The organism is Acinetobacter sp. ANC 4169 (assembly GCF_002135355.1).
GTDB lineage: Bacteria > Pseudomonadota > Gammaproteobacteria > Pseudomonadales > Moraxellaceae > Acinetobacter.
This window is the reverse complement of sequence record NZ_NEGE01000004.1, coordinates 1-114535: the sequence shown is the minus strand read 5'-3', so window position 1 is coordinate 114535 and position 114535 is coordinate 1. Positions and strand designations below refer to the sequence as shown.

123 protein-coding genes, 4 tRNA genes, 1 rRNA gene and 2 pseudogenes (1 of these 130 cut by a window edge) are annotated in these 114535 nt (G+C 43.1%); 82 read left to right on the top strand and 48 right to left on the bottom strand.

Going from position 1 to position 114535, the window contains the following annotated elements; all coding sequences use genetic code 11:
* Positions 1-986 carry the 3' portion of an NACHT domain-containing protein gene (locus B9T26_RS04545; protein WP_086198580.1) on the top strand. The gene continues 841 nt to the left of window position 1, outside the view, so 986 of the gene's 1827 nt are visible here — the last part of the coding sequence; its start codon lies beyond the left edge, outside the window; it ends in the stop codon at positions 984-986.
* 300 nt (positions 987-1286) lie between these two features.
* A complete protein-coding gene (locus B9T26_RS04540) occupies positions 1287-2516 on the top strand; it encodes an MFS transporter (protein WP_086198579.1) in 1230 nt (409 codons plus the stop codon).
* Positions 2517-2719: 203 nt separating this feature from the next.
* Here B9T26_RS04540 and B9T26_RS04535 read toward each other — a convergent pair whose 3' ends face one another.
* The 5 genes from B9T26_RS04535 to B9T26_RS04515 form a co-directional block, all read right to left on the bottom strand.
* Positions 2720-3025, bottom strand: a complete 306-nt coding sequence (locus B9T26_RS04535) for a DUF3817 domain-containing protein (RefSeq protein ID WP_086198654.1) — start codon at positions 3023-3025, stop codon at positions 2720-2722.
* Between the two features lie 121 nt (positions 3026-3146).
* On the bottom strand, positions 3147-5297 hold the full coding sequence (yccS, locus tag B9T26_RS04530; RefSeq protein ID WP_086198578.1) for a YccS family putative transporter: 2151 nt from the start codon (positions 5295-5297) through the stop codon (positions 3147-3149).
* A gap of 166 nt (positions 5298-5463) precedes the next feature.
* Positions 5464-6012, bottom strand: coding sequence for a superoxide dismutase family protein (gene sodC, locus B9T26_RS04525; RefSeq protein ID WP_086198577.1), 549 nt, complete (start codon positions 6010-6012; stop codon positions 5464-5466).
* Positions 6013-6128: 116 nt separating this feature from the next.
* Entirely contained in the window at positions 6129-7256 is a 1128-nt protein-coding gene (locus B9T26_RS04520; protein ID WP_086198576.1) for an AI-2E family transporter, read from the bottom strand.
* A 131-nt stretch (positions 7257-7387) separates the two neighbouring features.
* Positions 7388-8032, bottom strand: coding sequence for a ParA family protein (locus B9T26_RS04515; protein WP_086198575.1), 645 nt, complete (start codon positions 8030-8032; stop codon positions 7388-7390).
* Between the two features lie 119 nt (positions 8033-8151).
* Here B9T26_RS04515 and B9T26_RS04510 point away from each other — a divergent pair, with 119 nt between their 5' ends.
* The gene (locus B9T26_RS04510; RefSeq protein ID WP_086198574.1) at positions 8152-8622 is read left to right on the top strand and encodes a Holliday junction resolvase-like protein; all 471 of its coding nucleotides are present in this window, start codon (positions 8152-8154) and stop codon (positions 8620-8622) included.
* Positions 8623-8661: 39 nt separating this feature from the next.
* On the opposite strand, the gene B9T26_RS04505 is transcribed toward B9T26_RS04510, so the two are convergent.
* A complete protein-coding gene (locus B9T26_RS04505) occupies positions 8662-9282 on the bottom strand; it encodes a class I SAM-dependent methyltransferase (protein WP_086198573.1) in 621 nt (206 codons plus the stop codon).
* Between the two features lie 174 nt (positions 9283-9456).
* Here B9T26_RS04505 and B9T26_RS04500 point away from each other — a divergent pair, with 174 nt between their 5' ends.
* A complete protein-coding gene (locus tag B9T26_RS04500) occupies positions 9457-10017 on the top strand; it encodes a hypothetical protein (protein WP_086198572.1) in 561 nt (186 codons plus the stop codon).
* 51 nt (positions 10018-10068) lie between these two features.
* On the top strand, positions 10069-10476 hold the full coding sequence (locus B9T26_RS04495; protein ID WP_086198571.1) for a protease inhibitor I42 family protein: 408 nt from the start codon (positions 10069-10071) through the stop codon (positions 10474-10476).
* 322 nt (positions 10477-10798) lie between these two features.
* On the opposite strand, the gene B9T26_RS04490 is transcribed toward B9T26_RS04495, so the two are convergent.
* Positions 10799-11131: a HopJ type III effector protein gene (locus tag B9T26_RS04490; RefSeq protein WP_086198570.1), complete on the bottom strand. Its 333-nt coding sequence runs from the start codon at positions 11129-11131 to the stop codon at positions 10799-10801.
* A 153-nt stretch (positions 11132-11284) separates the two neighbouring features.
* On the opposite strand from B9T26_RS04490, the gene crcB reads away from it, so the two are divergent.
* The gene (gene crcB / locus B9T26_RS04485; RefSeq protein ID WP_086198569.1) at positions 11285-11665 is read left to right on the top strand and encodes a fluoride efflux transporter CrcB; all 381 of its coding nucleotides are present in this window, start codon (positions 11285-11287) and stop codon (positions 11663-11665) included.
* A gap of 105 nt (positions 11666-11770) precedes the next feature.
* Here crcB and B9T26_RS04480 read toward each other — a convergent pair whose 3' ends face one another.
* Together B9T26_RS04480 and B9T26_RS04475 are read right to left on the bottom strand one after the other, a co-directional pair.
* Positions 11771-12025 (bottom strand): type B 50S ribosomal protein L31, encoded by a 255-nt coding sequence (locus B9T26_RS04480; RefSeq protein ID WP_086198568.1) that lies wholly within the window; start codon positions 12023-12025, stop codon positions 11771-11773.
* Positions 12026-12132: 107 nt separating this feature from the next.
* Positions 12133-13431 (bottom strand): ABC1 kinase family protein, encoded by a 1299-nt coding sequence (locus B9T26_RS04475; protein ID WP_086198567.1) that lies wholly within the window; start codon positions 13429-13431, stop codon positions 12133-12135.
* A 212-nt stretch (positions 13432-13643) separates the two neighbouring features.
* Between B9T26_RS04475 and B9T26_RS15970 the strand changes: the two genes are divergently transcribed.
* Positions 13644-13712 (top strand): DUF1737 domain-containing protein, encoded by a 69-nt coding sequence (locus B9T26_RS15970; RefSeq protein ID WP_086198653.1) that lies wholly within the window; start codon positions 13644-13646, stop codon positions 13710-13712.
* A 106-nt stretch (positions 13713-13818) separates the two neighbouring features.
* Here the strand turns inward: B9T26_RS15970 and B9T26_RS04465 are convergent, their stop codons facing one another.
* Together B9T26_RS04465 and B9T26_RS04460 are read right to left on the bottom strand one after the other, a co-directional pair.
* The gene (locus B9T26_RS04465) at positions 13819-15177 is read right to left on the bottom strand and encodes an MATE family efflux transporter (RefSeq protein ID WP_086198566.1); all 1359 of its coding nucleotides are present in this window, start codon (positions 15175-15177) and stop codon (positions 13819-13821) included.
* 36 nt (positions 15178-15213) lie between these two features.
* The gene (locus B9T26_RS04460; RefSeq protein ID WP_086198565.1) at positions 15214-15675 is read right to left on the bottom strand and encodes a DMT family transporter; all 462 of its coding nucleotides are present in this window, start codon (positions 15673-15675) and stop codon (positions 15214-15216) included.
* Positions 15676-15798: 123 nt separating this feature from the next.
* Here B9T26_RS04460 and hemW point away from each other — a divergent pair, with 123 nt between their 5' ends.
* Positions 15799-16953: a radical SAM family heme chaperone HemW gene (gene hemW, locus B9T26_RS04455; RefSeq protein WP_086198564.1), complete on the top strand. Its 1155-nt coding sequence runs from the start codon at positions 15799-15801 to the stop codon at positions 16951-16953.
* 171 nt (positions 16954-17124) lie between these two features.
* On the opposite strand, the gene B9T26_RS04450 is transcribed toward hemW, so the two are convergent.
* From B9T26_RS04450 to hemF, 5 genes are all read right to left on the bottom strand, one after another.
* Complete coding sequence (locus B9T26_RS04450) at positions 17125-18084, bottom strand: hypothetical protein (RefSeq protein ID WP_086198563.1); 960 nt, start codon at positions 18082-18084, stop codon at positions 17125-17127.
* Positions 18085-18220: 136 nt separating this feature from the next.
* Positions 18221-20044 (bottom strand): acyl-CoA dehydrogenase C-terminal domain-containing protein, encoded by a 1824-nt coding sequence (locus tag B9T26_RS04445; protein ID WP_086198562.1) that lies wholly within the window; start codon positions 20042-20044, stop codon positions 18221-18223.
* Between the two features lie 395 nt (positions 20045-20439).
* Complete coding sequence (gene aroE, locus B9T26_RS04440; protein ID WP_086198561.1) at positions 20440-21228, bottom strand: shikimate dehydrogenase; 789 nt, start codon at positions 21226-21228, stop codon at positions 20440-20442.
* A gap of 159 nt (positions 21229-21387) precedes the next feature.
* Positions 21388-21594: a hypothetical protein gene (locus tag B9T26_RS04435; RefSeq protein ID WP_086198560.1), complete on the bottom strand. Its 207-nt coding sequence runs from the start codon at positions 21592-21594 to the stop codon at positions 21388-21390.
* A 289-nt stretch (positions 21595-21883) separates the two neighbouring features.
* Entirely contained in the window at positions 21884-22828 is a 945-nt protein-coding gene (gene hemF / locus B9T26_RS04430; protein WP_086198559.1) for an oxygen-dependent coproporphyrinogen oxidase, read from the bottom strand.
* Between the two features lie 466 nt (positions 22829-23294).
* Here hemF and hemN point away from each other — a divergent pair, with 466 nt between their 5' ends.
* On the top strand, positions 23295-24659 hold the full coding sequence (gene hemN / locus B9T26_RS04425; RefSeq protein ID WP_086198558.1) for an oxygen-independent coproporphyrinogen III oxidase: 1365 nt from the start codon (positions 23295-23297) through the stop codon (positions 24657-24659).
* Positions 24660-25118: 459 nt separating this feature from the next.
* Here hemN and ribA read toward each other — a convergent pair whose 3' ends face one another.
* Positions 25119-25721, bottom strand: a complete 603-nt coding sequence (gene ribA / locus B9T26_RS04420) for a GTP cyclohydrolase II (protein ID WP_086198557.1) — start codon at positions 25719-25721, stop codon at positions 25119-25121.
* 308 nt (positions 25722-26029) lie between these two features.
* On the opposite strand from ribA, the gene dxs reads away from it, so the two are divergent.
* From dxs to B9T26_RS04380, 8 genes are all read left to right on the top strand, one after another.
* Positions 26030-27937 carry a 1-deoxy-D-xylulose-5-phosphate synthase gene (gene dxs, locus B9T26_RS04415; RefSeq protein WP_086198556.1) on the top strand — a complete coding sequence of 636 codons (1908 nt, stop codon included), beginning with the start codon at positions 26030-26032 and terminating at the stop codon, positions 27935-27937.
* 115 nt (positions 27938-28052) lie between these two features.
* Positions 28053-28883, top strand: coding sequence for an inositol monophosphatase family protein (locus tag B9T26_RS04410; RefSeq protein ID WP_086198555.1), 831 nt, complete (start codon positions 28053-28055; stop codon positions 28881-28883).
* A 545-nt stretch (positions 28884-29428) separates the two neighbouring features.
* Positions 29429-31273: a DEAD/DEAH box helicase gene (locus tag B9T26_RS04405; RefSeq protein ID WP_086198554.1), complete on the top strand. Its 1845-nt coding sequence runs from the start codon at positions 29429-29431 to the stop codon at positions 31271-31273.
* Positions 31274-31659: 386 nt separating this feature from the next.
* On the top strand, positions 31660-32478 hold the full coding sequence (locus B9T26_RS04400) for an ABC transporter ATP-binding protein (protein WP_086198553.1): 819 nt from the start codon (positions 31660-31662) through the stop codon (positions 32476-32478).
* Positions 32475-33254: a lipid asymmetry maintenance ABC transporter permease subunit MlaE gene (gene mlaE, locus B9T26_RS04395; protein ID WP_086198552.1), complete on the top strand. Its 780-nt coding sequence runs from the start codon at positions 32475-32477 to the stop codon at positions 33252-33254. Before B9T26_RS04400 ends, mlaE begins: the two co-directional genes overlap by 4 nt.
* Positions 33254-33922, top strand: coding sequence for an outer membrane lipid asymmetry maintenance protein MlaD (locus tag B9T26_RS04390; RefSeq protein WP_086198551.1), 669 nt, complete (start codon positions 33254-33256; stop codon positions 33920-33922). The genes mlaE and B9T26_RS04390 overlap by 1 nt, the downstream gene beginning before the upstream one ends.
* Positions 33923-33940: 18 nt before the next feature.
* On the top strand, positions 33941-34567 hold the full coding sequence (locus B9T26_RS04385; protein WP_086198550.1) for a phospholipid-binding protein MlaC: 627 nt from the start codon (positions 33941-33943) through the stop codon (positions 34565-34567).
* A gap of 16 nt (positions 34568-34583) precedes the next feature.
* A complete protein-coding gene (locus B9T26_RS04380) occupies positions 34584-34874 on the top strand; it encodes a lipid asymmetry maintenance protein MlaB (protein ID WP_086198549.1) in 291 nt (96 codons plus the stop codon).
* A gap of 114 nt (positions 34875-34988) precedes the next feature.
* On the opposite strand, the gene B9T26_RS04375 is transcribed toward B9T26_RS04380, so the two are convergent.
* The gene (locus B9T26_RS04375; RefSeq protein ID WP_086198548.1) at positions 34989-36002 is read right to left on the bottom strand and encodes a CorA family divalent cation transporter; all 1014 of its coding nucleotides are present in this window, start codon (positions 36000-36002) and stop codon (positions 34989-34991) included.
* Positions 36003-36151: 149 nt separating this feature from the next.
* Here B9T26_RS04375 and B9T26_RS04370 point away from each other — a divergent pair, with 149 nt between their 5' ends.
* Positions 36152-36745, top strand: coding sequence for a TIGR00730 family Rossman fold protein (locus B9T26_RS04370; protein ID WP_086198547.1), 594 nt, complete (start codon positions 36152-36154; stop codon positions 36743-36745).
* Between the two features lies 1 nt (position 36746).
* Positions 36747-37157, top strand: a complete 411-nt coding sequence (locus tag B9T26_RS04365) for an NUDIX hydrolase (RefSeq protein ID WP_086198546.1) — start codon at positions 36747-36749, stop codon at positions 37155-37157.
* Positions 37158-37250: 93 nt separating this feature from the next.
* On the opposite strand, the gene B9T26_RS04360 is transcribed toward B9T26_RS04365, so the two are convergent.
* Positions 37251-37883 carry a ComF family protein gene (locus tag B9T26_RS04360; RefSeq protein ID WP_086198545.1) on the bottom strand — a complete coding sequence of 211 codons (633 nt, stop codon included), beginning with the start codon at positions 37881-37883 and terminating at the stop codon, positions 37251-37253.
* 125 nt (positions 37884-38008) lie between these two features.
* Positions 38009-40054: an ATP-dependent DNA helicase RecG gene (gene recG / locus B9T26_RS04355; RefSeq protein WP_086198544.1), complete on the bottom strand. Its 2046-nt coding sequence runs from the start codon at positions 40052-40054 to the stop codon at positions 38009-38011.
* A gap of 35 nt (positions 40055-40089) precedes the next feature.
* On the opposite strand from recG, the gene B9T26_RS04350 reads away from it, so the two are divergent.
* The gene (locus B9T26_RS04350) at positions 40090-40896 is read left to right on the top strand and encodes an SDR family oxidoreductase (protein ID WP_086198543.1); all 807 of its coding nucleotides are present in this window, start codon (positions 40090-40092) and stop codon (positions 40894-40896) included.
* Between the two features lie 187 nt (positions 40897-41083).
* Here B9T26_RS04350 and plsB read toward each other — a convergent pair whose 3' ends face one another.
* Entirely contained in the window at positions 41084-43663 is a 2580-nt protein-coding gene (gene plsB, locus B9T26_RS04345) for a glycerol-3-phosphate 1-O-acyltransferase PlsB (protein ID WP_086198542.1), read from the bottom strand.
* Between the two features lie 294 nt (positions 43664-43957).
* Here plsB and B9T26_RS04340 point away from each other — a divergent pair, with 294 nt between their 5' ends.
* Together B9T26_RS04340 and B9T26_RS04335 are read left to right on the top strand one after the other, a co-directional pair.
* Complete coding sequence (locus B9T26_RS04340; protein ID WP_086198541.1) at positions 43958-44830, top strand: acyl-CoA thioesterase; 873 nt, start codon at positions 43958-43960, stop codon at positions 44828-44830.
* A 378-nt stretch (positions 44831-45208) separates the two neighbouring features.
* Positions 45209-46444: a dicarboxylate/amino acid:cation symporter gene (locus B9T26_RS04335; RefSeq protein ID WP_086198540.1), complete on the top strand. Its 1236-nt coding sequence runs from the start codon at positions 45209-45211 to the stop codon at positions 46442-46444.
* Here the strand turns inward: B9T26_RS04335 and B9T26_RS04330 are convergent.
* The 7 genes from B9T26_RS04330 to B9T26_RS04300 form a co-directional block, all read right to left on the bottom strand.
* Positions 46441-46860, bottom strand: coding sequence for a VOC family protein (locus B9T26_RS04330; protein WP_086198539.1), 420 nt, complete (start codon positions 46858-46860; stop codon positions 46441-46443). The genes B9T26_RS04335 and B9T26_RS04330 overlap by 4 nt on opposite strands.
* Positions 46861-46984: 124 nt before the next feature.
* The gene (locus tag B9T26_RS04325; protein WP_086198538.1) at positions 46985-47932 is read right to left on the bottom strand and encodes a metal-dependent hydrolase; all 948 of its coding nucleotides are present in this window, start codon (positions 47930-47932) and stop codon (positions 46985-46987) included.
* A gap of 137 nt (positions 47933-48069) precedes the next feature.
* Positions 48070-48942 carry a ribosome biogenesis GTP-binding protein YihA/YsxC gene (gene yihA, locus B9T26_RS04320; protein ID WP_086198537.1) on the bottom strand — a complete coding sequence of 291 codons (873 nt, stop codon included), beginning with the start codon at positions 48940-48942 and terminating at the stop codon, positions 48070-48072.
* 86 nt (positions 48943-49028) lie between these two features.
* Entirely contained in the window at positions 49029-49472 is a 444-nt protein-coding gene (locus B9T26_RS04315; RefSeq protein ID WP_086198536.1) for an RrF2 family transcriptional regulator, read from the bottom strand.
* Between the two features lie 87 nt (positions 49473-49559).
* Positions 49560-50768, bottom strand: a complete 1209-nt coding sequence (hmpA, locus tag B9T26_RS04310; RefSeq protein WP_086198535.1) for an NO-inducible flavohemoprotein — start codon at positions 50766-50768, stop codon at positions 49560-49562.
* A 150-nt stretch (positions 50769-50918) separates the two neighbouring features.
* Positions 50919-52502 carry a helicase HerA-like domain-containing protein gene (locus B9T26_RS04305; RefSeq protein WP_086198534.1) on the bottom strand — a complete coding sequence of 528 codons (1584 nt, stop codon included), beginning with the start codon at positions 52500-52502 and terminating at the stop codon, positions 50919-50921.
* Positions 52503-52520: 18 nt separating this feature from the next.
* Positions 52521-53723, bottom strand: coding sequence for a PLP-dependent transferase (locus tag B9T26_RS04300; protein ID WP_086198533.1), 1203 nt, complete (start codon positions 53721-53723; stop codon positions 52521-52523).
* A gap of 159 nt (positions 53724-53882) precedes the next feature.
* Between B9T26_RS04300 and B9T26_RS04295 the strand changes: the two genes are divergently transcribed.
* The 32 genes and pseudogenes from B9T26_RS04295 to B9T26_RS15790 all read left to right on the top strand — a co-directional run bounded on the left by B9T26_RS04295 (position 53883) and on the right by B9T26_RS15790 (position 70921).
* Positions 53883-54620, top strand: coding sequence for a type 1 glutamine amidotransferase (locus B9T26_RS04295; protein ID WP_086198532.1), 738 nt, complete (start codon positions 53883-53885; stop codon positions 54618-54620).
* A 269-nt stretch (positions 54621-54889) separates the two neighbouring features.
* On the top strand, positions 54890-55201 hold the full coding sequence (gene rpsJ / locus B9T26_RS04290; protein ID WP_000070912.1) for a 30S ribosomal protein S10: 312 nt from the start codon (positions 54890-54892) through the stop codon (positions 55199-55201).
* A gap of 59 nt (positions 55202-55260) precedes the next feature.
* Positions 55261-55899, top strand: a complete 639-nt coding sequence (rplC, locus tag B9T26_RS04285; RefSeq protein WP_086174461.1) for a 50S ribosomal protein L3 — start codon at positions 55261-55263, stop codon at positions 55897-55899.
* An 11-nt stretch (positions 55900-55910) separates the two neighbouring features.
* The gene (rplD, locus tag B9T26_RS04280) at positions 55911-56513 is read left to right on the top strand and encodes a 50S ribosomal protein L4 (RefSeq protein ID WP_086195774.1); all 603 of its coding nucleotides are present in this window, start codon (positions 55911-55913) and stop codon (positions 56511-56513) included.
* Entirely contained in the window at positions 56510-56830 is a 321-nt protein-coding gene (gene rplW, locus B9T26_RS04275; RefSeq protein ID WP_086174459.1) for a 50S ribosomal protein L23, read from the top strand. Before rplD ends, rplW begins: the two co-directional genes overlap by 4 nt.
* 11 nt (positions 56831-56841) lie before the next feature.
* Entirely contained in the window at positions 56842-57666 is an 825-nt protein-coding gene (rplB, locus tag B9T26_RS04270) for a 50S ribosomal protein L2 (protein WP_086174458.1), read from the top strand.
* A gap of 19 nt (positions 57667-57685) precedes the next feature.
* Positions 57686-57961 (top strand): 30S ribosomal protein S19, encoded by a 276-nt coding sequence (gene rpsS / locus B9T26_RS04265; protein ID WP_004869548.1) that lies wholly within the window; start codon positions 57686-57688, stop codon positions 57959-57961.
* A gap of 9 nt (positions 57962-57970) precedes the next feature.
* The gene (gene rplV, locus B9T26_RS04260) at positions 57971-58300 is read left to right on the top strand and encodes a 50S ribosomal protein L22 (RefSeq protein WP_004754247.1); all 330 of its coding nucleotides are present in this window, start codon (positions 57971-57973) and stop codon (positions 58298-58300) included.
* Between the two features lies 1 nt (position 58301).
* Positions 58302-59118: pseudogene (gene rpsC / locus B9T26_RS04255) on the top strand (30S ribosomal protein S3).
* Positions 59058-59471, top strand: a complete 414-nt coding sequence (rplP, locus tag B9T26_RS04250; RefSeq protein WP_086174456.1) for a 50S ribosomal protein L16 — start codon at positions 59058-59060, stop codon at positions 59469-59471. The pseudogene rpsC and the gene rplP overlap by 61 nt, the downstream one beginning before the upstream one ends.
* Positions 59471-59668 carry a 50S ribosomal protein L29 gene (gene rpmC / locus B9T26_RS04245; protein WP_004650482.1) on the top strand — a complete coding sequence of 66 codons (198 nt, stop codon included), beginning with the start codon at positions 59471-59473 and terminating at the stop codon, positions 59666-59668. Before rplP ends, rpmC begins: the two co-directional genes overlap by 1 nt.
* A complete protein-coding gene (gene rpsQ / locus B9T26_RS04240; protein ID WP_004650481.1) occupies positions 59665-59922 on the top strand; it encodes a 30S ribosomal protein S17 in 258 nt (85 codons plus the stop codon). The genes rpmC and rpsQ overlap by 4 nt, the downstream gene beginning before the upstream one ends.
* A 92-nt stretch (positions 59923-60014) precedes the next feature.
* Positions 60015-60383, top strand: a complete 369-nt coding sequence (rplN, locus tag B9T26_RS04235; RefSeq protein WP_086174455.1) for a 50S ribosomal protein L14 — start codon at positions 60015-60017, stop codon at positions 60381-60383.
* A 9-nt stretch (positions 60384-60392) separates the two neighbouring features.
* Entirely contained in the window at positions 60393-60710 is a 318-nt protein-coding gene (gene rplX, locus B9T26_RS04230) for a 50S ribosomal protein L24 (RefSeq protein WP_086198531.1), read from the top strand.
* A gap of 16 nt (positions 60711-60726) precedes the next feature.
* Complete coding sequence (rplE, locus tag B9T26_RS04225) at positions 60727-61263, top strand: 50S ribosomal protein L5 (protein WP_086174453.1); 537 nt, start codon at positions 60727-60729, stop codon at positions 61261-61263.
* A 9-nt stretch (positions 61264-61272) separates the two neighbouring features.
* The gene (gene rpsN / locus B9T26_RS04220; protein WP_086174452.1) at positions 61273-61578 is read left to right on the top strand and encodes a 30S ribosomal protein S14; all 306 of its coding nucleotides are present in this window, start codon (positions 61273-61275) and stop codon (positions 61576-61578) included.
* A 12-nt stretch (positions 61579-61590) separates the two neighbouring features.
* Positions 61591-61986 (top strand): 30S ribosomal protein S8, encoded by a 396-nt coding sequence (gene rpsH / locus B9T26_RS04215; protein ID WP_086174451.1) that lies wholly within the window; start codon positions 61591-61593, stop codon positions 61984-61986.
* 13 nt (positions 61987-61999) lie between these two features.
* Positions 62000-62533, top strand: coding sequence for a 50S ribosomal protein L6 (gene rplF, locus B9T26_RS04210; RefSeq protein WP_086174450.1), 534 nt, complete (start codon positions 62000-62002; stop codon positions 62531-62533).
* Between the two features lie 14 nt (positions 62534-62547).
* On the top strand, positions 62548-62898 hold the full coding sequence (gene rplR, locus B9T26_RS04205) for a 50S ribosomal protein L18 (RefSeq protein WP_053579516.1): 351 nt from the start codon (positions 62548-62550) through the stop codon (positions 62896-62898).
* Between the two features lie 2 nt (positions 62899-62900).
* Positions 62901-63398, top strand: coding sequence for a 30S ribosomal protein S5 (gene rpsE / locus B9T26_RS04200; RefSeq protein WP_004657688.1), 498 nt, complete (start codon positions 62901-62903; stop codon positions 63396-63398).
* A 6-nt stretch (positions 63399-63404) separates the two neighbouring features.
* Positions 63405-63581, top strand: a complete 177-nt coding sequence (gene rpmD / locus B9T26_RS04195) for a 50S ribosomal protein L30 (RefSeq protein ID WP_004691302.1) — start codon at positions 63405-63407, stop codon at positions 63579-63581.
* 3 nt (positions 63582-63584) lie between these two features.
* The gene (gene rplO, locus B9T26_RS04190) at positions 63585-64025 is read left to right on the top strand and encodes a 50S ribosomal protein L15 (protein ID WP_086174449.1); all 441 of its coding nucleotides are present in this window, start codon (positions 63585-63587) and stop codon (positions 64023-64025) included.
* 45 nt (positions 64026-64070) lie between these two features.
* On the top strand, positions 64071-65390 hold the full coding sequence (gene secY / locus B9T26_RS04185; protein WP_171262932.1) for a preprotein translocase subunit SecY: 1320 nt from the start codon (positions 64071-64073) through the stop codon (positions 65388-65390).
* 19 nt (positions 65391-65409) lie between these two features.
* Positions 65410-65526 carry a 50S ribosomal protein L36 gene (gene rpmJ / locus B9T26_RS04180; protein ID WP_000867907.1) on the top strand — a complete coding sequence of 39 codons (117 nt, stop codon included), beginning with the start codon at positions 65410-65412 and terminating at the stop codon, positions 65524-65526.
* 106 nt (positions 65527-65632) lie between these two features.
* Entirely contained in the window at positions 65633-65989 is a 357-nt protein-coding gene (rpsM, locus tag B9T26_RS04175; RefSeq protein WP_086174447.1) for a 30S ribosomal protein S13, read from the top strand.
* 19 nt (positions 65990-66008) lie between these two features.
* Positions 66009-66395 carry a 30S ribosomal protein S11 gene (gene rpsK / locus B9T26_RS04170; RefSeq protein ID WP_001040166.1) on the top strand — a complete coding sequence of 129 codons (387 nt, stop codon included), beginning with the start codon at positions 66009-66011 and terminating at the stop codon, positions 66393-66395.
* A 12-nt stretch (positions 66396-66407) separates the two neighbouring features.
* The gene (gene rpsD, locus B9T26_RS04165) at positions 66408-67034 is read left to right on the top strand and encodes a 30S ribosomal protein S4 (protein ID WP_086195760.1); all 627 of its coding nucleotides are present in this window, start codon (positions 66408-66410) and stop codon (positions 67032-67034) included.
* 17 nt (positions 67035-67051) lie between these two features.
* Positions 67052-68059, top strand: a complete 1008-nt coding sequence (locus tag B9T26_RS04160; protein WP_004869497.1) for a DNA-directed RNA polymerase subunit alpha — start codon at positions 67052-67054, stop codon at positions 68057-68059.
* An 18-nt stretch (positions 68060-68077) separates the two neighbouring features.
* Entirely contained in the window at positions 68078-68443 is a 366-nt protein-coding gene (rplQ, locus tag B9T26_RS04155) for a 50S ribosomal protein L17 (RefSeq protein ID WP_004281488.1), read from the top strand.
* Between the two features lie 203 nt (positions 68444-68646).
* Positions 68647-70143, top strand: coding sequence for a flavin-containing monooxygenase (locus tag B9T26_RS04150; protein ID WP_086198529.1), 1497 nt, complete (start codon positions 68647-68649; stop codon positions 70141-70143).
* A 158-nt stretch (positions 70144-70301) separates the two neighbouring features.
* Entirely contained in the window at positions 70302-70811 is a 510-nt protein-coding gene (locus tag B9T26_RS04145; protein ID WP_227518762.1) for an alpha/beta fold hydrolase, read from the top strand.
* Positions 70715-70921, top strand: coding sequence for an alpha/beta fold hydrolase (locus B9T26_RS15790; protein ID WP_227518761.1), 207 nt, complete (start codon positions 70715-70717; stop codon positions 70919-70921). The genes B9T26_RS04145 and B9T26_RS15790 overlap by 97 nt, the downstream gene beginning before the upstream one ends.
* A gap of 33 nt (positions 70922-70954) precedes the next feature.
* Here B9T26_RS15790 and B9T26_RS04140 read toward each other — a convergent pair whose 3' ends face one another.
* The gene (locus B9T26_RS04140; RefSeq protein WP_086198528.1) at positions 70955-72127 is read right to left on the bottom strand and encodes an acyl-CoA dehydrogenase family protein; all 1173 of its coding nucleotides are present in this window, start codon (positions 72125-72127) and stop codon (positions 70955-70957) included.
* A 187-nt stretch (positions 72128-72314) separates the two neighbouring features.
* On the opposite strand from B9T26_RS04140, the gene B9T26_RS04135 reads away from it, so the two are divergent.
* The 5 genes from B9T26_RS04135 (at position 72315) to B9T26_RS04115 (ending at position 77568) form a co-directional block, all read left to right on the top strand.
* Positions 72315-72572, top strand: coding sequence for a succinate dehydrogenase assembly factor 2 (locus B9T26_RS04135; protein WP_086174442.1), 258 nt, complete (start codon positions 72315-72317; stop codon positions 72570-72572).
* Positions 72565-72951, top strand: coding sequence for a hypothetical protein (locus B9T26_RS04130; RefSeq protein ID WP_086174441.1), 387 nt, complete (start codon positions 72565-72567; stop codon positions 72949-72951). The genes B9T26_RS04135 and B9T26_RS04130 overlap by 8 nt, the downstream gene beginning before the upstream one ends.
* Positions 72952-73468: 517 nt before the next feature.
* Complete coding sequence (locus B9T26_RS04125) at positions 73469-74524, top strand: hypothetical protein (RefSeq protein ID WP_086198527.1); 1056 nt, start codon at positions 73469-73471, stop codon at positions 74522-74524.
* A 90-nt stretch (positions 74525-74614) separates the two neighbouring features.
* Positions 74615-75184, top strand: a complete 570-nt coding sequence (gene rrtA / locus B9T26_RS04120; RefSeq protein WP_086198652.1) for a rhombosortase — start codon at positions 74615-74617, stop codon at positions 75182-75184.
* 185 nt (positions 75185-75369) lie between these two features.
* Positions 75370-77568 carry a TRAP transporter large permease subunit gene (locus tag B9T26_RS04115; protein ID WP_086198526.1) on the top strand — a complete coding sequence of 733 codons (2199 nt, stop codon included), beginning with the start codon at positions 75370-75372 and terminating at the stop codon, positions 77566-77568.
* Positions 77569-77641: 73 nt separating this feature from the next.
* Here B9T26_RS04115 and B9T26_RS04110 read toward each other — a convergent pair whose 3' ends face one another.
* From B9T26_RS04110 to rnr, 5 genes are all read right to left on the bottom strand, one after another.
* The gene (locus B9T26_RS04110; RefSeq protein ID WP_086198525.1) at positions 77642-78514 is read right to left on the bottom strand and encodes a DMT family transporter; all 873 of its coding nucleotides are present in this window, start codon (positions 78512-78514) and stop codon (positions 77642-77644) included.
* 52 nt (positions 78515-78566) lie between these two features.
* Positions 78567-79004, bottom strand: a complete 438-nt coding sequence (locus B9T26_RS04105) for a hypothetical protein (protein WP_086198524.1) — start codon at positions 79002-79004, stop codon at positions 78567-78569.
* Between the two features lie 13 nt (positions 79005-79017).
* On the bottom strand, positions 79018-79227 hold the full coding sequence (locus tag B9T26_RS04100) for a YheV family putative zinc ribbon protein (RefSeq protein ID WP_171262930.1): 210 nt from the start codon (positions 79225-79227) through the stop codon (positions 79018-79020).
* A gap of 41 nt (positions 79228-79268) precedes the next feature.
* Positions 79269-81323 (bottom strand): M3 family metallopeptidase, encoded by a 2055-nt coding sequence (locus tag B9T26_RS04095; protein ID WP_171262929.1) that lies wholly within the window; start codon positions 81321-81323, stop codon positions 79269-79271.
* Positions 81324-81812: 489 nt separating this feature from the next.
* Entirely contained in the window at positions 81813-84236 is a 2424-nt protein-coding gene (rnr, locus tag B9T26_RS04090) for a ribonuclease R (RefSeq protein WP_205666401.1), read from the bottom strand.
* Positions 84237-84500: 264 nt separating this feature from the next.
* Here rnr and B9T26_RS04085 point away from each other — a divergent pair.
* From B9T26_RS04085 to B9T26_RS04065, 5 genes are all read left to right on the top strand, one after another.
* Positions 84501-84592 (top strand) — tRNA-Ser (locus B9T26_RS04085).
* A gap of 15 nt (positions 84593-84607) precedes the next feature.
* Positions 84608-84684 (top strand) — tRNA-Arg (locus B9T26_RS04080).
* A 48-nt stretch (positions 84685-84732) separates the two neighbouring features.
* Positions 84733-84809: transfer RNA gene (locus tag B9T26_RS04075), tRNA-Arg, on the top strand.
* 154 nt (positions 84810-84963) lie between these two features.
* Positions 84964-85566 carry a dihydrofolate reductase family protein gene (locus tag B9T26_RS04070; protein WP_086198520.1) on the top strand — a complete coding sequence of 201 codons (603 nt, stop codon included), beginning with the start codon at positions 84964-84966 and terminating at the stop codon, positions 85564-85566.
* Between the two features lie 197 nt (positions 85567-85763).
* A tRNA-Arg gene (locus B9T26_RS04065) sits at positions 85764-85840 on the top strand.
* A gap of 88 nt (positions 85841-85928) precedes the next feature.
* Here B9T26_RS04065 and B9T26_RS04060 read toward each other — a convergent pair.
* Positions 85929-87233, bottom strand: a complete 1305-nt coding sequence (locus B9T26_RS04060; protein WP_413772758.1) for an SRPBCC family protein — start codon at positions 87231-87233, stop codon at positions 85929-85931.
* A gap of 177 nt (positions 87234-87410) precedes the next feature.
* Here B9T26_RS04060 and B9T26_RS04055 point away from each other — a divergent pair, with 177 nt between their 5' ends.
* Positions 87411-87908: a YcxB family protein gene (locus B9T26_RS04055; RefSeq protein ID WP_086198519.1), complete on the top strand. Its 498-nt coding sequence runs from the start codon at positions 87411-87413 to the stop codon at positions 87906-87908.
* Positions 87905-88585: a fumarylacetoacetate hydrolase family protein gene (locus tag B9T26_RS04050; RefSeq protein ID WP_227518765.1), complete on the top strand. Its 681-nt coding sequence runs from the start codon at positions 87905-87907 to the stop codon at positions 88583-88585. Before B9T26_RS04055 ends, B9T26_RS04050 begins: the two co-directional genes overlap by 4 nt.
* Positions 88586-88648: 63 nt before the next feature.
* On the opposite strand, the gene B9T26_RS04045 is transcribed toward B9T26_RS04050, so the two are convergent.
* Entirely contained in the window at positions 88649-89434 is a 786-nt protein-coding gene (locus B9T26_RS04045) for a tetratricopeptide repeat protein (RefSeq protein ID WP_086198517.1), read from the bottom strand.
* An 83-nt stretch (positions 89435-89517) separates the two neighbouring features.
* The gene (locus tag B9T26_RS04040; RefSeq protein ID WP_086198516.1) at positions 89518-90324 is read right to left on the bottom strand and encodes a helix-turn-helix domain-containing protein; all 807 of its coding nucleotides are present in this window, start codon (positions 90322-90324) and stop codon (positions 89518-89520) included.
* 104 nt (positions 90325-90428) lie between these two features.
* Between B9T26_RS04040 and B9T26_RS04035 the strand changes: the two genes are divergently transcribed.
* Entirely contained in the window at positions 90429-91367 is a 939-nt protein-coding gene (locus B9T26_RS04035) for a DMT family transporter (RefSeq protein ID WP_227518760.1), read from the top strand.
* Between the two features lie 58 nt (positions 91368-91425).
* On the opposite strand, the gene B9T26_RS04030 is transcribed toward B9T26_RS04035, so the two are convergent.
* Positions 91426-92673, bottom strand: a complete 1248-nt coding sequence (locus B9T26_RS04030; RefSeq protein ID WP_086198515.1) for a YihY family inner membrane protein — start codon at positions 92671-92673, stop codon at positions 91426-91428.
* 114 nt (positions 92674-92787) lie between these two features.
* Here B9T26_RS04030 and wrbA point away from each other — a divergent pair, with 114 nt between their 5' ends.
* The gene (gene wrbA, locus B9T26_RS04025; RefSeq protein ID WP_086198514.1) at positions 92788-93384 is read left to right on the top strand and encodes an NAD(P)H:quinone oxidoreductase; all 597 of its coding nucleotides are present in this window, start codon (positions 92788-92790) and stop codon (positions 93382-93384) included.
* Between the two features lie 141 nt (positions 93385-93525).
* On the opposite strand, the gene B9T26_RS04020 is transcribed toward wrbA, so the two are convergent.
* Positions 93526-93885, bottom strand: coding sequence for a hypothetical protein (locus tag B9T26_RS04020; protein WP_086198513.1), 360 nt, complete (start codon positions 93883-93885; stop codon positions 93526-93528).
* 877 nt (positions 93886-94762) lie between these two features.
* On the opposite strand from B9T26_RS04020, the gene B9T26_RS04015 reads away from it, so the two are divergent.
* From B9T26_RS04015 to B9T26_RS04005, 3 genes are all read left to right on the top strand, one after another.
* Positions 94763-95140 (top strand): hypothetical protein, encoded by a 378-nt coding sequence (locus B9T26_RS04015; RefSeq protein ID WP_086174426.1) that lies wholly within the window; start codon positions 94763-94765, stop codon positions 95138-95140.
* Positions 95134-96324 carry a CsgG/HfaB family protein gene (locus B9T26_RS04010; protein WP_086198512.1) on the top strand — a complete coding sequence of 397 codons (1191 nt, stop codon included), beginning with the start codon at positions 95134-95136 and terminating at the stop codon, positions 96322-96324. The genes B9T26_RS04015 and B9T26_RS04010 overlap by 7 nt, the downstream gene beginning before the upstream one ends.
* 87 nt (positions 96325-96411) lie before the next feature.
* Positions 96412-97023, top strand: coding sequence for a hypothetical protein (locus tag B9T26_RS04005; RefSeq protein WP_086174424.1), 612 nt, complete (start codon positions 96412-96414; stop codon positions 97021-97023).
* Positions 97024-97416: 393 nt separating this feature from the next.
* Here the strand turns inward: B9T26_RS04005 and B9T26_RS04000 are convergent, their stop codons facing one another.
* The 3 genes from B9T26_RS04000 to B9T26_RS03990 all read right to left on the bottom strand — a co-directional run bounded on the left by B9T26_RS04000 (position 97417) and on the right by B9T26_RS03990 (position 99642).
* Positions 97417-97992: a xanthine phosphoribosyltransferase gene (locus B9T26_RS04000; protein ID WP_086195739.1), complete on the bottom strand. Its 576-nt coding sequence runs from the start codon at positions 97990-97992 to the stop codon at positions 97417-97419.
* Between the two features lie 91 nt (positions 97993-98083).
* A complete protein-coding gene (locus tag B9T26_RS03995) occupies positions 98084-98797 on the bottom strand; it encodes a DUF3108 domain-containing protein (RefSeq protein ID WP_086198511.1) in 714 nt (237 codons plus the stop codon).
* A gap of 164 nt (positions 98798-98961) precedes the next feature.
* Complete coding sequence (locus B9T26_RS03990) at positions 98962-99642, bottom strand: hypothetical protein (protein WP_086198510.1); 681 nt, start codon at positions 99640-99642, stop codon at positions 98962-98964.
* A 240-nt stretch (positions 99643-99882) separates the two neighbouring features.
* Between B9T26_RS03990 and B9T26_RS03985 the strand changes: the two genes are divergently transcribed.
* A complete protein-coding gene (locus B9T26_RS03985) occupies positions 99883-100761 on the top strand; it encodes an energy transducer TonB (RefSeq protein ID WP_086198509.1) in 879 nt (292 codons plus the stop codon).
* Between the two features lie 58 nt (positions 100762-100819).
* On the opposite strand, the gene B9T26_RS03980 is transcribed toward B9T26_RS03985, so the two are convergent.
* From B9T26_RS03980 to miaB, 4 genes are all read right to left on the bottom strand, one after another.
* Positions 100820-101248, bottom strand: coding sequence for a hypothetical protein (locus B9T26_RS03980; RefSeq protein WP_086198508.1), 429 nt, complete (start codon positions 101246-101248; stop codon positions 100820-100822).
* A gap of 108 nt (positions 101249-101356) precedes the next feature.
* Complete coding sequence (gene ybeY, locus B9T26_RS03975; RefSeq protein ID WP_086198507.1) at positions 101357-101836, bottom strand: rRNA maturation RNase YbeY; 480 nt, start codon at positions 101834-101836, stop codon at positions 101357-101359.
* 19 nt (positions 101837-101855) lie between these two features.
* Positions 101856-102929 (bottom strand): PhoH family protein, encoded by a 1074-nt coding sequence (locus B9T26_RS03970; RefSeq protein WP_086198506.1) that lies wholly within the window; start codon positions 102927-102929, stop codon positions 101856-101858.
* 39 nt (positions 102930-102968) lie between these two features.
* Positions 102969-104423, bottom strand: a complete 1455-nt coding sequence (gene miaB / locus B9T26_RS03965; protein ID WP_086198505.1) for a tRNA (N6-isopentenyl adenosine(37)-C2)-methylthiotransferase MiaB — start codon at positions 104421-104423, stop codon at positions 102969-102971.
* Between the two features lie 355 nt (positions 104424-104778).
* Here miaB and B9T26_RS03960 point away from each other — a divergent pair, with 355 nt between their 5' ends.
* The 6 genes and pseudogenes from B9T26_RS03960 to B9T26_RS03935 all read left to right on the top strand — a co-directional run bounded on the left by B9T26_RS03960 (position 104779) and on the right by B9T26_RS03935 (position 109723).
* A complete protein-coding gene (locus B9T26_RS03960; protein ID WP_086198504.1) occupies positions 104779-106752 on the top strand; it encodes a lytic transglycosylase domain-containing protein in 1974 nt (657 codons plus the stop codon).
* Between the two features lie 32 nt (positions 106753-106784).
* Complete coding sequence (locus B9T26_RS03955) at positions 106785-107441, top strand: ribonuclease I (protein WP_086198503.1); 657 nt, start codon at positions 106785-106787, stop codon at positions 107439-107441.
* Positions 107442-107608: 167 nt separating this feature from the next.
* Entirely contained in the window at positions 107609-108595 is a 987-nt protein-coding gene (locus B9T26_RS03950; RefSeq protein WP_086198502.1) for a malate dehydrogenase, read from the top strand.
* 169 nt (positions 108596-108764) lie between these two features.
* Positions 108765-109043 (top strand): DUF2789 family protein, encoded by a 279-nt coding sequence (locus B9T26_RS03945; protein WP_086198501.1) that lies wholly within the window; start codon positions 108765-108767, stop codon positions 109041-109043.
* A 94-nt stretch (positions 109044-109137) separates the two neighbouring features.
* A pseudogene (locus B9T26_RS03940) lies at positions 109138-109357 on the top strand (DUF2789 family protein).
* A gap of 105 nt (positions 109358-109462) precedes the next feature.
* Positions 109463-109723, top strand: a complete 261-nt coding sequence (locus B9T26_RS03935) for a DUF2789 family protein (protein WP_086198500.1) — start codon at positions 109463-109465, stop codon at positions 109721-109723.
* Positions 109724-109834: 111 nt separating this feature from the next.
* On the opposite strand, the gene B9T26_RS03930 is transcribed toward B9T26_RS03935, so the two are convergent.
* Both B9T26_RS03930 and B9T26_RS03925 read right to left on the bottom strand, forming a co-directional pair.
* On the bottom strand, positions 109835-110362 hold the full coding sequence (locus B9T26_RS03930; protein WP_086198499.1) for a hypothetical protein: 528 nt from the start codon (positions 110360-110362) through the stop codon (positions 109835-109837).
* A 75-nt stretch (positions 110363-110437) separates the two neighbouring features.
* Positions 110438-111040 carry a 2OG-Fe(II) oxygenase gene (locus tag B9T26_RS03925; protein ID WP_086198498.1) on the bottom strand — a complete coding sequence of 201 codons (603 nt, stop codon included), beginning with the start codon at positions 111038-111040 and terminating at the stop codon, positions 110438-110440.
* A gap of 116 nt (positions 111041-111156) precedes the next feature.
* On the opposite strand from B9T26_RS03925, the gene B9T26_RS03920 reads away from it, so the two are divergent.
* The 4 genes from B9T26_RS03920 to B9T26_RS03905 all read left to right on the top strand — a co-directional run.
* Positions 111157-112014: a 23S rRNA (adenine(2030)-N(6))-methyltransferase RlmJ gene (locus B9T26_RS03920; protein WP_086198497.1), complete on the top strand. Its 858-nt coding sequence runs from the start codon at positions 111157-111159 to the stop codon at positions 112012-112014.
* Between the two features lie 45 nt (positions 112015-112059).
* Positions 112060-112887, top strand: a complete 828-nt coding sequence (pssA, locus tag B9T26_RS03915; protein WP_086198496.1) for a CDP-diacylglycerol--serine O-phosphatidyltransferase — start codon at positions 112060-112062, stop codon at positions 112885-112887.
* Between the two features lie 38 nt (positions 112888-112925).
* Positions 112926-113999, top strand: a complete 1074-nt coding sequence (locus B9T26_RS03910; RefSeq protein WP_086198495.1) for a DUF6670 family protein — start codon at positions 112926-112928, stop codon at positions 113997-113999.
* A 440-nt stretch (positions 114000-114439) separates the two neighbouring features.
* Positions 114440-114535 (top strand): 16S ribosomal RNA (locus tag B9T26_RS03905); the annotation flags it as partial.

Below are 114535 nucleotides of genomic sequence, written 5' to 3'. Positions count from 1 at the left end.
TTCCAGAACATGTTAAAGATTTTTATGATAGATTGTTCGATTTAGTATTAAGAAAACATGATAATACTAAAGTTGATTTCAAGAGGGAAAGAGCTACAAAATTAGATAATCTAGCATTAAAAAAAGTTCTACAATTGATTTCATTTATGTGTTGCAAGCAGCAAGTATTTGCTTTTGATGAACATATTTTTCGAAGGTTAGTTGATAAAGCTATAACAATAAATGATTTAAAATGTAATGTAGATCAGCTGATATTTGATCTTACAAGCGTATTATGCTTTATAGTTAAAGAAGGTTATCTGTATGCATTTATTCACAAAAGTATACCTGAGTATTTTGCAGCTGAATTTATTCGCGATCACGGAGATGCAAAAGATTTATATGAAGATATATATAATAACTATTCTAAATATGAAAAAGTTTGCATATTTTTAAATTTAATCGATGAATATAATTATAACTTAAAATTTCTTAAAAGAGTTTTTTTGAAGGATATTGATAATATAAAGAGTAAAAAATTTATTGATAGAAGTTATATTCTGATAGACCCTAGTATTAGTCAATTGAAAATTGTGTTTGATGAGAATATACATGAATATTTTAAATGTGAATTACTGAATAGGTTAAGCAGAATAACTGAAACTGATATAGTTAAAAATTTTAAATATGTAGATGGTTTGCAAATAACTATCTCTAATAGAAGGTTAGCTGATTCTACTGGTCAGGTAGTAGTAGAACAAAATGGAGTATATACTGATTATTTTGACAGTGTCTCTGATAATACAGTATTATCTTCGACAAATAGCAAAGATTTAGAAAAAGAACTACGGGATAAAGGATATAGAAAAATTAATGCAATTAATCTAAAAAATAAATTTTATAATACATTAATTTTTTTAAACTCATTTGTAAATGAAGTTGAACAAAGGCAATTAAAAATTGAAAAAATAATTAACAGATATGAAATAGATGATTATAGTTTTTAAAAAATTTAGATTGGTTGCTGTAAAGATAAATCATCATTCTGGTGATTTTCACATTACATAATAAACGAACACTGTTAAACTACACCTACTCAACCAAGTAGGTGTATTTGTTTGAGATCAGCTATTCTCACGAATTTTTTTATTTAAACACCTCGTGAATATGGTGTTCTAAGTCACTTATAAGCAAGTGCATTTCCCAAACTTTAATTTAAACACTCAATGCTTGGCATTGGGCTGACGCTTCTCTCCCTAAAAATAGTGTGTAGCCCCCTACAAGCTTAAAATATATGTAGAAAAACAATGCAAAACGTTCAAACCGCCACCTTAAACCGTGCCACGCTGATGTTTCCATTGGCCTTGGTGCTGTTTGAGTTTTCCGTTTATATTGGCAACGACTTGGTCCAGCCGGCCATGCTCGCCATTACCAAAGACTTTGGCGTCAGCAGTTCGTGGGCGCCATCTTCCATGTCGTTTTACCTGCTGGGTGGGGCATGTGTAGCATGGTTGCTCGGCCCATTGTCCGACCGTTTGGGACGTAAAAAAGTGCTGCTTGCAGGCGTACTGTTCTTTGTACTGTGCTGCTTGCTGATTTTACTGACGAGAAATATTGAAAGCTTTTTGGCACTGCGCTTTTTACAGGGGATTGGTCTCACCGTCATTTCTGCCGTCGGTTATGCGGCTATTCAGGAAACCTTTGAAGAACGCGACGCGATTAAAGTCATGGCATTGATGGCGAATATTTCATTGCTTGCGCCATTACTCGGCCCTGTGGTCGGTGCATTTCTGATTGATCATATCTCTTGGCATTGGGGTTTTGTGGGGATTGCATTTTTGGCCTTTTTAAGCTGGTTTGGTTTAAAGGCTAAAATGCCGGATACAAAGGTCAGCATCCCAAAACAGCCGCTCAGTTATATTCTGGATGACTTTAAACAGGTCTATAAAAACAAACGTTTTTTAGCCATGACTTTGGCCTTGCCGATGGTCAGTATGCCGCTGATGCTATGGATTGCACTGTCACCCGTCATGCTGGTGGAAGAGCTGGGCTTTAGCAGCATGCAATATGGCCTGGCACAGTTTCCGGTATTGGGTGGATTAATCCTCGGCAATATCGTGCTGATTAAAATTATCGACAAACTAGCTTTGGGCAAATCGGTATTGATTGGCTTGCCGATTATGTTACTCGGAACGGTGATTGTACTGGCTGGGGTGATCTGGCAGGATTATCTGATCTGGTGCCTAATTGCAGGCATGACTTTAATCAGCTTTGGTGAAGGCATCAGCTTTTCGGTGCTGTACCGTTTTGCACTGATGTCATCGGAAGTTTCCAAAGGTACAGTGGCAGCCGCCGTGTCGATGCTGTTGATGTTCAGCTTCTTTATTATTATTGAACTGGTTCGGGTGATGTATGAGCAATACCATCTTTGGGCCTATGCGGTGGCGTGTTTTATTTTAATTGCGCTGTGGTTTAGTTTCCCACGAGCAATGCTCAAGCAGATTTTAAGAGAACGGGTGAAGCAGGGGCAGTTTTAGGAAAAGCGCCTTCTGCCTGTGGGAGATGAGAAATATATTCCGCAAGGGATGATGTTAATCATAATTTTACCTCTCCCTTGCGCAGCAGTGCTGCTCATCTCCTGAAAGGAGGGGGATATACCGGTTTGAAATCAGTATTTCTTCAAGTTAGAGATGAGAAATATATTGCCCAACGGATGAAGGAATAACCTTTTAATCAGAAACTATACCTCAGATTCAGCGATTGGCTGTTCAAAGTTCTTTAATTTGCGATCAAAAACAAAAGTGCCAAACGGTAAAATGGATGCGATTAAACCCAGAATAAACATATAAATCGACCATTTCTGTTTTTCACATACCGTAAACAAGACAATCAAAAACAGAATAAACAGTACGCCGTGCCCCATACCGACGTATTTCACCAAAATTGGATTATCCAGCATATATTTCATCGGCATCGCGATGAAAAGAAGCAACAGAAAGGAAATACCTTCTAAAAGACCGACAATACGTAAAGTTTGGATATTCATGGTCATGCTTAAATCAATGAGAATGAACCCCTGAGTGTACTTAATATTGCCGCAGGGGTGAATCAAAATTTGATTTATTTTAAAATATATCAAATACTTATAACCAAGCATTTAGCTCGGATTATTTTATTTCCTGAGCCCATAATTCAGTTCTTAACTTTAACAATTCAGGCAGTGTTTCCAGTAATAAACTGATTTGCTTTAAAACCAGTAATAAATCTTCAGACAGGTTTTCTTGCTCACTCATCTGCTTAATTTCATTGAGCTTGTCTTGAATTTTGTCTGTATCTAAAGGCTGTTGCTGTAACAGCACGGCAAATAACGTGTCTTTACACCACAACATTAAATCCAGTACTTGTGCATCCTGAACCTGTTCGCGGTGACTCCCCAAAGCAGAAACATAACTGAGCTGACTGTGGCTATACACCAGATAACGAAAGGCAGAATGAATTAGCGCTTGGTCAGGATTAGGTTCAGTACTTAAACTGGAAATCATGCTCGACAGTTCAATTTGCGCGTTGTGCGCGGTGCGACGTGCCTGACGGTAATCCAGACTGTTATTTTTACCGAATTGGTATTGCTTCACCACTGCATCAAAATACTCCAGTGTCGCTTGGTTACTTTTTTTGATGGTGCTGGAAATATTACGGAAGTTCCAGTCTGGCCAGATAAAACTGACCGCAAACCATGCAATTAAGCAGCCTAAAAGGGTATCGACAATGCGCGGTAAAATAATGGCATAACCTGCACCTTTTAAATTGAAAATCAGCAGAACCATTAAGGTTGCCATCAGTGTTGCCATGGCATATTTTTTGGAGCGTAGATAGAAAAAATACACGCCAGAAATAATGGTCAGAACCAATTGTCCTTCAATACTCGGAACAAAATATAAAACTGGAATGCCCAAAATAACGCCTAAAATGGTGCCTAAAGTACGCAGTTTTAAACGGCTTTTAGTAGCGAAATAACTGATCTGGCAGACAAATAAACTGGTGAGTAAAATCCAGTAGCCATTTTTAGCGAATGGCATTAATGAGATGGCATAGCCAATGGCAAATACAAAGGCGATCCGTACAGCATGCCGGAACAGGGCAGAGTTCGGGGTCAGATGCTGTTTCAGCTTGAGCCATAAATCCTGCACATCGTGAATATCATCATCCAGCAGGTTTAAATTTTCCTGATGTTGCAGATAGTTTTGTCGGTAATTGTTTTGCTCATGACTTAAGTTAATAAATTGTTCCTGAATTTTTTTCAGATTGCGCAAAATCAGCAGCAGGTTTTTCACTTCCAGATTATGCGGATTGTCCTCAATCCATAATTGAATCGAACTGTCCAGATTGGCTATGGCAACATCGGTGTCGGGATTAGCTAGATAGTGCTGATGGCTCAGAATATCGTGCGCCAGTTTTTGACAGGAAAGCGCATGCAGTTTGACATTCTTTTGAATCCGGAAAATCAGGTCGGTGCGGCTAAAGTTTTGATGAATCTTTTCATAATGCAGGTAATTTGAGGTGGCCTGTTCATGAATGTCTTGAGCCAGAAAATACAGATTCAGCCAGTAAATGGTATTTTTATTGGCACGCGAGGCTTTTAAACGGGTGAGTAAGGAAGCCTTGGTGGTATTCAGGCTTTGTACCACTTCACTGTTTTTTAAGGAAAGCTCATACAGCAGCGGTTCAATATTATCGGTATTGTCTGGATCGAACAGACGGGCTTTGGCCAACAGTAAGGCGGCAATGGCATTGAAATTGGCAGCCAAATTGTCTTGTACAGCTTGTGTAGGTTTGAGCAAATAAAAGATGATTGAAGTCAGACCATACCACAGCGCACCCAGTACAAAATAGCTCGGTTGTTGATACCATTCGCTGTATTCCCCCAGTCCAAACATGGTGTAAATGGACAGTAAAATAGTGCCAAAAGAAATGGTGGCATAACGCTGCCCCAATGCGCCCATTAAAATAAAAGCGGCACTTGAGAGGGATAAGTACAGAATAAAAAGCAGTTTATGAGGATAGAGAAATTCAAGAATACTGCTGACGCCAAAAAACAGGATACAGACATAGACCAGATTACGTAGACGAATACTTAGCCGGTCATCAAAGTCGGTCAGGGCAGTGGCAATGGCACCTAAAGTTACTGGAACAATTAAGGCTTCATAGCCTAAAAACAGCAGGCCTAGAGTGGTTCCGCTAAGGACAATAAAAATTTGCAGACAATAGATTAATATGGAATTGGATTTAAAGCGTTGCAGTAAATCTTTCAGGCTATTCACGATGTTCTAAAGATCAATTTTTTGTATAGATATAGCCTGAGCTTTTTTGGCTGCTGTGTCAATTTATGATCGTTAGCGTAGTTTTATTTAATCTTTTATTTTTAAGGCTATGACGAAAAAAGCAGACATTCAGCCTGCTTTTTCATTGTATGGTTTTGTGGGCAATTTATTGAATCACACCACAGGCAATCCGGTCTCCGCCACCGCCTAAAGGTTTAGGTTGATCGGCATAGTTGTCACCACCGGCATGGATCATAATTGCCAAACCTTGAACATCAGCCAGTTTTAAACGTGGTGCAACCAGCTGCTCGGTGGATTTGCCTGTAGCATCAACAGTGAGCAGGGGTAAATCTCCCAGATGGCCAGTGAGTGGCGTACCATGATGTGGCGCATGATTGGGGTTGAAATGACCGCCGGCGGCAATGGCTGCGCCCATTTTTCCATCTTTTTCTGCCGGGCCGCAGAAACCTTTTTCATGAATATGAAAGCCGTGAGGACCGGGTGGCAGATTACGTAAATGGGTATTGAGAACCAGGCCATCCGGACTATCGAGCAATTCTACCGTTCCGATAGTCTCACCTACGCCTTGGGCTGTGACCGCATTGACCGTTACGCGTTGACCTTTATGTTCGTCTAGGGGCTGGGTACCGGCACAACCGGCCAGAAACATTGCACCCAGTATGGCAAGTGCAGCGTGTTTAAATCGTATTTTCATGACTCAAAGCATCCTGATCTTTTTTATAATTGGCATCATTGAAGCAAAGTAAAAGATGCAAGACCACCTGCTTTAAGTAGTGGAATGTATAAGTTTCTTAACTTGGGCTTGCCAGCTTAATTAGGGTGGCGCGTTTCATCATCAATATCATGGGCAAGGGTGGCTTTAGGCATCATTAAACCTTCAGTTTCATTGCTTTCATGCAGCCATTCACGCCAGATTGCCAGTAATACTGCCAAAATAACTGGGCCGACAAATAATCCCACCATGCCAAAGCTGGCCAGACCACCTAGTACCCCAAACATGATCAGCAAGAACGGAATTTGAGTAGCTCCGGAAATCACCAATGGACGGATCACGTTATCGGCGGTACTGACAATACACACGCCCCATGCCATAACCCCAATCGCCTCAACGGTTTGTCCCTGAGAAAATAACCACAGCGAAACGGAGGTATAGGCAACCGGAGGTCCAAAAGGAATCAGTGCCAACAGGAAGGTGATAATGGTCAGTACCATCGGATTAGGCACACCGGCCACAAAATAGCTGATGCCCGCCAGAAACGATTGGGCAATGGCAGTCAGTCCTACACCATAGACCACGGCACGTGTGGTTTCAGAAATGGTCTCTAAATAATGATGAATACGCGGACCAATGACCATTTCCAGGGCTTTGCTGACCTGACTTAAAATGGTGTGACCATCACGGTAGAAGAAAAATAACGACATCACGGCAAAGCAGAGCTTGATCATGTTTCTACTGACTTCGTTCAGTACTGCTTTACCATAATTTAAATGACCCTGAATCCATAAGGAAACTGACTGAATGGTGCTGTTCGGATCCTGATTAATTTCCCTTAAAGTTCGGGAAATTTCTTTGCCAATAAAAGGTAACTGCCGAATAAAGTCCGGCACGTTCAGGTGACCGGAAAAGACCTGTTTCTGTAATTCGTAATACAGGTTTCGTCCTTCATGCTGCAACATAAAAATAGCAAAGATAATCGGTAAACCCAGTACCAGAACCACAGAAAGAATCATCACTGTGGCGCTTAGGGTAGGACGCTGTCCGCACATGCGTAATACCGACTGATACAGCGGCCAGGTGACATAGGCAATAATTGCTGCCCAAACTACAGGGACAATAAAATATTTGAGTACATTAAAGCTCAAATACATCAGGATGAAAAAGAGTCCGAATAATAAAACTTTTTGTAATGTGGGCGCGTAATGTTGCACTGATTTCACTGACTACTTCCTAAGTTCGGAGTTCATCTTAACCGAAAAAAAAGCTCCCGAGAACGAGAGCTGGGTAAGTTGTGATGAATATTTATTGCGCGCTTAAATTCAGACTTCCTCGTTGCATCCTCTTGATGGCATTAAAACCAGGCACTAGGATCATCGATAATGGCATTTAACAGCGGTTGCCACTGATCTTGCATGGCCAGATAATTTTTTTGCGTTTTATCAAAAATACTCAGTCCATGCATGGCTAGTTGAGCATAGGCGGTGCGCTCGGAAATCCAGGCCACGGGTTGCTGTTCAATTTTTTGGAAAAAATCCTGTATATCTTTGGAGCTGGCACTATTTGCTTTTACCCGGTTGGCCAACAGTAAAATCTGTACCTTACCTTTGCGGATACGCTTAATATCCTGTAAATGCTTAAGAAAACGGCGGGTACTTTCGGTATCAAAAAAAGAGGGCTGCAATGGGGTAATAATGGCGTGTGCTTCACTTACCAATTGTTCGGCATGTTCACCAGTGAGGGCACCCGGGGCATCAATAATCAGATATTCGATATTTTTAGGCACATCCCCAATCGATTTTTCCTGACGCCAGTCCAGACTTTGAATTGGAGCAGCATTTTCCGGACGTTGTTTCAGCCACTGCAAGGCAGATTTTTGATTATCGGCATCGGCAAGTGCGACTTTATATCCCTTTTGTGCCAAAGCGGCAGCCAGATTAATTGCAGTAACGGTTTTCCCGCATCCACCTTTTTGATTGGCAATTAAGATAGTTTTCATGACCCTGACGATTTTATTCTGCTCAGTCCTAGCATATCATTGTTTGATGCAGTGAATATGACTCGGGACAAAAGTCTTAAGGCATATACGGCGGTAATTTTTGCAATTAGGGAAAAATAATGTCCATTTGGATGGCAATGCTGATTGGGGCGTGTATAGGCGTGGTGTTAACCACCATCATTTTAAGCAATACCCGTAATGGACGTATTAAGGCAGAGTATGAACAATACATTGCAGAACTGGAACTGGAGCATCAACAGGCTTTGACCCATGCACAAAAACGCAGTGTCAATACCAGCCGTGCGGTGCTAAAAGGCAAGATGGCCGAGCAGCTGGCGCCGATTATGCCCCAGTTTCAATATTTACCCAGTGATGCCAAATTTCTGGGGGATCCGGTCGATTATGTGGTTTTCGATGGCTATACCGACTTGCGCGATGGTGAAGGCAGCCCCGAAGATATTGAGGTGGTGCTGATTGACATTAAAAGTGGTGGTGCCCGTCTAACCAAGGGGCAACAGGCGATTGCCCAGGCCATACGGGAAGGGCGGGTACGTTTTGAAACGGTGCGCATTGATTTTGATGATGAATAGCTGTTTCTAAGCAATGCTTCAATTGATCTTCAATTAATTTTATTGTTTTTGCGCCCGGGCAAACAGCATGCGCTGTGCAATGCTAGGAACGCTGGCTGCATCCAGGTAATGTTTTTCTTTAAAGCTGAAATGCGCATCCAGCAAAGCCTGTTCAATATTGCGATTCAGATGACAGCCATCGGCAAGGCGTTTTTGAATAGGGGTCAGCAGGTTTTGCAGATGTTGCAGCGTAGGGCGGTCAGACAGCACATGTTCGACCAGATGCAAAGTTCCTGCAGGCTTGAGTACACGATGCAATTCAGCCAGGGCCTGATCTAGATGTTTAATACTGCAGAGTGTCCAGCTGCTGACTATATGCTCGATGCTATTGTCGGCAAAAGGCAGTTTTTCTGCACTGGCCTGAACGTGCTGCACATGAATGGCACTTTCATGCACGCGCTTGATTGCCAACTGATAAATATCGGCATTCGGTTCCAGAGCGTAGAGCGTATCAATATTTTGATAAAAAGGCAGATTAACCCCGGTACCAAAGCCAATTTCGAGTACTTCGCCGGCAATAGGTAACAGCAGTTCGCGGCGCTGATCCATCAGGCTGGGTGTTTGCATGACTTGATTGAGTAAATGCGGAAAAATATGTTGTTGGTAAAATTTATAAATCATTGATCACTTAATTTTTCTTGCTTTATATCGTTTTATTTTAACCAAAAGTCGGGTTGAGGAATAAGACAAAAAAGTGACTGAATATATCTATATTGTTACCAAGTCCATATGGTTATTTAAGTTTACTGATTTAAGATTAAGTTAGAAATCAAGAAATTTGTTAGGGGCATACAGATGATCAGAGCAATATTATTTAGTACTTTACTTGCAGCCAGTATGTTGCAGGTGAGTGCGAGTGCCTCTGTCGATCATAATATTTCCAAAGGTCTGGCTCCGGTATCTAAAGATCAGTCGATTAAAAAATTGCAGTCCTTTAAAGGGGATTTTCGTATTTTGGGTTCGAAAATTTATACCAGCGATGAACAAGCCAAGTTTTCGCCCATTGATTATGCTGTGAGCTGGGGGTTGTTTGCCGAGCCTGAGATTGCACGACATATATCGGTCAATCAGTATGACCGTTACCTGAACTGGAAGATTGACCGTTTACCGGTGCCGAAAGAGCAAGCCATGCAGATGGTGTCGAATATGCACATCATTCCGGCAAACCCGAAAATTGCCAAGCAGATTAAAAATGTAAAACGTGGAGATTTGGTGCGGCTAAAAGGCGAGCTGGTAGAAATTAAAGACAAGAATCTGGTTTGGACTTCATCTTTAGTTCCGACAGATACAGGGGATGGTGCGTGTGAATTATTCCGTGTTAGTTCCATTGAATGGATTGAACGGGTCAAAGGTTAATCTGGCATCTAGCCAGTAATAAGTTTAATAAAATGGGAAAAGAGTAGGCTAATGAAAGCTTTAGCGCTATGTTTTGCGGCAGCACTGGGGGTTAGCGTGGTGGGGTGTAGTAGCATGAGTCCAACGATTGATGGCAAAACCCATGTTTATTCCTTGGAGCAGCAATGTCCGACTTTGCTGGAAATGAATGTCGGACAAACTCTGGAACTCACCTTGCCGGAGAATCCGACTACAGGCTATATCTGGCAAGTGGCCCAGCCGCAAAATATTTTAAAAGTTGAGGAAATTTATCAGCAAGATCAAGGGAAAAGCCAGCCGCCGATGGTGGGTATGGGTGGACAAAAACAGTTTATATTTACTGCACTGCAACCCGGTGAAGAATGGATTCACGTGAAACATGGCCGATCATGGGAACAGAATCCGGTTGATGAGTGGCGTTGTCGGGTTCGGGTGTCTTGATTTAATGATTTAGTATTTGTGTGAAGCTTACTGTTGGCACAGCCTTGTTTTTCTTTAAAAGTCAAAAGTACTTTGCGTAGGCTTTAATCCTACTTTTGACAGGCCAAAAGTAGGCAAAAGCCTTAGTTGTCCACACACAACATCCTGAGCCAATTTTAAGCACTGCTTTAAAATGCAGCGCAAGGATGGGCAACATGTGGCATCCCTGCCACATTCGCGTATCTGAAGCTTGTTTTAATAAGATTTCGGGTGATCAATAGAGTAAAAAAAAGTCCGCTTTATTAAAGCGGGCTTTTTATATTCTAAGACCTATATAAATAACTTATTTCGCTGTTAATGCCTGACCATCAAACTGAATGCCATCCCAGCCATTTTGCATAAACTGGCGAATGTTCTGGTGGTCTGTGGCTTCAGGGGTCGCTAATACCGCTGCATAATGTTCAGCAAATAAACTGAGCGTTTGTGCCTGATCTAGACCATTGAGTTGGGCAAAAGAAAATACTTTGGCACTGCCTTGGTTTTCGGTTGCAGCATTGGCCTGTTTGCCGTTTTGAAATGCTGTCGGGGTATGCTGATAACGGGCATCAATGTACGCAATCACGTCTGCAAATTTGATTTCACCTGCTTGAAGCTGTGCCAATAAATCCTGAGCCATAATTTCCTCAATTCATAGAAAAAAGTTTAAAAACCACGTGACTATAACAATTTTTACTGCGGCATTTCATTACTATTTCAGCTCATTTGTGCGCTATAGTGAATAAAGCATTTATACAATCTTGATCTTTGACTCGACAAAACTGGAACAAATATGAATTGGCTACTGGTAGCTTTAGGGGGAGCGGTTGGCGCAAGTTTTCGTTATGGGGCAGGGGTATTTCTATTTAAACCGAGCAGTGGATTTCCGTGGACAACATGGTGGATCAATATTTGTGGCTGTCTGCTTGCCGGTATTTTCTTTGCCTATAGCCAAAAATTTCCTGTTTTGCAAAATGAAGCACGCCTGTTTTTGATGGTCGGTATTTTAGGCGGCTTTACCACCTTTTCCAGTTTTGGTCTGGAGACCTTCCAGTTATTAAAGCATGGCCAAATCGCCTTGGCTTTGGGTTATGTCATTTCCAGTGTGATCACTGGGGTGATTGTTTTGGCTATGGGTTTTTATCTGTTTCAGTGGTTGCTACACAGCAGATAAAACCTGAAGATCAATTATAAAGATAAAAAGAAGCCCAAGCTGGAGGAGAGTGCTTGGGCTTTGCAAGTCTTAAGATTAGCGTTGAAATCTTAAAATAATATGAAGTTAATGTGAGCGTTTGAAACGCGCGAAACGTTTATTGAAACTTGCCACACGACCTTCATTGCTGGTTTGACGCTGCTCACCGGTATAAAACGGATGAGAGGCACTGGAAATATCCAGAGTGACATAAGGATAAGTCTGGCCTTCATATTCACGGGTCTGGGTTGGTTTTAATGTGCTGCCAATTACAAAATAGACATCTGCATTGGTGTCGTGGAACAGCACGGGTTGATAGTCTGGGTGGATATCTGGACGCATACATTTCTCCATCGCATATTTTAAATTTAAAGAAATGTTATAACATAACAATTAAATATTCAAATAAAACCCGGTGACAATTTGTTAACCGGGTTTATGGTTGGTCATTAGACGCGAGGCGGCACCAGCTCCTCAAACAAATCATTCAGGTTATCATTCACTTTTAAATGAATTAAGTTCCAGTAATGTCCGGAAACTGTGCGGTTGACCATCAAGGTATCCGGTGAAGGCTTAAACACATCCCAATATTTTAATGACGGTTTGAGCAGCTCGACACCATCATGATGGGCAGAGTTTTTGGCAAAATCGTAATGCGTAGTGAGCGGACGCATTAGCACTTCCAGCCACTGGCGATAGAGGTCTTCAGGGAACTTGCCTTGCGTGGTGAGGGAATGCAGGTCATCCAGCTTTTGTTCCATTTCGGCAATATTACCTTCACGGGCTGCATTGATCAGGGTCTTGAAATTCGAGACAATTTCGGTAGAAAGGGTTTTGACACCGCCGTAGTCGTAAATAATCACCGTACCATCTTCACGGAAGGCAAAGTTACCTGGATGCGGGTCACAGTGGAAACGTTTCAGATAGAAAATTTCCTGACCAATAGCACGGAACAAACGGCGTCCCAGTTCATTACGGGTGTCTTGAGACCAGGTACTGGCGGTTTCCATGCTTTCGCCCTGTTCCATGCTTAAGGTTAAAATATGGCGTGAGGAATAGTCTGAATAGACTTGGGGAATAATAATCTTGCTGTCTAAAGTTTCATGGAAGGTACGTGCAACTTGCAGATTTTGTGCTTCGACCTGGTAATTTAGCTCGTTATCCAGACTTTCCTGAATTTCATTAAACAGTCGATCCTGCAATTTACGGTCAATTTTAAGCACACCCATTAAACGCAGGGCCAAGCGTACCTGTTTCAGGTCGCTTTCGCAGGCCTCGTCCACACCCGGATATTGCACTTTGACCACGACTTGCTGACCATTCGGTAAAATGGCTTTATGCACTTGGCCAATCGAGGCCGCAGCAAAAGGCTGTTCATCAAAACTTTTAAAGATTTGCAGAATGGGTTTACCCAGTTCTTTTTCGACCTGAGCCTTAATTTCGGCATAAGGCATGGCAGGTGCTTGGCGTTGTAACTTGCTGATGGCACGTGCCACTTCGGGTGGAAAGATATCTTTATATTGCGAGGCAATTTGCCCCACTTTCATGACCGCACCTTTCATTTCACCAAGCGTATCGGCAATCTGCAAACCGATATCTTGAAAAAGTTTACTGCGCGAAGCATTTTTTTGTTCTTCATCGGCATTAAAATTTTTAATGGAATTTGAGACTGTTTTGGTTGCAATACTTGCCGTCATACTGGCAAGTTTCATAAAGCGACGACCGGGTGTGCTAGCCGTTTTTGCCATGCGAGATTCCTCGAAAATCATCATCAATGATATGTCTCTGATCATAGGCGACAAATGGCGAACTGCCTAATTTAAATTGTTAAGGTTTTGTTTGTACTTAATTTTTATTTGAATTTTTAGCTATTTTGAGAGAGTTGCGGTAGATTTTCTTATCCCGCAGTACACTTGAAGCAAATTAGAATAATGCCTGGGTTTAATACATATGATATGTGATGAAAATTTATCGTTATTTAACAGGCAAAGATGATGCGCATTTTTGTGTTCGAGTGACCAAGGCTTAAAAGATGCAATGGCTGCACAGCAATAAGAATTTAACCAAAAAGTGAAGACCTTAAAAAAGCGAAGTCAAAACTTCGCTTTTTTATGAGTAAATTGTTGGTGTGTGAATTAAACCCGCTGCACTAAACGTTTATTGTTCATATATAAACGAGTCAATAACAAGACACAGGCCACAGTTAAACCGACAATCAAGCCCACCCAGACCCCAGCAGCCTGCATCTCGGTAAAGCGTGCCAGATAAATGCCGACCGGGAAGGCAATCACCCAATAGGCAATCATGGTAATCCACATTGGGCCTTTGGTGTCCTGCATGCCACGCAGGCAACCGGCTGCACTGACCTGCCAGGCATCCATTAGCTGATAGGCTATGGCAAATAATAGCAAATACATGGCCACTTGACTCACGTCATAATCCGAAGTGTAAATGGCCACAATTTCCGGTCGGAACACCCAGATCAGCGCCATGGTGGCGATGGCAAACACAGTGCCGGTGGCCAAACCCAGATATTGCACCTTATACATCGTCTGCCAGTTTTTTTCCCCATAATAAGTACCTACACGAATGGTCAGTGCAATCGCCAAGGACATCGGAATCATAAATAACTGCGAGGTCACGGATATGGCAATCTGATGGGCTGCCACCAAGGTTGCGCCCAAAGGACTAAGTACAATCGCAGCCGTGCTGAACAGGCTCACTTCAAAAAAGATGGCCAAACCAATCGGAAAACCGAGTTTTAAAATGCGCTTGATCCAGTAAGGATTGATTTTTTCAAATGCGGCAAAGGGCTGGGTTTTAGCATAGGCTTTACCTTTAAAAACATAGATGGCCAAAGCGATAAACATCAGCCATTGCAAAATAGAGGTGGCAAAGCCACAACCTGCTGAACCTAATTCAGGAATCGGCCCCAAGCCATACATAAAAATAAAGTTAAGCGGAACAAGAATGATTAATGCGATCAGGCTAATAGCTGTCACAGGGCGTGGATGACCCAACGCTTCCGAATAGCCACGTAGCGCTGCAAACATGGTTACGGCGGGCATACCCAGGCCAATAGCATGCAGGAATAAACTGGCTTTGGGCAGCAAGACTTCAGGTACACCCAATACAGGTAGCAAGAACGGCATGATTTGTAAAATCAGCGCAGCGATGATGCCCAGAAGCAATGCAATCCACAGCGATTGCCGTGCAATAGTGGCAATTTTTTCGGGCGTACGTGCACCGTTGGCTTCAGCAACCAAAGGTGTGGTGGCAATCATGATGCCACTGAACAGCAGCATGACAGGAATCCACAAGCCTACCCCGACAGCAATCGCGGCAAGATCAACCGGAGAAAGATGTCCCGCCATAATGGTATCAATCAGTCCCAGACCGGCTTGGGAAAATTGAGTGACCAAAATCGGAATCATCAAATGAAAGAGTTGTTTTAATTCATAACGGGTCGTAGTAACCGACGAGGCATTAGACACAAAAAATACTCATCATGTGCTTAGAATAATGAGGTGTTAGCGTTGTAAAGTGAGAAGCACACCAATAAAAATCACCACGCCACCTAACAGGCGTTGCCAATTGATGGGTGCTTTTTCTGTTCCGAGTAAACCAAAATGATCCAAAACCATTGAAGTGACCAGTTGACCAAAAATAATTAAACCGGACAAGGTTAAAAAACCGAGTTTGGGAGCGGCATAAATACTGAGACTAATGGCATAAACACCCAGAAATCCGCCCAACCATAAATACCATGGCAGTTGCACAAAAGTTGCGAATTCCGGTTTTTCTACCGGCTGAAAAAACACCAATATGGCAAGCAGTATTGTACCAATCAGAAAAGATAAAAGGGCAGCTTGTAAGGGGGAATTTAAATATTCTCTTAACTGGCTGTTGATTGCAGTCTGAAAGGTCATGGCGATACCAATCCCCAAGGTTAGGGGCATGAGCAACAATAACTGAGCAGATATTTTCATCATTCTAACAATTTAATTCTTTTGTAGTTTTTCTAGTGTACTGATATTCATTGTGAGATTTTATCAGTGTCCTGATGCAGTCATGTTAAAATATGCATCTTCCTTTACCCATTTCGAGCTTGTTCCTTGGCTGAATTAAATCCTGCATTGGTTCCTTTATCTTTATACATTCATATGCCATGGTGCGTGCGCAAGTGTCCATATTGTGACTTTAACTCGCATGCGGTACCGGATGGCAAGCTGTCTTTAGATTTGGAACAGGAATATTTACAGGCTTTGGTCGAAGACTTTAAAACCCAGCTTGACTTTGCCCAAGGGCGTCAGATTCATAGCGTATTTATTGGTGGAGGCACGCCGTCACTGATTTCTGCCAAAGGTTATGCGTGGTTATTTAGCCAGTTAAAAGCCCTGATTGCTTTTGAAGATGGCTGTGAAATTACCTTGGAAGCCAATCCGGGAACAGTGGAGCATGATCCCTTTGCGGGATATTTAGCGGCCGGGATCAACCGCCTTTCGATTGGTGTACAGAGTTTTAATACCGAACACCTGAAAAAATTGGGGCGTATCCATAGTAATGATGATGCGATCAATGCCATTCATTTGGCCCGTGAAGCAGGCTTTGAACGCGTCAATGTCGATTTGATGCATGGACTGCCTGAACAGACGCTGGAACAAGCCTTAAATGATTTAAAACTGGCAGTTGAAAATGGCGCAACCCATGTGTCGTGGTATCAACTGACCATTGAGCCGAATACGGTATTTTTCCGTACCCAACCGGTTTTACCTGTGGACGATGTGCTGGAAGATATTCAGGAACAGGGCGAGGCTTACTTAAAAGCCAACGGTTTTGTGAACTATGAGGTATCGGCCTGGCGTAAGGAAAAGCCGTCGGCACATAATTTAAATTACTGGCAGTTTGGCGATTATCTGGCAATTGGTGCAGGGGCGCATGGCAAAGTGACCCAACCTGATGGCGGGTACCGTTTCCAGAAAACCCGTTTGCCAAAGGATTATTTGGCCAAAGTACCGGCTGAGCATTTGCAGTTTAAACGTATTGAAGATGAAGACATGCCGTTTGAATTTATGATGAATGCCTTGCGGTTAAATGAGGGTGTAGATGCCAAGCTGTATGCCGAGCGTACAGGTTTGAGTTTAGAAGGTTTGAATGAGCTATTAACGTCGCTACGTTCACGTAAATTGATGGTTGAAGATCACAGCCGTTTGTCTTGTACCGAGCAAGGACATGTGTTTTTAAATTCGGTGCTGGAAGAGTTTCTTTAATATTCAAACTTAATGTGGATTAAGTTATTTTTACAAATAGTGTGAGACATAAAAAGTATTCACCAGCTCGGCTTATTGGTGCCCGGCTGGTTAGAAATGCGTGATTAAATACTGTAGTAATTTCTAGGCTATTTCATCTTTTAAATATTTAAGCTTCATAGAATTCATCTTCTAGGTATTAATTTTCATTCTATAAATACGGCCTAAGAATTGGCCGCTATTGCCTATGCTATATAAAACATAGAGTTGCTGGTTTTGACTATCGATCGTCAAGCCTTCTGGCTCCCAATATTGAATGGCATGACTGGATGAAGTTTCAAAATGCCCCAGTGTCACAGAATCCATTTTTTGAAGCAGTTTGCCTGCGAAGTCATAAACATAGATTCGTTTCGGACCTTTATTTTTATTTCCACTTAACAGGTAGATATAAGTTCCATCTGTGCTCAGGCCCTGAAATGCACAGCGATCCTGAGTGAAACTGACATCAATAGGCCATTCATCTTCATATAGAAAACGAAGATCAGTTAAGTTTTTTTGGGTGATTAAATCTAATTTAAAAATGCGGATCAAATTAGATTTATGGTTATTGCCTCGTACCAGCAGATATTTTCCATCTGGTGTAATTGAGGGCATGGTATTGGTAATTTTATTGTATCTTTTATCAAATACCTGAATAACCTGAGTATTCATAGGTTCTGCATTGGGCATATATTGAAATTTTAAAATATACCAGCCTTTATTGGGAATGCCGGAGCCTGCAGAGGCAAACATAAAGTCACTGTGTGGATCGACGCAAATGCCTTGATGACCCACAAGCGGAGAGGGTTTTTGCGCATCCTGTGCCGACCATAAATTGGAACTGTTCAGCTTAAATCGATTAATCACGCCCTGTTCTGGATGGCCCTCGACATGAGTGGTGTATAAAAAATTATTTTGGTGATCGAGCGCCAAGCCTTGAACAATATGATAATTACCCAGTCCTGTTCTGATCAGGGTAATCGGTTGGGCAGCATCTCCTAAGTTGGTGGGGTCAGGAGAATCAAACTCCTGCTCGAGATGACGGGCATCCAAAGGGACGGTTGCACTATATGACTGATAAAAGCGACTTAGAAACGAAAATAATTTTTTCATCTAAAAGGTCACCGGATTGATTTTTTATTATTTTATGCTGTTCAAAACCGCGATGACATTGAGATTATTGTAGTGAAAAAAAGAGCGCCGTAGCGCTCTTTTTATTTATTTTAGAACCAGAACTTCACTTTGGAACTTAGTAATCAAAGCTAAAGTGTTCAGGTGCCAGTGAAGTCATGGTCTTGGATGGATTGACCATTGCTTCAGCATGCCCTTGAGTACGTGGCAGGATACGTTCGAAGTAGAAATCAGCAGTTTTGATTTTCGCTTTGTAGAACTCTGGCACTTCCTGACCTTCACCAGAAGCAAGTTTTGCAGAAGCAACCGCAGCTTGCTGCGCCCAGAAATAAGCCATCATCACATAACCAGAGAACATCAAGAAATCAACCGAAGCTGAAGACACGATGTCACGGTCCTTACGTGCAGCAAGCATAATCCGAACGGTGAGAGCGTTCCATTGCGCACAAAGCTTGGTTAAATCCCAGGCAAAACGGCGCATGTATTTGTTACGTGCATGCTGGCCACAGAATTTCAAGATTTCAGCAGTGTACTCACGAATCACTTTACCTTTAGAGGTTAACAGAACTTTACGACCAATCAGGTCAAGTGCCTGAACACCGGTAGTACCTTCGTAAAGAGTAGAGATACGTGAGTCACGTACAATCTGTTCCATACCCCATTCTTTAATGTAGCCATGACCGCCATAAACCTGCATACCGTGGTTGGCAGCTTCATAACCCAATTCCGTCAAGAAACCTTTCAGAATAGGGGTGTAGAAACCTAAGTGGTCATCATGCGCTTCATATGCTGCGGTATCACCATGCATTAAAGCATCTGCCATTTTGTCGGCAAGTTGTGCAGCATAATAAATCATGGCACGACCGCCTTCAGCAATCGCTTTTTGAGTGAGCAACATACGGCGAACGTCAGCATGGTGGATGATCGCATCAGCTACTTTTTCAGGGTCTTTTTTACCTGAAAGGGCACGCATAGACATACGTTCTTTGGCATAAGGCAGTGCACCCTGGAATGCCAGTTCAGCATGCGCAATACCTTGAATCGCAGTACCGATACGTGCAGTGTTCATGAAAGTGAACATGGCATGCAAGCCTTTGTGGGGCTCGCCAATCAGGTAACCTGTTGCATTGTCAAAGTTTAATACTGCAGTCGCTGAAGCACGGATCCCCATTTTGTGTTCGATTGAACCACAGCTTACAGGGTTGCGCTCACCCACTATACCATCAGCATTTACTATGAATTTTGGCACGATGAATAGCGAAATACCTTTGGTACCTGCAGGAGCATCTGGAAGGCGTGCGAGAACGATGTGAATGATATTTTCTGTTAAATCGTGTTCGCCGGCAGAGATGAAGATTTTAGTCCCTGAAATGGCATAGGTACCATCTGCCTTTGGTTCAGCCTTGGTTTTAACCTGGCCTAAGTCCGTACCACATTGTGGTTCGGTGAGGCACATCGTACCTGACCATTCACCAGTGACCAGGTTAGGCATATAGATATTTTTTTGTTCTTCAGTACCGAACTGAAGAATCGTGTTCATACAGCCGACACTTAGACCCGGGTACATCTGGAATGACCAGTTTGCAGTACCCATCATTTCTGATTTGATCAGGTTTAATGATTGAGGCAGGTTTTGACCGCCAAATTCTTCAGGGAAAGAAAGACCTTGCCAACCACCTTGAACGAATTGGTCATAGGCTTCTTTAAAGCCTTTTGGTGTTTTTACTTCACCATTTTCAAAGTGACAGCCTTCTTCATCACCCGATTGGTTTAAAGGAGACAGGACGTTTTCACAGAAATCTGCTGCACCTTCAAGAATCATGTCTACAGTGTCAGCATCTGCCGCTTCACCATTTGAAAGTGTTTTGTAGTGTGCTGGGTAATCAAGCACTTCGTTCATTAAAAAACGAATATCATGCAAAGGGGCTTTATAAGCTGGCATAGTGTTAATCCTAATTTAGAAATAGTATTGGATTATTCGAATCGATAATTTGATTATTCACATTGTTGATAAAAATACATTGATGATGCAGCCTGAGAGAAATGTCAGAAAGGCGAATTGAAGCGCTGGTGATCCTGCTTGATGTTTAAATAAATTATAGTATCTGGTGCGATTTTTTGCGCATGTTATTTTTGAATTTTTATATAAAAATATAATTAAATGATCATGTTATTAGTAGTTTATAAATAAAGATAACGAATTTTTATTCTTATAATAAGGAATATTTATAAAAGAATATGAATGTCATAAAATCCAATTGAAAACCAGGTATGCTGATAAAAACTGAAAAGAAGCAGAGGCTTACTTCTTTTCAATTATTTTATTAATACCATTTATTAAAGAAAATCTTTCAGCTCAGGCTTGACCCCGTTCCAAATCGAGAAAGATTCGATCGCTTGTCCAACCAGCATGCCATAACCTTCTGAAGTGGGAACACCGCGTGCTTTGGCTTGATCTAAAAAGCTGGAAGCTTTGCCATAAGCCATTTCATAGGCATGCTTAAATTGAAGGCTTTCAGGTAAAACCAGAGCGTCACCGGTCAAACTTGCTGAAGTGGCATTAATGACAATGTCAAAATCACCGGCCAGATCTTGCAATGAAATGGCTGCCAGACTTGCTTGAGGAACTGCTTGTTGTAAATCGGCTACCAACTGTTCTGCGCGTGCTAAAGTCCGGTTGGCAATCACGATTTTTTTCGCACCTGCCTGTACCAGAGGATAGATTACCCCGCGGGTTGCACCGCCCGCACCAATAATCAGCAATTCGGTATCTTCAAGTTTCCAGTCTAAGGCCTTGATGGCATCGACCAAACCTTGACCATCGGTATTGTCGCCATACAGCTTGCCATCTTGCATCCACAAGGTATTCACGGCTTTGGCAATTTTGGCACGCTCTGTTAATACCGCACATGCTGCAAAAGCTTGCTCTTTGAAGGGCACAGTTACGTTCATGCCTAGACCGCCCTGAGCAAAAAAATCCTGGATATTGGCTTCAAAGCCATCCAGGGGAGCCAGGCGTTTGCTATAGACAAGATCGATACCGGTTTTTTCTGCAAAGGCATGATGCAGTTCTGGAGAGCGTGATTGTTCGATTGGATTGCCAACCACTGCGAATTTTTTGCTCATTTCACAAGGTCCGTATGCGGAAATGGCATTCAATATACGTGATTTTTCCCTCAGGCTAAAGCCAGCACCACCAGGAAAGTTAAAAACAGCAGGAGGAGCTAAAATCTTTTGGGTTTAATTGCTCAAGTGAATCAGGACAGACTTTAAATTTAAATACTGTTAAGGATTACAAATTTCGTGCACCCGATCTTCAAGCCACATGGCAGCAGTAAAAAACAAGGCAAAACTTGCAAACACGGTAAAGCTAATGGATAAGCTATCGGCAAGGGTGTTGTGTGAAAGCAAGGTAATGCTGATCGAGCAGACCATCAGGGTTACAATCGACCAAAATAGAATGACCTTGTGATTTAGAATCATATTAAGCATAGTTTTATCTTCCTTCAGCATGAATTATTGTATTTGTGCATGCTGTGCATATTTGCGATGATGGTGAATTGAATGATTCAGTCTAAACGATTTTTATGAAACACTAGAGTCTAGTGCTGTAAGGAAATATGTCAGTTTTTCTTGTATTAATGGCATGGTTAAGTATTTAAATTAAATTAAAATGTTGATTTTAATTGTTTAAATAGTTGAGGTGTTGATTAGATTTTAAAATTTATTTCAATAGAAAAATCCCTCTTTCTGCTCAGAAAAAGGGATAGAAACTTTTAATTTATTTTTTAAGTTCGCTCAACCAGTCGTGCGGTTTTAAATAATAGTCGGTTAAACGTTTTTCAGGCGAATTTTCTTCCCACTCGGGACGATACGACCAGGCAGCAAGCGGTGGCATACTGACTAAAATGGATTCAATCCGGCCACCTGTTTGTAGACCAAATAAAGTGCCTCGGTCGTAGACCAGGTTATATTCTACATAACGACCACGACGGTAAAGCTGAAAGTCGCGTTGTGCTTCGGTATAAGGTTTATCCTGATTACGTTTAAAGATAGGAAGGATCGCTTCCAGATAACCATTGCCGACGGCCTGCATATACTTAAAGCAGGTTTCAAAATCCCATTGGTTCAAGTCATCAAAGAACAACCCACCTACACCGCGTTGTTCGTCACGATGCTTTAAATAGAAATAGTCATCACACCATTTTTTGTGTTCCGCATAGACCGTATCGCCAAATGGCGCGCACAGATCATGGGCTTTTTGGTGCCAAGCCAGAACATCGGCATCATCCGGGTAAAAGGGGGTTAAGTCGAAACCGCCACCAAACCACCATACCGGATCCTGACCTTCTTTTTCAGCCACAAATAAACGTACGTTGGCATGCGAAGTGGGTACATTAGGGTTGTTCGGGTGAATGACTAAAGACACTCCCATGGCCTGGGCTTTGGCTCCGGCAATTTGTGGATGACGCTCTGTGGCAGAAGCCGGAAGTTTGGAAATGTTGATGTGAGAGAACATTACACCGCCTTTTTCAATCACGCTGCCGTTTTGCAAGACCCGTGAACGACCGCCACCGCCTTCAGGGCGCTGCCAATCATCAATTTCAAATTTAGCCGTGCCACCGCCGGCTAGTTCTTGTTGCTCTAGGGCAGCACAAATACGCGCTTGTAAATCGACTAAAAAATCATGCACACGTTGAATATCATTAGAAGTCGGATGTTGCATCAGAACGCTCATGGGGATTATTAAAGAACTCATCACATCAAAACATAAATTGCATAAAAGATTAAGGATTTTTGCAGCTCAATACCATTTGAACTGGTTTAGATTGAAAGCACAGCCCCTGACTTCTGTATGAAGTTTAAATTTATCTGCGTAGGCATTGGTTGCTTTGACGGATGAGGAGCATTGCTCCGTAAGGTAATTAGACTCCTTTGTTAGACAAAAGGTACATTCTGGTCTAAAGGCGACATCCATGTCGCCTAATGCTATGGCACTATCAGGTCTTTAAAAGGTAGAAAGACATTTCTACTTATCATGGATTAACTTCTGATTTAAGTGCTGAATTCCGACTAGATCACTAGGTTGAATTCTATGATCAAGCCCAGCAAAATGAGTTGAATATGTGATGCAAAATATGGGTTCGGTTATAAGTATAACCGGCTGTTGCAGTAGAGAGTGGATAGCAAAGATGACGTGTTCTTTAATTCAGAAATATAATGTACCCGGACCTCGTTATACCAGTTATCCAACGGTGCCGTACTGGGAAGCCGAGCCATTTTCACCTGATCTGTGGAAGCAAACTTTAAAGCGTTCCTTTGATGAATCCAACCCAAGTGAAGGCATCAGTCTGTATATCCATCTGCCTTTCTGTGAAAGCCTGTGTACTTTCTGCGGCTGTCATAAAAAAGTGACCAAAAAGCATGAGATGGAACAGCCTTATATTCAGGCGGTGCTCAAGGAATGGGACTTGTATTGCCAGCTACTGGCAACAACGCCGAAAATTAAAGAAATTCATTTGGGTGGCGGTACACCGACCTTCTTTTCGGTTGAGCATTTGCAACAGCTAATTCGGGGCATTCTGGCAAAGGCAGAGGTAGCTACCGAGCATGAATTCAGTTTTGAAGGTCACCCGAACAATACCACCCGTGAACATTTGCAAGCCTTGTATGATCTGGGATTTCGTCGGGTCAGCTATGGGGTGCAGGACTACAATGAAAATGTACAAAAAGCCATCCACCGGATTCAACCGTTTGAACATGTACAGCGCGTGACTGAGTGGGCGCGCGAAATAGGTTATAGCTCCATTTCCCATGATCTGGTTTTTGGATTGCCATTTCAAAATCTGCACGATGTGCTGAATACCATTGATCAAACCAAGAGTTTAATGCCAGACCGTTTGGCATTTTATAGCTATGCGCATGTGCCGTGGATTAAGGGTAATGGACAACGCGGCTTTAAAGATGCCGATGTACCGAAAGATGAATTGAAACGCCAGTGCTATGAAGAAGGCAAAAAGCAGCTTTTAAAGCACGGCTATCATGAAATTGGCATGGATCATTTTGCTTTAGAAAAAGACGGCATGTACCAATCCTTTAAGCAGGGTACTTTACATCGCAACTTTATGGGCTATACCGCATCCAAAACCCAAGTGATGATTGGCCTGGGGATTTCTTCGATTAGCGACAGCTGGTACAGCTTTGCGCAAAATGAAAAAAAACTGGAAGATTATTACGCGCGTTTAGAGCTGGCTGAAATTCCAGTGGTTAAAGGTCATGTGCTGAGTACGGAAGACCTGATTATCCGCAAACATATCTTGAATTTGATGTGTACATTCAGCACGTCCTGGCAATCGGAAGCGATGCAATTTCCTGAATTGCCTGAGGTTTTGCTGCAACTTGCAGAAATGCAGCAGGATCAATTATTACAAATTGATAAACAGGGCATTACCGTGACTGAACAGGGCAAGCCTTTTGTTCGTAACATTTGTATGGCTTTTGATTTACGGCTCAAGCGTAAAGTGCCTGAAAACCGTATTTTTTCGATGACGATTTAATCTTATTTAATGCCTCCAAACCTCCCTTTGTTGCGCTTTGACTTAAAGCAATGCTTAAGTCTCGCTCAGTGAGGCTTTTCCCCACTGCTATCCCATAGTTGAATCCCAGGTGTTAGATTTGTGAGTGTGGCAAGGATGCCACACATTCCCCATCCTTGCGCTGCGTTTTAAAGCAGTGCTTAAAACTGGCTCAGGATGTCGTGTATGGGGAATAAAGACTTTTGCCTACTTTTGGTCTGTCAAAAGTAGGGTTTAGCCTACACAAAGTCACTTCAACTTTTAAAGAAAAGACAAGGCTGTGAAAAATTAAATACCAAATACTTAAATTTAAAATATCATCATATTGATTCGATACTGAAATAAAATTCAAATTATGGGACAGCAGTGACTTTTTCCCCTCTTTTTTAAAGATGAGTAACACAGTTACGCAAGAGGGGAGATTTATAAAATAAGTAGGATTTAAAAATCGCCTTTCTTATACATATGCGCCATGCGTTCATGCTTGGTTTTTAAATACTGGGCATTAAACGGATTTAAGCCGACAGTCAGCGGCACACGATCAACCACATCAATACCCAGCTCTTGTAGCGCCTCAATCTTGGAAGGATTATTGGTAATCAGTTTTACCTGTTTGACCTGTAAATGGTCGAGCATGATGGTACACATGTCATAGCTTCGTGCATCTGCTGGCAAGTTCAGCATTAAATTGGCATCGACCGTATCGTGTCCCTGATCCTGCAAGGCATAGGCACGAATTTTGTTGGTCAGCCCAATGCCGCGGCCTTCCTGACGCAAATACAGAATCACGCCTTGACCGACTTCATTGATTAATTTTTGTGTGGCTTGAAGCTGTGGACCGCAATCGCATTTGAGTGAAGCAAAGGCATCACCAGTTAAACATTCAGAATGAATCCGCACTAATACCGGTTCAGTCGGGGGAGTATCTAAGCCTTTAGAAAGAGCTACATGTTCTTCACCTGTGTTAGGGTCTTGAAATACCGTGATTTTAAATTCACCAAAAGCGGTTGGTAATCTTGAAGTCGCGACAAACTCTATAGGCACTGCTTAACTCGTTAAATAGTTCATTAATTGGCTAAAGTATAGCTGAATGCTTGGACATTAGTTGAATTGTAAAGATGAATTTATGCAGAAGATTTTCTTTTTTGTATAAAGAGAACGATAATGGTTGATAAATAGTAAGATTATTCAGGATAATCTCGCTCATGAACAAACACCCAGTATAGAGATTTGCCTCTAAACTGCATCGCTAGAAATGTGGCTGATTTAAAGGTGATACAATTCGACCATTGTGCTCGATAACCCGTTTACCTAGCTTAGGATTTGCCAGGCTTTAGAAGGCTTTGCCATTTATGTTGTATACAGAAATACCGACTCACCGCCCTGTAACGCCGTTGCTGGATGCAATTGATCATCCTCAACAATTACGATTGCTCGAGCGCAGCCAATTAGAACAAGTGGCGGATGAGTTACGTCAGTACATTTTGTATGCGGCAGGACAGAGCGGTGGCCATTTCGGTGCCAATCTGGGTGTAATCGAACTGACCGTTGCTTTGCACTATAGTTTTAATACCCCGCATGATCGCCTGATTTGGGATGTCGGTCATCAGGCCTATCCGCATAAAGCCTTAACCGGTCGCCGTGAACAACTGACCACCATTCGTGCCAAAGACGGTCTGGCGGCCTTTCCTGCACGTGAAGAATCGGTGTTCGATACCTTTGGTGTCGGTCATTCTTCTACTGCAATTTCTGCGGGCTTGGGCATGTCACTGGCACGCCGTTACCAGAAAGATCCGTGTGAAGTGGTGTCCATTATTGGTGATGGCGCAATGACCGCCGGCATGGCCTTCGAAGCCATGAATGATGCCGTTGCCCATCAAGCAGACCTTATGGTGGTGCTGAATGACAATGACATGTCCATTTCATGCAGTACCGGCGGTTTTGCCAAACATCTGGCTGCCATTTGGGAACGCGGTGAATCAGTGAATATTACTGATGAGGGCGAAGCCTATATCCAGCCGCATCCGGAATGGACTTACAATTCACGTTTGCACTGTGCTGCTACTGAAGCTGCGGACAACCTGTTTAAAGCCATTGGTTTTGACTATTTTGGTCCGTTCGACGGGCATGATGTCAATCAGCTGGTGCAGGTCTTTGATGCCTTAAAAAAACGTAAAGGCCCACGTTTAATTCATGTCTATACCAAAAAAGGCAAGGGCTTTGCTCCGGCTGAAGCCGACCAGATTAAGTACCATGCCATCAGTAAATTAAATGCTACATCTTCAAGTAATGCAGCACCAAAATATTCCGATGTGTTTGGACAGTGGCTATGCGATGAAGCGGCTCAAGATCAGCGTCTGCTGGCCATTACACCGGCCATGTGTGAAGGTTCAGGCATGGTGCAGTTTGCCAAACAGTTTCCTGAACGCTTTTTTGATGTGGCGATTGCCGAGCAGCATGCGGTAACCTTGGCTGCCGGTATGGCCTGTGAAGGTTTAAAACCGGTCGTGGCGATTTATTCGACCTTCCTGCAACGCGGTTATGACCAGCTGATTCATGATGTAGCCTTACAAAATCTGGATGTCACTTTCGGTATCGACCGTGCAGGGCTGGTCGGTGAAGATGGACCGACCCATGCCGGTGCCTATGACTATGCCTTTATGCGTACTGTACCGAATATGGTGATCATGGCGCCTAAAGATGAAAATGAATGTCGTCAAATGTTGCATACCGCTTATTTATATAAGGGACCTGCAGCAGTACGTTATCCGCGTGGTAATGGAGTCGGTGTTGAAATTCAGCAACAATTGACTGCTCTAGACATTGGTAAAGCAGAAATTGTGGCCAGTTTTAATGAACAGCAAGATGAACAGATCAGTATTCTGGCATTCGGTAGTCGTGTCAGTGCGGCAGTAGAAGCGGCACAAGTCTTGGCAGACAGTCATGATGTTGGTGTGCGTGTCGTAAACATGCGCTTTGTTAAACCTCTGGATGAACAGATCATTGATCAACTGGCTGCAACCACCAGCCTGTTTGTGACTGTGGAAGAACATGCCGTGATGGCCGGGGCAGGCAGTGCAGTGAATGAGTATTTAGCTCAGGCGCAAATTGTTAAACCTATATTGAATTTGGGTCTGGCAGATACCTTTATGCATCAGGCTTCACATGCACAGATGTTGCAACAGGCCGGACTAGATGCCAAAGGGATTGAAAAATCAGTTGAATTGGCCTGGCTAAAGCTTGTGCAGTCGGTATCCTGAAGCATTTAAAAATTTTAGAAACATTTTTTCCCTAAAAGCCCTCATATTTGCTAAAATCTGAGGGCTTTTATGCATTATTCTTTATCAGTATCTTCAAATTTGTAGTGGGTGTTCAATGGAACCTATGGTGGTGATGGCTGCGCGTGCGGCTCAATTAGTTGGTCAAGAGCTTTTAAAAGCGCATCAGAATCGTCATAAACTCGATCTACAAGTCGAAGAAAAAGGGATTGATGGTCCAGTAACGCGTGTAGACCGTTATTTGGAACAGTTGACTATCGATACTCTACGTAAAAGCTATAAAAACCACAGCTTCCTTGGTGAAGAGTTCGGTCTGCAAGAAGGTAAAGGTCACGACGCTGATTGGTGTTGGATCATTGACCCACTTGACGGTACATTAAACTTTATCAACGGTTTCCCACATTTCTGTATCTCTATTGCTGTTCAACACAAGGGCGTAACTCAACACGGTGTGATCTATGATCCTGTGAAAGACGAGTTATTCTCTGCAAGCCGCGGTCGCGGTGCAATGTTGAACCAACGCCGTATTCGCGTAAATGTTAAAGACAGCTTAAGCAATACCTTTATGGGTGTTGGTCATGCTTACCGTGCGAAGCGTGGCGGCGAAGTTGTATCTTATGCAAAAAATCATTTCGAATCACTTTTAAATGTCACTGAAGCGGGTGCTCAATACCGTCGTTCAGGCTCAGCTGCGCTTGATTTGGCGTATGTTGCTGCAGGTCGTTTAGATGGTTATTTTGAACTTGGTTTGAAGCCATGGGATATCGCTGCAGGCGAGTTAATCGTGAAAGAAGCGGGTGGTACTGTAGTGGATGCACGTGGTGGTGCCGATTCTATGGAAAATGGTCAAGTACTTGCTTGCTCTATGAAAATGCTCAAACCTTTAATGCAAGCTGTTGTTCCAGCTTGGGGTGAAGCAGCCAAGTAAGATCGATTGAATCGAGTGATATGACAAAGAAAAGCTCTCCTTGTGAGGGCTTTTTTTATTGTTGAATGAAATCGAGGATTTACTGCAAAGGCCAGTTGCTCAAGCTTTGAAGGTGTTTTTATTGAGTACAAAAAGGTTACAATATGGATTGTTTGAAAATTAAACAAAATTGAGTTGTAAAATAGGCTGTTACTGAAAAAAACAGTATCTATGCATAATTCGATCGAAAAAAATGATTACTTTTTAAAATGATTCTGTTATTATGCCGCCACGCACTTAAATTTCCGTTCTTTACCTGAACATTATCTTCTAATCATTGTATGCGCGTCCTGTCCATAGAGAGGACATATCCTTCGCGCCCCAATCGCTTAAGCGATTCCTTCAGGTTTGCGGCCGTAATCATGCGTGCGTTATATCCACATCGTCGTTATTCGGATCGCTGCTGAATTCTTATATTTTTCAGCTCTAATTGCTGTGCCGCTTTTTGCCGATGTCCATATTGTAATTTATTAAATGGAGCACCCACTTCAGGGTGAATACTCTCTATGAGCAAAACTTTTGCTGATTTTTCCCTCGATGAGTCATTAACACAGGCTCTTGAAGGTTTAGGCTTTACTACGCCAACTCCTGTACAAGAACAAGCGATTCCTGCTGCACTTGAAGGTAAAGACCTTTTAGTATCAAGCCAAACGGGTTCTGGTAAAACTGCTGCATTCTTGCTTCCAACTTTGAATGCGCTTGCAAATCAAGAAACTTTCGTACCGTTTAAAGAGCGTATGAAAGCGGTTACTCAACCATCAATTTTAGTGATTTCTCCGACTCGTGAGTTAGCACAACAAGTATGTCAAGATGCGATTGCATTCGTTCGTCATATGAAAGGTGTTCGTGTTGCTGCGATCATGGGTGGTATGCCATTTGGTAAACAAATCCAGCAGTTAAAAGGCGCACAAGTGGTTGTTGCGACTCCAGGTCGTTTACTTGACTTGGTTAACCGTCGTCAAATCAAACTTGATAAAGTTGATTCATTAATTGTCGATGAAGCTGACCGTATGCTTGACCTGGGTTTCTCTGAAGACCTAGAAGCAATTGGTGACTTGGCTGCAAACCGCAAGCAAACTTTGATGTTCTCTGCGACTTTTGCACCACGTATCATTACGCTTGCTGAACGCATGATGAATGATCCAATGCGTATCTCGATCGAAACTGGTCACTCTACAAACACTGACATCACTCAGACTTTGCACTGGACTGATGGCTTTGAGCACAAGAAAAAATTACTTACTCACTGGTTAAACGAAGAAGACGTTGATCAAGCAGTAGTATTTGCGTCAACTCAAGAAGACACAGATATGTTGGCTGAAGAACTTGCTGAAGCAGGTTTATCAGTTGTAGCGCTTCATGGTGCTATGCCACAAACTGTTCGTAACCGTCGTTTACGCAGCATCCGTGAAGGTCGTGCAAAAATCCTAGTTGCAACTGACGTTGCAGCACGTGGTCTTGACGTACCAACAATTTCACACGTAATTAACTTCGGTCTTCCGATGAAGAACGAAGACTATGTACACCGTATCGGTCGTACAGGTCGTGCTGGTCGTACTGGTAAAGCAATTACACTTGCTACTTACCGTGAACGCGGCAAGATCCGTGCTTTAGAAGACTTCTTGGAAGCGCGTTTAAACGTATCTGAAATTGAAGGTCTTGAGCCATCTCCACCTCCTGCACGCGGTAGCCGTGATGGTGCTGGCCGTGGTCGCGGTCGTGACGGCGGTCGTCGTGATGGCGGTCGTGGTTTCGGCGGTGGTCGTCGTTTTGAAGGCGAAAGCAACTTCAAACGTCGTGAAGGCGGTGATGATCGTCCACGTCGTAGCTATGATGACAAACCACGTGGTGAACGTCCTGCATTCGGTGGCGAAGATCGTCCACGTCGTGACTTCGGTGATCGTCCACAACGTCGTGAAGGTGGTTATGGCGACCGTCCACAACGCTCTTTTGATGACCGTCCTAAACGTGATTTCGGTGATCGTCCAGCTCCACGTCGTGAAGGTGGTTATGGCGACCGTCCACAACGTTCTTTCGATGATCGTCCAAAACGTGATTTCGGTGATCGTCCAGCTCCACGTCGTGAAGGTGGTTATGGTGATCGTCCGCAACGCAGCTTTGGTGACAAACCGCGTTCTAACGATGACAACCGTGGTAACCGCGTAGACTATAAACCAGCTCGTGAAGGTGCAGATCGTCCACGTCGCGAATTCAATGGTGACCGTCCACAACGTAGCTTCGGTGACCGTCCACAACGTGATTTTGGCGACCGTCCGCAACGTAACTTTGGCGAAGATCGTCCTAAACGCAGTTTTGGTGAAGATCGCCCACGTCGTAAATTTAACGACTAATAACGTTAGATTTTGATAGTAAAAAACCGGTGGAAACACCGGTTTTTTTATGAGACTAATCTTTGACCTTCTTGAATAAAAATGTATACTGAGTCATATTTTATTTTTATTCTGTTAAATATGAATAATGAATCTCGTCATTATGTATGGAATTTTAATCAAGAGGTGATTATGCCTTATATTGGTTTGATTTTATTACTATGCAATATTGCATACTATATCTATAATTTTTTTCAATAACTTACATTCTGTTGGTTAAAATAACTGTACTACAATTAAAAAATTAAAAATTATGGTAAATCGGTTGCTTTTTATCTAAAGGTAACATTTTAAACCCGAATCCTTTATAGTATGCATGCTGAAAAAATGTAGGAAAACGCTCAGCTATGAATAATCAAGTATCCCCGCAATCTCAATCGCTGATTGAGATTAATAATCTGAGCTTTAAACGAGGGGAACGTATCATTTATGACAATGTCAATTTAACCATCCGTCGTGGTCAAATCACTGCCATTATGGGACCTTCCGGCACAGGCAAAACCACTTTGCTGCGCCTGATTGGCGGGCAGCTCATTCCGGATCAAGGTCAGGTTTTGTTAGACGGCAAAGATATTGCGCGCATGTCACGTGCTGAGCTGTTTGCAACACGGGCACGTATGGGCATGCTTTTCCAAAGTGGCGCCTTGTTTACCGATATGACCACTTATGAAAATGTGGCATTTCCACTGCGTGCACATACTCAATTACCCGAACATTTGATTGCTGAAATTGTGGCTTTAAAATTGGAGTCGGTGGGTTTGCGTGGTGCAGAACAACTGATGCCTTCAGAACTGTCAGGTGGTATGAACCGTCGTGTGGCCTTAGCACGTGCTATTGCGCTAGATCCAGAGCTGATTATGTATGATGAACCATTTGCAGGTCAGGACCCAATCGTAAAGGGGGTTTTAACCCGCTTGATCCGTTCCTTGCGTGAAGCATTAGATTTAACCACCATTATTGTTTCGCATGATGTGGCAGAGACATTATCGATTGCTGACTACATTTATGTTGTTGCAGAAGGCAAAATTCAGGGTGAGGGTTCACCTGAACAATTAAAAAATCATGCTTCACCTTTTGTACGTCAATTTCTGACTGGGGCGCTAGAAGGCCCGGTTGATTATCAATTTAGCCATCAAGCTTATTTAAGTGATGAGGTGCGTTCATGAATGCCATTGCCTTATTAGGTAGACGCGTTATTGAACGTGTACGTGGTATAGGTGTAGCAACCCTGATGTTGCTACAGATTTTATTATCGATGCCATCCAAAGGTGGTTTTCAGCGTTTTATTTATCAAATCTATCGTGTCGGGGTGATGTCATTATTGATCATTTCGGTTTCAGGTTTGTTCATTGGTTTAGTGCTCGGTTTACAAGGCCATTCCATTTTAGTAAATGTTGGTTCTGAAGCGATGCTGGGAACCATGGTTTCGCTGACTTTATTGCGTGAGCTGGCACCTGTGGTTGCGGCTTTATTGTTTGCAGGGCGTGCCGGTTCTGCATTGACTGCTGAAATTGGTTTAATGAAAGCCACAGAGCAGCTGTCCAGTATGGAAATGATTGGGGTTGATCCACTTAAACGCATTGTTTCGCCACGTTTATGGGCGGGTATTGTGAGTTTACCGATGCTCACCGTGGTTTTTGCTGCCATTGGTATTCTGGGCGGCAAAATGGTCGGGGTCGATTTTTTAGGTGTGGATGAAGGCTCTTACTGGAGTGGCATGCAAAGTAGCGTGCAATTCTATAAAGACATTTTTAACGGTACCATCATCAAGAGTTTGGTTTTTGCATTAATTTGCACATGGATTGCGGTATATCAAGGTTATGCTTGTGTGCCGACATCAGAAGGGATTGCAACATCTACAACACGTACAGTGGTGTATTCGTCGCTCTGTGTTTTAGGTTTTGATTTCGTGTTGACTGCGGTCATGTTCGGAGGTGTTTAATGAAATCACGTACTAGTGAGCTGGCCGTAGGTATTTTTGTCATTATTTTTGGGGTGGCATTATTTTTCCTGGCCATGAAAGTGAGTGGCTTGGTGGGAACAAACCTGCGTGACAGCTACAGCATGACGGCAAGTTTTGACAATGTGAACGGCCTGAAACCGCGTGCCAAAGTGACCATGAGTGGCGTGACCATTGGTCGTGTGACCGATATTACCCTTGATCCGGTATCACGTTTGGCAACGGTGCATTTTGACCTGGATGGCAAGTTAACGTCTTTCAATAAAGAACAGTTGAAAAAGGTTAAGTCTAATGCCTTGGAAGAATTGCGCTATAGCACAGAATACAGCGAAGCAGATCCTGCGAAACAAAAAGAAATGGAAAAGCAACTTGTTGATAACATGAACTCCATCACCAGTATCGATGAAGATGCTTATATTATGGTCGCAACCAATGGTTTATTGGGTGAAAAATATTTGAAAGTTGTTCCAGGTGGTGGTCTAAACTATGTCAAGCGTGGTGAAAGCATTGCCAATACTCAAGGTACAATGGATCTTGAAGATTTAATTAGTAAATTTATTACTGGTGGTGCAGGCAAATCATCAGTTAAGGCGGCAGAAGAAAAAACATCAACTGAACCAACAGATGCAGAACCCTCATTTGTTGAATAATTTTGAGAGGAGAATTTAGTGAATACTTTACTTAAACATACACTTAGCGTAAGTGTTTTATCAACGATGATCGCAAGTACTGCATTTGCAGCACCGACTGAAACTCCACCGGCTTTTGTTAAAAAAGTAGCAGATGGTCTGGTTACCCGTTTAAAAGCGGATCAGGGAAAATTGCAAAACAATCCTGCTGCAGTGAAAGCGATTGTGCGTCAAAACCTTGACCCTTATATTGATTCACAAGCCTTTACCCGTCTGGTGATGGGAACCTATGCAACGAATCAGTACAGTACGGCTGCTCAGCGTGCCCAGTTTGAACGCAATTTCCGTGAAACTTTAATCGAAAATTACGGTACAGCTTTTGCCAAATATACCAACCAGACTTACAGCCTGCGTCCATATAAAGAAACCAATAGCAAAAACCCTGTGGTAACGCTGGATTTCAACAACAAAGGTGAAAAAACTCCAGTATCTTTCCAGTTGGTGGATAAAGGCAATCAATGGAAAGTACGTAATATCAATGTAGCTGGTATTGATTTAGGTTTACAGTTCCGTAATCAGTTTGCTGCAACGGTAAAACGTAATGGTGGCAATATCGATAAAGCAATTGCGAACTTCGAACCAGATGCATCTGTAAATAAAAAATAACCGGGAAGGGTGTTCAGTGATTCAATTCATTCATCAGGAATTGCAGGTTTCCGGCAAAATAGATTATGCCAATGCAGAGGCCTATTACCAGCAAGGTTTAAAACTGATTCAATCGCAGAATCAGTTTCCTGTGGTGGTCAATCTGGCACAGCTAGAACAAGGCAGTACCTTGGCTTTAGCGGTATTGGTGCGCTGGTTACGCCAGACTCCACAGGCTAAAGGTCTACAGTTTAAGGCGGTTCCTGAAAAAATGATGAAAATCATTCAAGCCTGTCATTTGCAAAATGACCTGCAATTGATGGCCTGAACACTAAAAGATAAATAAGCACCGCAAGGTGCTTTTTTATTGTCTGCAAATAGGTATTTATTAAATCCGGAGCGTTTCTTGCGCTTCGCTTTGAAGCAGTGCTTCAAAGCTTGCTCAAATCCATTTCTTCCATCTAAAGTAAATCAGTGGTCCAATAAAGAAGGCCACTAAAATAATGCCAACCATAATAAAACTGGTTGCTCCTCGGGCAAATGGCAGCACATCGGTATTCATGCCATAGACACTAGCCACCAGCATCGGTGGCGCAAGCATGCTTGGCAAGATCGAGAATCGACGGATGGTATCGTTCTGTTCGGTATTAATGAACCCGGAGGTGGTATCGAGCAAGAATCGAACCTTCTGGAACAGGAAGGCATCATGTTCTACCAATGATCGAACGTCTTCGCTGAGTTCCCGAATATCGGCATCATAAATATGACTGCCCAAAGCACGCGGACGTGACAGGAAAGTCAGTACCCGACGTAAATCGATCAAGCACAACTGTGCCTTTCCGAGCATATCTTCCAATTGTGCCAGACGGGTAATCATGTCATCCAGATCGAGAATCTGTTCACGATGGCGGTTATTCAACACTTCTGTGGAATATTTTTCCAAGTCTTTGTGGATATCTTCCAGGATATCCGCAAGTTCATCCAGTTTGGCTTCCAGTAAGCCGAGCAAAACCCAGGTTGGGTCTTTATAGTCAATTTCATAGTCGTTACGACGGGCACGGGCACGGAAAGCTCGGAAGGCGACCAGCTTTTCACCACGCAGGGTAAATAGGTGTTCTTTATGCAGAATAAATGCCACCGTTTGTACGGTTGCTAAAATGCTCGAATTGTCATCGGTTTCGCCATCGACCTGAAAATTTTTATTTTTCGTTAAAAAGTAGGTGCTGATATGTAAAATACCGTCATCATCACGGTAAAATCGTGCCGATGAAGAAATGTCTTCTAATGATTTTAGCGTGGGTAAATTTTGCTCATAGGCATCTAAGACCCATTGTTGTTCTTCTTGTGATGGGGCAATTAAGTCAATCCACACTAAATCCGGGTGGAGATCAAAACCACCATTGATGGTGGCATCTTCCAAACTACCGCGCTCTGTGGCGTAAAAGGCTTCAAGCATGCTGTCTTTTCCCTGCGCAGTATAGGTTAATCAATGGGTGTATTTTAGACAAGGAATTGAATAAAAACACTGATTGAATCGCTTTTTTATTAAAAAATCTCCTTAAAATTTACTTTATTAATATGACATCTCCAAAACATGGTGAAAAAATGACGAAATCGATCGCAATTTTTTGCGGCTCTGCAGTGGGGACAGATTCCATTTTTTTAGACACTGCGCAAAAAATGGGTCAAACCATTGCCCAGCAAGGTAAAACGCTGGTCTATGGTGGTGGTCGTTCAGGTTTGATGGGTATTGTTGCAGATAGTGCCTTGCAGGCAGGCGGCAAAGTGATTGGCGTGATTCCGAGTGTATTGGTGGATCGTGAGCTGGCTCATCCGCATTTAACTGAATTGCATGTGGTTGCGAATATGCATGAGCGCAAGACCAAAATGTCAGAGCTTTCTGATGCTTTTATTGCACTACCGGGTGGTGCAGGAACATTGGAAGAAATTTTTGAGCAATGGACCTGGGCACAGTTGGGCATTCATTTAAAGCCCTGTGCATTTTTAAATGTGGAAGGTTTTTATGATGATTTGCTGAAATTTATCCAGTTGACCACAGTGAAAGGTTTTACTCATCCACGCTTTTCCGACAGCATAATCGCTTCTGGTTCTATTGAAGATATTTTGCAGCAATTTGATGCTTTTCAGGCACCACAGCCGAAATGGGGTATGACTGATCAGGCGGAGTTGGTGAAATAACATGAAAGTGATTACCGTTGCTGCGGCAATTATTTTGAATGAGCAGCAACAGCTGTTGGTAGTACGTAAGCAGAATACTGCCTGTTTTATGCAGGTAGGTGGCAAACTTGAACCCAGTGAGCCATCTGAAATGGCCATGCTGCGTGAAACTCAGGAAGAAACAGGCTGTCAGGCTTCAATTGAGCAATTTGTCGGTCGCTTTGAAACGGCAACCGCTAACGAGCCGGATCATCAGCTGGTCAGCTATGTTTATTATGTGACTTTGGCGGGTACACCAAAAATTGCTGCTGAAATTGCCGAGATGAAGTGGGTGAGTCTGGATGATCAGAGTACGCCACTTGCACCACTGACCACGCAAATTGTGATGCCTTGGGTGAGACAGTTTTTAATAGCCAAAGCCATTATTTCCTGATCAGGACGCCCACTTTCTGACTATATATGCCCTGTATTATTATGCCTGCATAGCTCAAGCTAAAATCGGGATTAGGAATATATCTTCTTGGTTTTATAGCTCTGCACTGGCAATACAGGCGGCATAGATTTGCTGACAGCCTAATTCGTCTAACTTGGTTTTTAAGGCATGCAGTGAACTGCCAGTCGTGACCACATCATCCAGCATCAGCACTTTGCGGTAACGAATTTTAGGCTGTGCTGCAATCACAAATTGCTGCTCGATCTGGTCAAGCCGTTCGATGCGGCTCATGCCTTTTTGTGAATGTTGCGCCAGTCGCCCAACCGGTTGCCAGATCGGGATATTCAGGTGTTTTGCCAAGATCTTTGCAACGACCAAAGATTGGTTGTAGCCACGTTCTATCAGACGCTGATTGGAAATGGGCATGGGAACAATGGCCTGAATTTTGGGAATTCGAAGTTGAATCAACGTTCCTGCAAGCAATTGCTGAAAATGTAGCTGTTGTTCATATTTGAATTTTTGAATGATGCGATCCATCGGATAGTCATAATGACAGGCGATCTGAATATTCATTTCTTGACGTTGAACCACATTTTTAAACCACGGTAATTTCTGCCAGCACTCTGTACAGACTGAATGGTGTTGCTGTCGGTCGATTCCGCAGAGCAGGCAAGGGGAAATACTTTGCACACCTTTGTGAAGCAGTTGGTTGATGAATTGGAGCATATTTTTTTCTTCTTTTTATTGAATATTAATTTTGCACAGCAGGTATTTAAGTGCAACAGTGGCAGCATCCATGCTGCTCACGGCATAATCAATAATTGACTTAAGCCGTTATTTTAAATTATTTTTTACACATAGGCATAGCGCGGTGCTTCCGGGAGCCAGCGTTTTAACAAGGCTTCAGCATTTTCCGGATAGTCTTTCAGAATTTGCTGCGCGACATAATGCGCCTGATTGAGCAAATGATCATCGCGTTCTAACTTGGCCACCCGAAAGCCCATATCCCCAGTTTGTTTGGTGCCCAGCAACTCACCCGGACCACGAATTTCCAGATCCTTTTCGGCAATGATAAAACCGTCATTGGTTTCGCGCATAATCCGCAGCCGTTCCTGTCCATTTTGCGAAAGCGGATTCTTATACAGCAGGGCACAGAAACTGGCAGTCGCACCTCGACCCACTCGCCCGCGTAGCTGATGCAGCTGGGAAAGTCCCAGACGTTCGGCATTTTCAATCACCATGATGGAAGCGTTCGGTACATCCACGCCGACTTCAATCACCGTGGTGGCAATCAAAAGCTGTAGTTGATTGTCTTTAAATTGCTGCATCACGGCCTGCTTTTCATCCGCTTTCATCTTGCCATGCACCAGACCAATGTTGAGCTGAGGAAAACGTTCCTTTATTTCCTGATAAGTCGCCTCAGCCGCTTGGGCATCTAAAGTTTCTGACTGTTCCACCAGGGTACAGACCCAGTAAGCCTGTTTGCCTTCAGCACAGTTGGTGGTAATGCGCTGAAGCACTTCTTCGCGGCGATCCAAAGGAATGGTGACGGTCTGAATTGGGGTACGGCCCGGTGGCAGTTCGTCAATCACCGAGGTGTCCAGATCACCATACGCAGACATCGCCAGTGTGCGTGGAATCGGGGTAGCAGTCATCACCAGCTGATGCGGGGTCATGTTATTGGCACCTTTATTACGAAGCGCCAGCCGTTGATCGACCCCAAAGCGATGCTGTTCGTCAATAATCACCAGGCCGAGTTTGCTGAATTCGACATTTTCCTGAAACAGGGCATGAGTACCCACCACAAGATTGGCTGTGCCTTGTTTTATGCTTTGCTCAGCAGCTGCACGAGCTTTGCCTTTCTGCTTGCCCGAAAGCCAGGACACATTTAGGCCTAAAGGTTCAAACCATTTTTTAAAATTCAGATAATGCTGCTCCGCCAGAATTTCTGTCGGTGCCATTAACGCCACTTGCCAGCCTTCTTCCAGCGCATGACAGGCGGCAACGCCAGCCACTAAGGTTTTACCGGCACCGACATCGCCCTGAACCAGACGCAGCATCGGTTTGTTCTGTTTTAAGTCGTGCACAATTTCTTTGGAGACCCGTTTTTGCGCTCCGGTCAGGCTAAAGGGCAAGCCGGCCAAAAGCTGTTTGGCAAAATTCTTACTTGGGCTAAAAGACGGGGCGGCAATCTGCTGGATATAGGCACGCCGTGAGAGCAGACTGATCTGATGCGCCACCAGCTCTTCAAAAATCAGCCGCTGCTGGGCCGGATGAGAACCTTGGGCCAGCTGTAGCATATTGGCATTCAGTGGCGGTTCATGAATATACTCAAGTGCCTGTTTCAGTGCATAACCATTGGTGAATTTTTCCGGCAATAATTCAGGCAGATCATCGCTGTGCTGTTTTAGTGCCTGTTTGACATATTCACGCAGTTTGGGCTGGGTGAGGCCATCAGTGGCAGGGTAAATTGCAGTGAGCTGGGTTTTGGGTAAAGGGGTATGTTCAGTAATCAGCTGAATTTCAGGATGATACAGTTCCAGACCACGTGCACCTACGCGAACTTCACCAAATATACGCAAGCGATTACCGACTTTGGCACGATCAGTTAGGGCTTTATAGACATGATAAAAACGCAAGGTGACTTTGCCAAAATCATCCTGTAGCTGTACGGCCATGGATTTACGCTTACCGGGCGGAAAATCGACCCCTTTAACGATTCCCTCCAGTAAATAGCTGCGCCCCACGACCAATTGGTTCATGGGGATGATCGTGCTACGATCTTCATAATCACGCGGCAGATGAAACAGTAAATCATCTGTGCTAAAGATATTCAGTTTTTCCAGTAATGCAGCAGAGGCAGTTCCTACCCCTTGCAATTGATGGACTGCAGCCATTCGCCCTCAACTTGAGTTAAATCATCAGGTGCTTAATGCATATATTATTTATAGGTTATGGTAAAACATCTACCCGGGTTGCCAAACAATTATTTCAGCAAGGCCACCAAATTACCACAATCAGCCAAAGTCCGAAAACGGATGCTTACGCGACTCATCTGATTCAGGATGTGCATCAGCTTGATTTAGAGCATCTTGAACCTGTGGATTGGGTCTATGTTTTATTGTCGCCGTCACAAAGCACGGTACAAGGTTATCAGCAGACCTATGTCGATTCGGTTCAGCCCATTGTAAATGCCTTAAAACAGCATCCGGTAAAACGAATTATTGTGGTGTCTTCTACGCGTGTTTATGGTGAAAATGCGGGGGAGCGAGTTGATGATGAAACTGCTCTTCAGCCTGTGGATGAGCAGGGCAAGTTACTCTGGAAAATGGAGCAACTTTACCAGCAGGCATTTCCCCAGCAATGTATTGTCATTCGCCCAACCGGGATTTATGGTACTTCTGTCGCGAGAATGATCAAACTTGCTGAGAGCACCAAAACCTATGCCAATATCCACTGGTCCAACCGGATTCATATTGATGATCTGGCGCGCTTCCTGGCTCACTTGCTTCACGTGGAACATCCAGAACCGTCTTATATTGTCACGAATAATCAGCCTGTATCTTTACATGAAGTGATTCAGTGGTTTCAGCGGCAACTCAATCTGCCTGAACTGGCTGTTGAAAGCCAGAAGGAAACGGGTAAACGGATTTATGCGACGCGAATGCCTGAAACTGGATTTCAGTTAGAACATGAGGATTGTTTTGGGGATTATGCAGAATTGTTAAAGGTAGAGTGAGTGTCACTCTGATATTTGAAGTTCCTCCTCCCTATAGTAGGAGGTTAGGAAGAGGGTTTTTAATCAATCTCTCCCTAGCCCTCACTTGTGCTAGATTTAAAGCAGTACTTTATCTCTAGCTCAGGATAGTATTTAACAGACCTCTCCCTATTCCTCTCCTAGAAGGAGAGGGAACGGAGAATGAAGATTATTTCTTCTTCCGTTTCAAACGGCGTTTTGCCTGCTGCGCTGCAACGGCATCCAACGCTTCTTTCAGCTCTTCATCGCTGAAGGTGGTAATGTGCTGAAGCATCTGCAAGGTCACATCATCCAGTACCAGGTTGGCGTACTGCGCCACGTTCTGGAAGTTCTCGTCAAACACAATGGCGTTATCTTCATTGTTGCGGATATAGCCCTGTTGGGTCAGAACCTTAATAAAACTCTGGAACAGCGATTTATCAAAGAATTCTGGCGAGTTGAATTCATATAGGACCGACAGACGCTGACCGACCAGATGACTGAGCTCTTCCACCTGACGGGTGGAGATATTGCCCGAACCACGCTGGGTGATTAAAGCCAGGGTCATGTAGTAACGTTCCAGACTTTGCATCACAGGCGCAGCGAGCACCACCAGCTGGTTGTGATCTTCTGAATTTGGTGCAGGAGAAACCAGGTTGCCCTCGCTATCTTCAGAAATCAGTTTCGCCTGAATCAACGCTTCTGCATAGGCACAGATCTGATCTTTCAGCTCTTCATCTTTTTTCCATTTCAGGAACAGTTCCGCTTTCAGGAATGGATAAAGCGTACGGATGACATTAATCAAATCGCCACGGCGAATCGAACCGTTATGTTCAACCAGCGCAGCAATTAGCGATGGCAACACGAAAGCATGCAGAATGTTGTTACGGAAGTAAGTCAGCAATACCGCCTGATTGTCTTCAATCGCAATAATATCGCCCAGAACATGCTTCACGCGTTTAATCAGTTTCAGTTTTAACCCGTAGGCAATAATTTCCTTGCCTGAAAGCGGTGTCACCTGAGTACGTGCATCATAAGGCAATCCAGTCAACAGTTTGCGGTAGACATCCAGCTGCTTGATGCAGATCTCTTCATCCAGCGTGTGTTTAGGCGTAGCCAATAGAATCAGTGAAAGCAGCGATACCGGATTGATCACCACGGCACGGTTAATGTTTTCCAGAATGGCATGGGCAGCACTGTTCACTGTATCCGAGACTTCTTGCGGAATCGGATCATCATTCTTGGCAATTTTAATATTTTCCGCACCATGCTGTTTCAGCATGTCATCCAGGAATACCGGCTCACCAAAGTTCACATGCACCTGGCCAAAGATACGTTCGATTTTGCGCAGGGTTTTCAAAATACCCATGATCGATTCGGATTCTTTGTCTTTACCGTTCATTTCGCCGACATAGGTGGCACCTTCCATCAGGCGTTCGTAGCCAATATAGGTAGGTACAAACACGATGGGTTTAGAACGGCCACGTAAATGCCCGTGCACGGTCATGGCCAGCATGCCGGTTTTGGCTGGCAGCAAGCGTCCTGTACGTGAACGCCCACCTTCAATAAAATATTCCAGTGGTGTGTTACGGGAAAGAATATTGAAAAGATATTCTTTAAATACAGTGGTGTATAGACCATTACCACGGAAAGTACGGCGAATAAAGAATGCACCGCCACCACGCAGCAGTTGACCTACAAAAGGCATGTTCAGGTTATCGCCCGCAGCAATGTACGGCACCATCATGCCACGTTTATAAATCACATAAGACAGTAACAAATAGTCGATGTGACTGCGGTGACAGGGGGTGTAGATAATCTCGTAGTCTTTGGCTAGTTCACGCACGGTACTGAAATTATGCACCTCTACGCCGTCATAAAGCTGGGTCCATAAACGGGTCAGCGCCATGTCGGCAAAACGCACAGCTGAATGCGAATAGTCAGATACGATCTCGTTTAAATAACCAATGGCACGACGTTCAGCCTCAATCATGCTGATTTTGCTGCGGATACTTTCACGGCGGATGGCATCTTGTACATCACTGGCTTTGATCAGTGAATGCACCACGTTACGTCGGTCTGAAAGATCCGGGCCCAGTACCACTTCACGCTGACCATCCAGGTAATTGTTTAAGGTATTGAGAATATAAGTCGCAGGAGACAGGTTTGGATGGGTCTGTTGGGCAAATTCGATCAGTTGACGCAAAGACTGGCCCTGATGGAATTCCAGATAAGACTGACGCCCATGCAAGCCAATATTCACCAGCTGTTTGACCGTGCCTGGTGTTGCCCAGGTGTCGGTAAAGAGCAGTTTCAGCCAGGAATCTTCTTTATCTGGCGAACGTCCCCAGAGTACAGTCACCGGAATCAGTTCAATATCAACATGAGGGTGATGTTCCAGAATGTCGATCAGGCGTAATAAGCGCGGCGGAAAGGCATGCGGCGGGGGATTGAGCAAGTTGTTTTCATCATGATGCTGTAAGAACAGCACCGATGCTTTTTCCTTGTGGTCACCCACTACCAATGGATTTAATGCTGGTGACAGTTTTAGGCGGCGGGTTTCACCATCGACAATCAGGGCATTACTGCGCGAGTAATTTTGTAATACATAGCACACCACTTTTTGTTGAACGGGCTGCTCTGTCTGGGAATTTACTTCTGTAGTTGTCGGTTCAGTAGGAACCTCACCAAGAACATGTGGGGTTACCACCAGGTCAAGCAGCTTACTGGAAAGCTGACGATAGATTTGACCAAAGCCACTCTTGGACATACATACTCCTACTTAAATGACCGAAACCACAGATTTTCTGAGGGGGAATAGTTTTGCATCATTGTAATTTAAAACAATATGTCATTTTCTGACAAAATGCATATTGAGTGTTAAATTTTATCGTTAAAAATCGTATTTTTAGCGAATATTCCGCACAAATAGCGTGACAGGCCAGTCAGTCTAACTCTAGGGATTTAGTCTGAATTTGTGGCAGAATAGGCTGAATAGCTTAGCTGATTGCTTGAAATTTTTCGCCTACATTTTAGGTATCCCCCATTAAAAAATAGGTCGCTTATGAATGCCTTAACCCAAGAACTGGTTGAATTACTGAGCCTGGAAAAAATTGAAGAAAACATTTACCGAGGGCAAAGCCGTAACCTGGTGGGCAAGCGTGTCTTTGGTGGACAGGTATTGGGGCAGGCATTACGCGCAGCATCCTATACGACGGATCGTCCTGCACATTCATTGCATGCCTACTTTTTATATGGCGGAGATATCAACGCGCCGATTATTTATGAAGTCGATCGCATCCGGGATGGCAAGAGTTTTGTCAGCCGCCAAGTGCGTGCCATCCAGCATGGCCGTACCATTTTTATGTGTATGGTCTCTTTCGCACCACAGGAAGAAGGTCTGAATTACCAGATTTCAGAGCCTGAGTATCCACCTGCAGAAAGCCTGAAAAATGAAGCGGAACTGATCAAGCAGATTATTGAGTTTATTCCGGAAAATGTCCGTGCGTCTTTTACCCGTGATCGTCATGTGGAAATTCGCCCGGTCAATCCGCAAAATCCTTTCCAGCCTCAGCCTGAAGCGCCGTCTTATGCGCATTACATTCGTACCCATGGCCAGATTGCCCAAAAGGTCGATGAAATTTCATTGCATCAGGCCATTGCTGCGTTCTATTCGGACTTTACCTTAATGACCACGGCCTTGCGTCCGCATGGCTTAAGTTATTTATCACCGAGTTTGCAATGTGCCAGCATTGACCATGCCATGTACTTCCATAAGCCATTCCGTGTTGATGAATGGATGCTTTACGATATGGATGCCACTATCAGTGCCAGTTCGCGTGGACTAAATTTCGGCCGCATGTGGCAAAATGGGGAGCTGGTGTGCAGTACCACCCAAGAAGGTTTGATTCGCCTGCGTGAAATTGAAACCCAATAAGGGCTTAAATACCGTAAAAAAACCGGACCTGCTGTCCGGTTTTTTTTTATGCAAATGTTTATTGGCAATGTGGGATGTCGTCAGAGACATCTTTATGGCAGCCATGACCCGGATGGGCAAAGGCCACGCTTATATTGAGTAGCAGGGCTGTCATCAGCAGAATTCTTTTCATATCGATCCTTTTTTATTATTGGCTGAGGGGTATTTATGCATAAGCAGATTTTATGCCATCAGTTGATCAAAGTATTGCTGATTCAGATAAAGTGAGCCTGATGCTTTGATCGATCTATGCTGAGCTTGTGACAAAAAATTCCTCGATTCTAAAAATAGGCCATGGCATAGTGCCTGTCAGGACTTAATGATAAAAAGCATGTCGTGATGAGCTTAAATACACAAATATTGATTGCTGCAATTTTAGGGATAGCATTTGGGTTCCTGTTAAACCTGTTTCCAAATACCCAGTTTTTTGATGTCAGTCTTTATAGCTTGGGTCTAGCCAGCAGCATTTTTATTGGTTTGTTGAAAATGTTGCTCATTCCACTGATTTTCAGTTCAATTGTGGTCGGAGTTTCAAACTTGCAGGCCGGTGGACAACTGGGGCGGGTCTGGAAAATCACGCTGCTGTGCTGTGTCACCACCACCACTTTGGCGCTCATTTTAGGTTTGAGCTGTGCGCACCTGTTTAATGTGGGCAAGGGCGTGGATATTGTGATGTTTCAGGATGCCATGAGCAGCCATCAAACGCCGGATACCTTAACGCCATCATCCTTCTTTACCAACTTTATTCAGAATACCCTGATTAATCCGTTTAAAGCTTTTGCCGAAGGTAATGTGCTGGCCGTGGTGGTATTTGCCTTGTTGATTGGGGTGGCATTGGTCAAAGGTGGGGATAATTTCCGCAGTGTGCGTAAATTAAGCCTGCAATTTTTTGACATCATGATGCTGATGATTAGCTGGGTGATGAAGCTGGCACCGCTCGGTATTTTTGCCTTGCTGGCAAAACTGATTTCAACTGAAGATATTTCCGTGTTAAGCCGTCTGGCCGAGTTTGCTGCGGTGGTAACCGGAACCACCATTTTTCATGGTGCAGTGGTATTGCCATTGCTGCTCTGGGTGTTTGGTAAGATGAGTCCAGTCACTTTTTTCAAGGGCACCCGAGCCGCGCTGATTACCGCATTTGCCACCAGTTCCAGTTCAGCCACCATGCCTTTGTCGATGAAATGCGCTCAGGAAAATTTAAAGGTACGTCCACAAACCGCAGGCTTTGTGATTCCATTGGGCACCCAGCTGAATATGGATGGTACGGCATTGTATGAAGCTGCTGCTGCCTTGTTTATTGCCAACTTGATGGGGCTGGATTTAAGTATCGGTCAACAACTGATTGTCTGTGCAACTGCTATGATTGCCTCTCTGGGTGCGCCAGGGATTCCAAGTGCAGGTATGGTCACCATGATTATGGTATTGCAATCGGTCGGTTTACCGGCAGAAGCGATTGCGATTTTACTGCCGATCGACCGTTTGCTGGATACCGTGCGTACCGTGGTCAATGTTCAGGGCGATATGATGATTAGTGTGGTGGTCGATCGTTATAGCCGTGAACCAGAAGTGTCCTAATCCATTTCCCAGCTGGGATTAAACACAATTTCCCAGATATGGCCATCTGGATCTTGGAAATAACCCGCATAGCCGCCGTAAAAGGTGGCTTGTGCGGGTTTAATGATTTTGGCACCGGCATGTGCTGCCTGGGCCATAACCTGATCCACTTCCAGAGGGCTATAGACATTATGCCCCAAGGTCATTTGCGTCGGACACATCGGGCTGGACTCCAGACCGGTATCCTGTTGAATGCTGCTTTGTGGCCATAATGCCAGTTTCAGACCGGACTGCAGTTCAATAAAGGCCACTGCACCATATTCAAATTCCTGTCCAATAATTCCTTCACAGTGCAGGCCTAGGCCTTCACGATAAAAATGCAAAGATGCTTCCAGGTCGCGCACCCCCAGTGTAATGACTGAAATCCGTGCTTGCATACCGTTATCCTTATTGTTGTTTTTTTGGACTTTTATCTTAGAACAAATAAAAAGCAGGGCATAAAGCCCTACTGTGTGGAAATTGTATACATGAATTGAACTATCAAATGAATGATCAAAAGGACTAGGCCACTTTCAGTCTGGCTGCACGTTTGGCAGCAGGGGAACGATTGAGATACGCAAGGGCATCTTCAGTTTTGGCTTCGTGCAGTGGATCGTACCATGGCATTAAATAGCCCAGTTGCTGTGACACCAGCCAGAATGGACTAGGCATTAAATTGTTGTCACGCTGTGCAATGGCATACCATTCGCGCCAGATCCACGGTTTGTAAACGGCAGGACGGATAGACTGAAAACGCGGATCCTGCTTGAGTAGATGCGCGGTACCATCCACCCACAAGCCAATGACCGCCACAATCACAATCACGCTTAAATAATAACGGGCAATATAGCCTCCACCTAAATGACGATACAAATCAAAGGCTACAGTACGGTGTTCAATTTCTTCTGCGCCGTGCCATTTGATCAGATCCAGCATGGCCGGATCGGCGCCCAGCCTTTCCCATTCCTGATTATACAGGGCATATTTTCCCAGTACGCAGGTCATGTGTTCCACGGTGGCAATAATTCCAAGGCGGAACAGGTCCCATTGATGTTCAAGCAATTTAGGTACTTTTAAACCCAAAGGTTGATCGGCAAGTAATTTCGTAAACAGGAAATTCATCACATCCAGATTGCGCTGGATATCAATGTTGCGTGCAGTTAGATATTCTTTATTGGCCGAGTTGTGTGCCTGGGCATGCATGGCTTCCTGACGGACAAAGGCCTGTACATCCTGTTTCAGTTTTTCATCCTGAATCTGCGGCAAAACCTTGTTATATAAACGACAGAACCAGAATTCGCCAGCAGGTAAAATCATATTGATTTCATTGATGAAATAGCTGATATAAGGCTGCTGTGGAATCCAGTCAATCGGGGTGTCCTGCCACTCGAATTTTACTTTACGCGGATGAATATGATAGGCAATCGATGAGCCGAGTTTGGAATTTCTTAAACGGGAGAGAAGTTTCATCATACTGTCCTTATTGTTTTAGCGTGCAGTGCTGCACTTGAGCTCAAGGTCAGTATGAAAAAAATGTCCCGCATTGTGATTAGCAATACAGGACACGGAAATATCAATTGATGATGATCTTTGTCGGACAAACTACATCAATCAGCTTGTCGGCTTGCATCGGTGGCATCTTCAGCAATTTCGGTCTCACACTCATCTTCTACGACATCTAAAGATTCGAGTGGTTCATCCAGATCATTGAGTTCATCGGCAGTGGCTTCAGGGATGCTGTCCAAATCGAACTGGGTGGATTGCTCAAGGGTAAAGTTCAAACGGCCACCCATCACACTGGCCAGTTCTTCTAGGCCTTGCTTGTTGAGTGACGAGAATAATTGAATGGAGAAATCCAGCTTCATCTTTTTCAATGCAGCTTTTACTTCCTGCAAGGCTTTCGATGCAGGACCACGGTTCAGCTTATCTGATTTGGTTAATAGCACATGCACGAACAATTTACGCGAGTGAGCCCATTCCAGCATCATGACATCGAAATGTTGCAGCGGATGACGAATATCCATCAGCAACACCAGACCTTGCAAGCTCTGACGATGAATCAGGTAATTTTCCAGCTCTTTTTGCCACACAATTTTCATGGCTTCCGGTACGGCTGCATAGCCATAACCTGGCAAATCGACCAGACGCTGATCCGGGTTGCCCAAACTAAAAAAGTTGATCATCTGGGTACGGCCCGGCTTTTTCGAGGCACGTGCCAACTGCTTTTGATTGGTTAATGCATTGATAGCGCTGGATTTACCGGCATTAGAACGACCGGCAAAAGCAATTTCATAACCGCTATCTTCCACACAAAGATTCAGTTTGGGCGCACTCATTAAAAATTCAGCTTTACGCAACCAGTTCAATGCGCGAACAGAGTACTCAGTAATGGCAGAATCAACTTTTTTCTCGTAGCTGATCTTTTGCTTAGGCGCACTGGCTGTCTTACTGTTTTTGGATTTTCCTCTGCTGTGATGCATAACTCAACTTCAATAAATGATCTACAAGCGAACATTATAAAGGAAGTCGTTCGGGCAAGCGAACTTTGCAAGCCAAAGACAGGGAATTAAAGATTGATCATCTGAATAGGAGACTGGGTGGTGAACTTGGCGATTGGGGAGGTATTTAACACCTGAGCCAAGGTGTATTGATCCAGACTGCGATAAAACTGTTCCAGGGCCTGATCGAGAATGTCTTTCAAGCCGCAATGGCTGCGCAGCACGCAAGGAGGCGTGTTGCATTCTACAATCTGGTTTTCACCCTGCAGAATTCGCACAATTTGCCCCAGTTTGAGTTCTAGCGCTTCAGGATTCAGACCAATACCACCACCTTTGCCGCGCGTGGTAATCAACCAGTTCTGTTTTCCCATAAAGTGGACAATTTTCACTAAATGGTTTTTTGACACATGCAAATCCTGAGCAATTTCTGCAATGGTATAAGGCATATCTCGCGGCTGGGCGATATACATTAAAATGCGCAGGGCATAGTCAGTAAATTTATTCAGTTGCATGATAATACTGATATTTTTGAATGAAAATTAGGGCTAGTCTAGCATAACCGGACTAACCCTCTCTTGATTTTGTGCTGACGCAGCAGATTAGTGCTTAACGCCACCTGTACCAAAAGCTTCACTGTGAATATTTTTAGCAGGAATGCCGCGAGCAACCAAAGCCTTTTGTTGTGCAGCCATAAATGGCATTGGGCCGCAGAGGTAATAGTCGGCATTGGCTGGTAACAATGCGCTATCAAGCGTGCTTAAGTCTAGACGACCGGCAACATCATAATCTTCACCTAATTTATCGCTTGCATGCGGGAATTCATAAGCGGTAAATGTGCTTAGGCGCGGATATTTTGCTTTCAAATCCTGAATGTGCTGATGCATCGCATGCACTTGTTTGCTACGGCAAGCATGGATGAATGTCACAGGCTGTGGCATGTCTAGCGTCACCAGCTGATTAAGCATGGCAATCATTGGAGTTAGGCCTACACCACCACTGATAAAGACATTACGTTTATTTGGATCAATCAGGTAGAAATTACCTGTTGGTGCAGAAACTTCAATCTCTGAACCTTCAGGCAAGCCATGTAGAGTATTCGATACCCAACCTGGAACCATGTCACCTTTTTGGTCTTCACGTTTCACGGAAATACGCAAATAGTCTGCTTGCGGGCAAGTTGAAAGCGTATATTGACGCGGTTGTTTTAAGCCAAGTTCTTCGACGAAAACACGCACTGAAATATATTGGCCGGCTTCGTATTTCGGCAATGCACCGCCGTCTGCAGGTTGAAGATAGAACGACGTGATTTCATCGCTTTCAACGACTTTCTTGGCAATCTTGAAGTTACGCCAGCCTAACCAGCTGCCTTTAGTCTGTTCGTGCTGATCGTAAATGGCTTTCTCAGTGCTGATGAACAGGTCTGCCAATTGGCCATAAGCCGCTGCCCAAGCGCCAATCAGTGGATCTTCCATTGAAATGCTGAGGACTTCACTGATGGAATGCAGCAGGTTTTCCCCAACAATACTGTAATCCGGCGCTTTAATATTCAGGCTAACGTGTTTGTGCGCGATCAACTCTACCACTGGTAAAAGTACAGACGGATCTTCAATGTTTTCAGCATAAGCCAACACTGCACCTGCCAATGCTTGAGCCTGTGCGCCGCTGCGCTGGTGCCCCATATTAAAAGTTTCTTTTAGATCAGGATTGTTACCCAACATACGGTTATAAAAATAACCGGTCAGGGCTACGCCATTTTCACGAAGTACAGGAACAGTGGCTTTTACAAGGTCAATTTGCTGCGGAGTCATAGCTGATCTCTCATGGCTGTTATTTATAAGATGTATTTAAAATACATCTTATAAAATCTTTTTACAATACATGTTTCTCATAAAACCATAAAAAAATTATGGGATATAAAAATATCCCATAATTCACGCATTATTAATCAGTTTCTTGAATTACCTTTTGCTGAAAAGCGAACCGAGCAGACCACGGACAATTTTTTGTCCCGTGCTACCACCCAGGCTGCGGGCGGCACTTTTAGCAAAAGTACCGACAGTATCTTGAATCAGCTTTTCTCGCTGTTTGGCTGCGCGTTCCGCTTCTTTTTGCTGCTCTTGTGCCAGGCGCTGTTGTTCGCGTGCCTGTTGCTTGGCAAAAGCCTCAGCATCTTTGGCTTGCTGTTTTTCTAAAGCCTCTTTTTCTTTTGCGACCGCTTTTTCTTGTTCAGCTTGAATGGCTTGTTGTTGGCGTTCTGCGACTTTGTTTTGCAACATTTCAAACGCACTTTCTCTGTCAAGCTGTTGTTCATAAACACCTGCCACAACACTTTGTGCTATGAGTGTTTTACGCTCATCTAGAGAAATGGGGCTGAAGGAAGAATAGGGCGGCATCACCCAGCCGCGTTGCACCATTTGCGGGGTGCCTTGTTCATCCAAACAGCTAATTAAGGCTTCACCCACAGCCAGTTCGGTAATGGCCTGATCGACCTTAAATTCGGGATTGGCACGGAAAGTATCGGCTGCGGTTTTGACCGCTTTCTGGTCTTTAGGCGTGAAGGCACGCAATGCATGCTGGACACGGTTACCCAATTGTCCTAAAACACTTTCAGGTAGGTCCAGTGGATTCTGGGTAATAAAGTAAATGCCGATGCCTTTGGAGCGAATCAATCGCACTACTTGTTCAATCTTTTCCTGTAGGGCGGGGCTAGCATTGTCAAAAAGCAGATGTGCTTCATCAAAGAAGAACACTAGTTTGGGTTTATCCATATCACCGACTTCAGGCAACTGTTCAAACAGTTCGGACAACATCCACAGCAAAAAGGTGGCATACAGTTTAGGCGTATTCATCAATTTATCTGCAGCCAGTAAATTGATGGTGCCACGGCCTTGGCTATCGGTCTGGATAAAATCCATGATATCTAATGCAGGTTCACCAAAAAACTGATCTCCGCCCTGATCGGCCAGTGCCAGTAAATTGCGTTGAATGGCGCCTAAGCTGGCAGGAGACAGGTTGCCATATTCAGTCTTGAATTCAGCAGCATGTTCACTTACATAGCTAATCATCGACTTCAAGTCTTTAAAATCAATCAGCAATAAACCCTGATCATCGGCTATGCGGAACACTGCTGAAAGTACACCTTCCTGGGTGTCATTCAGATTTAATATTTGCGCCAGTAACAACGGACCTATCTCAGATACTGTGGTGCGAATGGGATGGCCCTGCTCACCGAACAAATCCCAAAACACCACCGGTGATGCCGCAAAGGGAATCGATTCAATATTCAGGCTTTTAATCCGCGCATCAAATTTAGCATTACTTTCACCAGCTTTGGCAAGACTCGAAACATCGCCTTTTGCATCGGCTAAAAATACCGGCACACCAATGCGGGAAAAATTCTCTGCCAATACTTTTAAGGTTACGGTTTTACCGGTTCCGGTGGCTCCGGCAATCAGGCCGTGGCGGTTGGCAAATTGTGAATGTAAAACAATTTCTTGTTGTGTATCGGTGGTTTTCTTGGCAATAACGATTGGTGTGCCCATATTTTTTCCTATTCTATTTTATTCGTGTTGTTGCGTAGGCAACTGTTTTAATGCGTTTTCTATATCTTGTATTAAATCTGCAGGATGTTCTAGTCCTATGCAAAAACGAACCAATAAACCTTGTTGTAAATGTGTATGTGGCAACACCCGCATATCTTTCAGGTTATACAGCATGGCCAGACTGACCGGCCCGCCCCAGCTAAAGCCCAGCTTAAACAGTTCCAGTGCATCGCAGAATCTACGAATATCTTCCAGGGTATATTCAGGTTTAAAAATCACACTGACCAGACCTGCACTTTGTTCATCTATACAAATTTCTTTCCAATATGAGTGTCCTGCTGAAGCTTCATCTGCAGGATGCAAGACCTTTACAAATTCTGGCTGTTGTTTGAGCCAGTCGAGTAAGGTTAATGCGCTTTGTGATTGATGCTGATAACGCAGTTGCATTGAAGCCAGACTACGTTGTACTTGTGCAACATCATCCCCCGACACGCTAATCCCCTGAATAGCATGCATACGGAATAATTGGTGATGCAGCTTTTTGTCGCGAGTCACCACGGAACCCATCAAAATATCCCCGCCGCCACTTGGATATTTGGTCAGCGCATGCACAGTCATATCCACTGCCAAATGCTCATCACCAAAATCAAAGGCATTAAAGGCCAGACCTGCACCCCAGGTATTATCTAAAGCTGTCAAGATATTATGCTGCTTTGCTTTTTTCACTAAACCCGCTAAATCTGGAAATTCTAAAGTCACGGAACCTGCAGCCTCTAACCAGATGAGTTTGGCTTTCTCTGTTGGCTGAAAAGTATCTGCATCAATCGGGTTATAGACTTCTACAGTAATGCCATAACGCGTTTGCAGGTTGCGCAAATGTTCCATATTGGGACCATAAATATTGTCTGCCACCCAGACTTCATCGCCCTGACTTAAAAAGCAGGAATTGACCAGATTAATCGCGGATAAACCACTCGGGGCCAGCAGGCAATATTGCCCACCTTCAATCTGGGCAATGTTGTCCGCTAAAGTAAAGGTTGTTGGCGTGCCGTGGGTGCCATAACTATAGTCATAGTCATCGGTCCAATGGCGATTAAATAGTGCATCGGTGTTGTTAAAAATAATGGTAGATGCACGAAACAGGGGAGGTTGAACGCTAGAAATATATTGTGGGGCTTTTCGTGGTGCATGAATGAGTGTGGTTTGTGGGTTTTTTTTCAAGGGACTGCTCTAAGTCGTATCAAAATTAGTCTTAGCTTAAGAGAAACACGCGAATTAGGCTATATAAATGCCAAAATGTATAGAAACGTTAAACCGCACATAAAGTTGGCTTCATTCTTGCTAAATCTACGACAGAGCTAAAACAATAGGTAGGGGCGGATGAAGTCGCATTTAAAGGTACATTATTTTCAGCATATTGCTGGTGAAGGGTTCGGCAGTTGTTATCAATATTTAAAACAGCATCACGCTAAAATTAGTGCAACGGAGTTTTTTGCCTTACCGCTGGATCGACCGCTCGATATCGAGGCTTTACCGCAAGTTGAAGAAGTCGATTTGCTCATTATCATGGGTGGAACCATGAGTGTGAATGATGAGGCAAATTATCCCTGGTTAAAGATAGAAAAGCGCTGGATTCGACGTTATTTGTCTATGGGTAAACCTGCGATAGGCTTGTGTCTAGGCGGGCAGTTGATCGCCAATGCTTTGGGTGCGGCGGTCAGGCGCAATGAACAACAGGAATTGGGTTGGACTACAGTGCGTAAAGTGCAGCATGTGCCTGAAGAATGCTTTGAATTGCCAGCGCAATTTAAGATCATGCAATGGCATAGTGAAACCTTTGAAATTCCCAAAGGCGCCATTCATTTGGCTGAAAATGATGTTTGCCGCAACCAGATGTACCAGATTGGTAAAAATGTGCTGGGATTTCAGTTTCATCCTGAAATTACATCCGAGACGCTAAAGCTGTTTTTAGAAAATGACGAAGAGCTAGAGGGTTTTTCAGGTGAATATGTGCAAACTGAACAGCAATTAAGAAAAGCAGATAAAACTAATTTTAGTGAAGGAAATCAAATACTAAATCAAGCAATAGAGTATGTTTTACAAAAAACCTCATGCTGATTTATTTTTAAACAAAAGTGTAAATGGATGAACGGAAAAAAAGAGCAAAAAGTTGAAAAGAGATTTGCTTAAGCGTTAAACAATAGCTATAATAAGCGACCCTTTGATGAAAGGGGGTTGACTACGAATAAAGTAGTTAACATCGTGACAGTCGTGGCATCGATCATGACCTTAGTGATAATTCACTGCTCTTGACACTTACCCATATAAAAGTGGAGTGAGATGCGTCAAGGGTGATTCTTTATATATTTGGCTTGGAGTTAACTGGTATGTCTAACCAGAGAATTCGTATCCGTCTTAAGTCTTTTGATCACCGTCTAATTGATCAATCAGCTCAAGAAATCGTAGAAACAGCAAAACGTACTGGCGCACAAGTTTGTGGTCCAATTCCAATGCCTACACGCATTGAACGTTTTAACGTTTTAACATCACCACACGTTAACAAAGATGCGCGTGACCAATACGAGATCCGCACTTACAAACGTTTGATCGACATCGTTCAACCTACAGATAAAACTGTTGATGCATTGATGAAGTTAGATCTTGCAGCTGGTGTTGATGTTCAGATCGCATTGGGTTAAGGCTTTCGGTTAATTAACGCTCTAAGTTAATTAGGCCGCTTTTTTAGAGGTTTATGCACATGGCTATTGGTTTAGTCGGTCGCAAGTGCGGTATGACTCGTATCTTTACAGATGCTGGTGTTTCTGTACCTGTAACAGTGATTGAGGTTGATCCTAACCGCATCACTCAAATCAAAACGCTTGAAACTGATGGTTATCAAGCGATTCAAATCACTACTGGTGAACGTCGCGAATCTCGCGTAACTAACGCTCAGAAAGGTCACTTTGCGAAAGCTGGTGTTGCTGCTGGTCGTCTGGTTCAAGAATTCCGTACTACAGAAGCTGAGCTTGAAGGTCGTGAAGTTGGCGGAACTATCGGTGTAGATTTGTTCGCAGTTGGTCAAGTTGTTGACGTAACTGGTCAATCTAAAGGTAAAGGTTTCCAAGGTGGTGTTAAGCGTTGGAACTTCCGTACCCAAGATGCTACTCACGGTAACTCATTGTCTCACCGTGTTCTAGGTTCTACAGGTCAAAACCAGACTCCTGGTCGCGTGTTCAAAGGCAAAAAAATGGCTGGCCATTTAGGTGCTGAACGCGTAACTGTTCAAGGTCTTGAAATTGTATCTATCGACGCTGAACGTTCAGTTCTCGTTGTTAAAGGTGCGATTCCTGGTGCTACTGGTGGCGACGTTACTGTTCGTCCTACGATCAAGGCCTGAGGGGAAATAACGTGAATTTAAATACTGTTTCCGGCTCTGCTGTTGAATTATCTGAAGTTGCTTTCGGTCGTGAATTTAACGAAGCTCTTGTACACCAAGTTGTTACAGCTTATTTAGCTGGTGGTCGTCAAGGTTCGAAAGCTCAGAAATCACGTGCTGACGTATCTGGCGGTGGTAAAAAACCATTCCGTCAAAAAGGTACTGGCCGTGCGCGTGCTGGTTCTATTCGTAGCCCGATCTGGGTTGGTGGTGGTAAAACTTTTGCCGCTCGTCCACAAGATTGGTCTCAAAAAGTTAACCGTAAAATGTACCGCGGTGCTATGCAATGCATCCTAGCTGAACTTGTTCGTCAAGATCGCTTGGTTTTAGTTGAAGAGTTTGCTGTTGCTGCTCCAAAAACTAAAGAGTTGCTTGCAAAACTTAACGACTTGAATGCTACTCGTGCATTAATCGTTACTGATGCTGTTGATGAGAACTTGTATCTTGCTGCACGTAACATTCCACACGTTGATGTGGTTGATGCTGCTGCAATTGATCCTGTTAGCTTGATCGCGTTCGACAAAGTTGTTATGTCTGTAGCTGCTGCTAAGAAAATTGAGGTAGAACTCGGATGAACAACGAACGTATCTATCAAGTCCTACAAGGACCTGTATTCTCAGAAAAAGCACAAGTTTTAGGTGAAGCTGCTGGTGTTCAAGTTTTTAAAGTTGCACTTGATGCAAACAAACTTGAAATCAAAAAAGCAGTGGAACAACTCTTTGGTGTTCAAGTGGTTAAAGTTAACACTACGATCACTAAAGGTAAGACTAAACGCTTTGGTAAAACATTAGGACGTCGTTCTGATGTTAAAAAAGCATACGTCACCCTGAAAGCTGGCCAAGATGTTGAAATGGCTGACTTGGGCGATACCGCTGAAAGCGCAGCGGAATAAGGACGAGAATTATGCCTATTCAAAAATGTAAGCCAACGTCACCAGGACGTCGCTTTGTAGAGAAAGTCGTTCACGACCATCTTCACAAAGGCGCACCTTATGCTCCGTTGGTTGAAGCTAAAAAACGTACTGGTGGTCGTAACAATAACGGTCACATTACAACTCGTCACGTTGGTGGTGGTCATAAACAACACTACCGTCTTGTCGACTTCAAACGTAACAAAGACGGCATTCCAGCTGTAGTTGAACGTATTGAATACGATCCTAACCGTACAGCTCATATTGCTCTATTAAAATATGCTGACGGTGAACGTCGTTACATCATTGCGCCTAAAGGTTTGCGTGCTGGTGATAAAGTACAATCTGGTAACGATGCTCCAATTCGTCCAGGTAACTGCTTGCCACTTCGTAACATGCCTATCGGTTCTACTCTTCACAACGTCGAGCTTAAAATCGGTAAAGGCGCACAATTGATGCGTTCTGCTGGTACTTCTGCTCAATTGTTGGGTCGTGACGGTTCTTACGCAATCATTCGTCTTCGTTCAGGCGAAATGCGTAAAGTACACGTTGAATGTCGCGCTGTTTTGGGTGAAGTTTCTAACTCAGAAAGCAACCTTCGTTCACTAGGTAAAGCTGGTGCATCACGCTGGCGTGGTGTTCGTCCTACCGTTCGTGGTATGGCGATGAACCCGGTTGACCATCCACACGGTGGTGGTGAAGGGCGTAACAAAGGTATTCAACCTGTAAGCCCATGGGGTCAAAAAGCTAAAGGGTACAAGACACGTACCAATAAGCGTACGACTAAGATGATTATTCGCGACCGTCGCGTTAAGTAACAAGTAAAGGAATCTGACAATGCCTCGTTCTCTGAAAAAAGGCCCATTCGTCGATGCGCACTTGTTCGCTAAGGTTGAAGCGGCTGTAGCGAGTAACTCTCGCAAGCCGATCAAAACTTGGTCGCGTCGTTCGATGATACTCCCAGATTTTGTTGGTTTAACAATTTCTGTTCATAATGGTCGTAACCATGTTCCGGTGATTGTATCTGAACACATGGTTGGTCATAAACTCGGTGAATTCGCGCCAACTCGTACCTATCGTGGTCACGGTGTTGACAAGAAGTCTAAACGTTAAGGTGCGATGATGGAAGTTACTGCTAAATTACGCGGTGCCGCTATCTCGGCACAAAAAGCTCGTTTGGTTGCAGATCTAATCCGTGGCAAATCTGTTGCTCACGCTTTAAATATCTTGAACTTCAGCAATAAAAAAGCTGCAGTTTTAGTTAAAAAAGCGTTGGAATCTGCAATTGCAAACGCTGAACATAATAACAGTTTAGATGTAGACGACCTTAAAGTATCTACGATTTACGTTGATGAAGGCATCAGCCTTAAACGTATTATGCCACGTGCTAAAGGCCGTGCAGATCGTATTACTAAGCGTACTTGTCACATCACCGTTAAGGTAGGGGTTTGATATGGGTCAGAAGGTTCATCCAATCGGTATCCGCCTAGGTGTTGTGAAACGTCATAACGCTAACTGGTATGCGAATCCGAAACAATACGCTGAATACTTGCTTAAAGATTTGCAAGTTCGTGAGTTTTTAATTAAAAAACTTAAGAATGCAATGATCAGCAATATTCTTATCGAACGTCCTACAGGCGCTGCTAAAATTACGATTAGCACTGCTCGTCCTGGTATCGTTATCGGTAAAAAAGGCGAAGACATTGAAAAATTACAACGCGAATTAACATCTATTATGGGTGTTCCTGCGCAAGTAAGCATCAACGAAATCGATCGCCCAGACTTAGACGCTCGTTTAGTTGCTGAAGCTATCGCTTCTCAATTAGAAAAACGTGTAATGTTCCGTCGTGCTATGAAGCGTGCGGTTCAAAACACTATGCGTGCTGGTGCTAAAGGTATCAAAGTTGAAGTTTCTGGTCGTTTAGGTGGTGCTGAGATTGCACGTACTGAATGGTATCGTGAAGGTCGTGTACCTTTGCATACACTTCGTGCGGACATCGACTACGCTACTATGCGTGCTGAAACTACTTACGGTACGATTGGCGTTAAAGTTTGGATTTTCCGTGGTGAGATCTTAGGTGGCATGAAACAAGTCATGAACCCTGCTCCTGCTGAAGAACGTCCAGCTAAACGTGGTCGCGGTCGTGGTGAAGGTCAAGAGCGTCGTGGTCGTCGCAATGATCGTTCTGCTGAAAAAGGAGAATAATCCATGTTGCAACCTAAACGTACTAAGTTCCGTAAGGTTCAAAAGGGCCGTAACACTGGTCTAGCGCACCGTGGTAGCACCGTATCTTTCGGTTCTATCGCACTTAAATCTATCGAGCGTGGTCAAATGACAGCTCGTCAGATTGAAGCTGCGCGTCGTACAATCAGCCGTCGTGTAAAACGTGGTGGTAAGATCTTTATCCGTGTTTTCCCAGACAAACCAATTACTGAAAAACCATTAGAAGTTCGTATGGGTAAAGGTAAAGGTTCTGTGGAATACTGGGTTTGTCAAATCAAACCAGGTAAGATCTTGTACGAAATGGAAGGTGTAAGCGAAGAATTAGCACGTGAAGCGTTTACGCTTGCTGCTGCTAAGCTTCCGTTTAAAACCGCTATCGTGACTCGGACGGTAATGTAATGAAAACTAAAGATCTACGTGAAAAATCGGTAGAAGAGTTGACAGCTTTGCTTGATGAGCAACAGCTTAACCAATTCCGTCTTCGTATGGCGAAAGCAACTGGTCAATTGGGTAAATCGCATGAAGTTGCGCTTACTCGCAAGACTATTGCTCGTATCAAGACACTCCTTACCGAAAAACAGGGGAACGGACAATGAGTGAACAAACAGTTCGCACGTTAACCGGCAAAGTTGTAAGCGACAAAATGGACAAGTCTATTGTTGTGCTTATTGAACGCCGCGTTCAACACCCGTTGTATGGCAAATCAATCCGCCGTTCAACAAAATTACACGCTCATGATGAGAACAATGTTGCTAAAACTGGCGACGTAGTGACCATTAAAGAAAGCCGCCCAATTTCTAAAACTAAAGCTTGGGCTTTAGTGGAAGTTATTGAAGCTGCTGCTGAGTAATTAGACGTTCTTGTTGCATCATCGGTTAATTTCGAGTACTCTTTGAGCCTTTCGAAATACTGACCGGTGATGCTCGGTTTTGGAGTAGGGCAATGATTCAAACCGAAAGTATGCTCGACGTAGCAGACAACAGTGGTGCTCGCCGCGTACAATGTATTAAAGTACTTGGTGGTTCACATCGTCGTTATGCTTCTGTTGGCGACATTATTAAAGTTACTGTAAAAGAAGCTATTCCACGCGCACGTGTTAAAAAAGGTGACGTGATGAATGCTGTAGTTGTACGTACAAAATTCGGTGTACGTCGTCCGGATGGTTCTATCATCCGTTTTGATGACAATGCTGCTGTGATTTTGAACAACAACAAAGCGCCGATTGCAACTCGTATTTTCGGACCAGTGACTCGTGAACTTCGTACTGAACAGTTCATGAAAATTATTTCATTGGCTCCTGAAGTTCTATAAGAGGCACTCATGGCTAAGATTAAAAAAGGCGATCAAGTTATCGTGATCGCAGGTAAAGAAAAAGGCAAACAGGGTACTGTTCTGTCTGTTTCAAATGACCGTGTTATGGTTGAAGGCCTTAACTTGGTTAAGAAGCATCAAAAGCCGAACCGTGCAACAGGTGCTGAAGGCGCTGTAGTTACACAAGAAGCTTCGCTTCATATCTCAAACGTGGCAGTTTTTAATGCTGCAACCCAAAAGGCTGACCGTGTTGGTTACCAAACGATTGAAGGCGTGAAAACTCGCGTTTACAAATCTAATGGTGAATCAGTGGCGGTAGCGAAGTAATAGGTTGAAATAGGCAATGGCCAGACTTAAAACACGTTACAACGACGTACTTAAAGCTCAGTTACAAGAGCAATTAGGCGTTAAAAATGTGATGGAGATTCCTCGCATCACTAAAATCACCATTAACATGGGTGTTGGTGCGGCATCAGCTGACAAGAAATTGTTAGATGGCGCTCTTTCTGATATGCAAGCGATTGCTGGTCAAAAACCAGTTCTTACTCTAGCTCGCAAATCAATCGCTGGTTTCAAAATCCGTGATGGTTGGCCGATTGGTTGTAAAGTTACTTTACGCGGCGAACAAATGTACGAATTCTTAGACCGTTTGATCTCTATCGCGATCCCTCGTATTCGTGACTTCCGCGGTTTTTCTGCGAAATCATTTGATGGTCGTGGTAATTATTCGATGGGTTTGAAGGAACAAATCATGTTCCCTGAAATCGATTTCGATAAGATTGATCGTATTCGTGGTATGGATATTACCGTTACTACGACTGCTCGCACCGATGACGAAGGCCGTGCGCTTATGCGTGCATTCGGCTTCCCGTTCAAATAAGAGGTCGATATGGCTAAGAAAGGTATGATTAATCGCGAATTGAAACGCGAAAAAACAGTTGCTAAATTTGCTGCAAAACGTGCTGAATTAAAAGCTACGATTGCAAATGTAAATGCGAGCGACGAAGAACGTTTCGATGCGATGATGAAGTTACAGGCATTACCACGTAATGCATCTCCAGTGCGTCTTCGTAACCGTTGTGGTTTAACTGGTCGTCCTCATGGTTACTTCCGTAAGTTCGGTCTAAGCCGTAACAAACTACGTGATACAGTAATGCAAGGTGATGTACCGGGCGTTGTTAAGGCAAGCTGGTAAGGAGCACTATAAATGAGTATGCAAGATACCGTTGCCGACATGCTAACACGTGTTCGTAACGCACAAATGGCAAAGAAACAAACTGTTTCTATGCCTAATTCTAAGTTGAAGGTTGCTATTGCAAACGTTCTTCAACAAGAAGGTTATATTTCAAACGTAGAAGTTGCGGATGCTGAAGGCAAACCAACTTTAACAATTACGTTAAAATATTTTGAAGGCAAACCAGTTATCGAAACTGTGAAGCGCGTAAGCCGTCCAGGTCTTCGCCAATATCGCGGTAAAGATGCACTTCCTAGCGTTAAGCAAGGTTTAGGTATTGCAATTGTTTCTACAAGCAAAGGCATCATGACTGATCGCGCTGCACGTGCTGCGGGCATCGGTGGTGAAGTTATTGCTTTTGTTTCTTAATAGGTGATTCCTCATGTCTCGTGTGGCTAAAGCCCCAGTAACTGTACCTAACGGTGTAACAGTTACTCAGAACGGCCGGCAGGTCGAAGTGAAAGGCAGCAAAGGTACATTGTCTTTCAACCTGCATGCGCTGGTCGAGCTAAAACAGGAAGAAGGTCAACTTCAAATTGCTCCTAAAGCTGAGTCGAAAGACGCTTGGATGCAAGCTGGTACTGCTCGCGCTGTGTTAAACAACCTTGTAAAAGGTGTTAGCGAAGGTTTCGAACGCAAGTTACAACTTATCGGTGTTGGTTATAAAGCTGCGGTTAAAGGTAACGTTGTTAACCTTAACCTTGGTTTCTCTCACCCGATTGATTACAACCTTCCAGAAGGTGTAACTGCTGAAACTCCTACTGCAACTGAAATTGTTCTTAAATCTGCTGATAAAGCAGCTTTAGGTCAAGTTGCTGCAGATATCCGTGGTTACCGTCCACCAGAGCCTTATAAAGGTAAAGGTGTTCGTTATTCTGACGAAGTTGTACTTCGTAAAGAAGCTAAGAAGAAATAAGGCGCGAGGTTCTTATGAACGAAAAGAAACAATCCCGTTTGCGTCGTGCGAAAAGCACACGCTTGCACATTCGTGCATTGGGTGCGACTCGCTTGTGTGTAAACCGCACTCCGCGTCACATCTATGCTCAAGTTATCTCAGCAGATGGTGGCAAAGTTTTAGCGCAAGCTTCAACTTTAGATGCTACTTTACGTGCTGGTACAACTGGTAACGTTGATGCAGCGACTAAAGTAGGTGCTTTAATCGCAGAACGTGCTAAAGCAGCTGGCGTTACTAAAGTTGCATTTGACCGTTCTGGTTTCAAATATCATGGTCGTATCAAAGCCTTGGCTGATGCTGCTCGTGAAAACGGCTTGGAGTTCTAATCATGGCTAAAGTTGAACAAAACGAAGGTCTTGTTGAAAAGCTGGTTGCCGTTGATCGTGTAGCCAAAGTTGTTAAGGGTGGTCGTATCTTCTCTTTCACAGCATTAACTGTTGTGGGTGATGGTAATGGTCGTGTAGGTTTTGGTCGTGGTAAAGCACGTGAAGTTCCAGCTGCTATTTCTAAAGCACTTGAAGCTGCTCGTCGCAACATGATCACTGTTGATCTTGCAGGTACTACTCTGCAACACCCTGTGAATGCTCGTCATGGTGCAAGCCGTGTTTACATGCAGCCTGCTTCTGAAGGTACTGGCGTAATTGCTGGTGGCGCGATGCGTGCTGTTTTGGAAGCTGCTGGTGTACATAACGTACTTGCTAAATGTTACGGTTCTACTAACGCTGCTAACGTAGTTAACGCAACTTTCAAAGGTTTGCGTGATATGACTTCTCCTGAGAAAGTCGCTGCGAAACGTGGTCTTTCAGTAGAACAAATTCAAGGGTAATCAATCATGAAAACGATTAAAGTTACCCAGACTAAATCTTCTGCGCACCGCTTGAAAAATCACAAGCTTAGCCTTCAAGGTTTAGGTCTGCGTCGTATTGGTCATACTGTAGAAGTGCAAGATACGCCTTCTAACCGTGGTATGATCAACCAAGTCTACTATATGGTTAGTGTAGAGGAATAAGCCATGACTCTGCGTTTAAATACTATTGCACCTGCAGAAGGTGCTAAACGTGACAACCTTCGTTTAGGCCGTGGTATCGGTTCTGGCGTTGGTAAGACTGGTGGCCGTGGTGTCAAAGGTCAAAAATCACGTAAGAGCGGTGGTGTACGTCCAGGTTTCGAAGGTGGTCAAACTGCGTTATATCGTCGTTTGCCTAAATTCGGCTTCACTAGCCAACTTGCTTTAAAAACTGCTGAAGTACGTTTATCAGAGCTCGCTAAAGTTGAAGGTGATATCATTTCACTTGAAACTTTAAAAGCTGCCAATGTTGTACGTAAAGATATGACTCGTGCTCGTATCGTACTTTCTGGTGATATTACTCGTGCATTCACTGTACAAGGTGTTGCTTTGACTAAAGGCGCTAAAGCTGCTGTTGAAGCTGCTGGCGGTAAAGTCGAGGAGTAATCGCTAGTGTCTATGTCTCCTAGTTCTTCAGGTCATGTCAACATGATGAAAGGCCAGCCATTTCATGTGAAATATCGTGAAATTATTCGTCGATTAATGTTTTTGGTTGGCGCATTATTGGTCTTTCGACTAGGAGCACATATACCACTGCCGGGTATTGATAATGTCGCTTTAGAACGTTTTTTCAAAGCTAATGAAGGTACTTTCTTAGGTTTGTTTAATATGTTCTCTGGCGGAGCATTAGAGCGAATGTCAATTCTTGCGTTGGGGATCATGCCATACATTTCTGCATCGATTATCGTGCAGTTAATGTCGACTGTGGTTCCTTCGCTGGAAGCATTAAAGAAAGAAGGCGAGCAGGGTAAGCGTAAGATTAATCAATATACGCGTTACGGCACGTTATTACTTGCATTGGTACAAGGTGTGGGTATGTGTGCTGGTCTGATTAGCCAAGGGATTACCTTGACTTCAGGACTGGCTTTTTACATTCCTGCTGTAACTTCGTTGGTTGCAGGCACCATGTTCTTAATGTGGTTGGGAGAGCAAATTACCGAACGTGGTGTTGGTAATGGCATCTCGATGATCATTTTCGCAGGTATTGTTGCTGGTTTGCCTACAATTGTAATTCAAGCTTTCACTTCGGTGGATAACGGTCAATCAAGTTTAATTGGTCTGGCTGTGTTTGCATTACTTTCAGTTGCGGTTCTTGCTGCGATTGTATTTATTGAAAAGGCTCAACGTCGTATACCGGTTAACTATGCTCAAAAGCAACAAGGGCGTCGCGTATTCACTGCACAGCAGACACATTTGCCATTGAAATTGAATATGGCAGGGGTTATTCCAGCAATTTTCGCTAGTTCGTTATTGTTGTTCCCTGCAAGTTTAGGTCAATGGTTAGGTAGTTCTGATCCAAATGCGGGAATCGTAAAGCGTAGCCTACAAGATTTGGCATTGGTATTATCGCCTGGACAACCTTTGTATTTGGTGCTCTTCGGTGCGTTAATTATCTTTTTCTGTTATTTCTATACTGCACTTGTGTTCAGTCCTAAAGAAGTATCAGAAAACTTGAAACGCAGCGGAGCTTATGTACCTGGTATTCGCCCAGGTGAGCAAACTGCTCGTTACTTAGATCATATTCTTAATCGTTTGACGTTTATTGGTGCAATTTACATTACGATCATCTGTTTAATGCCGATGATTCTGCAAAGTTCTTTTGGTATTCCATTTCATTTGGGTGGTACATCTTTGTTGATCGTAGTAGTAGTTGTGATGGACTTTATGGCTCAGCTGCAAGCTCATCTCACTTCGCACCAGTATGACAATCAAACGTTAATGAGAAAAACGACTGCTCATCCTAAGGGATAAGCGCACTTGAGGTTTCATCATGAAAGTACAAGCTTCTGTTAAAAAAATTTGTGGTAGCTGTAAAGTTATCCGTCGTAATGGGGTTATCCGCGTGATTTGTAGCGCTGAACCTCGTCATAAGCAGCGTCAAGGTTAATCTGATCAAGACCTGTTGATTTCAGTAGGCTAATTAGGTTATTATCCGCCCCTCAAGATATTTGTGGGGCGGTTGATTATCTCTACTGCCTTTTTGGAGAAAGTGAATGGCTCGTATTGCCGGTGTAAACATTCCGGATAACAAGCATGCTGTTATCTCCCTCACGTATATTTTTGGTATCGGTCGCCACACTGCTAAGAACATCTTAGCTGCTGCGGGTATTGCACCAACTACCAAGATCCGTGAATTGGATGATGCTCAACTTGATGCGATTCGTGCAGAAATTACCAAGGTTCCGACCGAAGGTGATTTACGTCGCGAAATTTCCATGAACATTAAACGTTTAATGGATTTAGGCTGCTACCGCGGTCTTCGTCATCGTCGCAGCTTGCCTGTCCGTGGACAACGCACCAAAACTAACGCACGTACCCGTAAAGGTCCGCGCAAACCTATTAAGAAATAAGATTTCTGGAAGCTAAAAGATGGCTAAAGATACACGCACACGCAAGAAGGTCACTCGTACCGTCTCTGAAGGTGTTGCACACATTCACGCTTCTTTTAATAACACCATTGTGACTATTACCGATCGTCAAGGTAATGCACTGGCTTGGGCTACCTCTGGTGGACAAGGCTTCCGTGGATCACGTAAATCAACTCCGTTTGCTGCTCAGGTAGCTGCTGAAGTTGCTGGTAAAGCTGCTTTGGATTACGGTTTGAAAAACTTGGACGTCCTTGTAAAAGGTCCTGGTCCTGGTCGTGAATCTGCGGTTCGTGCTTTAGGTGCAGTGGGTTATAAAATTAACAGCATTACCGATGTGACGCCAATCCCGCACAACGGTTGCCGTCCACCTAAAAAACGTCGTGTGTAAGGAGAATCATTCATGGCTCGTTATATTGGTCCAAAATGCAAACTCTCTCGCCGCGAAGGGACAGACCTGCAATTAAAATCTGGCGTTAAACCATTTGACGTCAAAACTAAAAAACATGCTAAAGCACCTGGCCAACATGGCGGGGCTCGTGGCAGTAAACAATCTGAGTACTCACTACAATTACGTGAAAAACAAAAAGTACGTCGTATGTACGGTGTGTTAGAACGTCAATTTAGTAACTACTATAAAGAAGCTGCTCGTGTTAAAGGCGCAACAGGTGAAAACTTGTTGAAACTGCTTGAAAGCCGTCTTGATAACGTCGTTTATCGCATGGGTTTTGGTTCTACACGTGCAGAAGCTCGTCAGCTTGTATCTCACCGTAGCATTACTTTGAATGGTCGTCGTGTTAACATCGCGTCTATCCAAGTTAAAGCTGGTGATGTAATCGCGGTTCACGAAGGTGCTAAACAACAATTGCGTATTAAAGGCGCAATTGAATTGGCTGCTCAACGTGGTATCCCTTCTTGGATGGAAGTTGACCATTCAAAATTAGAAGGTACGTTTAAAGCTGCACCGGATCGTTCTGATTTACCTGCTGAAATCAACGAAAGCTTGATTGTAGAATTGTATTCTAAATAATCCTTGAGGTAGCAATAATGACGCGTACTGCAAATGAGTTTCTAACTCCGCAAGCGATCAAGGTCGAAGCGGCTAGCGGGACCTCGGCAAAAGTGATTCTAGAACCATTAGAGCGTGGCTTTGGTCATACTCTTGGTAATGCTTTACGTCGTATCCTTCTTTCTTCTTTACCTGGCGCTGCTGTGGTAGAAGTTGAAATAGAAGGGGTTGAGCACGAGTACAGTACCTTGGAAGGCTTGCAGCAGGACATCGTCGAGCTCTTGCTGAACCTAAAAGGATTGTCGATTAAGCTGTTCGATCAAAACGAAGCATATTTAACATTAGAAAAACAAGGTCCAGGCGATGTAACAGCCGCTGATCTTCGTTTACCTCATAATGTTGAAGTGGTAAACCCTGAGCATTTGATCGGCACTTTGAGTGCATCAGGCAATTTAAAAATGCGCCTGAAAGTTTCTCAAGGTCGCGGTTATGAAACTTCTGATTCACGTTTCCCAGAAGGCGAGACTCGCCCTGTGGGTCGCTTACAGTTAGATGCTTCTTATAGCCCAATCAAGCGCGTGTCTTACACAGTGGAAAACGCTCGTGTAGAACAACGTACTGACCTTGATAAATTGATCATTGATCTTGAAACCAATGGTACAGTTGATCCTGAAGAAGCAATCCGCAAAGCGGCAACAATCTTGCAACAACAAATTGCAATTTTTGTTGATCTTCAGAAAGATCAAGCTCCTGTTGCTCAAGAGCCTCGCGAAGAAGTGGATCCAATCTTGCTTCGTCCAGTAGATGATCTAGAGCTTACTGTTCGTTCTGCTAACTGTTTGAAAGCAGAAAATATTTACTACATCGGTGACTTGGTTCAACGTACTGAAGTGGAGTTGTTAAAAACTCCTAACCTTGGTAAAAAATCGTTAACTGAAATCAAAGATGTTCTGGCTTCTAAGGGCTTACAACTCGGCATGCGTTTAGAGAACTGGCCACCAGCTAGTCTCCGTATGGACGATCGTTTCGCCTATCGTAGCCGTTAATTAAGTAGGACTATCACCATGCGTCATCGTAATAGTGGTGTGAAATTAGGCCGTACAAGCAGTCATCGTAAAGCGATGTTCCAAAACATGGCTAACTCTTTGTTCGAGCACGAGTTGATTAAAACAACTGTGCCTAAAGCTAAAGAGTTACGTCGTGTAGCTGAGCCTTTAATCACTTTAGCTAAAAACGATACTGTTGCAAACCGTCGTTTAGCGTTTGCTCGTACTCGTTCAGCAGCAACTGTTGGTAAATTATTTACCGTTCTTGGCCCTCGTTACAAAGAACGTAACGGCGGTTATCTACGTGTTCTTAAAGCGGGCTTCCGTGCAGGTGATGCTGCACCGATGGCTTACGTTGAGCTAGTAGATCGCGAAGTTAACTAATTTCGCAAGAATAGCTTCAGTTGTTCTAAAAAAGACCGGTGTTTCACCGGTCTTTTTTATGCCTGTTGTTTTTTCATTGTTTGACAATTTATGCTTTTGTCCTGAACTGACATATTTTTTATCAGTTTTGTACAAACTTGACATTGAGTATTGTCAATTTTGTGGTTTAATAAAATAAAGCTTAAACAGGTTATAAAAAGAACATGGAAAAACATATTGATGTCTTGATTATAGGTGCCGGTATTTCTGGTATTGGTCTTGCTGTTCATCTTTCTAAAAACTGTCCACAACGCCAATTTGAAATTATTGAGCGTCGCGAAAGTTTTGGTGGAACCTGGGATTTATTTAAGTATCCTGGAATTCGTTCCGATTCGGATATGTCAACCTTTGGTTTTAATTTTAAACCGTGGCAAAAAGCCAGTGTTCTGGCAGATGGACCATCCATCAAGAATTATTTATCTGAAGTGATTGATGAGTATCAGCTCAAAAATAAAATACATTTCCAGCACCGGGTGTTAGCTGCAAATTATAATTCAGCCACTCGAAAGTGGAATGTCGAAATTGAAGATGCATCCCAAAAAAAGCAAACCTGGGTGGCAAATTTCGTTATAGGTTGCACCGGTTACTATAATTACGATCAAGGCTTTCAGCCAGAATTCCCTAGTCAGTCTGCATTCAAGGGCGATTTCATTCATCCGCAGCATTGGCCTGAGCAACTCGATTATTCAGGTAAAAAAGTAGTGATTATTGGCAGTGGGGCAACAGCAATTACCTTGGTGCCAGCCATGGCGAAAGGTGGGGCATCTCATGTCACCATGTTGCAACGTTCACCGACCTATATCGCCTCGGTTCCTTCGATTGATTTGGTCTATGACAAAATGCGCAAATACTTGCCAGAAGATGTGGCCTATAAATTAACGCGTGCACGTAATATTGGCATGCAGCGTGGTATTTATGCATTGGCACAGAAACAGCCTAAATTACTGCGTAGTTTGCTGTTGAAATCAATTGAATTTCAGCTCAAAGGTAAGGTGGATATGAAACATTTTACTCCGAACTATGAGCCATGGGATCAACGTTTATGTGTGGTGCCAGATGGTGATTTATTCAAGATTTTACGTGAAGGCCGTGCATCAGTTGAAACTGATCAAATTGAAAAATTTACTGAAACTGGTATTCAATTAAAATCAGGCAAGCACTTGGATGCGGATATTATTGTCTCTGCAACCGGACTCAATATTCAAATTTTAGGCGGCATGCAGGCCACGATTGATGGCAAGCCGATGAATACCTCTAAACATATGCTGTATCAGGGCATCATGGTCAGTGATGTGCCAAACATGGCAATGATTATTGGCTATATCAATGCCTCTTGGACACTGAAAGTGGATATTGCGGCAGATTATATTTGCCGTTTGATCAATCATATGGACAAAAACGGCTATGATGAAGTGCGTCCTCAAGGCGATGTGACCGAGTTAATGGAAGATACCGTCATGGGCAGTTTATCTTCAGGCTATATTGCCCGTGCCGCAGATGTGATGCCAAAACAGGGCAAGCATGCACCTTGGAGCGTATCCAATAATTATCTGGCTGACCGTAAACAATTAAAGCATGCGCGCTTTGATGATGGCGTACTTAAATTCCATAAGCGTGAGCAAAAGGATAATAAAAACGTGACACCGCGTTTGGTCTCATGATTGAGTTTTCTTATTAAGCCTGATTGTTATTTAAAAAAGGAGCAAAATGCTCCTTTTTTTATGCATATTGAATCACGAGTTCAAGTTGTAATCTTTAGTTCTGCGGCAAACTCCTACATGATGGAACAAAACGAATTAAGCCAGCATAGGAATAAGTTTTGAGTATTTTAGCGCGTGAATACCAGTTGTCATTTCATTCTTATTTCATTTATGCCAAATCATGGCAGTCTGCTGAAGCTAATCCAGAATTGGCACCGATTATATTGATGCATGATTCACTGGGCAGTGTGGCTTTATGGCGTGATTTTCCTGCGCAACTTGCAGCTCAGACCCAGCGTGTTGTATATGCCTATGACCGGATTGGCTTTGGGCAATCATCCGTCAATGACCAATCTTTGGCACTGGATTTTGTCATGACTGAAGCGACCCATGGATTTAAGGTTGTGCTTGATTATTTTGATCTGAAACATTTTATTGTGCTCGGTCATAGTGTAGGTGGGGGAATGTCCGCAGCCATTGCTGCTGAATATCCACAGTGCTGTAAGGCTTTAGTGACTGGAATTTACGTGAGGTGCTGCCACAAGTACAATGCCCAAGCTTGGTCATTCATGGTGAGTTGGATGAATATGCAACAACAGCACAGCCGCAGAAAATCTTTGCAGGAGTGAAGGGAACCGCTGAATTGCAGATATTGCAAGGTCTGCATCATATGCCGCATAAAGAACAACCGGAACAGGTGCTGGCGTTGATTACTGGATTTTTAGCAGACATTGCCTAAAAGAAAAAAGCCCATCAACAGATGGGCTTCTGATTATAGTGAACGCGAAATCAGTTCTTTCATAATTTCATTGGTACCGGCATAAATCCGGTTGGCACGGTTATCGATATAGGCACGTGCGATTGGGTATTCCATCATGTAGCCATAACCGCCATGCAGTTGCAGGCATTCATCCACGACTTTAGAAAATATTTCGGAAATTTTGTATTTCGCCGCTGCTGCAGCATCAATCCCCAGCTGTTCAGAGAGCTGCAATTCCATACACCGATCCAGATAGGCACGGCAAAAATCGATTTCGGTACGTAATTCAGCCAGTTTAAAGCGGGTATTTTGAAAAGCACTAATCGGTTTACCAAAAGCTTGGCGTTGTTTGGTGTATTGCACCGTATGCGCAAATGCAGCTTCGGCTCCCGCCTGACAAATGATGGCGACCAGCATGCGTTCCCAGGCCAGTTCTTTCATTAGCATCATAAAACCCATGCCTTCCATACCCAGCAAATTTTCTTTAGGCACGCGCACATTGTCAAAGAACAACTCACAGGTATCTTGTCCTTTCATGCCAATTTTATTCAAGGGTTTGCCTTTGCTAAAGCCAGCACGGTCAGCTTCAACGATGAGTAAAGATAAATTGGCTGAACCTTTATCGCTGTCTCCTGTTTTGCAGACCACAATGGCCATGTCACACAGGTAGCCATTGGTGATAAAGATTTTCGAACCATTAATCACATAGTCATCACCATCCAGTACAGCAGTGGTACGTACCGCTTGCAGGTCTGAGCCGGTTCCCGGTTCAGTCATGGCAATAGCAGTGACCACTTCACCTGAAGCCATTTTCGGTAACCAATTTGATTTCTGTTGCTCATTGCCAAAATTGAAGATGTAATTGGCTACAATATCCGAATGTAGTGAAAAGCCAGTGGATGAATCCATGGCATAGGCCTGTTCTTCAATCAGGATCATACTGTAAAGACGGTCTACACCCGATCCCCCGTATTGCTCTGGCATGGTGGCACAAAGTAGGCCCATTGCACCGGCCTTGTTCCATAAATCCCGGTCAACATGCTGTTGCTGTTCATATTTGGCAATATTGGGAACCACTTCCTTTTCATAAAATTTTCGTACGCTTTCACGGAAGGCTTCATGCTCTGCGTTAAATAAATGACGTGGCAGCATATTGGCTAAAGGTCGGATCGCAGCTGATTGCATTATTGTTGTGTCCATCTACAAAGTTATTGTTAGTTAAAAATTAGAAGATTGAGCCGCAAGCCACAATGAGATGAATGCTCAAATCTGCATATAAAATGATGAATTTGGTCAATTCGGGGAAATGGCTCGAAATAGGGGAGAGGGATAGGGTAAACTAGCAAAAATTTTCACACAGTTGGGGAAAGCTATGAGCGAAGAAATCAGCTTGGAAGAACGCAAAGTCATTTATCGTGCTCGTCGCGGTTTAAAAGAAATTGATGTGTACTTTGATCCCTATGTAAAAAATCATTATTTACAGGCTGATGCAGCCGAGAAAGAAGTTTTTGCCGAATTGGTCGCACAAGAAGACCCAGACCTGTTAGATTGGTTTATGGAAGTTTCTGAACCCCCTCGTCCGGAAATGAGAGCCTTGATTGTCAAGTTGAAGCATTACGTTCATGGCTAATCGTTGTTTTCAGCTGAAACGCAGTCGTTTGGCCTTTGTATTTCAGCTGATCATTTTTACTTTATTAATTGTACTTTTACAGCAACTCTTGCCGGCATGGTTATGGTTGCTGTGCATTTTGTTGGGTGTGCTGACCTATGCCTATGGCTTAAAAGTTCCTCAACCGATCTGTTTTGAGCATTTGCATGCACGTGAATGGTCACTTTCACATTTAAAATCACAACAGGTAAAACGCGTATCGATTAGTCATCTGGTTGATCATCAGCTTTATATAGTGGTGTATTTCCAGCATTTTCAGGAGAAGCCACTCTTGATCTGGATCGATCAATTATCCTTTCAGCAATGGAAAGCACTGAAAAAACTGGCGAAATTGACCTGATTGTTAGACAGTTGTATAAAATTTATTTTAATTAAAATATTAATAATCAATAACATGAATATAAGTATTTGTTTTTTGTAAGACAGTTGAATCAGAAAAATAACAAATATTGCAATTGTCAGACAATTTTTCCCCGGAATTATTTAAGCTAAATGTAAATTAAAAACACCAACAGCAAATGAGGAAATCGTCATGATGATTCCAACTTGGATGTTTCCGGTGGTAGCAATTGTTTTGGCAATTGTTATTGGACGACTAGGAACCGTGCTGAAGGATCGATTTGCACAACATGAAAGCCAATAGGCTTTTACCCCTTGATAAGTAGCATGTGCCGAACCGTCGCAATGCTACTTTTTTTTGCCCAAAATTTTTAACTTCATGGAATACAGTCAATTTTCCGTACGTCATTTCGTGGCAAAGTATCAAACCTAATTAGAGTGAATACTCTTTTATTCAGATTTCGCATCTGATATGTTTAGGTGCTATGGACATAAACACAATTATAGAGGACAGGAAAATGTCGCAAGTCCAAAAAATATGCCAGGGTATGGCAGTTGTCATCGTTACAAGTTCTTTATTATCAGGGTGTTCTCAAGTGGTTAAATCAGGGGCAAATATTGCCCTAGGTTTTAGTGAGAAACATATTGTACCGCCAATCTTAGCTATGGATGATGCGGATATGGCGTGTAATTCAGGCAATGCCTTAACGCCAGCCATTATGTCAACCAAAGATATGGGGGCAGATCCAACCCGTATTGCGGTACTGTTATATGCTTCATCAGGAATCTGTGCTGAAAATCAGGCATTAGAAGCAGAATTACATTATTTACGTGCCTCTAAAGCCGGTCAGGTTTCAGAAGCGCAAGATGCCCGTATTCAACAAAAACGCTGGGCTGCCATTGCTGCACAACGTCAATATGCAGGCTACCAGCTGTTAGAAAAGCGTTGGGAAGCAAAATATAATAAGGCCTTGGGTGATGGATGCCCAAAAATGAAAAGCGATCTGGATCAAACCGTGTATTTGATGGGAATGATCAGTGGCTTACAGGCCATGACCAATGACATTAATTCTGGCGGTGCAGTGAATGTACCGAAAGATATCGCTGCCGTGGTTGAACGCGGTATGGTGTGTCTGGACAATGCTAAATTCTGGGGAGCACCAGAAGCAGCACGTGCAGTCATTTGGACCTTATTGCCGGGTGCAGGCGATGGCAAGCCAGATCCTTACCAGACTTTAAAACAGTCGGTACAGCTGGGTGAGCAAAAAGGGGTGCGTTTATCTCATGCCTTGTATGCGGTTGCAGCTCAAGCCAGTGGCGATGATGCCAAGATGCGTGATGCACTGAAAGCATTTGCCGCTGCCCGTACTGAAGAAAAACCGGTCAATCCACAATTTCGACTTGTAGACAGCATGGCACAAAATATGGTGCAGGGTATTTCAGACCGTTATTGGACGGAACATACCGGAATCCGCTCTAATGATGATGGCATGCAACGTTTCTGGGATGAGAAGGACAATTCTGCAGAATTGGATGATTTGTTCACTGAAAATGATAGCGCGGCATCATCTTAAGTCGAGCGTGCTGAACAGAGAATAAAAAAAAGAGTGGCTTGAAGGATGGGTTCATTTGAATACATTACTTCTAAGCTGGAGGGCATGCCCATGAAAGACCCGTTTCTGATGCGAAAAATTATTTTTATTGCATTTGTAATGTCTTTCTCGGCATGCCTTCAAGTTTTTGCAGATTCATTTATCTATTGGCAAGCCAGTTTGTTAAAAGAATTCTGGCGTTTATGGACTGCCCATTGGGTACATGTGGGATGGATTCATTATCTGCTGAATATGCTGGCTTTCGCCTGCTTACCTTTCATTTTTCCTCGCGTCAAAATCTGGCATTTTATTGCTTTATTGGTATTACTTCCGCCGTTTATCAGCCTGTGTTTTTATTATTTCTTTCCCGATATAGAAGCCTATGCGGGCTTGTCCGGGGTATTGCATGGGGCATATGTCACCGTAGCATGTGTGCATTTGCTGTATCGGAAAGAACGTAATTTTGCGGCATTGGTGTTGTGCCTGATTTTGGGGAAATTGATTTGGGAAAATACGGTCGGCAGTGTCGGCACAGCTGAACTGATTGGCAGTCCGGTATTGGTCGAAGCACATTTATTAGGAGTGATTGGAGGGGTAGTAATCGCCTTGGCCTATGTTTTATGGGAATATTTCGTGGAATAGTGGCGAGATTGACATTTAAAACAGAAAAGAAAATACATATTGTCATTTTCATTGGTATCGAGTTAATGCAAATTTGTTCATAAGAATAAAGAGATTGAATAGAGAAAGGGTATTGTCTATTCAGAAAGGGAAAGTTGGCATTGCTGAAGCTGTGGCAATGATCAAAATAAGAAATAGGAAGGCACATGCAAAATGATGAAAACAACAGATCAGGATTAGGTCTGTTACGTTATATATGGACAGAATGGATTTCGACTTTTGTCATTCTCTTACTGCTTTTGCTCACGCTCATCATCGGTACCGGTGAGATGATTCATGGACAGCTATTACGTGTGGGTGAACGTTTGTATGGCAATGAACAAATTGGCATGCAATATTCTTTTTTACGTGCAGAACCCACCAAGCCAAGCTGTGATTTACATCCAGATATTGATGCACAAGTACAGAAGCAGATGAAGGCCAATGCCAATGATGAGTTTGCCGATATTTTCGGTACTACATCGGAAGCAGATGTCCGGGCTTCGGTCATGGCAGGACAACAACAATGTCAGGAAAAGTATCAGTTCTATGATAAAGCCATTAAATATATGGATGATCATCCAACGATAAGAAGTTACCGTACCCTTGAAACATCATTCTTTGGTGTCTTTAAATTTGGTACTGAAAACCGTGTGATTATTTTATTGCTGATGGTTGTGGTCGCTGCAATTACTGCTTCTGTCAAGTTTCACCATATTGGTTTACGTGCGCCAACCACCAAGCTGGATTATCGCGTTTATGCCCTGTTTATGGCATTGGGTAATGGTCTGCTCACTGCATCGGTACTCAGCCAATACCATTCCATTATCAATTCGGGTGTGGCTTCAACCTATGAAACACTGACTGTTTACTGGCTGTGGATTTTCCTATTTATTACCTTGACCCTGATCAGTCTGCTACAACTGTTTAAACCACCTGCAGCCAAACAGGAAGCTAAGGGTAATCTGGGGCTGGCTTTACTGAGTGTGCCTTTATATGCCTACATGGCATTGGTGACCGGGCTGGTTTTTACCTTTGTCATGGATTATCCAATGGGGCAAGGGATTTACCTCGGAATTCTGGTGGAATTCTCAGGCATTTTCTTAAACCTAGCCCTGTTTATCTGGGCAGGTATGCTATTGACCCAAACCCGGGTGATGGATTTATTCCTCGGTATTTTACGTCCCTGGAATCTGGCACCTGAAACCCTGACCTGGTTGATTTTGATTGCTGCTGCGATTCCAACCGCTTATACCGGTGCATCAGGGATCTTCGTTGTGGCGGCAGGTGCGATCATTTATAAGGAAGTCTGGAACTCGGGTTCTCGCCGTCAATATGCCTTGGCTGTTTCAGCCATGTCAGGCTCGCTGGGGGTGGTGATTCGTCCATGCTTGCTGGTGATTCTGATTTCGATGCTCGACAGCCGACATGTGACTTCAGATGAACTGTTTGATCATGGTATCTATGTATTCTGGCTGACGGCTTTAATCTTCCTGGGTGTATCGCTGTATCTTGCGGAAACACGTTTCCGTGTGAATTCGCCTAGAGTGGCGGTGCCGGGCATGTTGAAAGCCATTGTGCCGGTGATTCCTTATATTGTGATTACTGTTGTTGTCATTTTAATGTATACCCTGGGTCTGGATACCCAAATGGATGAATTCACTGCACCGGTGATTCTGCCTATTATTCTGATTGCTTATATTATGTTTGATAAGTGGTGGGGCGATCGTTTTGTGACGCCACCAGACCGTCATGCTGCTTTAGCTTTGGAACATGAAAAACAGTCGACCTTTATGCGTGACCATACGCCGCATGGGGGAGAAAAATCACGTGGTTTTGCTCATTCCATGTGGTTTGCTTCGGCAGAAACCGTTGGACATATTGGAGCACTGATTATCTTGATGGCTTTGTCTGCAAGTGTAGGTGGTCTGATTGAACGTAGTGAAGTGGTGGAATTGTTGCCAACGCATTTGGGTAACATCTATATTTCACTGGCCTTTATTGCCCTATTGCTGGCAATTGTCGGCATGACTACAGACCCGTTTGGCGCGGTTATTCTGGTGGCTGCAACCATTGCCCCAGTGGCTTATGAAAATGGCATCCATCCAATCCATTTCTGGATGATTGTATTGGTTGCATTTGAGCTGGGCTATGTATCTCCGCCAGTGGCGCTGAATCATCTCCTGACCCGAATGTCGGTGGGTGATGATGAGGTGCGTGCGGCCGATGCGGAAGCGAAGGCCAAATACACCAAGTTCTATTACCGTTATGAACGCTGGTTGCTGCCGATTATGGTGCTGTTCCCATCCTTGCTGATTGTGACTTATGCGCCGTATATTTTTAAAATGTTCGGTTGGTATCATTAATTTATCATTCTAAAAAAGCACCTTCGGGTGCTTTTTTATGCCTTATTTATATTTGGAAGATCGGCCTGAATGATTAAGCTGAGCGCTTTTGAATCAAGGGACTACAAAGAATAATCGCACTCAAAATCAGCCCGAAGCCCATCAGGCTATAATGATCAGGTGTTTCTTGCCAGAATATAAAGCCCCAGATGCCGGCAAAAATAATCGCAATATAATTCACTGGGCCAATTTGTCCGGCAGGGGCGAGTTTATAGGCATTAGACATAAAAATTTGGCTGATATTGGCCAGCAGACCCGCGCCAATCAAGAAACCAAGTTCAGTCCAAGTATAAGGACGCCATAACCAGAACATCGGAATCATGGAAATGAGAGTGCCTATAAAGCAGAAATAAAACACGATTTTTTCTGGCGATTCGGTACTGGTGAGTGCACGTACTGTCACAAAGGCCATGGCTGCCAAGAAGCTTGCCCCCAGACCAATCACTGACATCTGGTTAAACATGCCTGCATCAGGCTTGGCTACAAATATCACCCCGGCCAGACCAATGGCCGCCGCAAGCAGCATGGATTTGGTGATTTTTTCTTTCAGGAATAACCAGGCAATCAGTGGAATAAAAATCGGAGAAGAATAGGTGAACACCATGGCATTGGACAGTTTTAAATGGGCAATGGCATAAAAGAACCCATACATGGCAATCAGTCCGATCACGGCACGCCAGCTATGCATCCAGATTTTTTCCGTCTTAAAAAATCCAATGCCTTTGCTAAAAATCAGCGGCAGAAAAATAAACAGACCGACAAAATTGCGGAAAAAAACAATGGTGGGATTGTCTACGCTGTGCGATGCATAACGAATACAGACACCCATCAGGGAAAACAGAAAAGCAGAGCAGGTGAGAAAGCTGAGTGCCTTGATTAAATTAAGGTTGCTTCTTGGGGTGGGCATTAAACAAATTCAGCTAAAATATGTGTCGATATTTTAGCTGAATTTTCACGCATTATAATGATTGTTTTTGAGCCAGTTGGGCTTCAAGTAATTTAATCTGTTCTTGTTTGAGGGCAATTAGCTCATCGGCATCGGCATGTTGTGCTTTCAGCATGGTTTCTTGCTCATGGAGCTGGTTCTGGATATCGTCCAGTTTGGCGACTTCTTCTTTGGCCAAAGAAGCATTTTCTGAAACTGGCGCTTTCAGAATTTTTTCATCCACCAGTTGAATGGTTTCCGGATCACTTTTAGCAGTAGCTGCTTGCGGTTCTGCAGTAGTAGATGGTGCCGGTTTTACAGGAGCGGTCAAGCTGGCTCCTTCATGTTCAGGCAGTGTTTCGTTTGAAGTTGCAAAAAACCATTGATATGCCAAAAAAAGCACAATGATTGCAACCAATCCCCCAGTAATGCCCAATAAAAGTTTTGGGCTATTTCTTTGATCTAATGTCATAGTGAACCTGTTTTTATTTAGGCTGACGTGGTTTGAACTGAATGACACCAATCTCATCCGGAAGTTCCGGCATTTGTGGTTCATCGACATGCGTTGGCCGATTTTCGTTATAGCCGCAGTCGATACATTCAATCCATTCATCGTCGCCAGAAGTTAGCATGACAATCCGATCTAGCGCTTCACATTTTGGACATTTAGCACCTGCAATGAAACGACGTTTGATAGTCATCATCCTAACCTTCTGAACAATCTTAGATCCCTAGTTTAAGCGTTTTTAGAGGGCTTCGTCCAACCTTGATGACGTAATAACGCATCTATTTTTGGCTCGCGTCCGCGGAAATTGATAAACGCGTCAAGTGCTGTATCTTTTCCGCCAACTGCTAGAATAAATTGACGAAATTCTTTTCCGGTCTGTATGTTAAAAATTCCTTCCTGTTCGAAACGATCGAAGGCATCACTGGCCAAAACTTCAGCCCATTTGTAAGAGTAATAACCCGCAGCATAGCCTCCGGCAAAAATATGGCTAAAGCTATGCTGGAAACGGTTATAACTCGCCGTTGGTGCTACCGCATATTTTTGACGGATTTCATCCAGTGTCGCTTGCACCTGTTCGGCATTTAAAGCGGAGCTATGCTTGTGAATATGCAAGTCAAATAAGGCAAATTCGATTTGACGCAAGGTTTGCATGCCGGACTGGAAGAAACGAGCATCCAATAAGGATTTAAGTAAATCTTCTGGCAAATGCTGCTTGCTTTCGATGTGTTCACTAAGCAGATCGAGACTATCGCTATCCCAGGTCCAGAACTCCATAAACTGGCTAGGAAGCTCGACTGCATCCCAATCTACGCCGTGAGTCCCTGCAACCGCAATATGATCGACTTCGGTCAACAGATGATGCAGACCATGACCAAATTCATGGAACAGGGTATTCACTTCATCATGAGTAAGCAGCGCCGGCTGATTGCCGACAGCAGGGGTAAAGTTGCAGACCATGTAGCAAATCGGTTTTTGCAAACCCTGTTTGGTTTGCATGCGCGAGCGGAAACCACTCATCCATGCGCCACCGCGTTTGCCACTGCGTGCGTAAAGATCGAGGTAGAAGCCACCGACTACGCTGCCTTGATCTTCCAGTTCAAAATAGCGTGCATCGGGATGCCAGACCGGCGCTTCACGTTCCACAATGTTGATGCCATATAGACGGTTAACAATGCTGAACAGGCCTTGCAGGATTTTCGGTGCAGGGAAATACGGTTTCAGTGATTCCTGAGATAAATTGAACTGTTGCAATTTCAGCTTTTCAGAATAGTAGCCGGTATCCCAAGGCTGTAATTCGAGTATGCCATCCTGAATGGCAATAGTTTTTAATTCGGCGATCTCTTTGCTTGCTGGTGCTCGTGCATGTTCAGCCAGATCAACCAGAAACTTATCTACAGTTTCGACATCGGGTGCCATTTTGCTGGCCAGTGAGAGTTCTGCAAAATTCTTAAAACCAAGTAACTGTGCCATTTCATGACGCAGACTTAAGATTTCCTCCATCACCTGGGTATTGTCAAACTCAGGATGATCGGACAGGTTGGAGGCACGAGTGGTATAGGCTTTATACAGTTCTTCACGTAAGCCACGGTCATCGGCATAGGTCATGATGGCCAGATAAGCCGGAATGTCCAAGGTCGCGACTGGCTGATCCAGTTCACGTTGCTGACCATATTGTTTGAGCAGATCGATACTGCTTTGCGGCAAGCCTTTGAGTTGTTCTTCGGTCAGAGGCTTGAAATAGATTTGGGTGGCATCTAATACATGATTCGAGAAGTCTGATGATAGCTGCGACAAACGCGAAGAAATTTCAGCATAACGTTTTTTCGCTTCACCCTCTAAAGCTACACCTGAAAGTTTGAAATCGCGCAGTGCCAGTTTAATGGCACTTTGATGGGCTGCTGGAAGCGTATTAAACACCGCTGCATCATGCACATGCTGATAGCTTTGATACAGCACCGTATGTTGACCCAGTTGAGTGTAGTATTCGCTTAATGCTGGAAGCAGGAATTGATAAAGTTCACGTGTTTCTGTGTTATTCATTACGGCGTTGAGGTGTGACAGCACGCCCCAAGCTTCGCTCATGTTGTTTTCCAGCGTATCGACCTGTTCCAGAATATTCAGCTGTGCCTGAACATCTTCTGGGACTGCGGTTAAATCCTTGAGAAAATTTTGTCCTTGTTGAATGGCTTGTTCAATCTGTTGTTTTAAATCGGCCAGTTGAATCTGGTCAAATTGTGGAACGGGCAAGGTCGCCTTTTCTAAAGTCATTTCTATACGCCATATCATTTATAAAGTTAATAGTAGATGTAAGGCTTAGAGAAGGGTAAATCAAGGGCTATTATTTTTCAGTCGGTAAATACTTTCCAGATCAGACTCAATAAAAAGCCCTAGATAAGTACTGCTGATCAGTTAGAAGGTTTTCAATAAACCCTTTAACTTTTTGATTATTCACGAGGGGGTCTTACCTTTTAAATCAAATATTCGGAGCTCGTTTGTTCCTTGCGAAACAAAGCTTCGCAAGAAAAGCATCTTGCGGTGCAGCGTACCTCACCGCAAAACTTGTTCACTTTCTGCATATAGAATGACTTATTGCAAAAACAGTCTATTCCAAAGATTAGTGCTTCGCCTTGCGCTGCGAATAAAAGCAATGCTTTTATTCTTGCTCAGGTTGCGGATGACGACCCCGCGTATCAAATAACCATGATGAATTCACAATAAAAAAGCCAGTCAATTTCTTAACTGACTGGCATTAGTAGGACTTTTATCGAAAAATTATTCTATCTTGGCTTTCGCGTTCGACTTTTTCTTTTTCGGTTTAGACTTTTTCTTCAGCTTGTCTTTGGCTTTGGCATCCGCCTTGGCTGAAGATTTTTTATCTGACTTTTTAACTGGTGAAGCAGATTTGGTTTTAGGCTTTTTCTTGCGAATCGGCTGTTCACCCTCTTCACTCACCACGGCTTTCGCACGCGGGTTAAAGACTTCTTCTTTGGCTGTCGTCTGGGCCACACGTGGCGCACGGCTTCGAATCGCACGGCCGGCATGGGTCATTTGTTGCAACAGTTCAAAGTCAATCTTGCGATCTTCCAGATTCACGGCTGCCACTTTAATTTTGACTTCATCGCCCAGACTAAAGGTTTGACCGCGATTTTGACCGACCAGGCTTTGGCTAGCTTGGTCATAAACAAAGAAGTCATCGCCCAGTTGGCTCACGTGAACCATGCCATCGACATACAAGTCTTTTAGAGTGACGAACAGGCCAAACTCAGCCACGGCACTGATGATACCAACAAACTCTTCACCTAAATGCTGCTGCATATAGTGACATTTCAACCAGGTGGTGACCGAACGTGATGCTTCATCTGCACGGCGTTCTGTTTGCGAGAAATGTTCACCGGCATCATCCAGAGCAGCACCAGAAAGCGCGAAAGGCTTTTGTTTTAAATGTGCTTTGATGGCACGGTGCAATAACAAGTCTGGGTAACGGCGAATCGGAGAGGTGAAATGCGTATACGCTTCATAAGCCAAACCAAAATGCCCGGCATTGTTGGCGCCGTAATAGGCCTGCATCATCGAGCGTAACAACACCGCGTGAATGCTTGGCGCATCAATACGGTCTTTGGTGGCTTCAATCACCGCCTGATAATCTTTTTGGGTTGGCTGTTCAGGGAAGGGCAGGCCCAGCAATTTCACATATTCACGTACTTTCTGGATACGTGAAAATTCAGGCGGCTCATGCACACGGTACAACATCGGAATGTCATTTTCCAAGGCATATTCTGCTGCTGCAACGTTGGCCAGCAACATGCATTCTTCAATCAGTTTGTGTGCTTCATTACGTGAACGCGGCAAAATTTCCTTGATTCCACCGAGTTCGTCAAAGGTCATGTAAGTTTCAACCGTTTCAAATTCCATGGCATGACGTTCAGCACGTAAACCTTTGAGAACTTGATACAATTGGAACAGGGTGTTGATCGACTTGCGAACTTCACGATCTTCAGGAATGGCCTTGCTGTCACCATCAAAATACTGCGCCACCTGGGTATAAGTCAGACGAGCTTTGGAATGCATGACCGATGGATAGAATTCAAAACCTGTAACGCGGCCAGCACGTGACAGTTTTAAATCACAAACCATACATAGGCGGTCAACATGTGGATTCAGCGAGCATAAGCCATTAGATAAGGCTTCCGGTAACATGGGCAGCACAAAGTGCGGGAAATATACTGACGTGCCACGTTCTTGGGCTTCATCATCCAGTGGTTTGTCGTTACGTACATAATGGCTCACGTCAGCAATCGCCACCACTACGCGGTAGCCGCCGCCTGGGCGTTTTTCGGCATAGACTGCATCGTCAAAGTCGCGGGCATCTTCACCGTCAATGGTGACTAGGGCCAAGTCACGTAAATCGATACGGCCTTCGCGATCCTGTGCAGAAGGTTCTTTAAAGTGCTCTGCATCGCGAAGCACTTCTTCTGGAAATTCATAAGGTAAACCAAATTCTAAAATGGTTTGCGGAATAATGATTTCCGTATCGGCTTTATCTGCCATGGATTGCACGATGTGTCCTGTCGGCAATTCTTCCCGGGTCGGGTAGTCATCAATCGCCACACGAACAGAATCACCCACTTTGACTTGGGCGTGTTCAATCAGTTCTTTTTCTAAGGTAATCGGCTGATGCGCATTCGGATTGCCTGGCTGAATAAAGTATTCGCCGTCATAGACCGAAACTTTACCAATAATCTGCTTTACGCGATGTTGCATCACTTCGGTAATAAAACCCCAAGGCTTACCTTTGCGGTCGACCGAGGTTTGACGAACCTTGACGCGGTCTCCATTAAACACCAGACGCAATTCGCGTTCAGGCAATAAAATATCATCATGATCGGCAATCGAGGCGCTGCCCAAACCTTTGGAATTGATATAGACGGTGGCTTCATGAGTCGGCTGGCTGGCTGCAAGCTGGAACTTGTATCCATCTTTCATTAACTGGCCATCTCGAACCATGGCAATCAGGCGATGGCTCAGCGCATCAATACTTTTTTGATCGGCAATTTCAAAATGTTCCACTAAATCTGCATGAGACTGTGGTGCTTGTAGTTTTTCAATCGTTTCAGAAATAAGAATACGGCTGGGAATAGGATTTTCATAGCGTTCAGCTTCAGCTTTAGCTTCAGGATCGACCCAATTTTTCATAATGTCTTTGGCTTCATGTCAGAAGATAGGATTAGCATAAGTCATGCAGCAGGATACTGCACGTAAATGATTGCAATATTGTGTTTTTCAGTCCTAATTCTAACGTGAAGCAGCATATTTCACAGTAACAACTGCCGAATAACCGGGAAAAGTACGGGCTCAACTCGGAAATTGTTTAAAAAATAGATGATTGATCAAAAAAATCAGAAATTTTTGAAATGTGACTTGAAGAAATTAACTTTAATTTGTATTATGGCGGCTCGTTACGGTGAGGTGGCCGAGTGGCTGAAGGTACTCCCCTGCTAAGGGAGCGTGGGTCTTAAAGCCCACCGAGGGTTCGAATCCCTCTCTCACCGCCACGAATAACTTGAAATGCGCTCATAGCTCAGCTGGATAGAGCACTTGGCTACGAACTAAGGGGTCGGGAGTTCGAATCTCTCTGAGCGCACCAATCAAGTTAAACGTAAATGTAACGAATGCTGAAAAGCAACTCAAGTACGCGCTCATAGCTCAGCTGGATAGAGCACTTGGCTACGAACTAAGGGGTCGGGAGTTCGAATCTCTCTGAGCGCACCAACTTGAACACATCGACAGATGTAAAACTGGAAGAAACCGCACATGTTGCGGTTTTTTTGTGTCTGAAATTTATATCATTAAAATAAATTTGAATCATAAAAAAATACCAGGCTATAAAATAAACAAAATGAAGATCCGATAAGAGAAAAATAAGATGAGAAAAATCATTGTTCAGGAATTTATGACTTTAGATGGCGTTATTGAAGCACCAGGCGGACCCCAGGAAGACCCATCTGGCGGTTTTAAATATGGTGGCTGGGTTGCTCCTTATTTTACCAAGCAAGACCAGGTGATCGATACCCTCATGCAAAAATGGATGCAGTCCACCGATATTCTTTTGGGCAGAAACACATTTAAAATTTGGGAACCTTACTGGCCAACACATGCTGAAATGTGGGCGGGAATCAACGAGGTCACCAAGTATGTGATGTCCAATAGCCTGAATCACTCTGACTGGCAAAATTCTGTGTTTTTGAAAAATGTGGATGATGTGAAGAAGCTCAAAGCGTCAGAAGGTGGGGATATCAAAGTGCATGGCAGTGCACATATGGCACAGACGCTTTTTAAACATAATCTGGTGGACGAACTGTATTTGATGACTTTTCCAGTTATTCTGGGTACAGGTAAACGTTTATTTGCCGAGGGTACAACTGCTACGGCTTTTGAATTAACCGATCACTTAGTTACGTCTGGTGGTGTGGTGTTCACTTGTTACCAGCGGGCAGGAGAAGTGAAAACTGGCACAGTGGGGCAGTGATAAATGATTCAATTCTTTTTATCAGCATGACCATTTACAGTATGTGGATGTAGTACATCAGGATTAAATTCATTTTTTGCTTAAAAAATAGATGAAAAATCCAATTTTGCCCAATAACTGTCCACTTGATTGTGTATTTGTTAAAAAGCACTTAACAGCGCGTTAAAAACGCGTATAATGCACCACATCAAGACGTCGCGCTCATAGCTCAGCTGGATAGAGCACTTGGCTACGAACTAAGGGGTCGGGAGTTCGAATCTCTCTGAGCGCACCAACTTGATCACATCGACAGATGTAAAACTGGAAAAAACCGCTTAATTGCGGTTTTTTTGTGCCTAGAATAAATCAAATATGTTAAACAATTATTTCATTTTCTGCTTAATCTTTAATGCCAATACGGTATTACCCCCCAAGGCTGGCAACATGTCATGATAAGGCATGCTCCGCATCGCCCGAAGTAAAAACGGCGCCTGGTCATGAATTTTCATGGCACTGGTGACCTTGAATAAGGTGCCTGTACCTTGTGGAATCAGCTGCATTCCACCTTTCACAAACTGTAAATCACCTCCAACGGCATGAAACTCATTTTCCCGACTGTTGGGATAGTCAAAACGCAACTTGAAATCGAATGGAATATTGATGACGCCTAAGCCGACTGAAATTTTATAGTCTGCGTCAAAGGTGTTGGGATCCACTTTTTTGATGTCGATGTCTTTAATCTGGCGTGGAAAAAGTTCCTGAAAGGATGGAGCATTGAGCCAATGCTGTAACTGTTGCGGGCTTTTGGCAAAATATTGATAACTGCTGCTAAAGCGCAAGCTTTCCAATCCATGCTGATAAGGCACTTTATTCGACGGCAAGATGAACGAAACCGGTTCTTGTGAGAATTGACTCAGTGCCGCAATTTTTTGTACCTGAGCTGCGTCCAGTTGCACCTCAGGTAATTCACCCACTTTTAAGGTTTGCGCCGTGGTCGTTTTAAAGCGTTGTTGCAAGGCTTCGAGTAAAAAAGCGTTGGTGCCCGAGGGAATGCCGAGTTTGGCCTCTGGAATGGCATTCAAAATGGTACTGAATAAAAAGCCTTTAGGATGGTTTAGATCGCCCCATTGGGTAATGGTAATTAAAGTCTTATTACTGCCCAAATCAAACCATTCAATTTTGCCCGCACCGTAAGGAATGGGAGCATCCAGTACAATGCTGGAAATGCTATTTGCAGTTAAATGATGCTGCATCACCACATTTTCTTTAAAGTTCAATACGGGAATAGGGGTGGGGATAGAGACTTGATATTTCATCTGGGTAATGTTGTCTTGTTGCTCCACTACCTTTGCAGATTTCAAAACCGGAAATAGTCCATTATATTGGCTGTAGTTGCTTAAAAGTCTGGCCACATTCTGGCTATTTGTAGGAACTACGACCGCACCGGTATAAAACTTACCGATCATGCTTTGCTGATTTTTTAGCGTGGGTAAAGTAATGGATTGCGCAGGATGTGCATAAATCAAAATAGAGTTTGCAGTTAAGTCTGCCAGTAGTTGCGCCTTGCCCTGAAATACACTCAGGCTACTTGGAATCTGTTCTTTCCATGGAATAATTTTAGCTGAGACTTGCGTGCCGATCAGGCAACACAGCATCAGCAAACAGCATTTATTTTTATTGTTGGGCATATCACATCCTGTTTATGCATTTTTCTGAGTGAGTGCTGATGTTTTAATCAATTTCCAAACCATTGTGAAGCAAACTTATGTAATTTTGGTTGTAATGGGGCGAGTAAAAACAATAAGGAAATAAGCGAATCTGGTGTAATATCTAGCACAATTGTTGTAATAATTTGATGATCAGTCATGTCAGAAACCAAGCCGGCAGTATCGCTACGTTATTCCTTAAGCCTGGAAGAATCACAAGATGGTTTTGCCCTTGCGACTTTTGGTAAAAAGCAAATTACCCGTTTTATTACCCCACTGGTGAGTATCGGCATTATTATCTGGGGTTTTTACCTCGGTTTTAATGGTGTAGGCCGCTATTATGTTGCACTCGGCGCGTTCTTTTTGATTTTACAATTGCTGATGCGTTACTGGTTTTTACCGATGATGTTTAAGCGCCAATTTGTGAAATATCAGTTTGGTAAAAGTGAACAGGGCATCGAATTATTTCAGGATTATGCAGAAATCTATGCTAACGGCCGCAAGCAAATTTTCAACTACAATGAAGTACAAAACTTTGCGGTAGGCAAGCTGACTTATATGATTGAATTGAAAAATCGTACCGTGATAATTGTGCCAAAACGTGCTTTTGAGCAATCGGCCGATCAAACCGTATTTGAAAATACTTTCAAAAAATAAGCCTTAAATACCGTAACAATGAAATAAAAGGGAAGATCATGAATACTCGTCCATCGAAGATTGTCTGTGTCGGTCGTAGCTATGCAGACCATGCCAAAGAATTAGGCAATTCCATTCCTGATCGTCCGGTTTTATTTATCAAGCCACCGAGTGCTTTAACGGCATTACAAGAAGGGATTTCCTGGAATCCGGCTTGGGGCAATTGCCATTATGAATGTGAACTCAGCCTGCGGATTGACCGCACTTTAAAAGCGGAGACCAATCCTGCTAAGGCGCTGGAAGCTGTGGGTGCGGTAACTTTAGGCCTGGATTTAACGCTACGTGATTTACAAGATGACTTAAAGAAGAAAGGTCAGCCTTGGGAGCGTGCCAAAGCCTTTGACGGTTCATGCATTTTGGCAGACTGGGTCGAGCTTTCAGAAATTAAAGACTGGAAAGATGTACATTACTCTTTTCATGTTAATGATGAGCTACGTCAAACCGGCGATACCTCGTTGCTGATTTTTGATATTGCAACCTTGCTTGCAGACATCAGTCAGGTCTTTACCCTGGAAGAAGGTGATGTGGTGATGACCGGTACCCCAGCAGGTGTGGCGGCATTAAAAGCGGGTGATCAATTGAAAATGACTTTACAAGGTCAATCACAAGAATTTGTCTGGAAGACTTTTGTGAAATAACGCATTTAAACATGATCTTACAGATAAAAAGGCTGCTTTAATGCAGCCTTTTTTTATGACCCCTCATTCTTCATGTTGAGAACCGGTGGGAGGATCATTTGGCTGTAATGGGCCAGTGTTTTTCCACTCATCATAAGTGTCTGCCATTCGTTGAGAATCTGCATCACCGAGCGCACCTGCCTTGACATACCACTGTCTGGCCATTTCTGGATCACGGACGTCATAGTGATAATAATGTGCCATTTTCATGGCAGCATCGGCATCTTTACCCTTTTCCGCGGCGTAAGTTAAATATTCCGTTGCCTTTGCATTGCTGGATTGTTCAATCTCACCAAAATAATGCTGATTACCCAGTGCTTTAATGGCTAATACATTATTTTGTTTGGCTGCTTTTTCATACCAGATTCGAGCTTGGTGTGGATCTTTGATCAAGCCTTTACCGGTGTCATACATCCAAGCTACGGCATATTGTGCATTGGGGTCATTGCTTTGTTTAGCCGACTCTAAAACCCAATGCGCAAGAAAAATATTGCCTTCATTTTGCATGTCATGAATCACTTTTGCAGCAACTTGATTACCCTTGTAGGCTTGTTCCATCAGCCAAGAGAAGGCTTGGGGGTTGGCTTGTTGAGCAGCCTTATGGTACCAGTGCACACTTTCATCTATATTTTTTTCGGTGCCTGTTCCTGCAAAGTACAGGTCTGCTACTTTCATTTGAGCAATCACATCGCCTTTTTCTGCAGAGCTTAAAGCAGCTTTGAATGCACGTTGCTCAGGTGAGCTACATGCCGTTAATAAACTGAGGGATAGGCACAGGTTGAGGATGGTTTTTTTATAGTAGTTTTTCATGAAAATGAATAATTTTTGAGTTGTAAATCCATCATACAAAACCCAATGTTATAGTCAATAATAAACTGATTTTTAATTAATTTTTATTTATAAGGATGGCTGTTTTTCCTAAATTGATCGGGAGTGCAGAGCATCCAGCGTTTAAACATATTAATAAAAGCAGAGGCGTTGGCATAACCCAAATCGAAGGCAATGCTCTCCACTTTTTTGCCTTGATTGAGCATCGACATGGCTTTCATGACTTTTAAACGCTGCCGCCATTCGTTTAATGACATTCCCAATTCTTTCTGGCAGCAGCGCGCAAGGGTGCGTTCAGTCATATTGTGCTGTTGGGCCAGGCTTTCTAGCGTGCTGTTATCCGCAGGGTTGTGATGCAGATAATCCAGAATTTCTTTTAACAGGGGATGCTCTGAATGTGGCAGATAGCTGCCCATGAGCTGTGCATGCTGAAGCTGATCGAGCAAAACCTGCAGCAGGCGTAAATGCTCGGCAGAATCCTCCGTATAGGATTGCAGTTTTAAGTGCTGCAGCAGGGCACTTACTAGTGGAGAAGTAAGTAAAATACCGGCCTGTTTCGGCATTTGCTCACACAAGCTTTCATGGATATATAAGGTTGCATGCGAAACCGCGGTGCGGTTTAAGCCACTATGTTCTAAATTCGGCGGTAACCAGATGCCATAAGGAGGTGGGGTAATGTAATCCACCTGATCAATATTGACTTCCATCACGCCATTAAAAGCGTAAATAAATTCCCCCCAGGCATGCCCATGCAGCGGATAGACAGACAATGCCGGATCATCACGAAAACTGATCCACAGCGGACGGGAAATTTGATCATTGGTCGGTAGCTGTTTTAGCGCAGCGCTATGATTCTTGTATTTTGCGGGCATGGTCTAAATTGCCTGAATAAGAAGATGTGTTGTCTGTTTTAAATTATATATTTTATTTCTGACAGAATTATAGTATGCGCTGATAAATCAATTGAGTAAATGTGGTGGAACAGCGTAAAGCACTCGATGTTCAAGCATCGGGTTTGATGATTGTATTGTGCATGATCTGGGGCATTCAGCAGGTGGTGCTGAAACTGGCAGCAGCCGATATCTCGCCCATCATGCAAATTGCCATCCGCTCAGGCTTATCTGCCTTGCTGGTTTTACCTCTCATTCAACTCAAGCCAGGCACACATTTATACAGTCGCGAATATCTGTTACCGGGTATTTGGCTGGCCTTTCTATTTTCGGCTGAATTTATTCTGGTTGCTGAAGCTTTGCGCTATACCACGACATCACATACCGTGGTTTTGCTCTACACGGCGCCTATTTTTGTGGCATTGGGTTTGCACTGGAAACTGCCGGCAGAAAAGCTCAATCTAATCCAGTGGGTGGGTATCTTGATTGCCTTTTCAGGCATCGTGTTGTCCTTTATGGGGCGCGAGCAACAATCGGGTGAATTGCTGCAACAAGCCTTATGGGGAGATTTTTTGGCACTGATGGCTGGAGTGATTTGGGCGCTCACCACTATTTCGCTCAGACTGACCCGCCTGTCCGATGCACATCCCACCCAGACCCTGTTCTATCAGCTGGTCGGAGGCTGTGTATTCTTGTTGCCGGTGGCTTTTTTATTGGGACAAACTGAGATTCATTGGACGGCCGTTGCTATCAGTAGCATGGTTTTTCATGTGTTTATCATGTCGTTTTTTAGCTTGATGCTGTGGTTCTGGTTGTTGCGAAAATACCTGGCCAATAGCTTGGGGGTATTTTCCTTTCTGACGCCTATATTCGGGATGATTTTTGGCGTGGTGTTTCTGCAGGAGCAGATTGAACTAAATTTTATTTTGGGGACAACGCTGGTGTTAGTCGGGGTGATGACAGTCAGTTTAAATGGCTGGATTAAGCGTATATTGCAAATCGGCAAGTCCAAGTCAGCCATCTGATGCTAAAAAGCCTTCAAGTTTGAAGGCTTTTTTATTAAATGATAAACACAAGGGTGGACTATCTTTTTTCAAAGATGGTCGATAACGGAATTGAAAGCTTGGCCGCCAGATAATCATCAGATTCGACCAAAGCCGGTCCGAGTCTTTGCATCCATTCATCATCTGTGCGGATATTGCCGACATCTTTGCGCAGGGGCAGCGGATAAGGCAACTGTTTATAAAAACTCCAGAAATCGACTTGAGCCAAATTACGCGCAAGAATGTATTCATTATCATCAGTACGTTTCACCAGATTTTGCTTTTCTAACATCAACACATAAGTGGGCCAGCGTCCAATTTCATCACGGCCCAAAACTTCTAGGGCTTCTTCATCCGAAACGCTTTCGCCACTTTGTTGCTTTTTATAAAACAACTCAAGCAAGTCTAACAGCATGATCACGGGATGACGCTTCTGTTCTTTACCTGAATTAAATGCGGTAAGGGCATAACTGATTTCGACCCCCAGCAAAACAATATTCCAGGACAGAAAAATCCATAACAGGAAAATCGGAATCGCTGCAAAAGCCCCATAGACAATTTCATAACTGGTGAAATTGGACATGATAATGCCAAACAGATTTTTCAGTAATTCAAACACTACCGCACTAAATGTACCGGCAATCAGGGCGGCTTTAATGGGAACACTGCGGTTGGGAATGGTCCAGTTTAAAATGAAAAAACCCAAAATGGTCAGGGCAAAAGAAATGCACCACAAGATAAATTCACCATTGACCTCATAGCCGGCAAAATTATTGCTCAGCACATTTAAGGAGGCCACAGTAGAAGAAATCACAAAGGCACTGCCTAACAGGATCGGACCCAGCGAAATAATGGTCCAGTAGCGCATAAAGCCAATGATGCCGCCACGTGTTTCCCGTACACGCCAGATATGGTTAAACACGGTTTCAATACTGGTCAGCATCATCACTGTGGTGATAAACAGGAACAAGATACCAATTACAGTCAGGTTGCTGGATTTATCGGTAAAGGCATTAAATGCCTTGTCAAAAGCAATGGTGGTTTTGGGTAAGAAGTTGCTATAAATCAGTTGTTGTAATTGCTGCCGTGCCGGTTCCAGAGCTTTAATGGAAGAAATGATGACCAGAAAAACCGTCAGCATGGGTACCACTGCAAACAGGGTGGTATAGGTGAGTGACGCGGCCTGATCACGGCAACGATCTGCTTCAAAACGTCTGATTACAAATAAAACAAACTGAAACCAGGTCTCGTCATAAAAAGGAAGTTTTTTTAAATACTTTTCTAACATAACTATAAAGTCTCAATTTTTTTAATCATCTTTATGAACTTTCATGATCAAGCTTAACCAAAAAATGGGAAAAATACCGTATAGTTTTTATCTTTAACTTTGTTTATCAAAATTATGCAGCCTTATGTCCTCGTTTTATATTACAGCAAATATGGTTCGACCAAAGAAATGGCGTATTTGATTGCCAATGGTATTGAATCTACAGGTATGGCTGTAAAAATTCGTACAGTGCCCAATTTGTCGCCTGTGGTGAAGGAAGCTGAACCGAGTATTCCTGCCGAAGGAGATATTTACTGTAGTTTAGATGATTTGGCCAATTGTTCAGGCCTAGCTTTAGGTTCTCCGACCCGTTTTGGCAACATGGCCAGTGAGATGAAATATTTCTGGGATCAGACCACCAGCCTGTGGCTCAATGGGGCATTACATCAAAAGCCGGCCTGTGTGTTTACCTCATCAGGTTCGATGCATGGCGGGCAGGAAAGTACCTTGCTGAGCATGCTCCCACCATTGTTTCATCACGGCATGATAATTATGGGCTTGCCGAATGCCAATCCGGCATTATCCAATACCAAATCGGGGGGGACGCCGTATGGTGCCAGCCATGTCAGTGGTCCGCGCCATGATTTGGGCCTGAGTCAGGATGAAAAAGTCTTGTGTGAAGAACAGGGCAAATGCTTGGGCAGTGTGGTAAAAAAACTACAGGCAAACTGATCTGTTTTAAATTTAGAGCGTAAGTTTAAGGGGCACGCTTTCTGGATAAGATTGCATAAATTTCTATAGATATAAAAAAGACCATTCGTCAAATGAAAGGTCTTTTTTTATTGCCAGATAAAATTTGAGTACTTAAAAGATTTATTCTTTTTCTTTAAAGCGATGGTTACATTTCAGGCATTTGTAATCTAAAAATACATTTTTATCGATAATCACCCCGGCTTTTTTGCCGAAGATATTGCCTAAAACACCACCAGTCACACCTGCTGCAATAGCACCGACAAAAGTTCCCACTGTACCGCCAAAAATAACCCCTAATGGCCCAGCAACGGCGCCAATAGCTGCACCAGTTGAAGCTCCGGTAGCCGCGCCACCGACTGTTCCAGCGGTTGCACCAGCAGAGGTGAGCAGAATACCACTAATGGTCTTGAGTCTTTTTTCGTGATCACGTTTTTCTACTTCAGACGATCCGCATTTAGGACATTGCATAGGTTTTTCCATCAACGATTAATATTTGCTTATCTTAAGCTCATGTGTGATATGGAATTGCATCCAGATAAGCTGGTATTCATCACATATTGCTAAACAGTATGTCTGTTCTGAATGCTGATGTCAGGAACATTTCATACCAACTTGATTCTAGAAGAAGTAAATACAAAGAAGTTTATCTGAGTTGTAAATATATTGCTTCTTCATCTAATGCTGGCAGTCCCTGAATTATTTTTGGGTAGTGCTGATCCATAAGATGATGAAAATCCCTGAATTGAATGTCCGGCAATTCAAAACATGAATATGCTGCACTGGTTATCCCATGATGCTGAATGACACGAGTGTTTTCGATTGTAGCGTGAGGTGTTTTGAAGCGGAAGTGCTGTATAACGCCTCTCTGGCAGATTACTTCCACACTCTATATTTATCTCAAAATTTCTATATAAATAAACTTAATTGTGATTAGTTTTTTATATTTTTAGGAAAATGTGACATGGTTCTGGTTTTAGTGAGTATGCTAATAAAATTAAAGTTTACAACTCCATAAAATTGAAGCGGTTTGATAAATTAAGTTTTTTGAATAAAATTTCTTGTTGTTTTAATATAAAAAATATATTAATTAGATCAAGTTTTGATGTGAATTTTAAAATTTAAAAAATTTTTACATAATGATTTCTTACAATTCAAAAAATAATAATAAATAACATTTCTTAAATTAAAACAATAGGATATTTTCATTATAAAAACAAAAAACAGCTAAAACCGGATAAATTTTGCACTTTGTTTTTTTTATGTGATTTAATCTTTGTTAGATAAATTAAACATTACTAATTAAACATTACTAAATGAAAAATAAATAAACATCTTCGATCAAAGGATGGTAAACATTATGAGAATATCAGTGATCAATGTTGGTTTATTTTGTTTATGTTTTCTGAGCAACGCTTATGCAACATCTGATGAGTGGAGTCAGCGCTGGAAAGCATCAAGTACCCGTTCCAGTGAGAATTTAACCCAAGCCAATCTGATCGAACTCATGGATTCAGATTATTATTCTGGACTAGGAAAGACCACAATAAACAGTACATCGACAAGTTCTATAGGTACAGTTAATTCATCTACCAGCAATGTAAATATAAACGGTTCAAACAACGGTGTAGACATTTCAAATGATACTGCCAATGACGGTTCTGTAAATTCGACGACCACTCAAAATAACCAGCAATGTCCTAATTTAAGCACCCAGCCGGGAGAATCGCTATGCTGAATTTTCCTGGGTTGAGTAGAAGAAAAATATCTTCTGTGAGCATCGCCATCATTTTTAGCCAACTTATGACCGGGTGCACGGGTATGGCGCTTTCCAATAAGGAGCCTGTCAGTCTGGTACAAGGCCCACCGATTACTGATATTTTTACCCCTTTTGATATGGCCTTATCCTGCCTGAAAGGGCAACTGCGCAATGATGTCAGTTTCTCTGTAGGAGCGATTCTGGACCAAACCGGCAAAGATGTGGTGACCAATGGCGGCAGTGGCAAAATGGTGACCCAAGGTGCCGGAGATATGGTGCAATCTGCGTTGTTTCAGGCTGGGGTCAGCTTATTGAACCGGCGTGATCCTCGTATTATCGAAAGCGAAGCCAAGTGGGGAATTCGTGACCCAAGGCAAATCCAGGCATCGGATTATTATGTGACTGGCAGTATTAATAGTCTGGATTTTATTCCTGGCGGTGGTTTGGACATGCAGATTGGCGGTGTCGGCCCCAATTACAGTCAAACCCGAATTATGGTGGGTTTGGATTTATCTCTGACAGATACGCGCAGCAGTAAAGTCGTTGCCAATGTCTCACTGCAAAAGCAAATTGCGGCACAGGATTACGGTATAAATGCCGGCAGGTTTGCTGGGCATACGTTATTGAATATTCAGATCGGAAAAGGGGAGAGAGAAGCGACAAACTTTGCCTTGCGCCAAATGTTGAATCTGGCCACTTTTGAGTTGCTCAGTCAGGTCATTCCGCCCGCAACATTTGAAAGCTGCCGTGCCGCAATACCACCTGAATTTGGTCAATTAAATTTAACCCGAAGTTCTGTTGCCCTGCATAAATACAAGCAAAGCCAGCAACTCAACACCGCGGATTCAAGTCGCTCTCTTCTGGAATCATCCTCACATCAAACAGATTCATCTGATGAGAAAAATAAGTCGACCAACTCACCCAGCAAAGATACTAAGCCGCCTAAGCATAAAGAATCTGAGGTGATTAAAAATCCTGAAGCGGAACCAGAAATGAGCAAACAGGACTTGATTAAATACATCAGCAAGAAACAGCGTTCCTCTTCAAGCAAAATGAATGAAGAAAACGGCAATAAAGAAAAAGAAGAACAGAAGACCGCGATGCTGTGGGACGCAAATCCAGCAGTCATAGAAAACTATTGGTCTACAACTCAGCGCGATTAAAAACATATGTAAAAAATGGGCTCGCTCCCATTATAAAAAGAAGTACTTAGCGAGAGGTGCTTCAAAACTAGAAAAAAGGAAATAACCATGAATAAGACTATCAAAACAATCGCCTTATCTGTTGCCTTTCTATCCGGTGCGAGTATGGTTAATGCTCAAGAGGTCACTGTAGATACCGGATTAAATGGTGCCTTAAGTCTTTTATCTCAATATAACCAACAGAATGGTACTGCGCTTAACCTTGCCATCAATACCGCTACTATTGATGCAACGGTCAACGTAGACGGAGGTTATAATTCGGTGAATAATGTGGGAGATAAAATTGCAGTAGAAACTTCAGCAATTGGTGCAGTCAATACCGGTAGTATCAATTTGCAGCAGGGCAATCTGAGTGCTGTGAATACGGGGACATTGGAGTCAACTCTGGATGCTGAAAGAAGTGCGGCACGTAGTCTGGAGGAATGGCGTTCTGAACGGTCATCAGAGTTCGAAAGCTCTATCAGTACATCTTTGAATACTGATACTTATGATCAATTCTCTGAAACCTTGAGTAATTACACGGCTGCGAATTTAGCCTTTAATTCAGCAGCTATTGATGCATCTGTAAATGTAGATGGAAGAGTGAATCATATTGATGGCATCAAAACTTCTGCTATTGGTGCTGTGAACACCGGTAGCATTACAGTGACTGTAAAGTAAATCCACCGTTCAATATGATCCAAGGTCTAACTATTTGCGGATAGTTAGACCTCTTATTTTAGATTAAAAATTGTTCATTGGGTATGTCTTTGTAACTCAATCAATCTACAACACAATAAGATTTAGTCTGAAATTTCGATAGTTACACGTTCCAAAACTAGGCTATGGATTAGGTTCTACTCAAATTATTAGAGAAAAAAGAGAGTAACTTAATATTTTCTGGTATCTGAATTTGAAGCAGACGCTGGAAAACTGATTTCAGTTAGAATTATATGAGCCACTGCAATTTTATAGTCATCGCTCAGAATACCTGCTTCAGATAAAATATACGGTACAAAAAAACATCTGAAAAAAAAGAGCGCCTAAGCGCTCTTTTTAAATTCAGTTCGAAACTTAGTCACGAACAAATTCAACCGTACCATTTTCTAAAGATTTAACACGTGCTAAAGATTCAACACGGTAACCTTTATCGAGTAACAATTGGCGGCCCGGTTGGAAAGATTTTTCAATCACAATCCCAATACCGACAACTTCAGCATTCGCTTGATGAATCAAATCAGCAAGACCTAAAGCAGCTTGACCGTTTGCCAAGAAGTCATCAATCACTAAAGCTTTATCGCTAGAGTTGATGTGCTTGTTGGAAATGGCAATGGTGCTTTCAATTTGTTTAGTGAAAGAGAACACTTTAGAACGGTATAAATCATCTTTTAAGGTTAAAGATTGATATTTACGTGCAAAGATTACAGGCACGCCAAGTTCTAAACCAGCCATTACTGCTGGAGCAATACCGGAAGCTTCAATCGTAATAATCTTGGTGATCCCTGCATCTTTAAAACGCGCAGCAAATTCTTTACCAATTTGCTGCATTAATACAGGATCAATTTGATGATTCAGGAAAGCATCAACTTTTAAAACTTGATCAGATAGAACGATACCTTCACTTAAGATTTTCTGTTCTAGTGCGTGCACGGGAGAATTCCTCTAAGGGCAGATGCTTTTTCAAGCAAAAGCGTATTTTAAAAAGGCTCTCGAAAAATGCAAGCGAAATTGATCAAATTGATTAATTCGTTGCGCCTTTATACCCTGTTAATAGTAAACCATAGGAGGTTTTACCATCTTGGTGAGAAACCTTCACAGGAGCATAGTCAAGTTTAGGCGCTAACCAGAAAATCGTATCACGGTTTGGTTTATCATGTTTCATTACCACTTTAATGGTGTCAAAGGTACCGTAAGAGGTTTTTACTTTTTCAACCCCTTGTTTGACAAAGCGACGTGATTCAACTTCTTTGGCATCGGCAATCGCATAACTTGATTTTAAACCCGAAGCTTTTAAGTCTTCACGAAGTTGCAATTCAGCATTTAGCTCGTCCAAAACACCAGATTTCCAAGCAAAAGAACGTGCCTTATCATCTTTCTTGGTGTTAATGATTTTAGCATTCGGATTAAAGTTAATGCTCATGGTGTTGTTGTGCACCAAAATTTTGCTGCTGCGGCTAAAGTTATTAGAAATGATGTTGTTACCATTTAAGTTAAAATGACTTGTTTCCGTTGCAGAAGCGATAACACCTGCTTTGGCAGCAAAAACATAAGTCCAGTTATTTCCCGACTTGCTCAAAGTACGAGTTGCCGAACCCATATTTTTGCCGTTATAGCTAAATTGATAACTTGCCTGGAATGGACTCATGGCAAATGCTTGGCTTGAGAAACCAGTAAACAACAGTGTAGTGCTTACACCAGATGCCAACGCAATCGTTTTCAATACATTGTGAGCCATAAGTAGTGGGTTCCTAGAAAGGTGGATAAAGTATAAAGTTTTTGTTGCTTCCTATTATGCGCTTTGATTATGAAGATAAAATTCGAAATTTTGTTCAATCTGTATCTTTATGTAGTTTTTTTCTAGGTAAAAATACAGACTTTAATCAGTAAAAACAATTCAACTTATTTTTGCTTAATTGGACTGACTTTGCTTTCTTCCTGTTCTTCTTCATTCGCCCAAACATCCATCGGTTCTTCGGACATTTTTCTGAATAAAGCAGTCAGATTGACATTGCCGATGACCACCAGTTCAGCTTCACGTAAAACGGCATGATTGACATGAACTTTCGCTAAGGTATCAATAATAGAGCGCTTTTTGCCTAACCAGCGGTTTAAATCCAGATGTAACAAGTCATCTTTAACTTTAATAACTTTCAGCTTCTCAAGAATCATGCCCAAAGGGTCTTGATTGAGTATTTTTTGATAGAAAAATAAAGCAAATTTTACGGCAAGTTTTTGGAATACATTTTTGAATTTGGCGTCAATGACCTGGGTATCGCTGATCTGTTCAAACACAATCAGCTGGGTATCTTTATTCAGTTCCATTTGAACCAGTTTCAAATCGACTGACAGGGTAATGTATAAACCTTTCACATCCAGCGTTGCATATAAACGTAACCAGTCCTCATGCAAGTCGGCATGCAGATCTTTGAGCATGGAGACATTGTCGGTGACAAAGCGCTGAAAAGTCGCATTTAAAAAAACTTGAGATAGGGGAAATTCACGCTCATCCTCAATAAATCCTTCTGCCTTTTGGTATACCTGGCGTATACGTTGAGAGATATTGGACAGTAGCGTTTGCATATAAGGCATCCCAGCGAGTTAATCTTTTTAAACTTCGATAGATTTTGTCGAAAGTATTAAAAATACAGATATTCGATCTTGCAGTTTAGCAAAATTAATTGCACCATTTTCATGATTTTAATTGTCTACAGGTCGCTTGTTGATTGAGTTCTCGTTTTTTCATTCAAAAGTAGACGCTGTGTTTATTTTATACTGCTTTTATGCAGTTTGGGGAACCTGACTTTTTGTCGGTTTAATGTGATGCTTAAGAAAATCAGTTTCGCACCTTTAATGCAGGCATGGTGGAAAGATCCAGTTTTCACAAGCGCAGTGATTTTGGCTGCTCTTTTGCATTTGATTATTTTGACCTTGCAATTTGCCATGCCTCAAGAAAGTGATGCCGCAGTCAAAGAAATTGCTGTCAGCTTACGTCCAAGTCAGGACAAGGTAGAACAGGCTGATTTTCTGGCACAGGCAGATCAGCAAGGTTCCGGAACTTTCCGTGAAGCGCATCGTATGTCAAGCGATATGCCTGCTGCGATGGCTGAACAAAGTGCCGGCCAACAGCAACAGGAAACTTTGGAACGTTTACAGCAAAAGCGCGAATTAAGTTTTGAAGAAAAAGTGTTGATGACTACCTTAAGCTGGAAAAAGGAAGCAGAACAGAATCAGCGCAAAAAAGCTATGCAGGAACTGAATAGTCAGTTTCAGGCCAAAGCGGCGATGGTCGCAAGTCTGGAAGCACAATATTTGCAACGTCAGCAAAATTTCAGTCGCCAGCAAAAAATTAAAACGGTGGATGGTATTCAAGCCAAGCAGGACATTTCAGCGGCTTATTTGGAAAAATTCCGCGAAAAGGTTGAATTTTACGGCAACCGTTATTATCCCGATGCGGCGAAAGTGCAACGCCTCGCAGGAGAGGTCCGGTTAATGGTGATTTTGAATAAAAACGGCGGGATTCGTGCCCTTCGCCTGATTGAAAGTTCGGGGCATAGTTTGCTGGATGAAGCGGCAAAGACTTCAGTACGCAAGGCAGCGCCGTTTGGCAGCTTTGATCGGGGAATGAAGGATATTTCAGAGCTGCGTATTGTACGTACCTGGCGTTTTGATCCGGCTGAAGCTGAGTTTGAAGTACATTGATTGTATGGCGCTTCATCTGCTTTGTAAAAATTGCTAATCACGGTTTTTGATTGGGATTTTAATGCGACGCTAATACATATTGTCCTTTTTGATGCCCATCTGGCCATGTCGCATTTAAGCCGGTTTCCGAAAGGTCGAGGCGGGTCGGGAAGATTTCTAAATATTGGCGATATTGGGGCGCCGCTTTTAAGCCAATGCACTCCCCATTTTTCCACCATGTTCCTTCGGCATATTGGTCTAAAGCACCCACTGCCAGATACCATTTAAACTTGCCGTCCGGTTCCAGTAAAAGCTCAGAGCCGACTTCCATCACGCCTTCCAGATAATAATGGCCTATCCAGGCATTTGCTGCCTGCAGGAATTTTACTTCTTTACATAGTGGTTCATTATTGGGCGGTTTATTATTGAGCAGTGCATCATTGGCATACAGCTGACATGCAGGAAATAACGCTGAAATGAGGAAAAGCCGGGAAATAATTCTGTTCATTATTTCTTCCGCCATTTTAGAGGGGATTTTAAGATTTTATGCTTATCTGGCATAAATAAAACCCGACTAATCGAAATTAATCGGGTTTAAAAAACCGGGATGCAAGAACTACTGTTCAGTATAGGGATTATCGAATCCTAACTTGGCCAGAATTTCAATTTCCAATGCTTCCATTTCTTCGGCATCTTCATCTGAAGTTTCATGGTCATAACCCATTAAGTGCAATGTGCCATGCACCAGCATATGAGTGAAATGCTCAATCGGGGTTTTGTTTTGCTCAATGGCTTCCTGTAAAACCACAGGAATACAAATCACTAAGTCACCGATTGGAAGAGCATCCAGCATTGGTAAAACTTCCTCTGGAATGTCACTTGGAAAAGACAACACATTGGTCGGTTTGTCTTTCTGGCGATATTCCAGATTCAGCTTATGGCTTTCGGCGTTGTCTACACAGGCAATGCCGATCTCGCAGTCTTGATCGACATCAATAAAACGCAGTGCAGTTTCAATGACCTTTTTAATATAAGCACGTTTCAGTACCAGTTCAGGGGACTGGAAATCTTGTTGCAGTGATAGGTTAAGTTTCAAAATGAATCCTTAAAACATCTTAATCCTGAGCATCGGCAGCGGCATCATTTTCAGCAATCAATGCTTCCTGACGCGCTTTACGTTCTGCCCGTGCTTCAGCATTAAGACGGTGTTGTTCACTGTCCCATCCTTCATAGGCTTCGACAATTTTTTGTACCAGCTGATGACGAACCACGTCACGAGAATGGAAACGAGTGATATGAATTTCAGTTACCGGTTCCAGCACACGTAAGGCATGTGAAAGACCGGACTGTTGACCGCGTGGCAAGTCGACCTGCGTGATGTCACCGGTAATGACCGCACGTGAACCAAAACCTAAACGGGTCAGGAACATTTTCATCTGTTCCGGTGTGGTATTTTGCGCTTCATCTAAAATTACGAAAGAATGGTTTAAAGTACGGCCACGCATATAGGCAAGGGGCGCAACTTCAATAATCTGACGTTCAATCAGTTTGGCCACTTTTTCAAAGCCCAGCATTTCATACAGGGCATCGTAAAGTGGACGCAAATAAGGATCGATTTTCTGGCTTAAATCCCCCGGTAAGAAACCGAGTTTTTCACCGGCTTCAACCGCAGGGCGCACCAGCAGGATACGCTGGATTTCATTACGTTCCAGCATATCCACCGCAGCTGCTACAGCCAGATAGGTTTTACCTGTACCTGCAGGACCAATACCAAACGAGATGTCACTTTGCAAAATGCGTTGTACATAGCGTTTCTGGTTGGCACCGCGCGGGTTGATTCGACCTTTACGGGTTTGCAGCCAGACCTCATCCAGACCGGTATGTTCCTGATGAGGATCGATTTGTAATTCACGGTCAGTCTGACTGCCCTGAATCATGAGATGCAAAGTATCTGCACTCACTTGTGGGCTAATTTCGGTTTCTTCATGTAGACGCATCAAGAGGCTTTCTGCTCTCTCTACTGCATCGATTTCACCATCAATATAAAAGGCTTCGCCTCGATGGGAAATATTGACGTTTAAACGTTGTTCGATTTGTTTCAAATGACCGTTATAAGCACCGAGCATGCCTTTCAAACGCTCCATCGAAACACCAGGAAAAGTTACTGTACGCCGAATCGCTGCAGTCAAGAGAATTCCTTATAAAATGGTCTAGCCGATCACCTTACATTACGCCACGTCAGGCTCAAGATTCAAGAGTTCACCGTAAACAAAATTCAAAGTTTTAATTTCGGTAATTTCGATTTCTGCAAAACGTCCTACCCAGGCCGGATCACCAATGAAAGAGACCAGGCGAGTGTTGTCTGCGGTACCGACCAAAAGGTTCGGATCTTTATCGGATACGTTTTCAATCAATACGCGCTGGATGGTGCCGAGCATGGCATCTGTTTTATCAATGCTTGAGCGTTTAATCCATTGCTGAACTTTGGCCAGACGTTCTTTTTTCACATCTTCAGGGGTGTTGTCTTCAAGATCTGACGCTGGTGTACCCGGGCGTTTTGAATAAATGAAGCTGTAAGAATGGTCGAAATCCAGTTCTTTGATGAATTGATAGGTTTCTTCAAAGTTCTGATCGGTTTCACCCGGGAAACCAATAATAAAGTCTGAAGATAAATGCATATCCGGACGGACTTTGCGAAGCTTGGCAATTTTATCGATGTACACGTCAATGGTGTGGTTACGTTTCATCGCTTTCAGTACATCGTTTGAACCACTTTGTACTGGCAAGTGCAGGTGAGATACCATTTGTGGCAAGTCACGGTAGCATTGAATCAGGTCATCGTTAAATTCAAGCGGATGAGAAGTGGTATAACGCAAACGGCCAATACCCGGAATTTCAGCCACCAGACGAAGTAAATCTGCAAAAGTACAGATTTCACCTTCGAAAGTTTCACCGCGGTAACCATTGACGTTTTGGCCGAGCAAAGAAATTTCACGTACGCCTTTTTCCGCCAGCCCTGCAATTTCAGCCAGCACATCATCTAAAGGACGCGAGACTTCTTCACCACGGGTATACGGCACCACGCAGAACGAACAGTATTTTGAACAGCCTTCCATAATGGATACGAACGCTTTATAACCCTCAACACGTGGCTCAGGTAAAAAGTCAAATTTTTCGATGTCCGGGAAAGAAATATCCACCAGCTTGATTTTATCTTTCTTTGGTTTTTCTACTTGTTCAGAATGCTGATCCAGCATTTGCGGTAAACGGTGCAAGGTTTGCGGGCCAAAAACCATGTCGACATAGGGTGCACGTTTTTGAATGTTGTCACCTTCCTGAGAAGCGACACAACCACCAACACCAATCACCAGATCAGGATTTTTTTCTTTCAGCTTGCGCCAGCGACCCAATTCGGAAAACACTTTTTCCTGGGCCTTTTCACGAATCGAGCAGGTATTCATGAGCAGAATATCGGCTTGCTTTGGATCAGTCGTTAACACATAACCGTGTGAATCGCCCAACAGGTCTGCCATACGATGACTGTCATACTCATTCATCTGACACCCTTGCGTTTCGATATACAGTTTTTTGACTGAACCGTCGGCTGGGGTGTGCTGTGGCTGGGTAACAGTGTTTTCTGAAGCAGCTTGGGCACTATTTGGAATGAAGGTTTGAACCGTCATGTAGGCTCCTAAAGGATAAATCGATGAAATTGCCATTCAAGATTGACCCGATCAAGTCGGATGAGCGAGCAATATTTCCTTTTTTATTTCAATACTTAATGGCATTGATTGAGAAAGATGAGGCTAGCTGCAATCTTGAAAAATTGCGATTTGAATACAAGAAAGGCGCATATTTTAGCAGGAATCGAAGCTAAACTTATAGATATAAATAAAGCTACAAGAATATTGATTTGTGAAGTAAAAATGATTGAAAATTAATATTGTCTAATCATAAGGTTACACAACAGAACAGTAGAGTAGTGTAATAATAATTAAACTATTCAAAAATGATTAGATGCGACCAAGGCAATACTAAATGACAGAAGGCAAGCATATGTTTAATCGGGAAATCAATAAAAATTATTATAAAGTGCTTGCTTTAAGTTTGGCATCTAGCGGTTTTATTTCAATTTCCCATGCAGCCGATGAACAGTTTAATGATGCTTTGCGGGCTGCTAATTCTGGAAATACCGGTTTATTGCAACAATATCAGATGTCGATGCAAAATGACGTGCTGGGCTATTATCCCGAATATTGGTCATTGAATAGCAATTTAGCCAATCAGCCGGCTGGTAATATTGTTAATTTCGCCCAGCGTTATCCGCAATCTGCAATGGCTGAAAAACTGGCTGCCGATTATGTCGAAGAAAAAGTAAAGCAGGCAGATTTTGCGACGGCACAACCAATTTTGCAGTATGTGACCAATCCGGATCAGGCAGAAAGCTGTGCGGTTGCTCAAGTTCGTGCAAAATCGGGCGATCCTCTGGTTTTTGCTGAATATAAGGATGTTTGGCTCGCTACCAGTTCACAACCTGAATCGTGTACCGGTTTAGGACGGATGATGCTATCTAGCCCACTCATGACCGAGCAGGACAGACAGCAGCGCCTATGGGGACAACTGCGCGCAGGCCAGTCTGGTTTGGCTTTGGCAACTGCACAAAGTCTGGGTGTGAGTCTGTCACTTGCACAGCTCAATCAAATTCAGGCCAATCCTTTAAATTATTTATGGACTGCGCCTAAAGCTACCAGTGCAGATCAGGCTTATTTGATTTATGCCCTAGGACGTTTGGCCGATAGTGATTTAAATACCGCAATGGCTTCGGTAAAAAATGCAGCAGAAGGGACACCGCTGCAAGTGCAAAAAGCACTATACCGTGCTGTGGGCTATATTGGCGGTACCACAGTGATGAAAAACAACTTTAATCGTGAAGTGCTGAATTATCTGGATGCCAGTTATGGATTGCCCTTTAGTGCAGAAGAAGCGGAAGTTTATGCCCGTCAGGCCATCCGTTTCAGTAGCTGGGAAAGTTTGATTCGGGCCATTGATGCCATGAGTGTGACCCAGAAACAGGAAGATCGCTGGCAGTACTGGTTGGCACGGGCTTCGGAACAACGTGGCGATGCTAAATCTAAACGTGTAGCGCAAGAAATTTTTAAAAAGTTGGCACAAGGGGATGATTACCACAATCTGCTGGCCAGAGATAAATTAGGTCAGAGTTACAATAATATTCCCAATAATGTTCAACCTTCCAATAGTGATGTGCAGCGTTTAAGCCAAAATATTCATTTCAACCGTGCTTTTGCTTTACGCCGGGTAAATGCACCCGATAGTTATGTGAATCGTGAATGGAACTGGGCGGTGCGACAGGCCTATTTAAAACATGATGATGGCTTGTTGCTTGCCGCTGCAAAACGTGCGACCGATATGGGTTGGTATGATCGGGCCATTTACGCTGCTGACCGTACCGAATCCAAACACAACTATTCTTATCGTTATGCCATGCCACATCAAAGCTATGTGGTCAGCCATAGCCGTAATGCTGGTATAGATCCTGCATGGGCATATGGCCTGATGCGTCAGGAAAGCCGTTTTGTTTCGCAGGCACGCTCGCATGTGGGCGCAGGCGGTTTAATGCAAATTATGCCGGATACGGCAAAACTTGTAGCCCGCCAAATGGGTGAAACCTATAACCCGGCAGCTTTAACCGATATGAATACCAATATTCGTTATGGCACTTTTTATTTATCAATGATTCAGAACCAGCTCAGCAATAGCCCTGTGCTGGCAACGGCTGGCTATAATGCGGGGCCAAACCGGGCACGTCGCTGGCAACCCGACGCTCAGTCCATTGCCGCAGACCAATATACAGAATCCATTCCCTTAACTGAAACGCGTGATTATGTAAAACATGTGATGACCAATGCAACGCATTATGGGGTATTGCTTGGAGAAGGGGCGCAATCGATTGAAAAAAGAATGAATATCATTCCATTGAGAATAAATCCTTAAACTTTAATTTTATTGATAGGTCTGACTTGTTGATGATATTTTTTGGGCAAACTTCAGTTTTAGCAAGATGGGCACTGTTCGGGGTGAGCGGTGCTGGACTAGGGCTGTTTGCACCTCAAATTTTTGCTGCACCTTTGCAGGGTTATGTCATGGTTGTGCAAATGACCCCTGCGGTATGTATGTTTGATGCTCAAAAATCAAAACAGCGGAAATGTCTGGAAGGTTATTCGCTGAATATTTCCGGTCTGTATCCGGAAACCTCTGAAACCGAGTGTAGGACCGCATCTTCTGCAACTTTATCTCCCTTACAGGCGAAAGTCGTGGCACGTATCATGCCAGATGAAAATGCCCGTGTGCAGCTTTGGCGGGGAATCGGTGGATGTGTGAAAATGAATTCAAGTCAATATTTTCGTACCATCATTAATTATGCCGAACGTCTTAAAGTCCCGGCTGAGTTGACCAGTCCTGAAACGCGAACCATGCATCAGACCAATCTTCGGTTAGGTTTTTTGCGTTTAAATTCGAGTTTACCTGCCAGTGCAATAAAATTTAACTGTGCGACCTCTCAGGGAAATGCCATTCTGACCGAAGTGAGACTTTGCTATAAAAATAACGGACAGTACAAGCAATGCTCAGTAGCGGTAGAAAATAATTGTCCTAATTTATTCATAATAAAAGGCTCTTACTAAGCTTTTTTATATATTTTATTTATATTTCCTATCAGACTTTTGTTGAAATTCATTCTCTTTTCAATGCATATCGAAAAGGATTGGAGTACAATCTTTCGCGTTTATGATTATTAGATTAAACATTGATTATTTAATCGCATTGACTATCCTCAATTGGAGATAATTACATGAAGCAACCTGTTCGCGTTGCCGTTACTGGCGCTGCTGGTCAAATTGGTTACAGCCTATTATTCCGTATTGCTAGCGGCGAAATGCTTGGTAAAGACCAACCCGTTATTTTGCAATTGTTAGAAGTTCCTTTTGAGAAAGCTCAACAAGCGCTTAAAGGCGTAATGATGGAACTTCAAGACTGCGCATTCCCACTTTTAGCGGACATGATCGGTACTGATGATCCTAAAGTTGCATTTAAAGATGCTGACTACGCGTTATTGGTTGGTTCACGTCCACGTGGTCCAGGTATGGAACGTGCTGATCTTCTTAAAGTAAACGGCGAAATCTTTATTGGTCAAGGCCAAGCACTTAATGAAGTTGCTAGCCGTGATGTTAAAGTTCTTGTTGTAGGTAACCCTGCTAACACTAACGCTTATATCGCTATGAAATCTGCTCCAGATCTTCCAGCGAAAAACTTCACAGCTATGTTACGTCTTGACCACAACCGTGCTGCATCTCAAATTGCTGCTAAAACTGGTAAAGCGGTTAAAGACATCAAACAACTTACAGTTTGGGGTAACCACTCTCCAACAATGTATGCTGACTACCGTTTCGCGACTATCAACGGCGAAAGCGTTAAAGATATGATCAACGACCAAGAATGGAATGCTAACGTATTCCTTCCTACAGTTGGTAAACGTGGCGCTGCAATTATTGAAGCTCGTGGTCTTTCTTCTGCTGCTTCTGCTGCTAACGCTGCAATCGACCATATGCGCGATTGGGCTCTTGGCACAAACGGCGAATGGGTAACTATGGGTATTCCTTCTGACGGTTCTTACGGTATTCCTGAAGGCGTAATGTTCGGTTTCCCTGTGACTACTGAAAACGGTGAATACAAAATCGTTCAAGGTCTTGAAATCGATGAGTTCAGCCGTGAGCGTATCAATGTTACATTGAACGAACTTGAAGAAGAGCGCGCAGCGATTGCTGACATGCTTAAATAATTTAATCTTCTAGATTAAGTTGAAAAAGCACTCCATTTGGAGTGCTTTTTTTGTTGCATCATGTTTATGGAACAAAAAATAACATGCTGTGATGGAGGGATAACTGAATTATTCAAGTTTTTTGTCTAACTTATAAACAAGATCATCAATAAAAGCTGAGGTACACGAGATGTTAGAAGAACGCCCAACTTTGGAAGTTTTTTTTGAACAATTGGGACTGGATTCAAGCCCTGAAGCGATTGATGAGTTTATCCGGACCCATCAAATTGGTATGGATGTTCCGTTACATAAAGCCCCGTTCTGGTCTAAATCACAGCACGATTTTCTGATTGGTCATTGGAAAGAAGATGATGATTGGGCACTTTTTGTTGATGTGCTTAATGAACAATTACATATGGATGCTGAAGGCTCCGGAGCATGTGACGTACCTGTGCATGACCAGAAATAATATTTTATTATTTCTGGTTTAAAGGTTATTCATTATTATCTGAGTCTTAAATGGTATTAGAACAACAGTCTCACTTTAGACTCTATTTAAACAATTGAGTCTGGAGGTGAGTCTAGAAGCAATCCAACAGTTTATAGAGACTCATCAATTGACCATGGATGTTCCTTGACATACAGCACCGTTCTGGACACAGGCACAGCATAATTTCATTATTAGTCATTGAAAAAAGGGATGATGAATCGGCTATGGTGGTCGATATCTTAAATGAACAATTGCATACCGAAGACCGGCTTTCAACGTCAACGCATCAGTGAACACAAATTGAAACAACAAACCTAGTTTTATGACTAGGTTTTTTTATCAATATCTTATAAGTTAATTGAATAATAAATGACAGTTTGGTTGATAAGGAGTCTGTGATGCCGATGAATAATAACCCGACCTTTGGAATGTTATTTCAACAATTAGGACTCGCTTCTAGTCCTGCTGCTATTGAGCTTTTTATACGTACCCATCAATTACCAGCGCATCAAAACCTGCATGATGCTCCATTCTGGAGTAAGTCCCAGCGTGAGTTTTTAATTCGCTATTTAGTGGAAGACGCAGATGAGTGGGTCATGTTGATTGATGAGCTGAACCAGCAATTACATATGAATGCCACGAAACTACAACCTGCCTGATTTTTTATATACAAGTGGGGTTTAAAACTTGCTCCGAAGAAGGAACTTTTAAGCGGAGCGGATCATAAAAAAACGCCTCATTGGAGGCGTTTTTTACAGCTGCATCAATAATTAATGCAATTTACTTTTCACTAAATTAACAAACCAGTCGTGTTCACGGAATGGGTGGAAGGCTGGATGTTGTTGTAGCAGGATTAAGTCAAAATCAGCAGTTTTACTGTATTTGGTGAGCCAATGTCGGGTTAATGCTGTTTCACTTTTGGCCGCAGAAGCATAGGCCAGGAAGAAATAAACGTCCCCATACTGATCATGAGTAATGGGTTTTAAGATTTGCTGGGTAATTAAGGCAAATCTTTGTTCCTTGGTAATTTCAAAATACAGCATATAGGCTTTGGCCAAATGCATGGATAAGTTCATATATAAACTTAGGGGCATTTCTTCAAATTCAATACGGCCCTGTTCAAGCAATACTACGGCTTCTTGCAGGAAATGAAGCTGTTCCTGACGCACGATACTGAGTGTAACCAATTGCATACGTAACTCAGCACGTTCCAAGGCAAGTTTTGGCGTATTTCCTTGTAAATACAACTGATCGGTTTCGCCAATACGTTGAATAATCTGTTGGGTGTTTTCCCGCATCGGTTACATCCTCATCTGTCTATGATTGCTATATGAGGATGTTTTTCCAGATTTAAAGCATCCTCTGGGGGTTAATTACCAAATGGAATTGCCGCTGCGTAACCATGCGGTAATGGACAAACGTTGATGCTTGGCTTTAATCACTTCATGCAATAAATCACTTTGGAATAGGGCAATGCGGTTCGGTTTTGGCGGAATGATGTGCCACTGATCCTGCTTGTCCTGCAAACGTAATTCACCGCCCCAATCCTCCTGCCAGTCTTCATGTAAATAGTAGACTGCCGAAATCACACGGTCATTTTTCTGTTGTGGATTGTCGCGGTGCAGGGCATAAAACTCACCGGCGTTATAACAGGCAAAATGCGCTTCAACTTCACGAATGCCTAGAAAAAATGCGCGGTTCAGTTGTTCGGCCAAGCCTTGCAGGGTTTGTATGTGCTGTTGGGCTTTTTCTAAATCTTCATTAATCCATAAAATATGATCGCTACGAATTTTGCTGATTACACCGTTCTGAATGGCAGCATCTCTAAACTGATTTAAATGAGAAATGCATTCTTCAGCCAAAGCATGGACATAATCCTGAGGATAAACATCATCAATAATGCTAAAGCCTTGCTGATCTAAATCTTCAATAATTTGATCAACATTGCATGACTTTGGGAGGTGAATTGCATCCATACAGATAGACTCAAAATAGGATAGGAAAATGCTGGCGTATTCTAGAGCAAGATATCCTGCGGAACGAAACATTTTTTCATGCTAAAATATCGGTTGATATCAGGAATTAAAGAAACATGAATTACCGTCACCATTTCCATGCAGGCAACTTTGCCGATGTCATGAAGCATGTGTTATTGCTGCAACTTTTAACACGTTTAAATGCCAAAGATAAACCTTATCGCTATGTCGATACGCATGGTGGGGCAGGTAAATACGATTTATCGACTTCTGCAGCACAGAAATCAGGCGAGTTTTTAAATGGTATTCATCGTTTAATCAAGCTTGATGATTCAATTATTCGTAATGCACCTGAAGGCGTAAAGCAATATCTTAAAATTGTTCAGGATATTCGCGAAGTTTCAGGTAAAGGGGCTTATCCGGGTTCACCATGGTTTGCCTTGGAAGGCATGCGCGAAATAGATAAAGCGACTATTTTTGAAATGCAGCCCGACGTGTTTCAACAGCTGCGTTTTAATGTTCGTGACCGCCGTGCTGGCCTACATGAACGTGATGCCTATGAAGGCTTGCTTGGTGTAATTCCGCCTAAAGAAAAGCGCGGCGTGGTAATGATCGATCCGCCTTACGAATTGGAACGTAAAGATTTTCCACAATTGGTAGAATTGTTGGTTGCTGCATACAAAAAATGGCCTACCGGTGTTTTTGCAGTCTGGTATCCGATTAAAGACCGCGCCATGATTGAGCGTTTTGAAAAGAAAATGATCAAAACCGGTATTCGCCGTCAATTGGTGTGTGAAGTTTGTGTGTGGCCAGATGACACTCCAGTGGGCTTGAATGGATGTGGTTTGCTTGTGATTAACCCACCTTGGAAATTTTCTGAAGATGCGGATGAAGCATTACAATGGCTGTTCCCGCATTTACGCATGAGTGAAAATGGTGGACATGCCGCTGTCCGTTGGTTGGTTGGCGAATAAGTTATACGTTTGAAAGAGATACGGTTACAGTTAGGATCGACAAGAATGACAAGTATAAACAAACCTGAAAGTGAATCTTCTACACGTGATGAACATGGTTTTGATGGCATCACCTTTGAAGTGGAGGAAGAAGAGCATACCCATGAGGGACAAAAGGTGAAACGTCGTGGCATCTATCTGTGGCCGAATCTGATTACCACGGCAGCTTTACTGTCTGGCTTTTATTCTATTACTGCCAGTATGAATGGTGATTTTATTCACGCCATTTATGCCATTTTTCTGGCGGCGTTGTTTGATGGCTTGGATGGTCGGGTAGCACGTGCAATTGGTGCTCAAAGCCCGTTTGGCGAACAGTTCGATTCCTTGTCAGACTTGCTTGCTTTCGGTGTGGCACCGGCTATTTTAATGTATAGCTGGTGTCTGCACGATTTGGGACGGATTGGGTTGGCCGCCTGTTTTGTGTATACCGCCTGTGCAGCATTCCGTTTGGCACGCTTTAATGTACAAATAGGTGTGGTCGATAAACGCTATTTTATTGGTGTTGCAAGTCCATTAGCCGCCGTCATTATTATTACCCTGATTTGGGTAGCACAAGATTTCCCGCAAATTTTTGATGTACGCGAATTTGGTATTCAGCTCTTTAATGCTATAGCGATCATTGCTGTAGGATTACTGATGATTTCCAATATCAAATACTATTCATTTAAAACATTTGATCGCAAACGCGTTCCATTTTTTGTGTTGCCGATCGCTGTATTTATCTTTGCTGCGATTACTTATAATATTCCTGTAGGGATTATGGTGATTTCCATCATTTATGCACTGTCTGGTTTTGTGACCACTTTCCTTGCGAGAAAAAATACCGCCATATAAAAAAGAGAACGTTATACTGAAAATAAAAGGAGCAAGATATGCAGTTGTTTCAAGATTTATTTGATCGTTCCAAACAACTCAATCAGGCTCCACTTCAGTCGCGCTTGGCATATCATGCGCAAAAAGGCCGCTATAAAATCATCCATCAAGGTTTGATGATCCCTAATCTACCTGCACCCCTCCATTATCTTAATTTCATTAGTCTGATCGGTCAGCCGAATGCGGCAATGCTGCGCAATGAAAGTGCCATCCATACCACCGCCTTAGATACTGCAACCACGATTGCCAGTATTAGCCCGCATATGGTGGGACAATTTAATTCTTACTCGGTAGGACAGGACTGTCTTTTTACAAAAGAGCATTTTCAGTTTTCAGACCGGGAAACGATGAGCGGAACTTTTCCTCATTTTCGTCTACAGCGCAAAGATAAAGAGCTGAGTTTCGATTTATCGATTACTACCAGCAATATTATTTCCTATTTCACCCAGTTGCGTATGGGGCTCGCAGATCACTGGTCTTTAATGTGTCAATGTGAAGGGCAGATAACTTATAAAGAACAAAAATTTGAAATTCAGCAAATGGGCTGTTTTGAATATGCACGCTCGATTAATTTCCCCTATTTGCCTTTAGCATTTTTTACCTATCAGGTGATTAATCTGGAAAATCAGCGCCAACTGCTTTTGGCTCAAATTCGAGATTCTTTCAACGGTATTTTGCAGTCACGTCTATATTTGCGAGATGGGAAAACAGGTGTTTCACAAATGTTTGATCAGAATGTTCGCTTTAAGGTGCATCGGGTTTATCCCAAAGTAAAAACACCGAATGGACAAAGCATGTATTTGCCAAGAGAGTTTGAGTGGGGCTATGAAGGTAAAGATGGCACCTGCATTTCCATACAGGCACAAAGCCGTGGAGATTTTAAATTTGGCTTGGCAGCAGGTTATGTGGGCAGCTTTAAATATCAAATTCGCATTAATCAGCATGAAGAAACGGGTGAAAGTGGTTATTGTGAATATATCGATTGCCGCTCACTCACTTGGCAAGAAAAAAATAAACAAGAAAAAATGCGCGATGAATTAGCCAATCCTGTACCTTTTGCATGCAAAAAATAAGAAAACCCCTCTATTTTGAAGAATAAATAAACAGTTGGGAGATAATTTGAAAAATAAAGCGGAATAGGGGTTGTGTTGGTTCTGAAATGCTGTAGAATGCACATCCATCGGCGGTGATGAAGATTAAAACTTCTGATAAAACAGCAACTTAGTTAAAATTGATTGGGTTGGGTTTTAGAAAGAAAGTTTAAAAATAATTTGAATTACCGGTTGACTCTTTAGAAATAAAGAGTAATATAGCCGACCTAGCTTGCTGGTGACGAACCAGCAAGAAGATCATTAAGAGATTATGAAGAACAACTTGTGTGGATTTTTACCGGTTGATCGATCGAAATTATTTTCATTGATTGATGGTAGAAATTACTCGAAGTTTATTTGAGAAATATTTGTCAGAAAATTGATGAGCCAAGATTGGTAGCCTTTAAGCTACTACTGATTTTAAACTGAAGAGTTTGATCATGGCTCAGATTGAACGCTGGCGGCAGGCTTAACACATGCAAGTCGAGCGGAGTTGTGGTGCTTGCACCATAACTTAG

Bases quoted from the DNA above. Each gene is read 5' to 3' on its own strand.
- B9T26_RS04540 (WP_086198579.1), top strand. From the start codon at position 1,287: ATGCAAAACGTTCAAACCGCCACCTTAAACCGTGCCACGCTGATGTTT.
- B9T26_RS04535 (WP_086198654.1), bottom strand. From the start codon at position 3,025: ATGAATATCCAAACTTTACGTATTGTCGGTCTTTTAGAAGGTATTTCC.
- sodC (WP_086198577.1), bottom strand. From the start codon at position 6,012: ATGAAAATACGATTTAAACACGCTGCACTTGCCATACTGGGTGCAATG.
- B9T26_RS04515 (WP_086198575.1), bottom strand. From the start codon at position 8,032: ATGAAAACTATCTTAATTGCCAATCAAAAAGGTGGATGCGGGAAAACC.
- B9T26_RS04510 (WP_086198574.1), top strand. From the start codon at position 8,152: ATGTCCATTTGGATGGCAATGCTGATTGGGGCGTGTATAGGCGTGGTG.
- B9T26_RS04505 (WP_086198573.1), bottom strand. From the start codon at position 9,282: ATGATTTATAAATTTTACCAACAACATATTTTTCCGCATTTACTCAAT.
- B9T26_RS04500 (WP_086198572.1), top strand. From the start codon at position 9,457: ATGATCAGAGCAATATTATTTAGTACTTTACTTGCAGCCAGTATGTTG.
- B9T26_RS04495 (WP_086198571.1), top strand. From the start codon at position 10,069: ATGAAAGCTTTAGCGCTATGTTTTGCGGCAGCACTGGGGGTTAGCGTG.
- B9T26_RS04490 (WP_086198570.1), bottom strand. From the start codon at position 11,131: ATGGCTCAGGATTTATTGGCACAGCTTCAAGCAGGTGAAATCAAATTT.
- crcB (WP_086198569.1), top strand. From the start codon at position 11,285: ATGAATTGGCTACTGGTAGCTTTAGGGGGAGCGGTTGGCGCAAGTTTT.
- B9T26_RS04480 (WP_086198568.1), bottom strand. From the start codon at position 12,025: ATGCGTCCAGATATCCACCCAGACTATCAACCCGTGCTGTTCCACGAC.
- B9T26_RS04475 (WP_086198567.1), bottom strand. From the start codon at position 13,431: ATGGCAAAAACGGCTAGCACACCCGGTCGTCGCTTTATGAAACTTGCC.
- B9T26_RS04460 (WP_086198565.1), bottom strand. From the start codon at position 15,675: ATGATGAAAATATCTGCTCAGTTATTGTTGCTCATGCCCCTAACCTTG.
- B9T26_RS04450 (WP_086198563.1), bottom strand. From the start codon at position 18,084: ATGAAAAAATTATTTTCGTTTCTAAGTCGCTTTTATCAGTCATATAGT.
- B9T26_RS04445 (WP_086198562.1), bottom strand. From the start codon at position 20,044: ATGCCAGCTTATAAAGCCCCTTTGCATGATATTCGTTTTTTAATGAAC.
- aroE (WP_086198561.1), bottom strand. From the start codon at position 21,228: ATGAGCAAAAAATTCGCAGTGGTTGGCAATCCAATCGAACAATCACGC.
- B9T26_RS04435 (WP_086198560.1), bottom strand. From the start codon at position 21,594: ATGCTTAATATGATTCTAAATCACAAGGTCATTCTATTTTGGTCGATT.
- hemF (WP_086198559.1), bottom strand. From the start codon at position 22,828: ATGCAACATCCGACTTCTAATGATATTCAACGTGTGCATGATTTTTTA.
- hemN (WP_086198558.1), top strand. From the start codon at position 23,295: ATGACGTGTTCTTTAATTCAGAAATATAATGTACCCGGACCTCGTTAT.
- dxs (WP_086198556.1), top strand. From the start codon at position 26,030: ATGTTGTATACAGAAATACCGACTCACCGCCCTGTAACGCCGTTGCTG.
- B9T26_RS04410 (WP_086198555.1), top strand. From the start codon at position 28,053: ATGGAACCTATGGTGGTGATGGCTGCGCGTGCGGCTCAATTAGTTGGT.
- B9T26_RS04405 (WP_086198554.1), top strand. From the start codon at position 29,429: ATGAGCAAAACTTTTGCTGATTTTTCCCTCGATGAGTCATTAACACAG.
- B9T26_RS04400 (WP_086198553.1), top strand. From the start codon at position 31,660: ATGAATAATCAAGTATCCCCGCAATCTCAATCGCTGATTGAGATTAAT.
- mlaE (WP_086198552.1), top strand. From the start codon at position 32,475: ATGAATGCCATTGCCTTATTAGGTAGACGCGTTATTGAACGTGTACGT.
- B9T26_RS04390 (WP_086198551.1), top strand. From the start codon at position 33,254: ATGAAATCACGTACTAGTGAGCTGGCCGTAGGTATTTTTGTCATTATT.
- B9T26_RS04375 (WP_086198548.1), bottom strand. From the start codon at position 36,002: ATGCTTGAAGCCTTTTACGCCACAGAGCGCGGTAGTTTGGAAGATGCC.
- B9T26_RS04370 (WP_086198547.1), top strand. From the start codon at position 36,152: ATGACGAAATCGATCGCAATTTTTTGCGGCTCTGCAGTGGGGACAGAT.
- B9T26_RS04365 (WP_086198546.1), top strand. From the start codon at position 36,747: ATGAAAGTGATTACCGTTGCTGCGGCAATTATTTTGAATGAGCAGCAA.
- B9T26_RS04360 (WP_086198545.1), bottom strand. From the start codon at position 37,883: ATGCTCCAATTCATCAACCAACTGCTTCACAAAGGTGTGCAAAGTATT.
- recG (WP_086198544.1), bottom strand. From the start codon at position 40,054: ATGGCTGCAGTCCATCAATTGCAAGGGGTAGGAACTGCCTCTGCTGCA.
- B9T26_RS04350 (WP_086198543.1), top strand. From the start codon at position 40,090: ATGCATATATTATTTATAGGTTATGGTAAAACATCTACCCGGGTTGCC.
- plsB (WP_086198542.1), bottom strand. From the start codon at position 43,663: ATGTCCAAGAGTGGCTTTGGTCAAATCTATCGTCAGCTTTCCAGTAAG.
- B9T26_RS04340 (WP_086198541.1), top strand. From the start codon at position 43,958: ATGAATGCCTTAACCCAAGAACTGGTTGAATTACTGAGCCTGGAAAAA.
- B9T26_RS04335 (WP_086198540.1), top strand. From the start codon at position 45,209: ATGAGCTTAAATACACAAATATTGATTGCTGCAATTTTAGGGATAGCA.
- B9T26_RS04330 (WP_086198539.1), bottom strand. From the start codon at position 46,860: ATGCAAGCACGGATTTCAGTCATTACACTGGGGGTGCGCGACCTGGAA.
- B9T26_RS04325 (WP_086198538.1), bottom strand. From the start codon at position 47,932: ATGAAACTTCTCTCCCGTTTAAGAAATTCCAAACTCGGCTCATCGATT.
- yihA (WP_086198537.1), bottom strand. From the start codon at position 48,942: ATGCATCACAGCAGAGGAAAATCCAAAAACAGTAAGACAGCCAGTGCG.
- B9T26_RS04315 (WP_086198536.1), bottom strand. From the start codon at position 49,472: ATGCAACTGAATAAATTTACTGACTATGCCCTGCGCATTTTAATGTAT.
- hmpA (WP_086198535.1), bottom strand. From the start codon at position 50,768: ATGACTCCGCAGCAAATTGACCTTGTAAAAGCCACTGTTCCTGTACTT.
- B9T26_RS04305 (WP_086198534.1), bottom strand. From the start codon at position 52,502: ATGGGCACACCAATCGTTATTGCCAAGAAAACCACCGATACACAACAA.
- B9T26_RS04295 (WP_086198532.1), top strand. From the start codon at position 53,883: ATGAAGTCGCATTTAAAGGTACATTATTTTCAGCATATTGCTGGTGAA.
- rpsJ (WP_000070912.1), top strand. From the start codon at position 54,890: ATGTCTAACCAGAGAATTCGTATCCGTCTTAAGTCTTTTGATCACCGT.
- rplC (WP_086174461.1), top strand. From the start codon at position 55,261: ATGGCTATTGGTTTAGTCGGTCGCAAGTGCGGTATGACTCGTATCTTT.
- rplW (WP_086174459.1), top strand. From the start codon at position 56,510: ATGAACAACGAACGTATCTATCAAGTCCTACAAGGACCTGTATTCTCA.
- rplB (WP_086174458.1), top strand. From the start codon at position 56,842: ATGCCTATTCAAAAATGTAAGCCAACGTCACCAGGACGTCGCTTTGTA.
- rpsS (WP_004869548.1), top strand. From the start codon at position 57,686: ATGCCTCGTTCTCTGAAAAAAGGCCCATTCGTCGATGCGCACTTGTTC.
- rplV (WP_004754247.1), top strand. From the start codon at position 57,971: ATGGAAGTTACTGCTAAATTACGCGGTGCCGCTATCTCGGCACAAAAA.
- rplP (WP_086174456.1), top strand. From the start codon at position 59,058: ATGTTGCAACCTAAACGTACTAAGTTCCGTAAGGTTCAAAAGGGCCGT.
- rpmC (WP_004650482.1), top strand. From the start codon at position 59,471: ATGAAAACTAAAGATCTACGTGAAAAATCGGTAGAAGAGTTGACAGCT.
- rpsQ (WP_004650481.1), top strand. From the start codon at position 59,665: ATGAGTGAACAAACAGTTCGCACGTTAACCGGCAAAGTTGTAAGCGAC.
- rplN (WP_086174455.1), top strand. From the start codon at position 60,015: ATGATTCAAACCGAAAGTATGCTCGACGTAGCAGACAACAGTGGTGCT.
- rplX (WP_086198531.1), top strand. From the start codon at position 60,393: ATGGCTAAGATTAAAAAAGGCGATCAAGTTATCGTGATCGCAGGTAAA.
- rplE (WP_086174453.1), top strand. From the start codon at position 60,727: ATGGCCAGACTTAAAACACGTTACAACGACGTACTTAAAGCTCAGTTA.
- rpsN (WP_086174452.1), top strand. From the start codon at position 61,273: ATGGCTAAGAAAGGTATGATTAATCGCGAATTGAAACGCGAAAAAACA.
- rpsH (WP_086174451.1), top strand. From the start codon at position 61,591: ATGAGTATGCAAGATACCGTTGCCGACATGCTAACACGTGTTCGTAAC.
- rplF (WP_086174450.1), top strand. From the start codon at position 62,000: ATGTCTCGTGTGGCTAAAGCCCCAGTAACTGTACCTAACGGTGTAACA.
- rplR (WP_053579516.1), top strand. From the start codon at position 62,548: ATGAACGAAAAGAAACAATCCCGTTTGCGTCGTGCGAAAAGCACACGC.
- rpsE (WP_004657688.1), top strand. From the start codon at position 62,901: ATGGCTAAAGTTGAACAAAACGAAGGTCTTGTTGAAAAGCTGGTTGCC.
- rpmD (WP_004691302.1), top strand. From the start codon at position 63,405: ATGAAAACGATTAAAGTTACCCAGACTAAATCTTCTGCGCACCGCTTG.
- rplO (WP_086174449.1), top strand. From the start codon at position 63,585: ATGACTCTGCGTTTAAATACTATTGCACCTGCAGAAGGTGCTAAACGT.
- secY (WP_171262932.1), top strand. From the start codon at position 64,071: ATGAAAGGCCAGCCATTTCATGTGAAATATCGTGAAATTATTCGTCGA.
- rpmJ (WP_000867907.1), top strand. From the start codon at position 65,410: ATGAAAGTACAAGCTTCTGTTAAAAAAATTTGTGGTAGCTGTAAAGTT.
- rpsM (WP_086174447.1), top strand. From the start codon at position 65,633: ATGGCTCGTATTGCCGGTGTAAACATTCCGGATAACAAGCATGCTGTT.
- rpsK (WP_001040166.1), top strand. From the start codon at position 66,009: ATGGCTAAAGATACACGCACACGCAAGAAGGTCACTCGTACCGTCTCT.
- rpsD (WP_086195760.1), top strand. From the start codon at position 66,408: ATGGCTCGTTATATTGGTCCAAAATGCAAACTCTCTCGCCGCGAAGGG.
- B9T26_RS04160 (WP_004869497.1), top strand. From the start codon at position 67,052: ATGACGCGTACTGCAAATGAGTTTCTAACTCCGCAAGCGATCAAGGTC.
- rplQ (WP_004281488.1), top strand. From the start codon at position 68,078: ATGCGTCATCGTAATAGTGGTGTGAAATTAGGCCGTACAAGCAGTCAT.
- B9T26_RS04150 (WP_086198529.1), top strand. From the start codon at position 68,647: ATGGAAAAACATATTGATGTCTTGATTATAGGTGCCGGTATTTCTGGT.
- B9T26_RS04140 (WP_086198528.1), bottom strand. From the start codon at position 72,127: ATGCAATCAGCTGCGATCCGACCTTTAGCCAATATGCTGCCACGTCAT.
- B9T26_RS04135 (WP_086174442.1), top strand. From the start codon at position 72,315: ATGAGCGAAGAAATCAGCTTGGAAGAACGCAAAGTCATTTATCGTGCT.
- B9T26_RS04130 (WP_086174441.1), top strand. From the start codon at position 72,565: ATGGCTAATCGTTGTTTTCAGCTGAAACGCAGTCGTTTGGCCTTTGTA.
- B9T26_RS04125 (WP_086198527.1), top strand. From the start codon at position 73,469: ATGTCGCAAGTCCAAAAAATATGCCAGGGTATGGCAGTTGTCATCGTT.
- rrtA (WP_086198652.1), top strand. From the start codon at position 74,615: ATGAAAGACCCGTTTCTGATGCGAAAAATTATTTTTATTGCATTTGTA.
- B9T26_RS04115 (WP_086198526.1), top strand. From the start codon at position 75,370: ATGCAAAATGATGAAAACAACAGATCAGGATTAGGTCTGTTACGTTAT.
- B9T26_RS04110 (WP_086198525.1), bottom strand. From the start codon at position 78,514: ATGCCCACCCCAAGAAGCAACCTTAATTTAATCAAGGCACTCAGCTTT.
- B9T26_RS04105 (WP_086198524.1), bottom strand. From the start codon at position 79,004: ATGACATTAGATCAAAGAAATAGCCCAAAACTTTTATTGGGCATTACT.
- B9T26_RS04070 (WP_086198520.1), top strand. From the start codon at position 84,964: ATGAGAAAAATCATTGTTCAGGAATTTATGACTTTAGATGGCGTTATT.
- B9T26_RS04060 (WP_413772758.1), bottom strand. From the start codon at position 87,233: ATGCCCAACAATAAAAATAAATGCTGTTTGCTGATGCTGTGTTGCCTG.
- B9T26_RS04055 (WP_086198519.1), top strand. From the start codon at position 87,411: ATGTCAGAAACCAAGCCGGCAGTATCGCTACGTTATTCCTTAAGCCTG.
- B9T26_RS04045 (WP_086198517.1), bottom strand. From the start codon at position 89,434: ATGAAAAACTACTATAAAAAAACCATCCTCAACCTGTGCCTATCCCTC.
- B9T26_RS04040 (WP_086198516.1), bottom strand. From the start codon at position 90,324: ATGCCCGCAAAATACAAGAATCATAGCGCTGCGCTAAAACAGCTACCG.
- B9T26_RS04030 (WP_086198515.1), bottom strand. From the start codon at position 92,673: ATGTTAGAAAAGTATTTAAAAAAACTTCCTTTTTATGACGAGACCTGG.
- wrbA (WP_086198514.1), top strand. From the start codon at position 92,788: ATGCAGCCTTATGTCCTCGTTTTATATTACAGCAAATATGGTTCGACC.
- B9T26_RS04020 (WP_086198513.1), bottom strand. From the start codon at position 93,885: ATGGAAAAACCTATGCAATGTCCTAAATGCGGATCGTCTGAAGTAGAA.
- B9T26_RS04015 (WP_086174426.1), top strand. From the start codon at position 94,763: ATGAGAATATCAGTGATCAATGTTGGTTTATTTTGTTTATGTTTTCTG.
- B9T26_RS04010 (WP_086198512.1), top strand. From the start codon at position 95,134: ATGCTGAATTTTCCTGGGTTGAGTAGAAGAAAAATATCTTCTGTGAGC.
- B9T26_RS04005 (WP_086174424.1), top strand. From the start codon at position 96,412: ATGAATAAGACTATCAAAACAATCGCCTTATCTGTTGCCTTTCTATCC.
- B9T26_RS03995 (WP_086198511.1), bottom strand. From the start codon at position 98,797: ATGGCTCACAATGTATTGAAAACGATTGCGTTGGCATCTGGTGTAAGC.
- B9T26_RS03990 (WP_086198510.1), bottom strand. From the start codon at position 99,642: ATGCAAACGCTACTGTCCAATATCTCTCAACGTATACGCCAGGTATAC.
- B9T26_RS03985 (WP_086198509.1), top strand. From the start codon at position 99,883: ATGCTTAAGAAAATCAGTTTCGCACCTTTAATGCAGGCATGGTGGAAA.
- B9T26_RS03980 (WP_086198508.1), bottom strand. From the start codon at position 101,248: ATGAACAGAATTATTTCCCGGCTTTTCCTCATTTCAGCGTTATTTCCT.
- miaB (WP_086198505.1), bottom strand. From the start codon at position 104,423: ATGACGGTTCAAACCTTCATTCCAAATAGTGCCCAAGCTGCTTCAGAA.
- B9T26_RS03960 (WP_086198504.1), top strand. From the start codon at position 104,779: ATGACAGAAGGCAAGCATATGTTTAATCGGGAAATCAATAAAAATTAT.
- B9T26_RS03955 (WP_086198503.1), top strand. From the start codon at position 106,785: ATGATATTTTTTGGGCAAACTTCAGTTTTAGCAAGATGGGCACTGTTC.
- B9T26_RS03950 (WP_086198502.1), top strand. From the start codon at position 107,609: ATGAAGCAACCTGTTCGCGTTGCCGTTACTGGCGCTGCTGGTCAAATT.
- B9T26_RS03945 (WP_086198501.1), top strand. From the start codon at position 108,765: ATGTTAGAAGAACGCCCAACTTTGGAAGTTTTTTTTGAACAATTGGGA.
- B9T26_RS03935 (WP_086198500.1), top strand. From the start codon at position 109,463: ATGCCGATGAATAATAACCCGACCTTTGGAATGTTATTTCAACAATTA.
- B9T26_RS03930 (WP_086198499.1), bottom strand. From the start codon at position 110,362: ATGCGGGAAAACACCCAACAGATTATTCAACGTATTGGCGAAACCGAT.
- B9T26_RS03925 (WP_086198498.1), bottom strand. From the start codon at position 111,040: ATGGATGCAATTCACCTCCCAAAGTCATGCAATGTTGATCAAATTATT.
- B9T26_RS03920 (WP_086198497.1), top strand. From the start codon at position 111,157: ATGAATTACCGTCACCATTTCCATGCAGGCAACTTTGCCGATGTCATG.
- pssA (WP_086198496.1), top strand. From the start codon at position 112,060: ATGACAAGTATAAACAAACCTGAAAGTGAATCTTCTACACGTGATGAA.
- B9T26_RS03910 (WP_086198495.1), top strand. From the start codon at position 112,926: ATGCAGTTGTTTCAAGATTTATTTGATCGTTCCAAACAACTCAATCAG.